At 72.3% G+C, this 111,327-nt stretch carries 108 protein-coding genes, 8 tRNA genes and 6 pseudogenes (2 of these 122 running past the window's edge); 65 read left to right on the top strand and 57 right to left on the bottom strand.

Features of this window, described 5'->3' with window-relative positions:
• A protein-coding gene (locus tag Ae150APs1_RS06295) for a sensor histidine kinase (RefSeq protein WP_010225476.1) crosses the window boundary here: on the top strand, positions 1 to 868 show its 3' portion. Its footprint begins 590 nt before the window's first position; 868 of the gene's 1,458 nt are visible here — the last part of the coding sequence; its start codon lies off the left edge, out of view; the stop codon is at positions 866 to 868.
• A 20-nt stretch (positions 869 to 888) separates the two neighbouring features.
• Positions 889 to 1,530 (top strand): response regulator transcription factor, encoded by a 642-nt coding sequence (locus tag Ae150APs1_RS06290; RefSeq protein ID WP_029239243.1) that lies wholly within the window; start codon positions 889 to 891, stop codon positions 1,528 to 1,530.
• Positions 1,531 to 1,537: 7 nt separating this feature from the next.
• Here the strand turns inward: Ae150APs1_RS06290 and Ae150APs1_RS06285 are convergent, their stop codons facing one another.
• On the bottom strand, positions 1,538 to 3,382 hold the full coding sequence (locus tag Ae150APs1_RS06285) for an NHL domain-containing thioredoxin family protein (RefSeq protein ID WP_212567166.1): 1,845 nt from the start codon (positions 3,380 to 3,382) through the stop codon (positions 1,538 to 1,540).
• A 54-nt stretch (positions 3,383 to 3,436) separates the two neighbouring features.
• Here Ae150APs1_RS06285 and Ae150APs1_RS06280 point away from each other — a divergent pair, with 54 nt between their 5' ends.
• Complete coding sequence (locus Ae150APs1_RS06280) at positions 3,437 to 4,243, top strand: DNA-formamidopyrimidine glycosylase family protein (protein ID WP_075301740.1); 807 nt, start codon at positions 3,437 to 3,439, stop codon at positions 4,241 to 4,243.
• A 37-nt stretch (positions 4,244 to 4,280) separates the two neighbouring features.
• Positions 4,281 to 4,838 (top strand): hypothetical protein, encoded by a 558-nt coding sequence (locus Ae150APs1_RS06275; RefSeq protein WP_060633697.1) that lies wholly within the window; start codon positions 4,281 to 4,283, stop codon positions 4,836 to 4,838.
• A gap of 11 nt (positions 4,839 to 4,849) precedes the next feature.
• Here the strand turns inward: Ae150APs1_RS06275 and Ae150APs1_RS06270 are convergent, their stop codons facing one another.
• Both Ae150APs1_RS06270 and pgi read right to left on the bottom strand, forming a co-directional pair.
• Complete coding sequence (locus Ae150APs1_RS06270; protein WP_075296383.1) at positions 4,850 to 5,548, bottom strand: phosphatase PAP2 family protein; 699 nt, start codon at positions 5,546 to 5,548, stop codon at positions 4,850 to 4,852.
• On the bottom strand, positions 5,545 to 7,224 hold the full coding sequence (gene pgi / locus Ae150APs1_RS06265; protein WP_212567165.1) for a glucose-6-phosphate isomerase: 1,680 nt from the start codon (positions 7,222 to 7,224) through the stop codon (positions 5,545 to 5,547). The genes Ae150APs1_RS06270 and pgi overlap by 4 nt, the downstream gene beginning before the upstream one ends.
• A 465-nt stretch (positions 7,225 to 7,689) precedes the next feature.
• Here pgi and Ae150APs1_RS06260 point away from each other — a divergent pair, with 465 nt between their 5' ends.
• From Ae150APs1_RS06260 to Ae150APs1_RS06245, 4 genes are all read left to right on the top strand, one after another.
• Entirely contained in the window at positions 7,690 to 8,145 is a 456-nt protein-coding gene (locus Ae150APs1_RS06260; protein ID WP_075296381.1) for a DoxX family membrane protein, read from the top strand.
• A 188-nt stretch (positions 8,146 to 8,333) separates the two neighbouring features.
• Positions 8,334 to 9,215: a HipA family kinase gene (locus Ae150APs1_RS06255; protein ID WP_075296379.1), complete on the top strand. Its 882-nt coding sequence runs from the start codon at positions 8,334 to 8,336 to the stop codon at positions 9,213 to 9,215.
• The gene (locus Ae150APs1_RS06250; RefSeq protein WP_075296377.1) at positions 9,212 to 9,646 is read left to right on the top strand and encodes a DUF3037 domain-containing protein; all 435 of its coding nucleotides are present in this window, start codon (positions 9,212 to 9,214) and stop codon (positions 9,644 to 9,646) included. Before Ae150APs1_RS06255 ends, Ae150APs1_RS06250 begins: the two co-directional genes overlap by 4 nt.
• 49 nt (positions 9,647 to 9,695) lie before the next feature.
• Complete coding sequence (locus Ae150APs1_RS06245; RefSeq protein ID WP_010225457.1) at positions 9,696 to 10,742, top strand: phosphotransferase family protein; 1,047 nt, start codon at positions 9,696 to 9,698, stop codon at positions 10,740 to 10,742.
• A gap of 13 nt (positions 10,743 to 10,755) precedes the next feature.
• On the opposite strand, the gene Ae150APs1_RS06240 is transcribed toward Ae150APs1_RS06245, so the two are convergent.
• The 10 genes and pseudogenes from Ae150APs1_RS06240 to Ae150APs1_RS06190 all read right to left on the bottom strand — a co-directional run bounded on the left by Ae150APs1_RS06240 (position 10,756) and on the right by Ae150APs1_RS06190 (position 20,171).
• Entirely contained in the window at positions 10,756 to 11,502 is a 747-nt protein-coding gene (locus Ae150APs1_RS06240; RefSeq protein ID WP_075296375.1) for a GntR family transcriptional regulator, read from the bottom strand.
• Positions 11,503 to 11,631: 129 nt separating this feature from the next.
• A complete protein-coding gene (locus Ae150APs1_RS06235) occupies positions 11,632 to 12,963 on the bottom strand; it encodes an NtaA/DmoA family FMN-dependent monooxygenase (protein ID WP_075296373.1) in 1,332 nt (443 codons plus the stop codon).
• A 28-nt stretch (positions 12,964 to 12,991) separates the two neighbouring features.
• The gene (locus Ae150APs1_RS06230) at positions 12,992 to 13,747 is read right to left on the bottom strand and encodes an ATP-binding cassette domain-containing protein (protein WP_075296371.1); all 756 of its coding nucleotides are present in this window, start codon (positions 13,745 to 13,747) and stop codon (positions 12,992 to 12,994) included.
• Complete coding sequence (locus Ae150APs1_RS06225; protein ID WP_139316815.1) at positions 13,744 to 14,634, bottom strand: ABC transporter ATP-binding protein; 891 nt, start codon at positions 14,632 to 14,634, stop codon at positions 13,744 to 13,746. Before Ae150APs1_RS06225 ends, Ae150APs1_RS06230 begins: the two co-directional genes overlap by 4 nt.
• On the bottom strand, positions 14,631 to 16,124 hold the full coding sequence (locus Ae150APs1_RS32630; protein ID WP_139316814.1) for an ABC transporter substrate-binding protein: 1,494 nt from the start codon (positions 16,122 to 16,124) through the stop codon (positions 14,631 to 14,633). The genes Ae150APs1_RS06225 and Ae150APs1_RS32630 overlap by 4 nt, the downstream gene beginning before the upstream one ends.
• A gap of 170 nt (positions 16,125 to 16,294) precedes the next feature.
• Positions 16,295 to 16,900 (bottom strand): annotated as a pseudogene (locus Ae150APs1_RS33355) (ABC transporter permease); the annotation flags it as partial.
• Between the two features lie 218 nt (positions 16,901 to 17,118).
• Positions 17,119 to 18,216 (bottom strand): ABC transporter permease, encoded by a 1,098-nt coding sequence (locus Ae150APs1_RS06205; RefSeq protein WP_075296367.1) that lies wholly within the window; start codon positions 18,214 to 18,216, stop codon positions 17,119 to 17,121.
• A 211-nt stretch (positions 18,217 to 18,427) separates the two neighbouring features.
• Positions 18,428 to 18,928, bottom strand: a complete 501-nt coding sequence (locus Ae150APs1_RS06200) for an NAD(P)H-dependent oxidoreductase (protein ID WP_060575510.1) — start codon at positions 18,926 to 18,928, stop codon at positions 18,428 to 18,430.
• A complete protein-coding gene (locus Ae150APs1_RS06195; RefSeq protein WP_075296365.1) occupies positions 18,925 to 19,677 on the bottom strand; it encodes a 3,4-dihydroxy-2-butanone-4-phosphate synthase in 753 nt (250 codons plus the stop codon). Before Ae150APs1_RS06195 ends, Ae150APs1_RS06200 begins: the two co-directional genes overlap by 4 nt.
• Positions 19,674 to 20,171, bottom strand: coding sequence for a flavin reductase family protein (locus tag Ae150APs1_RS06190; RefSeq protein WP_029239126.1), 498 nt, complete (start codon positions 20,169 to 20,171; stop codon positions 19,674 to 19,676). Before Ae150APs1_RS06190 ends, Ae150APs1_RS06195 begins: the two co-directional genes overlap by 4 nt.
• A 327-nt stretch (positions 20,172 to 20,498) precedes the next feature.
• Here Ae150APs1_RS06190 and Ae150APs1_RS06185 point away from each other — a divergent pair, with 327 nt between their 5' ends.
• Positions 20,499 to 20,984 carry a DUF6069 family protein gene (locus Ae150APs1_RS06185; protein WP_060575512.1) on the top strand — a complete coding sequence of 162 codons (486 nt, stop codon included), beginning with the start codon at positions 20,499 to 20,501 and terminating at the stop codon, positions 20,982 to 20,984.
• 10 nt (positions 20,985 to 20,994) lie between these two features.
• On the opposite strand, the gene Ae150APs1_RS06180 is transcribed toward Ae150APs1_RS06185, so the two are convergent.
• The gene (locus Ae150APs1_RS06180; protein ID WP_075296363.1) at positions 20,995 to 22,335 is read right to left on the bottom strand and encodes a cytochrome P450; all 1,341 of its coding nucleotides are present in this window, start codon (positions 22,333 to 22,335) and stop codon (positions 20,995 to 20,997) included.
• Positions 22,336 to 22,455: 120 nt separating this feature from the next.
• Here Ae150APs1_RS06180 and Ae150APs1_RS06175 point away from each other — a divergent pair.
• Both Ae150APs1_RS06175 and Ae150APs1_RS06170 read left to right on the top strand, forming a co-directional pair.
• A pseudogene (locus tag Ae150APs1_RS06175) lies at positions 22,456 to 23,328 on the top strand (metallophosphoesterase).
• Between the two features lie 68 nt (positions 23,329 to 23,396).
• Positions 23,397 to 24,725 (top strand): FAD-dependent oxidoreductase, encoded by a 1,329-nt coding sequence (locus Ae150APs1_RS06170; RefSeq protein ID WP_170918050.1) that lies wholly within the window; start codon positions 23,397 to 23,399, stop codon positions 24,723 to 24,725.
• A gap of 122 nt (positions 24,726 to 24,847) precedes the next feature.
• On the opposite strand, the gene Ae150APs1_RS06165 is transcribed toward Ae150APs1_RS06170, so the two are convergent.
• Positions 24,848 to 25,162: a hypothetical protein gene (locus tag Ae150APs1_RS06165; RefSeq protein ID WP_060575515.1), complete on the bottom strand. Its 315-nt coding sequence runs from the start codon at positions 25,160 to 25,162 to the stop codon at positions 24,848 to 24,850.
• Between the two features lie 93 nt (positions 25,163 to 25,255).
• On the bottom strand, positions 25,256 to 25,507 hold the full coding sequence (locus Ae150APs1_RS06160; protein WP_010231297.1) for a type B 50S ribosomal protein L31: 252 nt from the start codon (positions 25,505 to 25,507) through the stop codon (positions 25,256 to 25,258).
• 73 nt (positions 25,508 to 25,580) lie between these two features.
• Here Ae150APs1_RS06160 and Ae150APs1_RS06155 point away from each other — a divergent pair, with 73 nt between their 5' ends.
• Complete coding sequence (locus tag Ae150APs1_RS06155; RefSeq protein WP_075296361.1) at positions 25,581 to 25,988, top strand: hypothetical protein; 408 nt, start codon at positions 25,581 to 25,583, stop codon at positions 25,986 to 25,988.
• 39 nt (positions 25,989 to 26,027) lie between these two features.
• Here Ae150APs1_RS06155 and Ae150APs1_RS06150 read toward each other — a convergent pair whose 3' ends face one another.
• Entirely contained in the window at positions 26,028 to 26,480 is a 453-nt protein-coding gene (locus tag Ae150APs1_RS06150) for a pyridoxamine 5'-phosphate oxidase family protein (protein WP_075301734.1), read from the bottom strand.
• Positions 26,481 to 26,541: 61 nt separating this feature from the next.
• Here Ae150APs1_RS06150 and Ae150APs1_RS06145 point away from each other — a divergent pair.
• Positions 26,542 to 27,356: pseudogene (locus Ae150APs1_RS06145) on the top strand (SDR family oxidoreductase).
• Positions 27,357 to 27,361: 5 nt separating this feature from the next.
• Here the strand turns inward: Ae150APs1_RS06145 and Ae150APs1_RS06140 are convergent.
• From Ae150APs1_RS06140 to Ae150APs1_RS06130, 3 genes are all read right to left on the bottom strand, one after another.
• On the bottom strand, positions 27,362 to 27,781 hold the full coding sequence (locus Ae150APs1_RS06140) for an NUDIX hydrolase (RefSeq protein WP_075296360.1): 420 nt from the start codon (positions 27,779 to 27,781) through the stop codon (positions 27,362 to 27,364).
• A 71-nt stretch (positions 27,782 to 27,852) separates the two neighbouring features.
• Positions 27,853 to 27,925, bottom strand: a tRNA-Gly gene (locus Ae150APs1_RS06135).
• 104 nt (positions 27,926 to 28,029) lie between these two features.
• Complete coding sequence (locus tag Ae150APs1_RS06130; RefSeq protein ID WP_075296358.1) at positions 28,030 to 28,446, bottom strand: RidA family protein; 417 nt, start codon at positions 28,444 to 28,446, stop codon at positions 28,030 to 28,032.
• 38 nt (positions 28,447 to 28,484) lie between these two features.
• On the opposite strand from Ae150APs1_RS06130, the gene Ae150APs1_RS06125 reads away from it, so the two are divergent.
• On the top strand, positions 28,485 to 29,099 hold the full coding sequence (locus tag Ae150APs1_RS06125) for a TetR/AcrR family transcriptional regulator (RefSeq protein ID WP_075296357.1): 615 nt from the start codon (positions 28,485 to 28,487) through the stop codon (positions 29,097 to 29,099).
• 44 nt (positions 29,100 to 29,143) lie between these two features.
• Here the strand turns inward: Ae150APs1_RS06125 and Ae150APs1_RS06120 are convergent.
• From Ae150APs1_RS06120 to Ae150APs1_RS06090, 7 genes are all read right to left on the bottom strand, one after another.
• Positions 29,144 to 29,218, bottom strand: a tRNA-Val gene (locus Ae150APs1_RS06120).
• A 1-nt stretch (position 29,219) separates the two neighbouring features.
• Positions 29,220 to 29,291, bottom strand: a tRNA-Cys gene (locus tag Ae150APs1_RS06115).
• Positions 29,292 to 29,322: 31 nt separating this feature from the next.
• Positions 29,323 to 29,395, bottom strand: a tRNA-Gly gene (locus Ae150APs1_RS06110).
• 185 nt (positions 29,396 to 29,580) lie between these two features.
• Positions 29,581 to 29,655 (bottom strand) — tRNA-Val (locus tag Ae150APs1_RS06105).
• Between the two features lies 1 nt (position 29,656).
• A tRNA-Cys gene (locus Ae150APs1_RS06100) sits at positions 29,657 to 29,728 on the bottom strand.
• 50 nt (positions 29,729 to 29,778) lie between these two features.
• Positions 29,779 to 29,851 (bottom strand) — tRNA-Gly (locus tag Ae150APs1_RS06095).
• Positions 29,852 to 30,001: 150 nt separating this feature from the next.
• On the bottom strand, positions 30,002 to 30,430 hold the full coding sequence (locus Ae150APs1_RS06090) for an SsgA family sporulation/cell division regulator (RefSeq protein WP_010244145.1): 429 nt from the start codon (positions 30,428 to 30,430) through the stop codon (positions 30,002 to 30,004).
• Positions 30,431 to 30,706: 276 nt separating this feature from the next.
• Between Ae150APs1_RS06090 and Ae150APs1_RS33350 the strand changes: the two genes are divergently transcribed.
• The 5 genes from Ae150APs1_RS33350 (at position 30,707) to Ae150APs1_RS06070 (ending at position 33,032) form a co-directional block, all read left to right on the top strand.
• Complete coding sequence (locus Ae150APs1_RS33350) at positions 30,707 to 31,027, top strand: sigma factor (protein ID WP_249266234.1); 321 nt, start codon at positions 30,707 to 30,709, stop codon at positions 31,025 to 31,027.
• On the top strand, positions 31,024 to 31,395 hold the full coding sequence (locus tag Ae150APs1_RS33345; RefSeq protein ID WP_249266233.1) for a sigma factor-like helix-turn-helix DNA-binding protein: 372 nt from the start codon (positions 31,024 to 31,026) through the stop codon (positions 31,393 to 31,395). The genes Ae150APs1_RS33350 and Ae150APs1_RS33345 overlap by 4 nt, the downstream gene beginning before the upstream one ends.
• A gap of 26 nt (positions 31,396 to 31,421) precedes the next feature.
• The gene (locus tag Ae150APs1_RS06080; protein WP_075296356.1) at positions 31,422 to 32,345 is read left to right on the top strand and encodes an anti-sigma factor; all 924 of its coding nucleotides are present in this window, start codon (positions 31,422 to 31,424) and stop codon (positions 32,343 to 32,345) included.
• Between the two features lie 32 nt (positions 32,346 to 32,377).
• Complete coding sequence (locus tag Ae150APs1_RS06075; RefSeq protein WP_010241056.1) at positions 32,378 to 32,899, top strand: TIGR02611 family protein; 522 nt, start codon at positions 32,378 to 32,380, stop codon at positions 32,897 to 32,899.
• Between the two features lie 61 nt (positions 32,900 to 32,960).
• Positions 32,961 to 33,032 (top strand) — tRNA-Val (locus Ae150APs1_RS06070).
• A 565-nt stretch (positions 33,033 to 33,597) separates the two neighbouring features.
• Here the strand turns inward: Ae150APs1_RS06070 and Ae150APs1_RS06065 are convergent.
• Positions 33,598 to 34,356 (bottom strand): hypothetical protein, encoded by a 759-nt coding sequence (locus Ae150APs1_RS06065; RefSeq protein WP_075296355.1) that lies wholly within the window; start codon positions 34,354 to 34,356, stop codon positions 33,598 to 33,600.
• Positions 34,357 to 34,569: 213 nt separating this feature from the next.
• On the opposite strand from Ae150APs1_RS06065, the gene Ae150APs1_RS06060 reads away from it, so the two are divergent.
• The gene (locus tag Ae150APs1_RS06060; RefSeq protein WP_075296354.1) at positions 34,570 to 37,176 is read left to right on the top strand and encodes a hypothetical protein; all 2,607 of its coding nucleotides are present in this window, start codon (positions 34,570 to 34,572) and stop codon (positions 37,174 to 37,176) included.
• Between the two features lie 2 nt (positions 37,177 to 37,178).
• Entirely contained in the window at positions 37,179 to 38,702 is a 1,524-nt protein-coding gene (locus Ae150APs1_RS06055) for a hypothetical protein (protein ID WP_075296353.1), read from the top strand.
• Here Ae150APs1_RS06055 and Ae150APs1_RS06050 read toward each other — a convergent pair.
• A complete protein-coding gene (locus Ae150APs1_RS06050; protein WP_139316812.1) occupies positions 38,674 to 39,045 on the bottom strand; it encodes a hypothetical protein in 372 nt (123 codons plus the stop codon). The two genes, Ae150APs1_RS06055 and Ae150APs1_RS06050, sit on opposite strands and share 29 nt — an antisense overlap.
• Positions 39,046 to 39,716: 671 nt before the next feature.
• Here Ae150APs1_RS06050 and Ae150APs1_RS06045 point away from each other — a divergent pair.
• From Ae150APs1_RS06045 to Ae150APs1_RS06020, 6 genes are all read left to right on the top strand, one after another.
• Positions 39,717 to 42,899 (top strand): helicase-related protein, encoded by a 3,183-nt coding sequence (locus Ae150APs1_RS06045; protein WP_212567163.1) that lies wholly within the window; start codon positions 39,717 to 39,719, stop codon positions 42,897 to 42,899.
• Positions 42,900 to 42,931: 32 nt separating this feature from the next.
• Positions 42,932 to 43,678 carry a DUF4391 domain-containing protein gene (locus Ae150APs1_RS31900; protein WP_170918049.1) on the top strand — a complete coding sequence of 249 codons (747 nt, stop codon included), beginning with the start codon at positions 42,932 to 42,934 and terminating at the stop codon, positions 43,676 to 43,678.
• A gap of 45 nt (positions 43,679 to 43,723) precedes the next feature.
• Entirely contained in the window at positions 43,724 to 44,134 is a 411-nt protein-coding gene (locus Ae150APs1_RS32625; RefSeq protein WP_075296348.1) for a hypothetical protein, read from the top strand.
• Positions 44,040 to 44,696 carry a DNA methyltransferase gene (locus Ae150APs1_RS06030; protein WP_075296346.1) on the top strand — a complete coding sequence of 219 codons (657 nt, stop codon included), beginning with the start codon at positions 44,040 to 44,042 and terminating at the stop codon, positions 44,694 to 44,696. Before Ae150APs1_RS32625 ends, Ae150APs1_RS06030 begins: the two co-directional genes overlap by 95 nt.
• 172 nt (positions 44,697 to 44,868) lie before the next feature.
• On the top strand, positions 44,869 to 45,750 hold the full coding sequence (locus tag Ae150APs1_RS30980) for a hypothetical protein (protein WP_170918048.1): 882 nt from the start codon (positions 44,869 to 44,871) through the stop codon (positions 45,748 to 45,750).
• A gap of 7 nt (positions 45,751 to 45,757) precedes the next feature.
• Complete coding sequence (locus Ae150APs1_RS06020) at positions 45,758 to 48,652, top strand: DEAD/DEAH box helicase family protein (RefSeq protein WP_075296342.1); 2,895 nt, start codon at positions 45,758 to 45,760, stop codon at positions 48,650 to 48,652.
• A gap of 995 nt (positions 48,653 to 49,647) precedes the next feature.
• Here Ae150APs1_RS06020 and Ae150APs1_RS06015 read toward each other — a convergent pair.
• The 3 genes and pseudogenes from Ae150APs1_RS06015 to Ae150APs1_RS06005 all read right to left on the bottom strand — a co-directional run bounded on the left by Ae150APs1_RS06015 (position 49,648) and on the right by Ae150APs1_RS06005 (position 53,411).
• Entirely contained in the window at positions 49,648 to 50,727 is a 1,080-nt protein-coding gene (locus tag Ae150APs1_RS06015; protein WP_249266232.1) for a M20 family metallopeptidase, read from the bottom strand.
• A gap of 73 nt (positions 50,728 to 50,800) precedes the next feature.
• A pseudogene (locus tag Ae150APs1_RS06010) lies at positions 50,801 to 51,782 on the bottom strand (aldehyde dehydrogenase family protein).
• 57 nt (positions 51,783 to 51,839) lie between these two features.
• Positions 51,840 to 53,411: a GMC oxidoreductase gene (locus Ae150APs1_RS06005; protein ID WP_075296338.1), complete on the bottom strand. Its 1,572-nt coding sequence runs from the start codon at positions 53,409 to 53,411 to the stop codon at positions 51,840 to 51,842.
• Between the two features lie 121 nt (positions 53,412 to 53,532).
• Between Ae150APs1_RS06005 and Ae150APs1_RS06000 the strand changes: the two genes are divergently transcribed.
• Positions 53,533 to 54,003, top strand: coding sequence for a hypothetical protein (locus Ae150APs1_RS06000; RefSeq protein ID WP_010241019.1), 471 nt, complete (start codon positions 53,533 to 53,535; stop codon positions 54,001 to 54,003).
• Here Ae150APs1_RS06000 and Ae150APs1_RS05995 read toward each other — a convergent pair.
• Positions 54,000 to 54,479 (bottom strand): Lrp/AsnC family transcriptional regulator, encoded by a 480-nt coding sequence (locus tag Ae150APs1_RS05995; RefSeq protein WP_075296336.1) that lies wholly within the window; start codon positions 54,477 to 54,479, stop codon positions 54,000 to 54,002. The genes Ae150APs1_RS06000 and Ae150APs1_RS05995 overlap by 4 nt on opposite strands.
• Before the next feature lie 92 nt (positions 54,480 to 54,571).
• Between Ae150APs1_RS05995 and Ae150APs1_RS05990 the strand changes: the two genes are divergently transcribed.
• The 5 genes from Ae150APs1_RS05990 (at position 54,572) to Ae150APs1_RS05960 (ending at position 61,813) form a co-directional block, all read left to right on the top strand.
• Complete coding sequence (locus tag Ae150APs1_RS05990) at positions 54,572 to 56,146, top strand: thiamine pyrophosphate-binding protein (protein WP_075296334.1); 1,575 nt, start codon at positions 54,572 to 54,574, stop codon at positions 56,144 to 56,146.
• Positions 56,147 to 56,304: 158 nt separating this feature from the next.
• On the top strand, positions 56,305 to 56,778 hold the full coding sequence (locus tag Ae150APs1_RS05985) for an NUDIX domain-containing protein (protein ID WP_075296332.1): 474 nt from the start codon (positions 56,305 to 56,307) through the stop codon (positions 56,776 to 56,778).
• A gap of 2,397 nt (positions 56,779 to 59,175) precedes the next feature.
• The gene (locus tag Ae150APs1_RS05970) at positions 59,176 to 60,045 is read left to right on the top strand and encodes a winged helix-turn-helix domain-containing protein (RefSeq protein WP_075296328.1); all 870 of its coding nucleotides are present in this window, start codon (positions 59,176 to 59,178) and stop codon (positions 60,043 to 60,045) included.
• 53 nt (positions 60,046 to 60,098) lie between these two features.
• A complete protein-coding gene (locus Ae150APs1_RS05965; protein WP_170918046.1) occupies positions 60,099 to 60,728 on the top strand; it encodes an HAD family hydrolase in 630 nt (209 codons plus the stop codon).
• A gap of 128 nt (positions 60,729 to 60,856) precedes the next feature.
• On the top strand, positions 60,857 to 61,813 hold the full coding sequence (locus Ae150APs1_RS05960; RefSeq protein WP_075296326.1) for an alpha/beta hydrolase fold domain-containing protein: 957 nt from the start codon (positions 60,857 to 60,859) through the stop codon (positions 61,811 to 61,813).
• Between the two features lie 81 nt (positions 61,814 to 61,894).
• Here Ae150APs1_RS05960 and Ae150APs1_RS05955 read toward each other — a convergent pair whose 3' ends face one another.
• Positions 61,895 to 62,215, bottom strand: coding sequence for a hypothetical protein (locus tag Ae150APs1_RS05955; protein ID WP_075332810.1), 321 nt, complete (start codon positions 62,213 to 62,215; stop codon positions 61,895 to 61,897).
• Positions 62,216 to 62,665: 450 nt separating this feature from the next.
• Here Ae150APs1_RS05955 and Ae150APs1_RS30975 point away from each other — a divergent pair, with 450 nt between their 5' ends.
• Positions 62,666 to 63,379, top strand: coding sequence for a hypothetical protein (locus Ae150APs1_RS30975; protein WP_139316809.1), 714 nt, complete (start codon positions 62,666 to 62,668; stop codon positions 63,377 to 63,379).
• 92 nt (positions 63,380 to 63,471) lie between these two features.
• Here Ae150APs1_RS30975 and Ae150APs1_RS05950 read toward each other — a convergent pair whose 3' ends face one another.
• Positions 63,472 to 63,828 carry a hypothetical protein gene (locus tag Ae150APs1_RS05950; protein WP_075296322.1) on the bottom strand — a complete coding sequence of 119 codons (357 nt, stop codon included), beginning with the start codon at positions 63,826 to 63,828 and terminating at the stop codon, positions 63,472 to 63,474.
• 189 nt (positions 63,829 to 64,017) lie between these two features.
• On the opposite strand from Ae150APs1_RS05950, the gene Ae150APs1_RS05945 reads away from it, so the two are divergent.
• Positions 64,018 to 64,329, top strand: a complete 312-nt coding sequence (locus Ae150APs1_RS05945) for a hypothetical protein (RefSeq protein ID WP_075296320.1) — start codon at positions 64,018 to 64,020, stop codon at positions 64,327 to 64,329.
• Positions 64,330 to 64,441: 112 nt separating this feature from the next.
• Here Ae150APs1_RS05945 and Ae150APs1_RS05940 read toward each other — a convergent pair whose 3' ends face one another.
• On the bottom strand, positions 64,442 to 65,452 hold the full coding sequence (locus Ae150APs1_RS05940) for a saccharopine dehydrogenase NADP-binding domain-containing protein (RefSeq protein ID WP_075296318.1): 1,011 nt from the start codon (positions 65,450 to 65,452) through the stop codon (positions 64,442 to 64,444).
• 70 nt (positions 65,453 to 65,522) lie between these two features.
• Between Ae150APs1_RS05940 and Ae150APs1_RS05935 the strand changes: the two genes are divergently transcribed.
• Positions 65,523 to 66,491, top strand: coding sequence for a helix-turn-helix domain-containing protein (locus Ae150APs1_RS05935; RefSeq protein ID WP_075296316.1), 969 nt, complete (start codon positions 65,523 to 65,525; stop codon positions 66,489 to 66,491).
• Positions 66,492 to 66,511: 20 nt separating this feature from the next.
• Here Ae150APs1_RS05935 and Ae150APs1_RS05930 read toward each other — a convergent pair whose 3' ends face one another.
• From Ae150APs1_RS05930 to Ae150APs1_RS05920, 4 genes are all read right to left on the bottom strand, one after another.
• Positions 66,512 to 67,252 carry a TetR/AcrR family transcriptional regulator gene (locus Ae150APs1_RS05930; protein ID WP_075296314.1) on the bottom strand — a complete coding sequence of 247 codons (741 nt, stop codon included), beginning with the start codon at positions 67,250 to 67,252 and terminating at the stop codon, positions 66,512 to 66,514.
• Between the two features lie 125 nt (positions 67,253 to 67,377).
• Positions 67,378 to 67,929, bottom strand: a complete 552-nt coding sequence (locus tag Ae150APs1_RS05925; protein ID WP_249266537.1) for an SDR family oxidoreductase — start codon at positions 67,927 to 67,929, stop codon at positions 67,378 to 67,380.
• Positions 67,926 to 68,132: a hypothetical protein gene (locus Ae150APs1_RS33340; protein ID WP_249266610.1), complete on the bottom strand. Its 207-nt coding sequence runs from the start codon at positions 68,130 to 68,132 to the stop codon at positions 67,926 to 67,928. Before Ae150APs1_RS33340 ends, Ae150APs1_RS05925 begins: the two co-directional genes overlap by 4 nt.
• 76 nt (positions 68,133 to 68,208) lie before the next feature.
• Positions 68,209 to 69,150 (bottom strand): SDR family oxidoreductase, encoded by a 942-nt coding sequence (locus tag Ae150APs1_RS05920; protein WP_075296312.1) that lies wholly within the window; start codon positions 69,148 to 69,150, stop codon positions 68,209 to 68,211.
• Between the two features lie 175 nt (positions 69,151 to 69,325).
• On the opposite strand from Ae150APs1_RS05920, the gene Ae150APs1_RS05915 reads away from it, so the two are divergent.
• The 3 genes from Ae150APs1_RS05915 (at position 69,326) to Ae150APs1_RS33335 (ending at position 71,568) form a co-directional block, all read left to right on the top strand.
• The gene (locus Ae150APs1_RS05915; protein ID WP_075296310.1) at positions 69,326 to 70,207 is read left to right on the top strand and encodes a helix-turn-helix transcriptional regulator; all 882 of its coding nucleotides are present in this window, start codon (positions 69,326 to 69,328) and stop codon (positions 70,205 to 70,207) included.
• 84 nt (positions 70,208 to 70,291) lie between these two features.
• Positions 70,292 to 71,404 carry a cation:proton antiporter gene (locus Ae150APs1_RS05910; protein WP_249266231.1) on the top strand — a complete coding sequence of 371 codons (1,113 nt, stop codon included), beginning with the start codon at positions 70,292 to 70,294 and terminating at the stop codon, positions 71,402 to 71,404.
• Positions 71,401 to 71,568 carry a hypothetical protein gene (locus tag Ae150APs1_RS33335; RefSeq protein WP_249266230.1) on the top strand — a complete coding sequence of 56 codons (168 nt, stop codon included), beginning with the start codon at positions 71,401 to 71,403 and terminating at the stop codon, positions 71,566 to 71,568. Before Ae150APs1_RS05910 ends, Ae150APs1_RS33335 begins: the two co-directional genes overlap by 4 nt.
• 12 nt (positions 71,569 to 71,580) lie before the next feature.
• Here Ae150APs1_RS33335 and Ae150APs1_RS05905 read toward each other — a convergent pair whose 3' ends face one another.
• Together Ae150APs1_RS05905 and Ae150APs1_RS05900 are read right to left on the bottom strand one after the other, a co-directional pair.
• On the bottom strand, positions 71,581 to 72,012 hold the full coding sequence (locus Ae150APs1_RS05905) for a pyridoxamine 5'-phosphate oxidase family protein (protein WP_075301730.1): 432 nt from the start codon (positions 72,010 to 72,012) through the stop codon (positions 71,581 to 71,583).
• Positions 72,013 to 72,059: 47 nt separating this feature from the next.
• Positions 72,060 to 72,899, bottom strand: coding sequence for an NAD(P)H-binding protein (locus Ae150APs1_RS05900; protein WP_075296309.1), 840 nt, complete (start codon positions 72,897 to 72,899; stop codon positions 72,060 to 72,062).
• Between the two features lie 82 nt (positions 72,900 to 72,981).
• Here Ae150APs1_RS05900 and Ae150APs1_RS05895 point away from each other — a divergent pair, with 82 nt between their 5' ends.
• On the top strand, positions 72,982 to 73,923 hold the full coding sequence (locus Ae150APs1_RS05895) for an AraC family transcriptional regulator (RefSeq protein ID WP_075296307.1): 942 nt from the start codon (positions 72,982 to 72,984) through the stop codon (positions 73,921 to 73,923).
• Between the two features lie 13 nt (positions 73,924 to 73,936).
• On the opposite strand, the gene Ae150APs1_RS05890 is transcribed toward Ae150APs1_RS05895, so the two are convergent.
• On the bottom strand, positions 73,937 to 74,824 hold the full coding sequence (locus Ae150APs1_RS05890) for an alpha/beta hydrolase (protein WP_075296305.1): 888 nt from the start codon (positions 74,822 to 74,824) through the stop codon (positions 73,937 to 73,939).
• Positions 74,825 to 74,915: 91 nt separating this feature from the next.
• Between Ae150APs1_RS05890 and Ae150APs1_RS05885 the strand changes: the two genes are divergently transcribed.
• Together Ae150APs1_RS05885 and Ae150APs1_RS05880 are read left to right on the top strand one after the other, a co-directional pair.
• Complete coding sequence (locus Ae150APs1_RS05885) at positions 74,916 to 75,443, top strand: CGNR zinc finger domain-containing protein (protein ID WP_075296303.1); 528 nt, start codon at positions 74,916 to 74,918, stop codon at positions 75,441 to 75,443.
• A 141-nt stretch (positions 75,444 to 75,584) separates the two neighbouring features.
• The gene (locus Ae150APs1_RS05880) at positions 75,585 to 77,063 is read left to right on the top strand and encodes an acetylxylan esterase (protein WP_249266229.1); all 1,479 of its coding nucleotides are present in this window, start codon (positions 75,585 to 75,587) and stop codon (positions 77,061 to 77,063) included.
• Between the two features lie 9 nt (positions 77,064 to 77,072).
• On the opposite strand, the gene Ae150APs1_RS05875 is transcribed toward Ae150APs1_RS05880, so the two are convergent.
• Positions 77,073 to 78,113, bottom strand: a complete 1,041-nt coding sequence (locus tag Ae150APs1_RS05875; RefSeq protein WP_170918045.1) for a YdcF family protein — start codon at positions 78,111 to 78,113, stop codon at positions 77,073 to 77,075.
• Between the two features lie 64 nt (positions 78,114 to 78,177).
• Between Ae150APs1_RS05875 and Ae150APs1_RS05870 the strand changes: the two genes are divergently transcribed.
• Genes Ae150APs1_RS05870 through Ae150APs1_RS05855 form a run of 4 tightly spaced genes read left to right on the top strand, consistent with a single transcriptional unit; the run spans position 78,178 to position 82,242 of the window.
• Entirely contained in the window at positions 78,178 to 78,927 is a 750-nt protein-coding gene (locus Ae150APs1_RS05870; RefSeq protein WP_075296301.1) for an alpha/beta hydrolase, read from the top strand.
• A 30-nt stretch (positions 78,928 to 78,957) separates the two neighbouring features.
• Positions 78,958 to 79,401, top strand: a complete 444-nt coding sequence (locus Ae150APs1_RS05865; protein WP_010227353.1) for a helix-turn-helix transcriptional regulator — start codon at positions 78,958 to 78,960, stop codon at positions 79,399 to 79,401.
• A gap of 5 nt (positions 79,402 to 79,406) precedes the next feature.
• On the top strand, positions 79,407 to 79,820 hold the full coding sequence (locus Ae150APs1_RS05860; protein WP_010227355.1) for a VOC family protein: 414 nt from the start codon (positions 79,407 to 79,409) through the stop codon (positions 79,818 to 79,820).
• Between the two features lie 25 nt (positions 79,821 to 79,845).
• Positions 79,846 to 82,242: an excinuclease ABC subunit UvrA gene (locus Ae150APs1_RS05855; protein WP_075296299.1), complete on the top strand. Its 2,397-nt coding sequence runs from the start codon at positions 79,846 to 79,848 to the stop codon at positions 82,240 to 82,242.
• Between the two features lie 35 nt (positions 82,243 to 82,277).
• On the opposite strand, the gene Ae150APs1_RS05850 is transcribed toward Ae150APs1_RS05855, so the two are convergent.
• The 4 genes from Ae150APs1_RS05850 to Ae150APs1_RS05835 all read right to left on the bottom strand — a co-directional run bounded on the left by Ae150APs1_RS05850 (position 82,278) and on the right by Ae150APs1_RS05835 (position 85,477).
• Entirely contained in the window at positions 82,278 to 83,462 is a 1,185-nt protein-coding gene (locus tag Ae150APs1_RS05850) for a DUF418 domain-containing protein (RefSeq protein ID WP_083703232.1), read from the bottom strand.
• Positions 83,463 to 83,537: 75 nt separating this feature from the next.
• On the bottom strand, positions 83,538 to 84,509 hold the full coding sequence (locus Ae150APs1_RS05845; protein ID WP_083679954.1) for a phosphotransferase: 972 nt from the start codon (positions 84,507 to 84,509) through the stop codon (positions 83,538 to 83,540).
• Positions 84,510 to 84,606: 97 nt separating this feature from the next.
• Positions 84,607 to 84,978, bottom strand: coding sequence for a hypothetical protein (locus Ae150APs1_RS05840; protein ID WP_075296295.1), 372 nt, complete (start codon positions 84,976 to 84,978; stop codon positions 84,607 to 84,609).
• A 247-nt stretch (positions 84,979 to 85,225) separates the two neighbouring features.
• Positions 85,226 to 85,477: a hypothetical protein gene (locus Ae150APs1_RS05835; RefSeq protein ID WP_075296293.1), complete on the bottom strand. Its 252-nt coding sequence runs from the start codon at positions 85,475 to 85,477 to the stop codon at positions 85,226 to 85,228.
• A 128-nt stretch (positions 85,478 to 85,605) separates the two neighbouring features.
• On the opposite strand from Ae150APs1_RS05835, the gene Ae150APs1_RS05830 reads away from it, so the two are divergent.
• The 4 genes from Ae150APs1_RS05830 (at position 85,606) to Ae150APs1_RS05815 (ending at position 88,867) form a co-directional block, all read left to right on the top strand.
• A complete protein-coding gene (locus tag Ae150APs1_RS05830) occupies positions 85,606 to 86,256 on the top strand; it encodes a GPP34 family phosphoprotein (RefSeq protein WP_075296291.1) in 651 nt (216 codons plus the stop codon).
• Positions 86,257 to 86,449: 193 nt separating this feature from the next.
• The gene (locus tag Ae150APs1_RS05825; protein WP_083679953.1) at positions 86,450 to 87,577 is read left to right on the top strand and encodes a histidine kinase; all 1,128 of its coding nucleotides are present in this window, start codon (positions 86,450 to 86,452) and stop codon (positions 87,575 to 87,577) included.
• Entirely contained in the window at positions 87,574 to 88,221 is a 648-nt protein-coding gene (locus Ae150APs1_RS05820) for a response regulator transcription factor (protein ID WP_075296290.1), read from the top strand. Before Ae150APs1_RS05825 ends, Ae150APs1_RS05820 begins: the two co-directional genes overlap by 4 nt.
• Positions 88,222 to 88,249: 28 nt before the next feature.
• Positions 88,250 to 88,867 (top strand): dihydrofolate reductase family protein, encoded by a 618-nt coding sequence (locus Ae150APs1_RS05815; protein ID WP_075296288.1) that lies wholly within the window; start codon positions 88,250 to 88,252, stop codon positions 88,865 to 88,867.
• A gap of 113 nt (positions 88,868 to 88,980) precedes the next feature.
• On the opposite strand, the gene Ae150APs1_RS05810 is transcribed toward Ae150APs1_RS05815, so the two are convergent.
• Complete coding sequence (locus Ae150APs1_RS05810) at positions 88,981 to 89,730, bottom strand: DUF3152 domain-containing protein (protein ID WP_212567162.1); 750 nt, start codon at positions 89,728 to 89,730, stop codon at positions 88,981 to 88,983.
• Between the two features lie 125 nt (positions 89,731 to 89,855).
• Here Ae150APs1_RS05810 and Ae150APs1_RS33330 point away from each other — a divergent pair, with 125 nt between their 5' ends.
• From Ae150APs1_RS33330 to acs, 3 genes are all read left to right on the top strand, one after another.
• A complete protein-coding gene (locus Ae150APs1_RS33330) occupies positions 89,856 to 90,014 on the top strand; it encodes a hypothetical protein (RefSeq protein WP_249266228.1) in 159 nt (52 codons plus the stop codon).
• Between the two features lie 21 nt (positions 90,015 to 90,035).
• Entirely contained in the window at positions 90,036 to 90,881 is an 846-nt protein-coding gene (locus Ae150APs1_RS05805) for a DUF3500 domain-containing protein (protein WP_256385610.1), read from the top strand.
• Positions 90,882 to 91,014: 133 nt separating this feature from the next.
• Complete coding sequence (gene acs / locus Ae150APs1_RS05800; RefSeq protein WP_083679951.1) at positions 91,015 to 92,916, top strand: acetate--CoA ligase; 1,902 nt, start codon at positions 91,015 to 91,017, stop codon at positions 92,914 to 92,916.
• A 3-nt stretch (positions 92,917 to 92,919) separates the two neighbouring features.
• Here the strand turns inward: acs and Ae150APs1_RS05795 are convergent, their stop codons facing one another.
• Positions 92,920 to 93,237, bottom strand: a complete 318-nt coding sequence (locus Ae150APs1_RS05795; protein ID WP_075301719.1) for a putative quinol monooxygenase — start codon at positions 93,235 to 93,237, stop codon at positions 92,920 to 92,922.
• A gap of 89 nt (positions 93,238 to 93,326) precedes the next feature.
• Here Ae150APs1_RS05795 and Ae150APs1_RS05790 point away from each other — a divergent pair, with 89 nt between their 5' ends.
• A complete protein-coding gene (locus Ae150APs1_RS05790) occupies positions 93,327 to 94,478 on the top strand; it encodes a DUF3500 domain-containing protein (protein ID WP_075296284.1) in 1,152 nt (383 codons plus the stop codon).
• A gap of 10 nt (positions 94,479 to 94,488) precedes the next feature.
• Here the strand turns inward: Ae150APs1_RS05790 and Ae150APs1_RS05785 are convergent, their stop codons facing one another.
• A complete protein-coding gene (locus tag Ae150APs1_RS05785; protein WP_060575553.1) occupies positions 94,489 to 94,989 on the bottom strand; it encodes an Lrp/AsnC family transcriptional regulator in 501 nt (166 codons plus the stop codon).
• Between the two features lie 112 nt (positions 94,990 to 95,101).
• Here Ae150APs1_RS05785 and Ae150APs1_RS05780 point away from each other — a divergent pair, with 112 nt between their 5' ends.
• The 6 genes and pseudogenes from Ae150APs1_RS05780 (at position 95,102) to Ae150APs1_RS05755 (ending at position 102,243) form a co-directional block, all read left to right on the top strand.
• Entirely contained in the window at positions 95,102 to 96,106 is a 1,005-nt protein-coding gene (locus tag Ae150APs1_RS05780; RefSeq protein WP_075296282.1) for a LacI family DNA-binding transcriptional regulator, read from the top strand.
• On the top strand, positions 96,103 to 97,092 hold the full coding sequence (locus Ae150APs1_RS05775; protein WP_075296280.1) for a 2-hydroxyacid dehydrogenase: 990 nt from the start codon (positions 96,103 to 96,105) through the stop codon (positions 97,090 to 97,092). Before Ae150APs1_RS05780 ends, Ae150APs1_RS05775 begins: the two co-directional genes overlap by 4 nt.
• Positions 97,089 to 98,307, top strand: a pseudogene (gene manD / locus Ae150APs1_RS05770) (D-mannonate dehydratase ManD). Before Ae150APs1_RS05775 ends, manD begins: the two are co-directional and overlap by 4 nt.
• The gene (locus tag Ae150APs1_RS05765) at positions 98,304 to 99,755 is read left to right on the top strand and encodes a mannitol dehydrogenase family protein (protein ID WP_075296278.1); all 1,452 of its coding nucleotides are present in this window, start codon (positions 98,304 to 98,306) and stop codon (positions 99,753 to 99,755) included. Before manD ends, Ae150APs1_RS05765 begins: the two are co-directional and overlap by 4 nt.
• A complete protein-coding gene (locus Ae150APs1_RS05760) occupies positions 99,752 to 100,789 on the top strand; it encodes an alcohol dehydrogenase catalytic domain-containing protein (protein ID WP_075296276.1) in 1,038 nt (345 codons plus the stop codon). The genes Ae150APs1_RS05765 and Ae150APs1_RS05760 overlap by 4 nt, the downstream gene beginning before the upstream one ends.
• 71 nt (positions 100,790 to 100,860) lie before the next feature.
• Entirely contained in the window at positions 100,861 to 102,243 is a 1,383-nt protein-coding gene (locus Ae150APs1_RS05755) for an MFS transporter (protein WP_075296274.1), read from the top strand.
• A 16-nt stretch (positions 102,244 to 102,259) separates the two neighbouring features.
• Here Ae150APs1_RS05755 and Ae150APs1_RS05750 read toward each other — a convergent pair whose 3' ends face one another.
• The 3 genes from Ae150APs1_RS05750 to Ae150APs1_RS05740 form a co-directional block, all read right to left on the bottom strand.
• A complete protein-coding gene (locus Ae150APs1_RS05750; RefSeq protein ID WP_075296272.1) occupies positions 102,260 to 102,682 on the bottom strand; it encodes a VOC family protein in 423 nt (140 codons plus the stop codon).
• 53 nt (positions 102,683 to 102,735) lie between these two features.
• Positions 102,736 to 103,995, bottom strand: a complete 1,260-nt coding sequence (locus tag Ae150APs1_RS05745) for an FAD-dependent oxidoreductase (protein ID WP_075296270.1) — start codon at positions 103,993 to 103,995, stop codon at positions 102,736 to 102,738.
• Positions 103,996 to 104,129: 134 nt separating this feature from the next.
• Positions 104,130 to 104,954: an SAM-dependent methyltransferase gene (locus Ae150APs1_RS05740; protein ID WP_075296268.1), complete on the bottom strand. Its 825-nt coding sequence runs from the start codon at positions 104,952 to 104,954 to the stop codon at positions 104,130 to 104,132.
• 204 nt (positions 104,955 to 105,158) lie between these two features.
• Between Ae150APs1_RS05740 and Ae150APs1_RS34205 the strand changes: the two are divergent.
• The 4 genes and pseudogenes from Ae150APs1_RS34205 to Ae150APs1_RS05725 form a co-directional block, all read left to right on the top strand.
• Positions 105,159 to 105,601: pseudogene (locus Ae150APs1_RS34205) on the top strand (helix-turn-helix transcriptional regulator); the annotation flags it as partial.
• A gap of 117 nt (positions 105,602 to 105,718) precedes the next feature.
• Positions 105,719 to 106,111 (top strand): DUF5753 domain-containing protein, encoded by a 393-nt coding sequence (locus Ae150APs1_RS34200; RefSeq protein ID WP_283160237.1) that lies wholly within the window; start codon positions 105,719 to 105,721, stop codon positions 106,109 to 106,111.
• Positions 106,112 to 106,341: 230 nt separating this feature from the next.
• Positions 106,342 to 106,569, top strand: coding sequence for a DUF397 domain-containing protein (locus tag Ae150APs1_RS05730; protein ID WP_010231957.1), 228 nt, complete (start codon positions 106,342 to 106,344; stop codon positions 106,567 to 106,569).
• 144 nt (positions 106,570 to 106,713) lie between these two features.
• On the top strand, positions 106,714 to 107,766 hold the full coding sequence (locus Ae150APs1_RS05725) for a class I SAM-dependent methyltransferase (protein WP_075296264.1): 1,053 nt from the start codon (positions 106,714 to 106,716) through the stop codon (positions 107,764 to 107,766).
• A gap of 4 nt (positions 107,767 to 107,770) precedes the next feature.
• On the opposite strand, the gene ppk2 is transcribed toward Ae150APs1_RS05725, so the two are convergent.
• A complete protein-coding gene (ppk2, locus tag Ae150APs1_RS05720) occupies positions 107,771 to 108,715 on the bottom strand; it encodes a polyphosphate kinase 2 (RefSeq protein ID WP_050802396.1) in 945 nt (314 codons plus the stop codon).
• A gap of 126 nt (positions 108,716 to 108,841) precedes the next feature.
• Positions 108,842 to 109,750, bottom strand: coding sequence for an iron-siderophore ABC transporter substrate-binding protein (locus tag Ae150APs1_RS05715; RefSeq protein ID WP_075296262.1), 909 nt, complete (start codon positions 109,748 to 109,750; stop codon positions 108,842 to 108,844).
• 158 nt (positions 109,751 to 109,908) lie between these two features.
• On the opposite strand from Ae150APs1_RS05715, the gene Ae150APs1_RS05710 reads away from it, so the two are divergent.
• Positions 109,909 to 110,664, top strand: a complete 756-nt coding sequence (locus Ae150APs1_RS05710; RefSeq protein ID WP_075296260.1) for a phytanoyl-CoA dioxygenase family protein — start codon at positions 109,909 to 109,911, stop codon at positions 110,662 to 110,664.
• On the opposite strand, the gene Ae150APs1_RS05705 is transcribed toward Ae150APs1_RS05710, so the two are convergent.
• A protein-coding gene (locus tag Ae150APs1_RS05705; protein WP_010231968.1) for an SDR family oxidoreductase crosses the window boundary here: on the bottom strand, positions 110,642 to 111,327 show its 3' portion. It continues 76 nt past the right edge of the window; the window shows 686 of its 762 coding nt (coding positions 77-762); its start codon lies off the right edge, out of view — the gene reads right to left on this strand; its stop codon occupies positions 110,642 to 110,644. The genes Ae150APs1_RS05710 and Ae150APs1_RS05705 overlap by 23 nt on opposite strands.

Below are 111,327 nucleotides of genomic sequence, written 5' to 3'. Positions count from 1 at the left end.
CTACGTGTTCTGGCAGTGGTCGCTGCCGCGCGGGGAGGACGTCTGGACGCTGTTCGAGTCGGTCACCGGGATCCACTCGACGGCCGGCGACATCGCGCTGAACACCGGGCTCGGCGTGCTGCTGCTGGTGACCCTCCCGACGGTGGTGCGGTGGCTGACCGACGTCCGCGCGCTGCTGGCCCGGGGCCTGCTCACGAACCAGACCGCCGCTCTGCGTGCCCGGGCCCAGGCACTCGCCGCGGGGCGCCGCGCCGCCGTCGCCGCGGAGGCGCAGACGCTGCGCCGGCTGGAGCGTGACATCCACGACGGTCCGCAGCAGCGCCTGGTCCGCCTCGGGATGGACCTGGAGGCGGCCGTGCGCCGCCTCGACGACGCCCCCGAGCGCGCCCGCCCCCTGCTGCACGAGGCGCTCGAGCAGAGCCGCGAGGCGCTGTCCGAGCTGCGGGCGCTGTCCCGGGGCATCGCCCCGCCGATCCTCGCCGACCGCGGCCTCGGGCCCGCGCTGGCCGCGGCGGCAGGCCGCAGCCCCGTCCCCGTCGATCTCGACGTGGACCTCGATCCCGGCGCCCGGATGCCGGCGCTGGTCGAGAACACCGCGTACTTCGTCGTGTCGGAGGCGCTGACCAACGTGGCGAAGCACGCCGGGGCCTCGTCCGCGACGGTCGTCGTCACCGTCGACGAGACCCTGCTGCGCATCGTGGTCCGCGACGACGGCCGCGGTGGCGCCCACCTCGGCAAGGGGCACGGCCTGGCCGGGCTCGCGGACCGGCTGGAGATCGTCGAGGGCCGGCTGGACGTGCGCAGCCCCGCGGGCGGTCCGACGGTCCTCACGGCGGAGGTACCGGTCGCCGGGCTGGGGGAGGCGTGACCCAGGATAGGTCCATGACGATGCGCGTGGTCCTCGCCGAGGACTCGATGCTGCTGCGCGAGGGCCTGGTCCGGCTGCTGGAGGAGGCGGGTGCGACGGTCCTGGCAGCGGTCGGCGACGGCACCACGCTCGTCGAGGCGGTGGCCGAGCACGGGCCGGAGGTGGCGGTCGTCGACGTGCGGATGCCGCCGTCGTTCACCGACGAGGGCCTGCGCGCCGCACTGGAGATCCGCAGGCAGCACCCGGCCGTCGGGATCCTGGTGCTGTCCCAGTACGTCGAGGAGTCCTACGCGACCGACCTCCTGGAGGCGGGTGGGGGAGTCGGCTACCTGCTCAAGGACCGGGTCTCGAAGCTCGCCGACCTCGCCGACGCGCTGAGCCGGGTGGCCGCGGGCGGCACCGTCCTCGACCCGGAGGTCGTGTCCGCGCTGCTGACCAAGCGGCGCCGCCGGGACCCGCTCGAGGAGCTGTCGCCCCGCGAGCGGGAGGTGCTCGAGCTCATGGCCCAGGGCCGCACGAACACCGCGATCGGCCGGATCATGGTGATCACCCAGGGGGCCGTCGAGAAGCACATCTCGTCGATCTTCACCAAGCTCGGGCTGCCGCCGTCGTCGGACGACCACCGCCGCGTGATGGCCGTGCTCGCCTGGGTGGAGAGCTGAGCCGCGCCTACACCGAGCGCAGGTCCAGGTCGAGCACCGCAGGGCCGGTCCCGGTGACGGTGACGGGGATGCCCCAGTCCTGCTGGTAGCGGTGGCAGGCGGCGAACGTGTCGGGCCCGCCGTCGGCGGCGTCGCAGGCCGCAGCGGCGACGGCGACCTGCAGCACCCCGGACCCGACGGCCGGGTCGAGCTCCAGCTCGCGGGTCAGCCCGGTCGCGGTGCCGGCCCCCGCCCGCAGCAGCGACGGCGGGTCCGCGGCGACGGTGAGCGACGTCGGGTCGCCGAACCGGTCGTCGAGGTGCTGGCCCGCGGGCGGGGTGAACCCGATCCGCAGGGCGACGCCGGCGCCCAGCTCGGTGGGCGTGCGCCGGACGGTGTGCCGGCCGCCCTCGACCAGCGACCCGGCCGGGATCGGCAGCCGCACCAGGCGGTGCGCCGCGGACTCCACGACGACCAGCGTCTCGCCGTCCACCAGCAGGTCCGAGGGCTCGGCGAGCCCCTCGGCCAGCGTCGACACGCTGCCCGCGGCCGGGTCGAACCGGCGGACGGCGCCGTTGTAGGTGTCGGCGACGGCGACCGAGCCGTCGGGCAGCACGGCGACGCCCAGCGGGTGCTGCAGCAGCGCCTCGGCCGCAGGCCCGTCGCGGTGCCCGAACTCGAACAGGCCCTGCCCGACGGCGGTGCTCACCGCGGGCCCGGCCCCCGGGTCGACGTCCACCCGGCGCAGTGCCGAGATCTCGGAGTCGGCGACCCAGAGGGTGCCGTCCGGGCCGGTGGCGAGCCCCGACGGCTGCGCGAGGAACGCCTCGGCGAACGAGCCGTCCCGCAGGCCCTCGTTGGTCGTCCCGGCCAGCACCCGGGCCTGCCCGGACACCGGGTCGACCGTCCAGAGCTGGTGCGACCCGGCCATCGCGACGACGACGTGGCCGTCCCACGGCGCGAGGTCCCACGGTGACGACAGCTCGGCCGCGGTCCCGCCCGGGTCGACGCGCTCGCGCAGCTGCGATCCCGTCCCCGCCACGGTGGAGACGGTGCCGTCGTCGAGCGACACCCGGCGCACCGCGTGGTTCACCGTGTCCGCGACGAGCCCCGTGGACGGGTCGAGCACGAGCAGCCCCTGCGGCTCGGAGAACCGGGCGCTCCCGGCCGGGCCGTCGGTGTACCCGCGCCCGCCGTCGCCGATCCGCCTGCGCTCGGTGACGAGATCGGGTTCGAGCTCGACGAGCTGGTGGTGCGCGGTGTCGGACACCAGGAACGTGCCGCCGGGCAGCGCCGCGACCTTGCCCGGGAACCGCAGCGCGGTCTCCGGTGCGGGCGGCGGGACGTACGGCCCGTCGCCGCGGCGCAGCCGGTCGCCGTGGGTGTCGACGAGTTCCCGCACCAGGGCGGCGAGCCCCGGTCCGTGACCCTCGCCCGCCATCCGGGCGACGACCGTGCCGTCCGGGTCGATCACCGCGAGCGTCGGCCAGGCGCTGGCGGCGTAGGCGTCCCAGGTGGTCAGCTCGGGATCGTCGAGCACCGGGTGCTCCACGCCGTAGCGCTCCACCGCGGCCTCGACGGCGTCCGGGTCGGCCTCGTGCACGAACTTCGGCGAGTGCACCCCGACGATCGTCAGGACGTCGCCGAACTCCTTTTCCAGCGGCCGGAGCTCGTCGAGCGCGTGCAGGCAGTTCACGCAGCAGAACGTCCAGAAGTCGAGGACGACGATCCGGCCGCGCAGGTCGGCCAGGGTGATCTCCCGGCCGCCGGTGTTGAGCCAGCGCCGCCCGCGCAGCTCGGGGGCCCGTACCTTCATCCGCTCGGCGCCCGGGCTCGTCCCGGCCGCACCGCTCTCGCCAGCGCTCACGATCATGTGCAACGCCGGACCGGCGCGCGGGTGTTCCGTGACCGCGCGAGACTGACCGGCATGCCCGAGCTGCCCGAGGTCGAGAACGCGCGTGCGGTGCTGGCGCAGGCAACCGGCCGCACGATCACCGACGTCGACGACCGCGACGACTGGGTGTGCCGCCCGCACCGGCCCGGCGACATCGCGTCGGCGCTGAAGGGCGGGCGGTTGACCGCGGCCCACCGGATCGGCAAGACGATGTGGTGCGACACCGAGACCTCCGACGGTGACGCCGGGCCGGCGCTGGGCGTGCACCTCGGGATGGGCGGGCGGATCGTCGTCACGAACTCCGGCGGCGAGCGGATCGGCGGCGGCCCGGCGCGCCCCGACCGGCAGTCGCGCAAGCGCGAGTGGGACCGCTTCACCGTCACGTTCGACGACGGCGGGCAGTTCCGGCTGTTCGACAAGCGCCGGCTGGGCCGGGTCCGGCTCGATCCCGACCTGTCCGGTCTCGGGCCCGACGCCGAGGGGCTGCGGCCCGCGGTGTTCCGGGAGCGGCTGCTGCGCGGGAGGTCGGCGGTGAAGGCCCGGCTGCTGGACCAGTCGGTGCTCGCGGGTGTCGGGAACCTGCTGGCCGACGAGACGCTCTGGCAGGCCCGGATAGCCCCGGCGACCCCGGTGCGGGACCTGACGCGCACCGATCTCGACCGGCTGCACCGCAACCTGGACCGGGCGCTGGAGCGGGCGATCGCGAACGGCGGGGTGCACACCGGTGAGGTGATCGAGCACCGGCACCCGGGCGGGCACTGTCCCCGCTACGGGGCCGAGATGGTGCACGGGACCGTCGGCGGCCGGTCGACGTGGTGGTGCCCGCAGGAACAGGGCTGAGCCGCGGCGCCGCCCGCGGGTCGTGCACAATCGCCGGGTGCCGGACGAATCGGACACCGCCCTGCTCTACGTCGACCGTGGTCTCGTGCGCGCCGACCAGAGCCCGCCCGACCTGCAGGCCCAGCGCCGGGCGCACTCCCGGTCACGGGCCGCCCGGTGGGCGCGGCGGGCGTTCCCGGTCGTCCTGGTCCTGGTGACGATCGTCCTGCTGGTGCCGGGCACGTCCGGTCTGCTCTGGACACCGGTCCTGCTGGTGGCCGCCGGGATCGCCGTGGTGCTCCTGACGCGTGCCGCCCGGGGTGCGCACGCCGTCGCCGGCCTGCCGGTACCGATCGAGATCACCGGGAAGGTCGCGACGGCGATGCGCGCGATGCTGGCGATGAGCCGCGGGATCGCGGCGCAGCGGGCGATGCGGCGCTCCCGTCCGGCCGCCGAGGGCGCGGTGCTCCTGCGCCGCTGGTCCGCCGCGGCCGACGAGCTGCGCGCGGCCTGGCTCCGCGGGGACGTCGCGGCCTGGCACGAGCACGCCCGCACCCTGGCCGCGGCGGGGGAGCGGGCCGAGCAGGTGCGGGCCGACATCGAGGGCGGCACCTGACCCGGGCCCGCTCAGGTGACGCCGGTGGGACGGCGGCCCGCGAGCACGACGCTCAGCACCGTCACCCCGGCGAACGCCAGCCCGGCCCCCAGCGCCCATCCGGCGAGCACGTCGGAGAGCCAGTGCACGCCCAGGTAGATCCGGGTGAACCCGACCGCGCCCGCCCACAGCGCCGCGAACACGGCGAGGAGCGTGCGCACCCGCCGGGTCAGCGACGGCCACAGCACCAGCACGAGCGCCGTCCACGCGGCCGCGACCATCGTCGCGTGCCCGGACGGCAGCGACTCGTTCGCCACCGACAGCACCTGCAGCTGCTCCGGCGGCCGGGACCGGTCCAGGAACCGCTTGAGCCCAGACATCACCAGGCTCGCGACCAGCGGCACGGCGGCCAGGCAGACGCCCTCGGCGCGGCGCCCGCGCCAGAACAGGACGCCGCCGGCGACGAGCGCGACCAGCGCGCTGCCCACCGTGTTGCCGATCTCCGTCACGAGCAGCGCGAACGCCACCGGGGTGGGTTCCCGTTCGGCGGCGAGCCCGGTCGCCGTCGTCACGTCCCGCTGGAGCCCGCCGCTCACGCCGATCAGCAGCAGCGACACCGCCGTGACCAGGAGCAGGGCGGCGGCGATCCCGGTCGTGCGCGGTTCGGGCCGGTGCCCGGGCGCCCCGCCGGTCCGCCCGGCGGGGGCCCGCCCCGCCGGGCCGCTGCTCACCGTCCGCGCCAGGAGCGGTAGCGGTCGATCAGCGCGGCCGTCGAGGCGTCGAGGCCGGCCTCCTTCGCGTCCGGCGGGTCCGCCGCGTAGAGCGCCGGGCCGAACTGCTTGGCCATCACCTTGCCGAGCTCCACGCCCCACTGGTCGAACGAGTCGATCCCCCAGATCACGCCCTCGACGAACGTGACGTGCTCGTAGAACGCGATGAGCTGGCCCAGCACCGACGGCGTCAGCTTCTCGGCGAGGATCGTCGACGACGGCCGGTTGCCCGGCATCACCTTGTGCGGCACGACGTCGGCGGGGGTGCCCTCGGCGGCGATCTCCTCGGCGGACTTGCCGAACGCCAGCGCCGCGGACTGCGCGAACAGGTTCGCCATGAAGAGGTCGTGCATGTCGGCCTCCCCCTCGCCCGCGAGGTCGTGGTGCGGGCGGGCGAACCCGATGAAGTCGGCAGGCACGAGCCGGGTGCCCTGGTGCAGCAGCTGGTAGAAGGCGTGCTGGCCGTTGGTGCCCGGCTCGCCCCAGAAGATCTCCCCGGTCGTCGTCGTGACGGGGGTGCCGTCGCCGCGGACGGACTTGCCGTTCGACTCCATCGTCAGCTGCTGCAGATAGGCGGGCAGGCGGTGCAGGTACTGGGAGTAGGGCAGCACCGCGCGGGTCTCGGCGCCGAAGAAGTTCGAGTACCAGATGCCGAGCATCCCGGCGATCACCGGGAGGTTCCGCTCCAGCGGCGTCTCCCGGAAGTGGACGTCCATGGCGTGCATCCCGGCGAGGAACTCCGCGAAGTTCTCCCTGCCGATGGCGCACATCAGCGACAGCCCGATCGCCGAGTCGACCGAGTAGCGGCCGCCCACCCAGTCCCAGAAGCCGAACATGTTCTCGGTGGAGATGCCGAACTCGGCGACCTTCTCCGCATTCGTCGAGACCGCGGCGAAGTGCTTCGCGACCGCGTCGGTGGAGTCGGTGCCGAGCCCGGCGAGCAGCCACGACCGCGCGTTGCGGGCGTTCGTCAGCGTCTCCTGGGTGGTGAAGGTCTTGGAGGAGACGAGGAACAGGGTCGTCGCCGGGTCCAGGTCGGACACCGTCTCGGACAGGTCGGTGGGGTCGATGTTGGACACGAACCGGCACTCGAGGTCGCGCTGCGCGTAGTCCCGCAGGGCCTCGTAGGCCATCACCGGGCCGAGGTCCGAACCGCCGATCCCGATGTTGACGACCGTGCGGATCCGCTCGCCGGTGAAGCCGGTCCACCGCCCGGACCGGACGGCGTCGGTGAAGTCGCCCATCCGGTCGAGGACCGCGTGGACGTCGGCGACGACGTCCTGCCCGTCGACGACGAGCGACGCGTCCCGGGGCAGCCGCAGCGCGGTGTGCAGCACCGCGCGGTCCTCCGAGGTGTTGACGTGCTCACCGGTGAACATCGCCTCGGTCCGCGCGGGGAGCCCGGCCGCGCGGGCGAGCGCGGTGAGCAGGCCGATCGTGTCCCGGGTGATGCGGTGCTTCGAGTGGTCGAGGACCAGGTCGGCGCCGGCCGCCGTGAGCGCGGTGGCCCGGTCCGGGTCCTCGTCGAACAGCGCCAGCAGGTGGCGGGGCTCCACCTCCGCCGCGTGCTCGGTCAGCGCGGTCCACTCGGGGGTCGCTGTGATGTCTCTGCCGATGACGTCGTTCGTGTCGGACACCCGGCCATCATTCCGCAGCGTCAAGCCCCGGGCGCGCGGGCCGGGGCCACGGTGGACGGTCCCCGGCGTACTGCGCCGCACGGGGGTACCGCCCGTCGCGGACCGCCCATCGCTGCGAACCGTCCGTGACACCCGGTCGAGTTACCGGATAGTACTGCTGCACCCGGGTGACGGCCGCCACGATCCCTGCATGCAGCGTGTCGTCTACCTGCGCGAACGCACCACGGAAGGGACCGCTCGACCGGTCGTGCCGCCGAATCATCCGGTCACGGCGCGCTCCGGAGGTGCGACACACGGTGAGGTGTGAGCCGAGCGACTTTCGTCGCGGCATGCGGTCGATTCGTCGCGCAGAGTCGCTCAACCGGGTGGAGCAGAGCGATTCCACTCATAAGCTCTTGTACATTACGTGGTGACCGGTTCACCCGATGTGATCATGCTCGTACTGGAGGAACCGTGTAGCGCTCCCTGACCGGAACCCCGCGGGACGTCGTCCTGCTCGTCGGCCGTGTGCTGCTCGCCTACATCCTGATCATGCACGCCTGGAAGAAGATCGACGCGGGGCTCTTCGACACCGCCACGGTGTTCTCCAAGTTCGGCATCCCGCTGGCGATCGCCGCGGCGTCGTTCACGATCGTCGTCGAGATCGTGGTGTCGGTGTCGCTGCTGCTCGGCCTGCGGATGGTCGTCCCCGCCGGACTGATGATCTTCGTGATGGCGGGTGCCATCTGGTTCGTGCACGGCCAGAACGGCCTGTTCATGGAGAACAGCGGCTGGGCGCTGGTCGGCACGATCATCTGCGCGCTGGCCGCCTTCATGGTCGCCGGTGCCGGCCGGTTCAGACTGGACACGGTGCTGTCCCGCCAGGCCGAGCGCCGGATGGAGCAGACCCAGACCATCCCGCGCCAGACCATCTCGGTGTGAGACCTCCCGGCCCGTCCGTGCGCCCCCGACGCCGGACGGGCCGGTGAGCCCGGCCCCGCCCCACCTCTGCCCCGCCCGGCCCCGCAGGACCGCTCCGGCGCGATCACGGCCCGCATCCCGACGCCACGGGGTGCGGGCCGTTCGCATCTCGATCGCGGGTGCGTGTCGGCGCCGGATAGCCTCCGCGCGTGCTGTCCCGACCGGACCCGCGCGGGCAGGGCCTGCGCCACGTCACCGCGATCCGCTACGTCACCCCGCTGCGCGAGGGCGGCTCGCTGCCCGGCCTGATGGAGGCCGACGACCTGGGCAGCTACGCGGTGAAGTTCACCGGTGCGGGCCAGGGCCGGTCGGTGCTGGTGAACGAGATCGTCGCCGGTGAGCTGGCCCGGGCGCTCGGCCTGCCGGTCCCCGAGATCGTCACCGTCGACGTCGACGGCGAGCTCGGCCGCACCGAACCCGACCAGGAGGTCCAGGAGCTGCTCCGCTCCTCCGCCGGGCTGAACCTGGGGATCGACTTCCTGCCCGGGGCGCTCGACCTGGACCCGCTGGCGTTCGACGTCGGCCCGGAGTTCGCCGGGCGGGTGCTGTGGTTCGACGCGCTCGTCGGCAACGTCGACCGCTCCTGGCGCAACTCGAACATGCTGCTCTGGCACCGGCGTCCGTACCTGATCGACCACGGCGCGCCGCTCACCTTCGCGCACAGCTGGGAGTCGGCGTCGCGGTTCCCGGCGAAGCCGTTCGACGCCGGCGACCACGTCCTGCTCGGGTGCCGGCCCGACCTCGACGCCGCCGACGCCGCGCTCGCGCCGCTGGTCACCCGCGCGCTGCTGGACGACGTGCTCGCCCTCGTCCCCGGCAGGTGGCTGGACGGGGAGCCGGGCTTCGACTCGGCGGAGGCCGTCCGCGACGCCTACGTCACGGCGCTGTCCGGCCGCGTGCAGCGGCGCGCGGAGTGGCTGCCGGGGGTGCGGGAGACCGTGCGCGCCGGCCGGCCACGCCCGGTGGACCGCGAGCCGCGCCGCCCGTCGTGGCTGCGGATCGGCGGGGTGGACGGCGGTGCGGGCCGGTGAGCGACCTCGTCACCTACGAGTACGCCCTGCTGCAGGTGGTCCCGCGGGTCGAGCGCGGGGAGTCGGTCAACGCCGGGGTGCTGCTGTACTGCCGGCGGCGCGACGTCCTCGCCGTCCGGGTGCACCTGGACCGGGAGCGGCTGGCCGCGCTCGACCCGCACTGCGACGCCGACGCCGTCGCCGACGTGCTGGAGACGATCGCGGCGGTGGCCGCGGTGCCGGAGCCGCCCCGCTCGGACCGGCACGCCACCGGCGCGCTGGCCGCCCGCGGCCCGGGGGCGGGCGAGGACATCGGACGGCGGTTCCGCAGGCTGACGACGGCACGCAGCACGATCGTCCGGCCCGGCCCCGTCCACACCGGACTGACCGCGGACCCGCACGCCGAGGCGGACCGGCTGCTGGAGCGCCTCGTGCTGCCCCTCGGCGGGTGACCGGTCCGGACGCCTGGCCCGTCCGGCGACGATCATGTTGGATCGGGGGATGGCCGACACGCACGACGGAGTGGACCCGGTCGCCCTGACCCGCTGGCTCGCCGCCGAGGCCCCGCGGGTGGTGACGGGTGACGGGCCGGTGGCTGTGCAGCGGATCTCCGGCGGGCACTCCAACCTCACCTTCCGGGTGGTCGACGCCGAGGGCACGCCGTTCGCGCTGCGCCGCCCCCCGACCGGCGGGGTGCTCGCCACCGCGCACGACATGAGCCGGGAGTGGCGGTTCCTCACCGCGCTGTCCGGGACCGGCGTCCCCGTCGCGGAGCCGGTCGCGCACTGCGAGGACACCGCCGTGATCGGCGCCGGTTTCTACCTGATGAGCTGGGTGGACGGCGTCGTCCCTGGCGACCGGGCGTCCGGCGACCCGATCCCGGAGCCGGAGCGCGAGGCCTGCGGGCTGGACACCGCCGACGTCCTCGCCGCGCTGCACGCCGTCGATCCCGGCGCCGTCGGACTGGACGACCTGCGGCGGCCCGGCCGCTACCTCGAACGCCAGCTGCGGCGCTGGCACCGGCAGGCGCACTCGGGCGCCTTCACCGATCTCGCCGCGATCGACGCCGCGCACGAGCAGCTCCTCGCCCGGATGCCCGCCGACCCGGCGGAGGGGCCGCGGATCGCGCACGGCGACTACCGGCCGGGGAACCTGTCCTACCGCGACGGCCGGGTGGCGGCCGTCTTCGACTGGGAGCTCGCGACGCTCGGCGAGCCGCTGGCCGACCTCGGCTGGCTCGTCGCGTCCTGGGAGCGCCCCGGCGACACCCGGCACACGATCACGAGCGGCCCGACCGCGGCGCCGGGCTGGCCGGAACGCGACGGCATCGCCGGCCGCTACGCCGCGCGGTCCGGCCGCCCGGTGGACGACCTGCCGTACTGGGTGGCGTTCGCGTACTGGCGGTGCGCCTGCATCGGCACCGGCGTCTGGACCCGCTACGCGCAGGGGAACATGGGTGCCGGCGCGGAGTCGGGCGCGACGCTGGAACGGCGCAGGCTCGGGGTGCTCGCCGACGCCGAGGCGGCGCTGGCCGAGCTCGCGGGCTGACGGCCCGGCGGGCTCAGCCGAGGTCCGGGTCGTCGACGAAGGTCACCCGGTCCGCCCGGTAGTTGTCGAAGACGACCTGGACCGGCCGGTCGTCCTCGTCGTGGAACAGCTGCTCGCGCAGCAGCACCGGGGCACCCGGGGCGACGCCCAGCAGCCGCCCGGTACGGTCGTCGGCGCCCGCGGCGCCGATCTCGGTCTGCACCCGGCCCAGGCCCACCCCGAAGAAGTCGGCGAACACGACGTCGAGGGCGGCCGGCCCGGCGTACGACGGCGTCGTGAAGGAGCTCGGGAAGTAGGCCGTCCGGACGCCGATCACCTCGCCGTCGGCGCGGAAGATGTTCTCGTTCATCCGCAGCACCGCGTCGGGTACGCCGAGCCGGTGCCGCAGCAGCGGCGTCGAGGGCACGCCCCCCTGCTCGGCCATCTGCAGCGTCACCTCGGTGGCACCGAGTGCGGTCACGGTGTCCCGCAGCCGGACCGCGACCCCCCGCCGGACGACGACGGTGCCGCGGCGCTGCTGGCGGTCGACGAACCCCTCGTCGGCGAGCTGCTGCAGCGCGGCCCGCACCGCGGAGCGGCTCGCGTTGAGCGACTCCATCAGCTGGTCCTCGACGAGCTTGTCGTCGACGACGAGGTAGCCGCCCCGCACGGAGGCGCGCAGCATCTCCCGCACCCGGCGCGGGAACGTGTGCCGCCCGCGGGCGGTCCCGCCGGACGCGCGGGGGTGTGGGACGGTGGGGAGCCGGCCGGGACGGGACATGGGCGGGGCCTTCCTGCGAGGGATTCCTGCTGGGGTGACCGTCGCCCGGGAACCGTCCCTCCCGGGTTACCGGCCGGGAACGATGCTGTGACCCGTGCCCGGCGCCGGTGGCGGGCACGGGCCGGGGCGTCAGAACTCCTGGAGGTTCTCGGCCAGGGTGGAGTGGGCGTAGCCGTCGCGGATCGCGCCGCGCCACCGCAGCGCCGGCGCGAGCCCGTCGGTGATCTCGGCGATCTGCACCCGGGTCGGCGGGACGTACAGCAGGAACCCGTCCCCGCCCGCCTCCTGCATGATCTCGTCCATCTGCGCGGCGACCGTCTCCGGCGAGCCGACCAGCCCGAGGTCGGTGATCTGGAACGAGGTGGCGGCGAGCTCGCGCAGCGTCTTGCCCTCCTGCCCCTGGAACAGGTTGGCGATCGAGGAGCGCTCGCCGTTGCCGCGGGAGGTGTCGATGTCCTCGACGCGGGTGTCCGGGTCGATCCCGCCGAAGTCGATCCGGCCGCCCGAGGTGTAGGAGAGGTTCCACAGGTTGTACTCGACGGCGAGGTCGGAGCGGCGGGCGAGCTTCAGCTGCTCGGCCTTGGCCCGGGCCTCGGCGTCGCTCGCGGCGACGACCGGGCTGGCCAGGAACAGCAGCTTGACCTCGTCGGGACGGCGGCCGTGGACGGCCATCCGCCGGTGCAGGTCCTCCCGGTAGGCCTTGATGTCGTCGATGCTCTTGCACATCGCCATCTGGGTGTCGACGTGCTTCGCGGCGAGCTCGCGGCCGGGCGCCGATCCGCCGGCCGACGCGATCGGGGGCTGCCGCTGCGGGCCGGGGATCGTGTTGAGCGGTCCGCGGCTGGAGAACCAGCGGCCCTGGAAGTCGATCGGCTCGACCAGGGTGTGGTCGGCGTAGACGCCCTTGACCGGGTCGGCCAGGACCGCCCCGTCCTTCCAGCTGTTCTGCAGTGCCTTCACGACCTCGACCCACTCCTGCGCCATCTCGTAGCGCTGGTCGTGGTCGAAGTGCTTCTCGAACCCGAAGTTCTGGGCGACGCGGTCGGTCACCGAGGTGACGACGTTCATGCCGACCCGGCCCTCGGTGAGGTGGTCGAGCGTCGTGAACAGCCGCGCCGCGAGGTACGGGTGGTACTGGATCGTCGAGACGGTCGGGACGATGCCGAGGTGCTTCGTCCGCTGCGTCATCAGCGGGACCAGCGGCATCGGGTCGTTCTTCGGTGCCATGAACCCGCGGCGCAGCGACGGCTCGGCCGAGCCCTGGTAGGTGTCCTCGACCATCGCCGTGTCCTCGATGAGGACGTAGGTGAAGCCGGCCCGCTCCAGCGAGGCGGCGAGATCGACGTAGAGGTCCGGCTTCATCCAGTCGAGGTGGTTGCTGCCGGTCCAGGGGCCGTCGGCGGCCGGGTTCCAGGGCTGGATGCCGAAGCCGTTACCGAGGAACCATCCGAGGTGGAACATGCGAGGTGTCCTTCCGGGGGTGCGGGTGTCAGGCGTGGGCGGCCACGAGGGCCGCCGTGTGGTGGTGGACGGGGGAGGAGAGGACCGCGCCGGTGCGGCCGTGCTCGACGACGTGGCCGTGCAGCATCACCAGCAGGTCGTCGGTGGCGAAGGCGGTGGCGGGCAGGCCGTGCGAGACGAACAGGAGCCCGGCGCCGTGCTCGCGGCAGTACCGGACGATCCGGTTGAGCACCGCGCCCTGCACCGACACGTCGAGCGCGGAGACCGCCTCGTCGCAGACGAGCAGCCCGGGGCGCACGACCATGGCCCGCGCGATCGCCATCCGCTGCCGCTGACCGCCGGACAGCTCGTGCGGGTGGCGGTCGAGCATCGCCGGCGGCAGGCCCATGTCGGCGACGGCCTCCTCCGCGACGGCGTCCGCCCGGGCCCCGGAGTGCCCGCCGAGCAGCCGGGCCGGGGTGCGGAGCGCGTCGCGCACCGTGCGCCGCGGGTCGAAGGTCGACGTCGTGTCCTGGGCGACGAGCTGGATGCGTCGCCGCAGGTCGCGGCGGCCCGCCGTGGTGGACATCCAGGCGGTCTGGGTGCGGCCGTCGATCGTGATCGTCCCGCCGGACGGCCGGTCCAGGCCCGCGATCATCCGGGCGAGCGTGGACTTGCCGGACCCGGACTCGCCGACGATGCCGATCCGGTCCCCGGCGTCGACGGTCATCGACAGCGGTGCGACGGCGGTGCGGTCGCCGAACCGCCGGGTCACCCCCTCCAGGACGACCTGCGGCGCGCTCACGCGGCGATCCCGAGCTCGTCGTCGGTCATCGTCGGCAGCTCGTCGAGACCGGCCGAGGCGAGCGTCGGGATGCAGCGGAGCAGGCCCCGCGTGTACGGGTGCGTGGCGGCGCCGAGGTCGTCCGAGCGGAGCTCCTCGACCAGCACGCCGCGGTGCATCACCAGGGTCCGGTCGGTGTAGCGCCGGCACAGCCCGATGTCGTGGCTGATCATCAGGACCGACGCGCCCTGCGTCTCGCAGAGCTCGACGAGCAGCTCCACGGCCCCCCGGGCGAGCGAGGCGTCGAGCGCGCTGGTCGGCTCGTCGGCGACGAGCAGCCGGGGACGCCCGGCGAGCGCGATCGCGGTCATGACCCGTTGGCGCATCCCGCCGGAGAGCTCGTGCGGCCGGGCGGCCATGACCCGGCGGGTGTCGGTCAGCCCGACCCGGGTCAGCCACTCCCGGGCGGCGTCGGCGGCCTCGGCGCGGCCGTCCACCCCGCCCGCGCCGCGCAGCACGGCGACGAGCTGGCTCCCGACCGTCCACAACGGGTCGAGGGAGGTCATGGCGTCCTGGAAGACCATCGACATCCCCGGGGTGCGCTGCGGCAGCCGGGTCAGCTCGCGGCGCAGCGGGACGCCGGCGAACTCCATCCGCCGCGCCTCGACGGTCGCGACCCGCTGGTCGATGAACCCGGCGACCGCGAGCCCCAGGGTCGACTTGCCCGACCCCGACTCGCCGACCAGCGCGATCCGCTCACCGGGGCGCACCGTGAGGTCCACCCCGCGCACCGCGTGCGACGTGCCGTACCGCACGTCGAGTCCCTCGACCGCCAGCACCGGGTCCGCGGGCACGGGACCCGCCGGTGCCGCCGGTGCCGCCTGCGCGGTGTCCATCTGCGCGGTCATGAGCCCTCCAGGGGCAGCTGCGAGTAGCCGATGGTGTTGTCGGTGCGGAACACGTAGCCGCCGACGTCGCCGCGGAAGGCGTTGAGCGGCTGGACGTAGGCCATCCAGATGGTCGGGACGTCGCTCTGGATCCGGCGCTGCGCGGCGTTCCAGGAGCGCCCCGCCGTGACCGAGAGCGGGTCGCCGGCCGCGTTGCCCGCGGCCAGCGCCGTGTCGAACCGGGAGTCCTCCCAGTCCGGCCAGTTGATCGGCGAGTCGGCGGTGTAGAACAGCGCCAGCTCGTAGGGCGGGGACTGGACGACGGCGTAGTCGCGGCCCATCGACGCCTGGAAGGTCTTGGCGGCGAGCCCCTCGTTGAACGCGGCCGACGGGACCGGCTCGATGGTGATCGCGAACCCGGCGTCGCGGGCCGCGGTCTGGATCTGGACCGCCGCCTCCTGCAGGTCCGGGACACTGGCGTTGACGGTCAGGGTGAAGGCGACCGGCTCGGTGTGGCCGGCCTCGGCGAGGATTCGGCGCGCCTCGGTCGGGTCGTAGCGGAACGGCACGAGGCCGTCGCCGTCGTAGCCGGGTGCGCCGGGGGACAGCATCCCGGCCAGTTGTTCCGCGCGTCCCTTGTAGACGTCGGAGACGATCTGCTCGTAGGGCACCGCGCGGGCCAGCGCCCGGCGGACCGCGACGTCGTCGAAGGGGGCCATGGTCGTGGTCAGCGGCATGTAGACCATCGCGTTGGTGGGGGCGCTGAACACCTGCGCCCCGGTCTCCGCGATCCCGACCTGGTCCGCGGGCCGCAGCTGCGCCGCGACGTGCGTGTCGCCCTGGGCGAGCAGGTTCGCCCGGATCCCGGCGTCGGCGACGACCCGCTGGATGATCCGCCGCACCGGCGGTGCGCCGCCGGCGTAGTCCTCGTTGCGGACGTAGGTCGTCTGCTGGCCGGGGGTGAAGCTCTCCAGGCCGTAGGCGCCGTAGCCCCAGTTCCCGTTGCTCGCCGACCACTCCACCGCGTACGGGTCGTCGGGCGTGACGTGCGCCTTCAGGACCGTCGTGTCGTAGATCGCCGCGGTCGTGTTGGACAGCAGCGACAGCAGGGTGAACCCGTAGCCCGGCTCGTCGACGGTGAAGGACACCGTCATCGGGCCGAGCACCCGGATCTGGCGTTCCGGGTCGACGATCACCGGCGCGTTCACGAACGGGACGATCGAGGTGGCGGTGGCGAACTTGCGCTCGTAGGACCAGCGGACGTCCTCGGCGGTGACCGGGTTCCCGGCGGTGGAACGGGCGTCCGGGTCCAGGTGGAAGGTGTAGGTGAGCCGGTCCGGGCTGACCTCGTAGCGCTCGGCGAGCAGCGGCTCGAAGCGGTAGAGGTCCTGGTGCCGGGCCTGCCCGCCGCTGCCGTCGACGTAGGGGTTGCGCAGCAGCGTGGCGTTGGTGTTGGCGAGGTACTCGGCGCTCTCGTAGCCGGTGCCGTTGGAGTCCTGGGCGAAGGACATGAGCCTGCGCCCCCGTCACGATGACGACGGTGTCCCGCTCCGCCTCCACCGCGCCGGCACCGCAGCCGGTGACCAGCACGGCGAGCGCGGCGACGAGACCGGCCAGCGGCGCGCGGCGGCCGGCGCTCACCGGGCCCCCCGGCGAACAGCGCGCGGGCGGCACCGGCGGCCGAGGCCACCGCGAGACCCAGCGCCAGTGCGGGGAACAGCGCCCCCCACCAGCGGCCGACGGCGGCATCGGTCGCCCCGAGCGCCAGCATCGAGCCCCACTCCGGGATCGGCGGCACGATGCCGACCCCGAGGAAGCCGAGCCCGGCGCAGAAGATGACGGCGATCCCGAAGATCGCCGAGGTGTTCTCCAGCGCCGCGTGCGAGGCGTTCGGCAGGACGTGCCGGACGATCAGGGCGGGCTCGCTCTCCCCGGACATCCGGGCGGCGTCGACGTAGCCCTCCGACCGGACCCGGAGGACCTCGACCCGGACGAGCCGGGCCTGCACCGGCAGGAGCAGCAGCGCCAGCGCCAGGACCATGACGAGCGGCTCGCGGCCGAAGAACGACAGCAGCACGAGACCACCGATCACGGTGGGCACGGCCTGGACGAGGTCGATGCCCCGGGCGGTGGCACGGGCGGCGATCCCGGCCGGGCCGCGACGGGCCTCGTTCATGCCGGTGACCAGGCCGACGACGAGCGCGGCGAGAGTGCTGAGCACCGTCACCGACAGCGCGATCAGCACGTCGAGCCGGGTGGCGGTGAGGACGCGGGAGAACACGTCCATCCCGTTGGTGTCGGTGCCGAACCAGTGCGCCGACGACGGCGGCGACGACGGCGTCGCGACCACGCTCTGGGGGTCCCACGGCGCCAGCAGCGGACCGACGACGGCGAGCACCAGCAGCAGCGCGAAGGGGAGCGCGAGGAGCGGGCGGGCGAGCCGGGGCCGGGCCGCGGGGCGTGGCCCCGTGACCTCCCCCGGGGTGAGGACGGCGGCAGTCATGTTCACTCCCCGGTGACCGCGCCGGGACGTCGCCGGACGTCCAGGGTCATGGTCACGAGATCGACGACGAGGTAGATCACCAGGCAGGACGCCGCGGTGACCACGAGGAACGAGCGGAGCGCGACCACGTCGGCGGTGGTGACGGCGTCGACGGCGTACTGACCGAGCCCGCCGAGCGCGAACATCGACTCGAGCACCACCGCGCCACCCATGAGGTAGCCGAACAGCATCCCGATCGTCGCCACCATCGCCGGCGCGGCGCGGCGGTAGACCGAGAGCACCACGACGCGGCGGGGTGCGCCGGTCGCGATCCGGAAGCGGGTCGCGGGTGCGTCGATCGCCTCGTCGAGACCGACCAGCAGCATCTTGATCAGGATCGCCGAGTGGGCGGCGATCATGACCAGCACCGGGAGCAGGAGGTGCCCGGCGAGCGAGGCGAACGCCTCCCCGTTGCCGGTGAGCAGGGCCTCGAGCAGGGTGAACCCGGTGACGGTGTCCGGTGCGGGCACCATCGGCGACGTCCGTCCCGACGGGGCGGGCGCCCAGCTCAGTGCCGCGTAGAACACGAAGACCGCGGCGATGGCCAGCACGAACTCGGGGATCGCACCCGCGGAGCGGGCATAGCCGACGACGACCCGGGAGAACCAGGACCCGCGGCGGGTGACCGCGAACCACGACACCACCAGGGTGGCGACGGTCGAGCCGACCAGGCCCAGGAGTGCCAGCTCGAGGGTGGCGGGGAGCCGGGTCGCGAGCTCACCGGCGACGTCGCGGCCGGTCGCCAGCGAGGTGCCGAGATCGAGGGAGACGAGATCGCCCAGGAAGCGGCCGAGCCGCTCCCACCAGGGCCCGTCCAGCCCGAGGTCGGCCCGGGCCGCCGCGTAGTCCTCGGCGGAGAGCCGGCCGCCGGTGAGCGCGACGACGGGGTCGCCGGGGATCAGGGAGACCAGGAAGAACGCGACGACGGCGAACACGAGCACGTGGACCGGCAGCATCGCCGTCCTGGTGACCCACCAGCGGTGCCGGTCGAACCACCGGCCCGTTCCGGGGGACGTGTCGGGGACCGGCGCCACGGCCTGGTCGGTGTCCGGGAACCGCACGGTGACCTCCTCTGAAGTCGGATCGGGGGTCGGGCGGCACCCCGGTGTGCCCGTCCGGTCCGCCCGGGAGCCCGGGCGGGGGAGTGCTGGGGAGAAGCCTCGACGGCGGGTGTTGCGTCCGGTGTCCGTCACCGTCACGGTCGATTTGCGCGACCGGTGCCGGGACGGTCGTCGCAGGTCAGCGCCGTCGGGGCGGGGAAATACGCGGGTGTCAGGCCCGCACGCCGGTCAGCGCACCGACGACGGGGGCCCACCGCTCGACGTAGCCGGCCAGGGCCGCCCCGCCGGTGGGGTCGTCGTCGAGCAGGTAGAGGCCCGGCACGGCGCACGTGCCGCCCAGCTCCGTCAGCACCGGCCGCAGCAGCAGGTCCGGTGCCATCGCGTGCGCCGGCCCGGCACCGAGCATGAGCGGGACGGCCACCACGCCCTCGAGCCCGGTCCCGCCCGCGAACTGGTCGAGGAACAGCTTCAGCAGCCCGGTGTAGGTGGCCTTGAAGGTGGGGCTCGCCATCACGACGAGATCCGACCCGCGGACGGTGTCGACGGCCGCGGTGACCGCCGGGTCGCCCCAGCCCAGCAGCCCGGGGCCGAGCTCCGCGAGCTCGACGACGTGGTCGGGCTCCCGCCCGGTGAGCGAGCGGGCCAGCAGCTCGCCGGCCGCCCGGGTGCGGGAGCCGGGCTTCGGGTTGCCGACGACGACGGTGACGGTCACAGGTGCTCCAGGTGCCGGGCGGTGGGGTGGGTGGTCGCGAGCGGTGCCGCGGGGTGGCGCCGGGTGCGGGCGAGCACGCCGGCGGGGTCGCGCAGGTCGGCGGGATCGCGCGGGTCGGCGGGGTCGCGCGGGTCGGCGGGATCCCGTGTGAGGTGGGTGAGCACCTCGGCGGGATCGGCGACGACCAGGCCGTACCGGTGCGCGATCCGCACCGCCGTCGCCGGGTCGGCCAGCCCGGTGCCCGCGCCGACCAGGCCGGCGGCCAGCGCGACCGCGGGGAGCCCGGCCGCGCGGCACAGCGCCACCGCGGCCTCGTCGGCCCCGGCGCCACCGGGCCCGCCGCCCTCCGCGACGCGGACCGGGAGCAGGTGCCCCGGCCGGCGCAGGTCGTCGGGCCGGGAGGCCGGATCGGCCAGCACGCGGGCAGTGAGCGCGCGGTCGACGGCGCTGATGCCGGTGCCGACCCCCTCGGCGTCGACCGAGACGGTGACGGCGCCGCAGCGGGTGCCCGGATCGGCCCGCAGGGCGGGCAACCGCAGCTCGTCGGCGCGGCCGGGTTCCATCGGGACCCGCAGCAGCCCGGAGGTGTGCCGGATCAGCCACGCGGTCCAGGCGGTCCCGGCGAGCGCGGCGGGGAGCACGGCGTCGCACGGCCGGTCGCCGTGCCGCGGGGCGAGCACGACCGGCCGCCCCGCCCGGAACGCCGCGACGGCCGCGGCGACGGACCCGGCCGGTGCCGCCGGGATCACGCGGCGTCCTCGACCAGCCGGTGGAACCGGCTGGCCTGGAACACGATGGGGGCGACGCCGTCGTGGGTCTGGAGCGCCTCGACGCGCAGCAGCGCGAGGACGTGGTCACCGGCGTCGACGACGTCGTGCAGCGAGCAGTCCAGCCAGGCCGCGGCCCCGGTGAGCAGGACCGCCCCCTCCGGTGTCGCGTGGTGGACGAGCCCGGCGAACCGGCCCGCCGCGGGCCCGGCGAGCTGCCGGCAGGCCGACGCCTGGTCGGCCCCCAGCACCGAGACCCCGAGCCGGTCGCGGTCGGCGAGCAGCGGCCAGGTCGTCGACGACCGTTGCACGCAGATCGAGACCAGTGGCGGGTCCATCGAGACGGAGACGAAGGAGCTCGCGGCGATGCCGACGGGGACGCCGTCGCGCAGCGCGCACAGCGCCGTCACACCGCTCGGGAACGCCCCGTAGGCACGCCGCAGGTCGGCGGTCTCCCGGATGTCGGGCACGATCATGGTGGCCTCCTCGAATGTGCCGATGGAGGACACCGAACCGGGGCGCGGTTGCCGATCCGTTACGCCGGACGATCCGCCGATTTGCGCGACCGGGGACGGTGGGGCCCGGGGCCGTGACCTGCCCGGACCGGGCACGCCGGCGGGAAAACGCCCGGCACGCGACGGCGACGGTTCCCGGCCGCGGGCCCGCGGCGTAACCTCGCCGGCACGCCGGGTGATCACCGTGGAGCGCGGGCGGCCGGCGTGCGTCACACTGTCGACGCCGGCGACACAGCCGACACAGTCGCCCACCGCACGATCACGCGCACGAGACCCGGGAGACCGACGATGTCCGAGGCCGACGACCGGACCCGTGAGATGAGCCGCTCCACCCGGCGGGCCCCGCACGGGCCGGCGGTGCAGGGGAGCCGGCTGTGGGCCGGCGGCGTCGCGACCGCGGTGATCGCCGCGCTGATCGCGGTCGTCGGGTTCCTGATCGTGCGGGTGCTGCTGCAGATCCCCTACCTGGCGCCGATCGAGACGGACGCCGTGGGCGGCTGGGACGGCGCCGTGCAGCTCGCGATCGTCGCGGCGCTGGCCGCGCTGGCAGCCACCGGGCTGGCCCAGATCCTGCTCATGGCCGTGCCCAGCCCGATGGCGTACTTCGGGTGGATCGCGGGCCTGCTCACCGCCGTCGCGACGGTCTACCCGCTGGCGCTGTCGACCGAGCCGCTGACCGTCCGGATCGCGACCGCGGCGATCCACCTGGTGATCGGCATGGCGATCATCAGCCTGGTGACCACGACGGTCACCAGCGCCTCCACCCGCGCCTGAGGCGCCCCGGTCAGGTCCCGACCGGGCCCCGGGCGTCGCCGAGGCGGACCGGCAGGCTCCGGTAGCCGCGCAGCACGCGGGTGCCCCGCAGCTCGGCGGGACCGGCGGAGCGCAGGTCCGGGTAGCGGTCGAACAGCGCCCGCAGCCCGACCTCGCCCTCCATCTTCGCCAGCGCCGCACCGAGGCAGTAGTGGATGCCCTGGCTGAACGCGACGTGCTTGTCGGCGCCGGCGCGGCCGACGTCGAAGCGGTCCGGCTCCGGGAACACCTCCGGGTCCCGGTTGGCGCCGCCGAGGTGGGTGAGCACCAGCGCGCCCCGGCGGACCGGGAACCCGCACACCTCGGTGTCGCGCGCGGCGACCCGCCCGGTGCGCTGCACGGGGGAGTCCAGCCGCAGGATCTCGTCGACGGCGTTCGGCCACAGCGACGGGTCCGCGGCCAGGCGCTCCCGCTGGTCCGGGTGCGCGAGCAGCAGCTTGGTGCCGTTGCCGATGAGGTTGACCGTCGTCTCGAACCCGGCGGCGAGCAGCAGCAGGGCGAGTGAGAGCAGCTCGTCGGAGGTGAGGCGGCCCTCCTCGGAGTCGTAGGCGTGCACGAGGGAGGACAGGATGCTGTCGTTCGGGTGCGCGCGCAGGTGGTCGAAGTGCCCGGACATCCAGTCCGCGAGCGCGTCGATGTCCTTCTCCGACCGGCGGAACATGGCGTAGCTCAGGCCCATGTCCAGCGAGTACGCGCCGCCCTCGCCCCACTGGAGGAACTGCTCGCGCATCTCGACCGGTGCGCCGAGCATCTCGGCGATCACCGTCGCCGGGAGCAGCGAGGCGTACTCGGCGATCACGTCGGCCCGCCGGTCGGCACCGGTACGGGCCTCCATCTCGTCGAGCAGGTCGGCCGCCACCTCCTCGGTGCGGGTGCGCAGCCGGGCGATCGCCTTGGCGCTGAACGACCGCGTGACGAGCTTGCGGATCCGGTTGTGGTCGGGCGGGTCGATCGACAGCAGCGACGGCGGCTCGGCCGGCCCGAGCGGCCACGTCCCGCCCGCGCTCATCAGGGCCTTGAGCAGGCCGGGGGCGTTCTCCGGCATCCGCATCCCGACGCAGAAGTCGGGGCTGCGCAGCACCGCCGTGGTGATCTCGTGGTCGACGGTGGTCCAGCTCAGCGCCGAGCGCACCATCCGGCCCTGCGCGCGGATCTCCTCGTAGGCCGGGTACGGGTCCCGCACCGCGTCCGGGTGGACGATCATCCGTGCGCCGAGGTCACCCTTGTCGGACTGCCGGGTCACCTCGCGCCGCACGGCCCCGTGCCGCATCACCCATCGGATCCAGCGTCGCGCACCGCGCGATCCCGCCATGTCGACCTCCCGCGTCGTCAGCTTGTCCGCGAACCTACTCCCGGTAACCTACTCCCGGTAACCACCTTTCGGGCATCCCTGCCGCCCCCCGTCCCCCGGGCGGCGGGTAGTACTGGAGGCATGTCCGCTCCCGACGGCCCGCGCCTGCTCGCGGTCAGTGACCTGCACGTGCGTCACGCGGAGAACCGGGAGATCGCCGAGGCGATCACCCCCGGCCATCCCGGGGACTGGCTGATCGTCGCCGGCGACGTGGACGAGCGGATCGAGAGCGTCGCCGGGACGCTGGAGATGCTCCGCGCCCGGTTCGGCACCGTGCTGTGGGTCCCGGGCAACCACGAGCTGTGGACCCGCGGGAAGAACGCCGACGCCGACGACGGCGAGCAGCTCGCCGGCGTCGCGCGCTACGACGAGCTCGTCCGCCGCTGCTGGGGGATCGGCGTGCTCACCCCGGAGGACGAGTACCCGGTGTGGGACGGGCCGGACGGACCGGCCGTCGTCGCGCCGCTGTTCGTGCCCTACGACTACTCGTTCCTGCCGCCGGGGACCGCGTCGTCCGACGAGGGGCTGGCCGCCGCACGCGCGGCCGGGGTGGTCTGCACCGACGAGTAACTGATGCACCCCGATCCGCACCCGAGCCGGCAGGCCTGGAGCGCGGACCGGGTGGCGACGACGGCGGCCCGTCTCGACGCGCTCGACCCCGGGCTGCCGACGGTGCTGGTCAACCACTGGCCGCTGGTGCGCGAGCCCTGCGACGTACTCTGGTACCCGGAGTTCGCGCTGTGGTGCGGTACGACGGCGACCGCGGACTGGCACCGCCGCTACCGCGCGCGGGCGGTCGTGCACGGCCACCTGCACATCCCGCGGACCGTCGTGGTCGACGACGTCCCGTTCGTCGAGGTCTCGCTGGGCTACCCGCGCGAGTGGCGCCGGCACTCCGAGCGCGTCGGCAGCCACTTCCCGGACCTGCTGCCGCGCACGGTGTTACCCATGTAACAGTAAGGTAAGGCTTACCTTGCTATACCCTCGCTATACCCTCGGGGGTCGTCGACCCGAGGAGAACGATGACTGCGCTGCGCGTGGCGGTGGTGGGTTCCGGACCGGCCGGGATCTACGCCGCCGACACCCTGCTGAAGTCCGACGCCGACGTCGCCGTCGACCTGTTCGAGAAGCTCCCCGCGCCGTTCGGCCTGGTGCGCTACGGCGTCGCGCCCGACCACCCGCGGATCAAGCAGATCGTGAACGCGCTGCACCGGGTGCTCGACAACCCGGCCGTGCGGCTGTTCGGCAACGTCCACTACGGCACCGACGTCACCCTCGCCGACCTGCGCGAGCACTACGACGGCGTGATCGTCGCGACCGGCTGCGAGCGGGACCGCGACCTGGAGATCCCGGGGATCGAGCTGCCGGGCAGCCACGGTGCCGCCGAGTTCGTGCAGTGGTACGACGGCCACCCCGACGTCGGTCGCGAGTGGACGCTCGACTCGTCGTCGGTCGCCGTGATCGGGGCGGGCAACGTCGCGCTCGACGTCGCGCGGGTGCTCGCGAAGTCCGCCGAGGACATGCTGAGCACGGAGGTCCCCGACTCGGTGCACGCCGGCCTGGCCGTCAACCCGGCCACCGACGTGCACGTGTTCGCCCGGCGCGGGCTCGCCCAGGCGAAGTTCAGCCCGATGGAGCTGCGGGAGCTCGACCACGTGCCCGGCCTCGAGGTGATCGTCGACCCCGAGGACGTCGAGTTCGACGACGGCTCGATGGAGCAGATCCGCGCCACCAAGCACGTCCAGATGGTCGTCAAGATCATGCAGGACTGGGCGCTGCGCGACCACCGCGGCGATCCGCGCCGCATCCACCTGCACTTCTTCGCGAAGCCGGACCACGTGCTGGGCACCGACCGGGTCGAGGGCCTGCGGGTCGAGCGCACCGAGTACACCGGCGACGGCAGCGTCCGCGGGACCGGCGTCTTCACCGAGTACCCGGTCGGCGCCGTCTACCGGGCCGTCGGCTACACCGGGTCCGAGCTCGCCGAGCTGCCGTTCGACGCGGCCCGCGGCGTGATCCCGCACGAGGCGGGCCGGGTGTCCGGCGTGCCGGGTGTCTACACCGTCGGCTGGATCAAGCGCGGTCCGGTCGGCCTGATCGGGCACACGAAGGGCTGCGCGCTCGAGACCGTCGGCAGCCTGCTCGCCGACGCCCCCGGCCTCCCGAAGGCGCCGCAGCGCGACCCGGAGGCCGTGCCCGCCCTGCTGGACGGCCGCGGCGTCCCCTTCACGACGTGGGACGGCTGGCTCGCCCTGGACAAGCACGAGCGCGGCCTCGGCGAGGAGCGCGGGCGCGAGCGGATGAAGGTCATCCCGCGCGAGGACATGGTGGGGATCAGCCGGGCCGGCTGAGTCCCCGTACGGCCACCCGACGAGGCCGGGACCACCCGGCTGCGCCGGTCGCCGGGGTGGGCGGTCGCGGATCCCCGCGGCCGCCCACCCGATCGGCCCGGTGCCGCCCGGCAGCCGCGCGTTCAGTCCGCCGGTCCGCCGCCCCCGTCCGCGGGCCCGGGCAGCCGACGGGGCTCCCGCGCCCGCACCGGCTCGCGCCGCCCGTGCCCGGGCCGCGGCACGAACAGCCACCACAGGATCCAGACGCCGGGGCCGCTCGTCAGCAGGATCGCCGTGGCCAGCCAGCCGTCCCGCCAGAAGACGCCGGCGACGATCCACCCGGCGATCCACACGGCCATCGCCACGAGCCGGATCCGGATCCGCCGGCCGTGCTCGACCGCGAGCGGCTCGCGCAGGTCGGTGACGACCTGCACCGGCTCGCGGCGGCGTCGGCGCACGCGGCCGACGCTACGCCGACCTCTCCGTCGCGGCCCGGTTCCCCGCCGTGGTCCGGATCCCCGCTGCGACCCGGTTCAGCGCCGCGGTCCGGCTCAGCGCCGCCGGCCGCCGAAGCGGCGGTGGAACTTCTCGACCTGCCCCGCCGAGTCCAGGACCCGGGCGTTGCCCGTCCAGAACGGGTGCGACGCCGCGGTCATGTCGACCTTGACCAGCGGATAGGTCTTCCCGTCCGACCACTCGACCGTCTCCCGCGAGGTCTCGGTGGACCGGGTCAGGAACTGGTCGCCGGTGGACATGTCCCGGTAGACGACCGGGCCGTAGTCGGGGTGGATACCTGGTTTCACGGATTCCTCCTGCGCGTTCGACTGCTACCGTGATCCTAAACGACAACGGTTCCGATTTGCAGGAAGGTGCGACATGGACGGGTTCACGGCGGTCCGGTGCGCGGCCTGCGCACAGATGCCCAGCGGTTTCGACGAGGACGCGCACGGCACCGTCGCCGCGCTGCCCGGGGTCGACGAGGTGCTGGTCGAGGGACTGCGCGCGGTCGTGCAGGACAGCGCGCACGGCATGCTCGTGACGTCGGGCTGCCGGTTCGGCCCTGGCGTCTGCGCGGGGCGTCGCCCTGGGATGATGGTGCTGGTCCAGGCCTGCGACGCCGGTCGCCGTCACCCGGAGTCGCCGGTCGTGGCGGTCGGCCCGGTACGCAGCACCGACGACGTGCGGGCGGTGACCCGCTGGCTCCAGGACGGCGGGGCACCGGACCCGCAGGCGCTGCCCGCCCGGCTGCGCTGCGCGATCGCACCGGAGGCGGCGCGCGGCTAGCTAGTGCTTGCGGACCGTCTCCTCGACGCCGCCGGCCCGCTAGATCGTGATGTCGAGGTGCCCGCCGGTCCGCTGGACGCACGACCCGCCCTCGATCCGGGCGACCGGGAAGAAACCGAACTCCCGGCCGCGGACGTCCAGCCCGACCCGCTCGAACAGCATCTGCGCGTACCGCTCGTGCAACGCCGGGTCCTGCACGTCGTCGGCGCGGCCCCACAGCTTCGCGTCGCCCTCGGTGACCTGGGTGTCGACGGTGGCGGTGTGCAGGGTGAACCGGGGGTCGCGCTGCAGGTCGTCGAACTTGCGGGTGCCGGGCATGCCGCCGAGCCAGAGCTCACCCTCGAACAACCGCGGCTCCAGCGGGGAGATCCGCGGGAAGCCGTCGGCGCGGAGCGTGCCGAGCAGGCAGAGGTCGTCGGTGGCGTCGTGGCGGCGCCGGAACACCTCGGAGACCACCGGGGCCGCTGCCGCGAACTCCGTCCAGGACGTCATGGCGGAACGGTAGGGCAGGAACCCGTTCGCGTCCCGCCGGAACCTGCGCGAGGGTCGCGGCATGACCTCGCTGCGACGGGACCCGATGCCCCTGCGCGGGCGGACCGCGCTCGTCACCGGTGGTGGGCGGCGGGGCGGGATCGGCCACGCGACGGCGTGCCGGCTCGCCTCGTACGGGGCGAGCGTCGTCGTCCACCACTTCGCCCCGCACGACGCGACCCAGGACTGGGGTGCCGACGACGTCGAGGCCGCCGTCGACGACGTCCGCGGGCATCTCGTGGCCGAGGGCGCGGTCGTCGCCGGCCTGCACGCCGACCTGGCGGACCCGGCCGAGCCGCAGCGGGTCGTGCAGGCGGCCCGGCGGATCGTCGGCCCGCTGGACCTGCTCGTCGCGAACCAGGCGCTGTCCGGGTCGGACGGCCCGCTGGGGGACCTGGCCGACGAGCTCGACCGGCACTGGGCGGTCGACGCCCGCGCCTCGATCCTGCTGGCCCAGGCGTGGGCGAACGCGCACGACGACGCCCGGCCCGGCGGCGCGATCGTGCTGCTCACCTCCGGCCAGGAACGCGGCCCGATGCCCGGCGAGGTCGCCTACGCGGCCGCGAAGGCCGCCGTCGCCGGGATCACGCCGACCAGCTCGCCGACCGCCGGATCCGGGTCAACACGGTGAACCCCGGCCCGGTGGACACCGGCTACCTGGGTGCGGAGGCGTTCCGGGCGATGGCGGAGATGTTCCCGTTCGGCCGGTTCGGCGAGCCCGACGACCCGGCCCGGCTGATCGCCTGGCTGTGCACCGATGAGGCGTACTGGATCACCGGGCAGGTGATCGACTCCGAGGGCGGGTTCGCCCGGCACCGCCACGGATGGCGCCCCTGACGCGGCTACACCAGGTCGTGCCCGTCGTGCGCGCGCGACGCCGGCGGCCCCGCCGCCAGCGCGTCCGCCACCCGGGCGGCGAACACCGGCGGCATCCGGCGCGCGGCCTCGCCGGGGGAGATCCACTCGACGGCGCTGGTCTCGGCCCGCGGCCCGGGCGGCCCGGCGACGGGGGAGCAGCGGTAGGCGAGGACGACGACGTCCCGCAGCACGTTCTTGTAGACGCCGGTGAGGCGCTCGCCCCGGACGTCGAGCCCGGTCTCCTCCCGGATCTCGCGCACCACGCCGTCCTCGAACCGCTCGCCGGCCTCCAGGATCCCGCCGGGCGGCTCCCAGCGGCCGTCGTCGCGGCGGCGGGCGGCGAGCACGAGGCCGTCGGGGGAGACGACCACACCGACGACCGCCACCGAGTGGATGCGTTGCACGGCCCCATCATGCGAGAGAGCCCCGGCCTGGTCGGGCCGGGGCTCCGGGTGATCGCTCTCGGTGCTCGCGGAGCGGACGACGGGACTCGAACCCGCGACCCTCACCTTGGCAAGGCGATGCGCTACCAGCTGCGCTACGTCCGCAGTCGCACCGTCTCCGGTGCGTGCGGGGCGACGCTATCGCACGCCGCGACGGGCTCCGGCGGCAGGGCGGACGGTGATCGTCACGGCCGGGCCGGCCGGGCGGCTCAGCCGTCGACGACCGCGGTGGCCTCGATCTCGATCAGCAGGTCGGGCTCGGCCAGTGCGGCGACGCCGATCCCGGTGAGCGGCGGGCCGCTCAGCGTCTCCAGCCCCAGTCGCCTCGCGGCCCGCTCGGCACCCTCGACGAAAGCGCCCATCTTCTCCGGTGTCCAGTCGACCAGGTAGACGGTGTACTTCGCGACCTCGTCGAAGGTCGCCCCGGCCTCCGCCAGTGCGGCCGCGATGTTGACGTAGCACTGCTCGGTCTGGGCGGCGAGGTCTCCCTCGCCGATCCGGGTGCCCGCGGCGTCCCGCGCGACCTGCCCGGCGACGAAGACCAGGCGGGAACCGGTCGCGATCGACACCTGCTGGTAGATCGGCACGGCGGGGAGAGCGGACGGGCTCTTCAGGGTGATGGTCACCGTCGAACAATAACACTGCAATGTTATAGAATTCGAGCGTGGCGAGGACGAAGGATCCGGCGGTCCGCACGGCCCTGATCGAGCGCGCGGCACACATGCTGCGTGCCCGCGAGCCGATCACCACCCGGTCGCTGGTCACGGGCGCCGGGGTCTCGACGATGGCCGTCTACACGCACTTCGGCGGGATGGACGGACTGTGGCGGGCGCTGCGGCAGGAGGGCTTCGTCCGGCTCGGTGCGACGTTCGGCCGGCTGCGGACCACCGACGACTCGGTGCACGACCTGGCGGCACTGGTCGCGGCCTACGCGGACAACGCGCTCGAACACCCCGATCTGTACCGGGTGATGTTCGACGACAGCGTCGAGCTGGAGGACCTGCGTGCGGCCGACGCGACCCTGGAGTACCTCGTCCAGGCCGCCCTCCGGGCGCGGACGGCCGGACGGGTCCGCGCCGACGTCGTCCCGCTGGATCTCGCGACCCGGAGCCGGGCCGTGGGCCACGGGATCGTCTCGCTGGTCGCGAACGGGCCACTGCCACCCGCTGCGCTGGACCACGTCCCGCCGATGCTCGCGGGCGTCGTCGCGGAGGCCGGTGACGACCCGGAGCGCGCGCGCCGGTCGGTCGACTCCGCGTGGGCCGGACGGGGGCGCTGAACGACGGAATCCCCGGGCCGATGACGGCCCGGGGATTCCGGTGATGGTGCGCGATACTGGGATTGAACCAGTGACCCCTACCGTGTCAAGGTAGTGCTCTCCCGCTGAGCTAATCGCGCGAGGCGGCGGCGGGAATCGAACCCGCGTACAGGGCTTTGCAGGCCCTTGCCTAAGCCACTCGGCCACGCCGCCGGACACCCGGCCCGTGTACGAGACCCGGCTGAGCGGACGACGGGACTCGAACCCGCGACCCTCACCTTGGCAAGGTGATGCGCTACCAGCTGCGCTACGTCCGCATTCGCACCGTTCCCGTGGCGTTTCCGCTCGTTCCCGGTGCGTTGGGAGAACAGTAGCGCACGGTCCGTGGCGGTCCACGAGGGGGGTGGGGTAGCGGAGCGCCCTCGTCGCAGGGGTGCCGCGGGGCGCCGCCGGGGCCGGGAACGACAAAACCCCCGGGCCGGCGGCCCGGGGATTCCGGTGATGGTGCGCGATACTGGGATTGAACCAGTGACCCCTACCGTGTCAAGGTAGTGCTCTCCCGCTGAGCTAATCGCGCGAGGCGGAGGCGGGAATCGAACCCGCGTACAGGGCTTTGCAGGCCCTTGCCTAAGCCACTCGGCCACTCCGCCAGAGTCTGGCTGACTCTGCAGGAAGGTCCCGGCTCAGGGCCGATCCTCCGAGCGGACGACGGGACTCGAACCCGCGACCCTCACCTTGGCAAGGTGATGCGCTACCAGCTGCGCTACGTCCGCATGAGCACCGTTCTCGGGGCCTCGGCCCGTCCTCGGTGCGATGAGAGAACACTAGCACCCGCCCCGGAGGGGAGTCGTCCACCCCCCTCGCCACCACCGGATGTCCTCTCACGTGCGGAGATCGACTCCGCCCGGTGGTGGTGCGTCGGGTCAGTCCCGGGCGGTCGTGTCGAGCAGGTCCGCGAGCGCGGCATCGAAGTCGAGCCAGGAGTACTCCGACGCGGCGGGGACGGCGTCGTAGGTCGCCTGCAGGAACTCCGACAGGGTCTGCGCCGACGTGGTGAACAGCGCGTGGCCCGACGGGGAGGTCAGTTCGAGCTCGATCCGCGACGGGTCGTCGCTCATGGGCTGCACCCGGACGTCGCCGGTGCCGGCCGAGTCGACCAGGCCGTCGGCGAGCAGGTCGCGGGCGAAGACCCAGTCGACGGTGGAGTCGTGGCCGGTCCGGAACGAGGCCTGGACGGCGTAGGGGTCGCGGCTCGAGTAGGACAGTTCGACCTTCACGGGCACGACAGGCGCGTCCGGAGCGATGAGCTCGAACATGGCCGTCGCCCGGATCGTCTTGGACTCGTCGCGCATCGGTCATCCTCTTTCTGGGGGCGTTGCGTGGGGCGTCAGTCGGAAGAACGAGCAAGCGGCCCTCGGGGTGACGGGTCCGATGCGCATCAACGTGGATCACCACGGGATGACGCCCGATCGAGTCACACGGGTGTAACTCCGCGCTGCGGTGATGCGGCTGAACGGGCGCGCCGCCGTCCTTGCGTGTGAGGTGGGCGACGGGACACGACTACTCTCGCCGGGGTCCGAACCGATCGGGCCAGGACATCGAACACTTCAACTGTGAGGACATCGCTGGTGGCAGGCATCGCCGATCCACCGGACCGTCCGGAGCGCGGGCGGCCCGGTGAGGGTGTCGCACGCCGCGAACCTCCTCGCCGGGACGGCGCCGAGGACCTGCGGCTCGTGCAACGGATCGTGTCCGGAGACTCCACCGCCCTGGGTGAGTTGTACGACCGGTTCGGGCGGCAGGCGTACTCGCTCGCGCGACGGATCTGTGCCGACGAGGGGCTCGCCGAGGACGTCGTCCAGGAGGTGTTCCTGGCGTTCTGGCGGGACCCCTCGCGGTTCGACCCGGAGCGCGGCCGGTTCGGTACCTGGCTGCTGACGCTCGTGTGACGCTCGTGCACCACAAGTCGGTGGACGCCGTCCGGCGCGAGAGCGCCATCCGGCGCCGCACCGTGCCGGCGAGCGAGGACGGCGCGGAGTGGAACGCCCCGCCCGGCCCGGGCGCCGACGAGGACGCGATCGGATCGGTCGTGGCCGGCCAGGTGCGGGACGCGCTGGGACGGCTGCCCGCCGAACAGCGGCGTGTGCTCGCGCTCGCCTACTACGGCGGCTACACGCAGCGCGAGGTCGCCGCGATGACAGGGGTGCCGCTGGGCACCGTGAAGTCCCGGATGTTCACCGGGGTCGCGAGACTCCGGAACCTGCTGGGCCCCGTGATCGGGGACTCCGGCGCCGAGTGGCCCGGGGGTGTGACGTGAACGGGAACGAGAGGAGGCCCTGCCCGATGAGTGAACAGACGGTCGGCTGGGCGCTGCACGCTCTCGAGCCCGACGAGGAGCTCGAGGTGATCGAGCACCTGGCCGGATGCGCGGAGTGCCGGCGGGTCGCCGCCGATGTGGCGGGTGTCACGACGGGTCTCGCCACCGCGCTCCCGCAGTACGAGCCCCCGCGCGGCCTCCGTGACGCGATCATGGAGGAGGCACGACGCACCCCCCAGGCGGGGCGCGGCCACGGTGAGCGTGTGGTGCCGGGGGACCGGATCGGCAGCGGGCCTGCCGGACCCGAGTACGTCGTGCCGTCCCGCGGGCGCCGACCGGCACCCGCACCCGTGCCGCCGAGGCAGTCGCCGTCGTCGCGCCCGGAGCCGGCGCGTGGGGGAGCGGAGCGTCCCGCGGCCGGCCCCGGCCGCCGTCGCGCGCGTCGTGGACCGTCCGGTCGTACGGGACGGGCGCTGCTCGCCACCGCCGCGATCGTGGCCGTCCTCGTCGGGGGCGGGGTGCTCGCCGGACAGATCCAGGCGCTGCGTTCCGAGCGGGACGCGAGCATCGCGCAGGCCCAGCAGATGGAGGACGTCCTCGGGGCGCTCGCCCGGCCGGGCACGACGCACGCGTTCCTCGCGTCCCCGACCGACCCGTCCGCGGCGCCGATGGCCGCGGTGATCGTGCAGGACGGCAGGCCCGAGGTCATGCCGATGGCACTGGCGCCGAACCAGGTCGACGACCAGACCTACGTCCTCTGGGGTCTGAACGGTGACGCGAACCCGCAGGCCGTCGGAACGTTCGACGTCCGTACGGGAATCAACAGCCCGATGTCAGTAGCATCGCCCGGGAGCGGGACGTACGAGCAGTACGCGGTCTCGCTCGAGCGCGGGCGGGTCGCTCCGCCCGCGCCGTCGGCAGTAGTCGCGGCTGGGCGGGTGGAGACCTGAGTACGACGGAGCAGAACGACACCGGGACGACGGTGACGGGGCAGCGACCCCGCCGCCGTCGCTACACCGGGCTCCGGACGTGGTTCCGGAAGACCAAGGTCCGCTACCGGATCTTCCGGGCCGGTGTGGCACGGAACCCGGTCCTGGACATGACCTACCGGATCACGGCGGGCGTGCTCGGCACGGCGATCGTCGTGATCGGGATCATCGCGCTCCCGGCCCCCGGGCCGGGCTGGGCGATCATCTTCCTCGGGCTGGGGGTGCTGGCCGCCGAGTTCCACTGGGCCAAGCGGCTGCTGCACTGGGTCCGGGTCCGGTACGACGCCTGGGTGGCCTGGATGGGCCGCCAGACCCGGGTGGTCCAGGTACTGGTGATGACGGCGATCCTGGGCGTCGTCGCACTGTGCGCCTGGGCGGTGGGGGTCTTCGAGACCGTCGGCGGGTGGGTCGGGATCGAGTGGGCCTGGCTGAAGTCCCCGCTCATGCCGCTGCTCCAGCCGCCGCCCCCGCCGGTCGAGATCCCGGGGTCGACGATGGTCACGCCGTCGCAGTGATCGGGGTCGACCCCCGTGAACGGCGGTGGGACGGGCTGTGTAGAGTACGTACTACCGCTGAGGGCGATTAGCTCAGGGGGAGAGCGCTTCGTTCACACCGAAGAGGTCACTGGTTCGATCCCAGTATCGCCCACAGTCAAAACCCCTGGTCACAGGCTCGGAAGTCCGAGAGTGACCAGGGGTTTCGTCGTCTCCGAGGTTGTCCCGGAGCATTCCCGGAGCGTCGACTCACTTCGAAGCAACGGATGCTCCACCGTCTTCTGGATCCTACTCGTCGTCGAGGGCCTGGACGAAGCGTTCGCTGTTGTCGGTCCGCCGCGTGTAGAGGTCGAGCGTCAGAGCCGAACCGCAACACCCGGCGCACCGCGGAACCCGTCCCGCCCGCGTCGGTCTGCTCCAGGAACTACGCCGCTGTGCGAGCAGCGGGCGCTGCCCCGAGCCGCAGGGGCAATCCCGCTACAGCAGGGCGTCGACCGTGACGGGGACGGCGTTGGTCGCCCCGGCGACCGGCGCATCGATCTTGTACTGCGAACGGCCCGTCGTTCGGGTCTTCCCGGGCCGGGGAACGATATGCAGAAGGCCCCCTCCCGTGGTGGCATGGGCGCGACCAGACGATCTTGCGAACGAGGGCGTTCGCAGACGTCGGGGGCGCCGGGAGCGCAGCGCCGAGGCGCTCCGTGACGTGAAGACCGGCTGGGTCAGTACTCGGCGGTGACGTCCCGTGCGCCGCCGCTCGGTATGAGCGACAAGAGGTCGAAGTCGGCGATGTCCCTGTACGGGACCAGCTCGCGGCCGGCACCGAAGCTGCGGGGCATCTGCAGCTTGATGTTGCGCCCGGGCTTGCGCTTGCGCGAGAACCGGTGCCGGAGCTCTCGTTCGGCCTGAGTGATGTCGACGTGGCGGGCCTCGACGACCTGCAGCACGTGGCAGTCGGGGTTCCCGAGGTGCTGCCGCACCCGAGCGTCCGTGCCGTGACCGAGCTTCACCCAGTTCTGCCAGGCGACGAGGTAGAGACGCTGGGGAGCGTCGGCACGTGACTCCCACGAGCGCGAGGTCGGGTCCGTGCGCAGGGAGCCCAGGACCTGCTTCTTCCAGGGGGCGAGATAGGCGGCACGCTCCTGCCCCCGGAGCGCGCGCTCACGTGCATTGCGAGGGCGCTGTGCCGTGGGAAGTGCCTCGGCGAATCGGCGAAGGGCATCGACGTGCGCTGACACGGTCTCGGCAGTCTGGGGTCCACGGTAGGTCCGTGGACGGACGTACTCCCCGATGACGCGGTCGTCGACGACTTCCAGCGCCTCCGCCACCGCCACGATGTTGTCCAGGAGTCGACGGAACACTCCCTCCCTGTCCTCCAACTCTTCTCCGGACGTGTCGAGAACGTCGCCGACGGCGGCGGCGAGCGAGCGCAGCACCAGATCGTTGAGGAAGGAGAAGACGTCGGCGTCGACGGTCTCCACGCGCCGACTCCGCGTCCGGTCCACTGCGATAGTCATGCCGCTCCCAGGTCATCCGATCCCTCCCACCATTCGCGTGAACCGCTTAGGCCGTTACGGAGGCGGCGCGGAGGCCGTTCGGCCTACTCAATCCTGCTGAAGACCCGTGGGAACCGGTAATCGCGGCGGCCGGCCGGCGATGGGACAGGTGACAGTTCCGGCCGAGGGGAGCAGGGAATGGGCGGGTTGCAGTCCGGGGGCGGCACCAGCGCGGTCGCCGCGTCGGCTCACGCGGGATGTGAGCGGTTCCGGCTCACCGACCCGTTCATCACCAGCAGGACCAGGCGAGCGACGGCGACCTTCCTCGGTTTCCCGGACGACTCCGCCGGCATTCCCGAGGCCCGCTGGATGCGCGCGATGACCTTCGAGTCCTTGGTCCACGGCGAGCGCTTCGTCTCGGAGCTCCTGACTCGTACGGTCGGACGGCTCGGGCTGCCGCGACCGGAGTCCGTCCGGCGCCGAGACTGCGGCGGGAAGGTCGGTAGCACCGCCGCGCAGCTGGTCTCCGCACACGAGGCGGCGATCTCCGGTCAGGCGACGATGCTGACCCGGCTCGCGGTGCCGTACGTCCACCTGGAGCACCGCGCCGACGCCAGCGCGGTCCAACCGGACTTCGCGATCGTCTGCCCGCGGGTGGACGGCGGGTCCTGGCTGATCATGGGCGACGCGAAGGACTACGAGCGGATCCGCTCCCGCATCGACGACAAGCGGATGCTGAAGGGCTTCCTACAGGTCGCGCTGGGAGCCGAGTCCGCGGAAGCGTGGTCGAAGCTCCCCGCGGGCATGTCCGTGCACCGCTTCGGCGCACTGGCCGTCCCGCGCAACGCCTTCTTGCAACCGGAGCCGGTCGTCGAGCTCCTCGACGACCACCGCGGCGAGGTTCGGGCGCGCGCCGAGGAGCGGCTGGCGATGAGGGCCAAGCTCGGCGACGACCGCCCGACCGACGACGAGCTGACGGACTTCGTCGCCCACCAGACCGCGGCGTTCGACCCGCGCAGCTGCGTCACCTGCAGCCTCTTCACCTACTGCCGTGCAGAGCTTCGCGCCCGCCCCGGGCCGGAGGCGCTGCTCACCGAGATCGGCGTCGAGCGGCACCTGCACGCTGCCGTCCAGGCCGGCGCCGCGCCGAAGAGCGTCACCGACCAGGTGGACGCCACCCTCAGTGGCCTTCCCGTCTGGTCCGACCGACGGCGGACGGACCCGGCAGGGGAGCCGGGAACGATCGACGTCGTCGTCGTGAAGTCGGACTCGGCCGCGCTGGGTGTGCACGGTGTGGCCGTGCGGTCCCACCCGGGGACCTGGGTTCGGCAGACCTTCATCGACCCGCAGTCGCCGCTGACCCGACGAGCCGTGATGCGCCTGATCGGCGAGGCGATCCGCGGGCACTCCGGACGGCTGCCCGTCCAGCTCGCCGTCCCGGACCGTCCGACCGCCGATCTGCTGGCGACCGCTGCGGACTCTCTCGCCGGCGTCGAGCTGAGCAGGTTGCGGTGGGAACGTGACCTGGAGCAGGGCCGCCCCGCACTCACTTTCGACGGTGCCGAGGCCACTATCCCCGAACCGCTGCACCCGGACGAACGCCTTGCCGTCAGCTTCCTGCTCGAGGAGGACCGCGCTCGTGCGATGAGCTTGCGGAAGCCGATCCTCGACCTCCGCTCGATCCTGGCCGCCCACGTGACGGCCGGGGGACCGGCGATGGACTCCGGCCGCCTCGACTACCTGGTCACCTGGGCCGAGGCCACCGAGCCGCTCGACCACCGCGCGGTGTCCGACGCCATCACCGCGCAGGAGCAGACTCCGGGCGCCCGCCTGTCCAACGTGGTCTCGGACGCGCTCCACGGTGCCCGCCGCGAACGCGCCGACGAGTCCTACGAGGAGTTCGTCACCGAAGCACTCGACTATCGGATGTCGGTCGTCGAGCGGGCGATCGCGGTGCTCTCGGGAGTGCCGTCGTCGCGGCTCCGCGAGGTGCACCGCGCGCTCGAGGCGGACGCCCAGGAGGTGTGGGGGCGTCGGCTCGCGCTTCAGGCGTCGGATCTGGTCCGCTTCTCCCGGACCTACACGAGCTGGCGCAACGCCCAGGTCGAGATGCTCGACGACGATCGCACCTGCGCGGTCCAGCTCGCCTGCCTCGGTGACTACGGGGTTGCGCACGACCGCGCCGCAGACGCCGGTGTGCGCGAGCTGGCCCTCGCGACCGTCACCGCCGTCGAGCCGCTCCGGCTCCGTGTCCGGTCGCGTCGACTCAAGGCGGGCACGCGCGTCGTCGCGCTGCACGTCAACGGTGAGGCCATGATCGAGCGGGCGTCGACCACGTTGAAGATCCAGAGCGGGTCCTTCAAGTTCGGGCAGATGACGATCGGCGATCTCGTCGAGACGACGGGCGACGCGCTGGACTGGCAGCCCAAAGTGTGCCCTCCGTTCGCTGTCGGCGACGAGATCGTCCTGGCGGATGCCGCCTGGTTCGGCAAGCCGTTCAAGAACGGTGTCGACCTCGCGGTAGCCCGGCCGAGCCAGGACAACCAGGCCGCACCGAAGGCGGACTGCGGGCCGGACACATACGCAGCAGACAAGGGCAAGCACCTCTGGTGCTGCCGCCCCCACGCCGTCGCCGAGGCCGAGTGGTCGGACACGCTCGCGGTGCGTCGGGCGCGCGGTGAGCTCAACCCGGACGCCTGGCCACCGCTCGTCGACGAGGAGCGGTTCGACGTCGGCGGTGACGCCGCCGCCGAGCCGCCCGCCTCCGTCGCCCCCGCCGCCCTCACGATCGACGACCTGGACTGACAATGACCATCAGCTTCACGCCCGCGGCCGCCCACCTGACCGACGCCACCCACCACGGAGACGCCGCACGAGGCAACGTCGCAGCCTCCGACCGGGCCATCGCCGCCCTGCAGCAGGTGCTGGCGGGCCAGGCCGACCACGACAAGATCCTCCTCCGGGCCGCTGCGGGCGCCGGCAAGTCCGTCGCCCTCGTGCGGATGGTGGCGACCGCGCTGGAGCACCCGAAATGCCACCGGGTCGCGGTCACGGCGTTCGCGAACAAACAGGTCTTCCCGCTCGCGGGTTCGCTCGGAACCGAGCTCGGGGCCGCGATGGTATGCCTGTTCGTGAGCAAGGACTGGCTCGACGACATCCCCGACCACGTCCTCTCCGCGGTCACCGTCGCGACCGGCCTGAACGACATCCCGGACACCGCGCGCGTCGTGCTCGGGACGTCGCACAAGCTCGGCGCGATGTACTACCGGACGCGGTGGTCGCAGCTCGGATCCGCCGCCAACGGCGAGCGCCCCTTCGACGTCCTGTTCGTCGACGAGGCGTGGCAACTCCCGCTGCACCGCTACGCGACGGTAGAGAAGCTGGCACCGCTGTCGGTGGGTGTCGGGGACGTGGGGCAGCTGCCGCCCATCGACCCGTCGGAGAACCCGTGGCGCGGCGACCCCGGCTACAACCCCTACCGCGCCTGGCCGACGGCGTTCGAGTCCCTGGACGGCACCGTCACGATCGACCTCCCCGCAGTCTGGCGCCCGACCGCCGCCCAACTCCCGCTCTGGCGAGCCTTCTACAGCGACTGGGACCGTCTCGACTGCGTCGCCGGCCCGGGCGACCGCCGCATCGACCTGCCGCCCCTCGACGGCGCGGTCCGGACGGTCTGGGAGGCCGTCGCCACCGGCGCCCCGACCCTGCTGGAGATCGACGGTCTGCCGGACGCCGAGGCCCCCGACATCGACCAGCCACTTCTCGACGAGCTGGAGCGCCTGCTGGAGCCGCTGCTCGCGGGCGGTTTCTCCGCGATCTCAGCCCGCCACGACGGCGCCTGGCAGCCCGCGGGGGAGAAGGTCATCGACTCGGCGGATCCCGGCGAAGACCCACTGGTCGTCATCCTCGCCACCCGCAACCAGGCCGTCGACGACGCCGCGGAGATGGTCGAGCGCCTCACCACCCGCCTCGACCTTCCGGAGGGTGTCCTCCGCGCCTCCACCGTGGACTCCTGGCAGGGCCAGACCAACGCGATCACGATCGCCATCCACCCCCTCTCGGGCGCCGACAAGCTCGACGACTTCAACTCCGCCTTCGGCCGCCTTGCCGTCACCTGCACCCGAGCCACCCACGGCCTCCTGATGCTCGCCCGCAACGGCCTGAACCAGCTCCTGGACGATGCCGCCGCTCAGCCGGGCACGCCCCTGGGGGAGCCGGGCACCCGCTCGCTCCCGAGGCAGACCCACCAACGAATCCTGAACACCTTCAACCGGGCCAACCTGCGGCTCGTTTTACGAGGCATCATCTGGGGCGGGGGCGTGCTTCTTTGACCATTTCGGAGGAGTTCCACCAGGGCCGCTCCAGGCCGATGTCATCGAAAGTCGTCGCATCTGACGCTGCGGGCCCAAAATCGCCATTTGTGGCTCGCTTCTCATACTGCTTCGCGCTGATTCCGAGTAGATGTGCGTACACATCCCACGGAAGGTGTCGCTCGACCGGGATGATGGTGAGGTCAGGGGAAGGCGGTCTGTATGGCGAATCGATCCCGATCTCCGGCAGTCTGTGCCAGATATCCGGCAAGAGATTGCCGGGAGCGAGCTCCTTGCGGTTGAAGCCGTGTGTGAATGCCCTCAGGGTCCGTAGCTCGTCCAGCGAAGTGCGCACCGTGATCACCGCCAGATCCTCGGTCCACATCTGTTCCCACACCCAGGGGTGACCGCCGACGTCCGTGTGCCAGGACCACGGGTCAGCGAGTGTTAGGTACTTAATGCGGTACACAGCCCACAGCGCCTCCCACTCTGCCTCGGGCGCTCGTTACGCCCATCGGTGCTCAGCCTTTTCGAAAGATGTTGCGAACGAGACCCAGGTTCCTCGGTCAGCGGACGGTGCGAACCGGAAGAACTTGCGGAGATCCTCGATGATTTCTGCACTCGATAGCTCGAATCGTGAGGCGATGGCGTCCAGTCGTCCAGCGATGTCGATCGGCTGCCAGCCGGAGCTCGCTATCTGTCGCGCTGCTGACAGCGTCGTTGCATGATGAAGTTCTATAGGGTTCGTCTCGTCCACAAGAATCCTGCCAGCTTCGGCTCGAAATATGAGTAGTTACCAAAACGCTGTGGCGCTGGGAGCGATGGGCTCGCGCTATGTAATCTTGCATGGCTATGGATCGGAGCGGGGGCGAACGTGACGATGGGCATGCAAAGTCGTCTCGCTGCCCGCGCGGCGAAGCATCGAGGCCCCGTGAGCAAGCCCCAGCGCCCACTCACACATGCACCTGATCGAGCGACGTCGGTCAGCGTCCTGTGTTGTCGGTCGAGTAGATTCGGCCTTGGGGGTGACCGATCGTGAGCGTGCAGCGGCGGGGTGGTAGCGGTGGAGCCGCTGCGGAGACGGGCGCGATCGTCGACACCGTGCGACGTCACCTCACCGCGGCAACGGGGATGGCAGCGCTGAGCGAGTCGTTCTCGCTGTATGTCTACGACGCTTTGGAGGGGGAGCTGGCCGACGTCGACCTCCGACTCCTTCTCTGGGGGCGTTCGCTCGAGCAGTACCCGCTGAACGGCCTCGACCAGGAGCATCTCCTGCGAGCTCGGCTGGACCAGCATCGGGTCGCCAAGGACTTCGCACGCTGGGCGGCCGACCGCCTCGACGTCCGAACCCTGCGGAAGCGGGTCCGGACGTCGTGGCTGACGGTGGATGGGACGTTTCCCTACGCGGTCAAGGACGCCGGCCTGGACGCCGAGGGCCTCGGGGTCGCTCCGTCCCCGGATCTCTTGTTCCCCAGCGAGATCAGCGACGTCGCCGAGGTGAAGCGCATCCTTGCGGACTTCGACAAGGTGTGGCACAGCTCGGCGGACAGTAACGATTCTCGAGATGCCTTCCTCTCCAAGGTCGACCAGCTCCACCGTGATAACGACCCCGAGTCTGTCTACCTCCGTATCTTGATCGCGTTGTTCGAGGACTTCGTCGGTGAAGCGGGTGACGAGACGGAGAAGCGGGGCAAGACCGGCTTCTTCGACACCGAGGTGTGGCGGAAGCTATACAAGTTCCAGCGCGACGGCGTTCTCGGCGCGATCGAGAAGCTCGAGCAGCACAACGGCTGCATTCTCGCCGACAGCGTCGGCCTCGGGAAGACGTTCGAGGGCCTCGCGGTGATCAAGTACTACGAGCTGCGCAACGACCGCGTCCTCGTATTGGCCCCGAAGCGACTGCGGGAGAACTGGACGCTCTACCGCGCCAACGACTCCCGGAACCCGCTGCTGGCGGACCGGTTCGGTTTCGACGTTCTCAACCACACCGACCTGAGCCGCTCGGAGGGGCGCTCGGCGGACATCGACCTGGCACACGTGAACTGGGGCAACTACGACCTCGTGGTGATCGACGAGTCCCACAACTTCCGGAACAACCCGCAGGTGAAGGGGCACGTCACCCGCTACCAGCGCCTGATGGACCAGGTCTTCCGCGCCGGGGTGAAGACGAAGGTGCTCATGCTGAGCGCGACCCCTGTGAACACGCGGCTCGCCGATCTGAAGAACCAGGTGCTGTTCGCCACCGAGGGCGCCGACGATGCGTTGGCGGGTAGCGGGATCCGGTCGGTCGAGCAAGCGCTGAGCCAGGCGCAGGGCCGCTTCAACGCCTGGCAGAAGAGCAACGACGTCGCGCGGTCGGCACGGTCCCTGGTCGACGTCCTGGGCATGGACTACATCCGGCTGCTGGACCTGGTGACGATCGCGCGCTCCCGCAAGCACATCGAAAAGTACTACGGCACCGCGGACGTCGGACGGTTCCCCGAACGTCGCCCACCGGAGAACCTCGCCCCGGACATCGACTCCGCCGGCCTGCTGATGCGCCCGGAGCAGCTCAACGACGCGCTGCTGGGACTGAATCTGTCGGCGTATCGCCCGACATCGTACGTCCTGCCGAGCAAGGCGAAACAGTATGCGGAGCTCTACGACCAGCGGCTGAGCACCGGTGGGGCTCGAGTGTTCCGGCAGGCGGACCGCGACAACAACATCGTCCACCTCGTTCGCATCGGATTGCTCAAGCGGCTGGAGTCATCCGTCGCCTCATTGACCCTCACCGTGCGGAAGATCCACGGCACCGTCGAGCGGACCATCGACCGCATCGAGAAGTACGAGGCCAGAGGCGAGCCGGGTCAGTCCATCGAGAGCGTCACCGACGTCGAGGACCTGGACAGCGAGGAGCTCGACGACCTCATCGGCAACAAGACCAAGGTGTTCCTGGCCGACGTCGATCGCGTGGCCTGGCTGCAGGAGCTTCGGGAGGACCAGAACCGGCTGTCCACCATCCTGGATGAGATCGCGACGGTCGACCCGGCGCGTGACGGGAAGCTGGCCGCCCTCCGGGAGCGTCTGAGGCAGAAGGCAGCCGGCGACAATCCCAAAGTCCTCGTCTTCACCGCCTTCGCCGACACCGCTCGCTACCTCTACGACCATGTCGCGCAATGGGCGCGCGGCGAGCTCGGCCTGTACGTCGCGCTGATCACCGGCACTGGCAATAAGAGCACCCTGGACGGCGTGCGTCAGGACATGCACAGCCTGCTGACCGCCTTCTCGCCCCGTTCGAAGGGTGGAGACCCAGCGGCGAAGCAGATCGACATCGTCATCGCCACCGACACCATCTCGGAGGGCCAGAACCTGCAGGACTGCGACACCGTCGTCAACTACGACATCCACTGGAACCCGGTGCGCATCGTGCAGCGCTTCGGCCGTGTCGACCGGCTCGGCTCAACCAACCGCGCGGTCCAGCTGGTGAACTTCTGGCCGCCCATCGACCTGGACTCCTACATCAACCTGGAGAAGCGTGTTTCCAGCCGCATGACCCTGCTCGACGTGTCGGCCACTGGCGAGGAGAACGTCCTCGACTCAGCCGCGATGAATGACCTCGACTACCGGCGGAAGCAGCTCCATCAGATGCAGGAGGCTGCGCCGACGATGGAGGACCTCGCCGACGGGCTGAGCATCACCGACCTCACCCTCGGCGACTTCCGGATGGACGCCGCCTCCCGACCACGTCAGCAGCGTGAGACTCTGGCCGAGTGGCCGCTGGCGCTGTTCGGCGTCACACGGTTCGACGAGTCCCTCGCCTCGGAGGGCCTCGCACCGGGCGCGGTCTTCCTCCTCCGGGTGCGCGACGGCGCCATCCCCCTCCCCGAGTCCTACCCGCTGGCCCCTCATCTCCTCGCCTACGTGCGAGACGACGGCGAGCTCGCCCGCCCCATCGAGGAGCCCAAGCTCCCCCTGGACGTCCTGCGGCACCACTGTCTGGATCGCACCGAGCCGGACTCGGAGGCGCTAGCGGACTTCCACCGCGCCACCCGGCACGGAGCTCGGATGACCCACTACCGCGGGCTTCTCGACGCGGCGGTCCGTGCGGCCTCCGGGCAGGTACAGGAATCCGCGGTCGCGTCCCTCTTCTCCGCGGGGCCCTCGACGCTCGGCGCCGAGAGCGGTGCGGCCGGGCTGGACGCGGTGGATGTGGTGGCCTGGGTGGCGGTGGTGCCGTGAGCCGGCCCGCGGACGAGCAAGACTACGTTCCCGTGGACGTCGCAGACCTGCTGAGGCTGCCCCCGCGGGCGCGGTTCTCCGAGCGCCTGTCGAAGAAGGTCCTCCGCGAGCAGATTGGTGGAGGCGGGGGGACGAGCGAGGCCCGACTCCTCGACAAGGCGGTCGCCTCGGCACGTGTCGTGGGTGTCCTCCGCCCGGAGACGATCCAGGTTCCCGCTCATCGCCAGGCCGATCGGGAGGTCACCGACATCGCCGTGCTCCATGTCGAGCCCACGCGAGGGACGACGGCGGGGGAGCGGCGGCGTCTGGTCAAGCTGGTCCAGCGGGCCATGCCACGGCCCGTGGTCCTGTTACTCGACGGTCCCGGGCAGCCGGCCCAGCTCTCTCTGGCGCTGACCCACATCAACCGGACCGACCCGGAGCGGCAGACCTCCGTCATCGACGCCGACATCACGGTGCCCGTCGACGATCTCCATCCGGACGGCCTCTCGCTGGCCCGCTGCGACCACACGGATCTGTGGGCGCTCTACGGCGATCTGGTGCGGCTGGCAGCGAGTGGCGGTCGCCCGGCCGGCGTCAGGCTGAGTGCGGAGGAGGCGGTCGAACTCCACCATCGCCTCCGGGCGCAGGAGACCGAGCTCGATGCCCTGGTACTCGATGCTCGACGAGCACCGGCTCAGCGCGACCGCATCGCCTTGAACACCAAGGCGAAGGCCCTACGAAACAGTGTGACTACGCTACGTGACAGGCTCTACAGTTCGGACTCGATCGAGCACTGACCGGCGTCGGGTGAGACGCCGGCGCAAGACATTGGGGGACCACACATGACGGCGGAGAGCAACTCGTTCGAGCCGATCAGCGACGAGCGCGACCACCGCGGCCCCGGCGAGGTGCAGGGCAACATCGACACCCTCGCCGAGCTCTTCCCGGACGCTGTGATCGACGGCGAGATCGACCTTGGCGTGCTCGCCGACCTGATCGGACAGAAGACCGAGCGACCCGGCACCGAGGGCTTTGGTCTGCGCTGGCCCGGCATGCACGAGGCCCGCCGCCTGTCCGCCCAGCCCGCCACTCAGACCCTGCTCCCGCGCCCGGACGAGTCCGTCGATTGGGAGAACACAAAGAACATCCTCATCGAGGGTGACAACCTCGAAGTCCTCCGACTTCTGCGCCGCGGCTACACGGGCGTGGTCGACGTCATCTACATCGCCCCCCCCTTACAACACCGGCAATGACTTTGTCTACGACGACACCTTCACCGCCACTCGGGCCGAGACAGAGACCGCGGCTGGCCTGCGAGACGAGGAGGGCGCTCTCGAACAGGGCGCTGCCTCCAACCTCGCGGCTGATCGGCGTGCAGGCGCATCTCTGCATTCGAAGTGGCTGTCGATGATGTATCCACGCCTCCTTCTTGCAAATCACATGCTAAAGGAGACTGGCATCATCATCATTGCGATTGACGACGGTGAGCAATCTCGATTGAAGCTCCTCTTAGATAGGGTCTTCGGGGCCGAGAACTTCATTTCTAACGTGGTTTGGCAAAGTGGACGTAAGAATGATTCTCGCTACATATCAAACGGCGCCGAGTGCATGCTTGTTTACGCTAAGAATGAGGGTCAGCTGGCTGCTCTCGACACTAAGTGGCGAGAGGAGAAGAAGGGGATTGGCGACGCCCTCCGCGCCGCTGAGAAATTATGGACTGCATCCTATGGGGAAGTGGATGCTAGTGCCAAATGGAAGACCTGGCTGAAGACAAGAAAGGCCTCTGGTGAAATAACAGACTCCGTTGTGAAATAACAGACTCCGTTGCAAGATATGATCAGCTGCATCCCCAGTCAGGCCGTCCGATCAGCACCTACCGTGACATCACCTGGCCTGGAAGTGGGGCCCGCTCTATACGGTTCTTCATCCAAGGTCCGGGGAACCTGTCAAGACGCCCTCAACCGGGTGGCGCTTCCAGGAGCCTGAGATGCAGAGGCGTATTGAGGCGGGAGAAATCTGGTTCGGCGTCGATGAGTCGATAATCCCTCGAGGTGTAGCCTATCTCGACGAGATGGATGATCAGGTCGCAGTTTCCGTCTTCGAGCAGGATCGCAAGGCGGCGACTACCGACATGCGACGGATGTTCCAAGAAATCCCTTTCGAGAATCCAAAAGACCGGAGGGTGTTGGCAAGGTGGATTGGACTGGTCTCGTCCGGAAATCGCGATGCCCTGATTCTTGACTTCTTTGCGGGATCCGGAAGCTCAGGCCATGCTGTAATGGATTTAAACGCCGGCGACGGAGGCAATCGTCGATATATCCTAGTGCAACTTGATGAGCCAGTTGACAAGGAGGCTTACTCCACAATCGCGGACATCACCCGTGAGCGCCTCCGCCGCGCTGGCGCACAGATCGCTGTGCAGCGGACCCTCGACGCGCAGGACATCGACACCGGCTTCCGTTCTTACCGACTGGCTGAGAGCAACGTGAAGCCCTGGGACGGAACGGCACAGCTCGATCTCCCCAGCGCCGTGGACAACCTCGCTGAGGGCCGCTCTACCGACGATCTGCTCGTCGAGATGATGCTCCGGCTCGGGATCGACCTGGTCACGCCCGTCGAGACCCGCGAGGTCGCAGGCTCGAAGCTCTACAGCCTCGCCGGCACCCTCTACGCCTACTTCGGCGTCGAGATCGACTCCACGCGCGCCGATGAGGTGGCGCGGGCCATCGTGGCGTGGCGGGACGAGGATCCGGTCGACTCGGACGTCACGGTCGTGGTGCGGGATACCGGGTTCCAGGACTCGGGAGCCAAGCTGAACTTGGCGGCGGCCCTGCGACAGGCCGGCGTCACGACCCTGCGCAGCATCTGAGGCGGGCGTGAAGTTCACCTTCGAGGCGAACCTCGACTACCAGCAGGCCGCGATCGCCGCGGTCACGGACCTCTTCCGCGGACAGGACTCGCTCACCGGCCAGTTCACCGTCCAGGCCCGCAAGGCAGCCTCTAACCAGGAGGCGCTTGGCTTCGCGGAGGCCGCCGTGAGCTCGGAGACCGAGGGCGTCGGCAACCGGCTGAGGCTGAGTCGTGAGCTCCTGCTGAAGAACCTGCACGACGTACAGGACCGCTCCGGAATCACACACGCGGACGACCTGACGACGATGAACTTCAGCGTCGAGATGGAGACCGGTACCGGGAAGACCTATGTTTACCTGCGCACCATCCACGAGCTGCACAAGCAGTACGGCTTCACCAAGTTCATCGCCGTGGTGCCCTCGGTCGCGATCAGCGAAGGCGTCGCGATGTCGATCAGTCTGCTCCGCGAGCACTTCGAGTCTCTCTACGGCGGCCAGCGCATCTCGTTCTTCCGCCTCGACGGCGGCAACCTCTCCCGGGTGCGCTCCTTCGCCACGTCGTCGGGCATCGAGCTGATGATCACCACCGCCGCCGCCGTCAACAAGGCGACGAACAGAGTGCACCAGCAGGTCGAGGACCTGGGCTTCGAGGTCCCGATGGACCTCATCCGGGCCACGCGCCCCGTCGTCATCGTCGACGAACCCCAGAGCGTCTACGGAGACGACGGCAACCTTGCCCGGAAGAAGAAGGGCGCCGGCCGCGTCGCCATCGAGGGCGACCCCAAGGCGGACACCAGCAGCGAGGGCAAGAAGTCGCTGGCAAAGGGCATGGCGGCGACCGCTGTGCTGCGCTACTCCGCTACACACCCCAAGTTCGACAAGGCCAATCTCGTCTACCGTCTCGACGCCATCGCGGCCTACGAGCAGCAGCTCGTCAAGCAGATCGAGGTCGACTCGCTGGTCACGGAGGCCAGCGGGGCAGAGCCATACGTGCGCCTTCTCGAGGTGAAGCGTCGCGGCCCAGTGCTCAAGGCGCGCCTCGAGTTGGACGTCGAGACCGGCAACCAGATCAAGCGCAAGGCCGCCGACGTCGCGCTGAACGCCAACCTAGAGGACATCACCGGCCGCGCCCGCTACCGACACCTGACACTCGACTCGATCAGCGCCGCCGACGGCACCGTCCGCTTCGGCGACCTCATCGAGCTGAAGGAGGGCGAGGCCGTCGGCGCGGAGATCAGCGTCGAGGAACGCGCCCGCCAGATGATCGCCCAGACCATCCGGCAGCACCTCCGCAAGGAGCAGGAGTTCGCGCTGGCGGGCAAGGCGATCAAGGTGCTGAGCCTGCTGTTCGTGGACTCGGTGGCGAAGTACCGCGAGTACGACGAGAACGGCGAGGCGCAGCCCGGCGAGTACGCGCGGATGTTCGAGGAGGAGTACGCGAGGATCGCGGGGCTCCCCGAGTTCCGCAGCCTGTTCGGTCCGGACCCCGCAGACGTCGTCGCTGCTGGCGCGCACCAGGGCTACTTCTCCATCGACCGCACGAAGAAGGGTGTCGAGCGGCTGGTCGACACCTCCGAGACCAACGACAAGGGTCGCCAGCAGGCCGGGCTCGCCTACCACCAGATCATGAAGGACAAGGTCGGACTCACCACCCCGGGAACGCGCATCCGGTTCGTCTTCACCCACTCCGCGCTCCAGGAGGGCTGGGACAACCCGAACGTCTTCCAGATCTGCGTCCTGCGCACCATGGGCACCGAGCGCTGGCGTCGGCAGAGCCTCGGCCGTGGCCTGCGCATCTGTGTCGACGGCGAGGGCGACCGTGTGCCCGGCTTCGACGTGAACCGGCTGACGGTCGTCGCGAACGAGTCGTACGAGGAGTTCGCCGAACAGCTCCAGCGCGAGCTCGCCGAGGACCTCGGCATGGAGTTCGGCACCATCACCATCGATGGCTTCGCCCGCCTCACCTACCGGCCGTCCGAGGACGCGCCGCCGGTGGCTATCGGCGACGAGTCCGCCCGTGCCCTCTTCAACGCCCTGACCAAGGAGGGCTACGTCAAGCCGACGAAGAAGGGCGTAGCGAAGGTCGAGGACAGTCTGAGACAGGCGGTGAAGGAGAATCTCGCTGCGGTGGAGTCCTTGATCGCCACCGTCCTAGATTCCGCGATAGCCCGGGACATCGCCCTGGATCTCATCAAGCGAATCGCCAGGCCCATCGACATCAAGGATGCCCGCCAACACATCCGCGTCGAAGTCGTACAGGAACGCCTGAATAGCCCCGAGTTCCACGCGCTGTGGGAGCGCCTCCGGCACCGTACGGAGTTTCGCGTCGACATCGACGAGGCCCGGCTTCGTCAGGAGATCATCACCGAACTCCGTGGCATGGCCCCGGTTCCCGAGCGGCGCGGTACGTGGGACACCACCGTCGTCGAGCAGATCGACCAGAGCGGGCTGCGCAGCAGCGCGGTGCGCAGCGAGCGAGTCGACGTCACCTACGCGGACAGCGAGGACCTGCCCGACATCCTGTCCGTCCTCGCCGACCGCACACAGCTCACTCGTCGGACCCTTGCCGAGGCACTGACGGAGTCCCAGACGCTGGGGGAGTTCCGAAAGAACCCGCAGGTCTACATCGACCAGGCGACCAAAGCACTACTGGCCGCGACCGAGCGGCTTCTGCTGAATGGGCTCAAGTACGAGCTCGTGGACGAGGGGCGCCCCGAGGACGCTCGTCGATACCCCGCATCGATCTTCGAGAGCGCCGACCTGGGCGGGTACGCGGGCCGCGGCGGCAACATCGTGTCCGACGCCGACGGCGAACCCATCTCGTTCGCCTCCAAATCGTTGTACGAATATCTGGTCGTGGCATGCGCTACGCATTTACGGGGTATTCCTATGTGCGTCGCTAGGTGTGGATCTTGTCGATAATTGCCCGTGCTTCCGTCCGTTAGCGAAGGAAGTCACCGACGAGTATCTCAAAGAAGCACTCGAGAAGAAGCTTACCGCGCTTAGCGAGGGTACTTGATTGTAACTCCCGTGATCGTTCGGGCAAGGCCGGGCGACGATGGACCTGAGCTCGAATTGTGCCCGCCGGTCGGCTTTATTAATCCCACAGAATCATCGGCAGTCGGTGTGGTATGTCGAGTGTCGAAGGGTCGTACCTGCGCGTGGCGCCACAGCTTGAATCGGGAACCGACAGATGGCTACTGTCCATCTCCCTCTTGTCGATCTTGGTTCAGGTGGCTAGGCGTTGAGAGCTCGGGATCGCTTGGGGTGCTGCCGGGGTCCTGGGGTGGCCTGACGGTCGGGCTTTCGATCTCTGTCTGCGACCGCGTTTCGAGCAATTGCCGACTCCGACGTTTCCGCGCAATCCTCGGTACTTGTAGCGGGTTGAAATCGCTCAACGGGAGAATGTGCTCCGAGTAGGCCACTACCCGGCGAAACGACGGTTCGATGCTGTTTTCCGAAACTTCACACGCTAGCCGCGCGACACCGAGTCCGACGCAACACTTGTGGGAGCGGCACGGTCCGGAACGATAGGCTGAGCCACATCAGAGGTCCGCGCGCGCAGCGAAGCGGACGTGCCGTGCGGTGCTGCCACCAGGTAGTCCAGGCGTCGGAGGCTGCCAGCCTTCGAACGTTGTCGACGAACGCACGACGCGGTACCGATCCGGGACCGTGAAAGAGCTCGTCGCTCTCCGGGCACGGAGCGTCGAGAGTCGGTGCGACGTGTGCAGAGAGGCCGGTCACAGGCTCGTAGAGCGGGGAGTGAACAGGGGTTTCGCCGTTCTCGGGGATGATGCTGGTCGAACTGCTGACAATCGCTGTTCCTCCAGTAACAGATCGCTCAGAGCAGCGGCGTTGTCGATCACCGACCGGACCACCGATGGGGCGGGTCCCGCGCGCACCGGTTCCACCGGCCGTCATGCCCCAGGCCTCCCGGCGGCCAGGTCGGCGGCGGTCCAGGCCATCGCGATCGCGCCGTCGAGGACCGCACGGTCGGCCGCCGGGCTGATGGCTGCCGCGGTGAACTCGGGCTGATGGTTCACCGCGGGGGCGCAGTCCAGCCCGAGCATCGGGTGGATCGTCGGGACGACGTGCGAGACGTTGCCCATGTCGGTGGCCGCCCCCACGACGCCTCCCACGGGCAGCTCCGGGAACGTGCGGCCGAGCGCTTCGGCGTTGGCCCGGTAGCGGGCCAGCAGCCCGGGGTCGGGGCGCAGGTCAGCGTAGTCGGGGCAGGCCGGGCCGAGTTCGAGATCGCAGCCGGTGGCCAGGGCGCCGGCTTCGAAGCAGCGTTGCACCCGCCGGGTCAGCGGTCCCAGCTCGTCGACGGTCCCGGTCCGGACGATCCACCGGCCGCGGCCGAGGTCGGGGATCACGTTGGCGGCGTTCCCGGCCTCGGTGACCACGCCCTGGATCCGGTCGGTGCCGGTGGTCTGCTGGCGGAGCAGCCCGATCGCGACCTGGGCGACGGTCATCGCGTCCGCGGCGTTGATCCCGCGCTCCGGATAGGCACCCGCGTGCGCGGGGACGCCCCGGTAGGTCACGTCGAACACGGAGACCGCCGAGCCGGGCATCGCCGCCATCTCGACGGCTGCGGGGTGCACCATCATGGCGGCGTCGAGGCCGTCGAAGGCCCCGCGCTCCAGCATCAGCGCCTTGCCGCCGCCGCCCTCCTCGGCGAGTGTGCCGAGAACGGTCACCGTCAGCCCGAGGTCGTCGGCGACCCGCGCCAGCCCGAGCCCTGCGCCGACGGCCGCGGCGGCGATGACGTTGTGCCCGCAGGCGTGCCCGATGCCGGGCAGCGCGTCGTACTCCGCGCAGATCCCGACGTGCACCGGGCCCGTCCCGATCGTCGCGCGCACTGCGGTCGGCAGGCCGTGGCACCCGTGCTCGACGGCGAAGCCTGCCCCGGCCAGCGCTTCGGCCACCCACGTGCTGGCGCGGATCTCGGAGAACGCCAGTTCGGGGTGCGCGTGGATCCGGTGTGACAGCGCCACCAGGTCGGTGCCGGCCGCCCGGATCCGCCCCTCGACGTCGCGCCGCAGCCGGTCGGGGCGGTCGGCGGCGCGCTCACGGCGCGGCCACGTGCACCGTCGCCGGGCGGGTCGCGGCGTCGAAGGCGGCGTGGGATCCGGTCGCGCCCATCCCGCTGTCCCCGGACGGCTCGTAGACCCGGCCCGGTCCGCCGCCCTGCCACTGGTTCACCCAGGTCACCGCGGCCGGCACGGACACCGCCGACGCGATGTGGGCGGGATCCGAGGTGTAGACGGTGCACGCCAGGCCGAACGGCGAGTCGCCGGCCCGTGCGATGCCCTCCTCCCAGGAGTCGACGATCCGGACCGGCGCGACCGGCCCGAACGTCTCCTCAGTCATGACGAGCATCGACTCGTCGACGCCGGTGAGCACCGTGGCGGGGTAGAAGCTGCCCGGCCCGGGCGGGACGGCCCCGCCGACGAGCACCGTCGCCCCGCGGTCGACGGCGTCGGTGACGTGACGGTGCACGATCTCCCGCTGACGCCGGTCGACGAGCGGGCCGAGCACCGTCTTCTCGTCGCGGCCGTCGCCGGTGGTGTAGCCGGCCGCGGCCTCGCAGAGTGCGGTCACGAACGCCGTCGCGACGTCGCGGTGCACGTAAATGCGTTCCATCGACGTGCAGATCTGTCCGGTGTTGACGAACGCCCCGAACGCGACGGCCTGCGCGGTCGCGACCGGGTCGACGCCGGCGTCGACGATCACCGGGTCCTTGCCGCCGAGCTCCAGCACGGACCGGTGCAGGCTGTGCCCGGAGCTCGCGCCGACGGCGCGCCCGGCCGCGACCGAGCCGGTGAACCGGACCAGTCCGACCCCCGGGTGCCCGGCGAGCGGGCCGCCCGCGCGGACGTCGCCGTGCACCAGGCCGAGCACGCCGTCGGGCAGGTCGAGCAGCTCGACCAGGCGTGCTGGACAGGGGGGAGCGCTCGGACGGCTTGAGGACGACCGTGTTGCCCGCCGCCAGCAGCGGTCCGATCGCGATCAGCACGTTGAGCACCGGGAAGTTCCACGGCGTGATCACCGCGGCGACGCCCAGCGGGTGGCGCAGGACGCGGGTGGAGCTCGTGGACGGGGGCGGTCACGAGCGGCCGAGCCGGTCGGCCATCAGCTCGCCGGCCATGATCGCGGCGAGGTTCGTGTTCGCCCGCGGGACGGACGGGAAGATCGAGGCGTCGACGACGTGCAGCCCGTCGACGCCGAGCACCCGGCAGCCCGGGTCGACGACGGTGTCCCCGCTCGCCGGGTCGCCCATCCGGCAGGTGCTGGTGGCGTGCTGGGCGTCGGCGGCCGTGGCCAGGAGGTGGTCGTCGAGCTGCGCGTCGTCGTCCAGGATCGAGAGCAGCCGGCCGTTCACCCGGTCGACCGGTCCGTCCGAGATGGCGGCGACGTCGTCGCCGCGGGCCATCGTGACCAGTGCGCGCAACCCGGAGCGCAACCGGGAGAGGTCGCGCTCGTCGGAGAGCATCGCCTCCCGGACCTCGGGATGGGCGGTGGGGTCCGCCGAGGTCAGGGTGACCGAGCCGCGGGAGTGGGCCTGGTTGACCCAGACCCCGAAACCGCCCGCACCGAACCGCACGTCGGCGCTCTCCATCGACAGGACGTTCTGGTTGAGCGACACGAACATCATGTCCAGCGGCAGCGCGTCCGGCGCGTCGCTCGTGTAGCGCACGCAGACGTTGGTGTGCCGGTCGTCGGCGGTGCGGATCGCCGAGGCCTCGTTCAGCGGGATGGCGACCCCGACCATCGGGTGGTCCTGTAGTCCGGCGCCGACCGGGAGGTCGGCGACGACGTCGATCCCGAGTCCGCGTAGCGCACCGGCCGGGCCGACGCCGGAGCGCATCAGCACCGCGGGGGAGTGCACCGCGCCGGCGCTCAGTACGACGAGATCCGCCCGCTCCTCGACGGGGACGCCGTCGGCGAGGTACCGGACACCCCGCGCGCGGCCGTTCTCGATCAGCACGCGGTCGACGAGGGCGTCGCCGCGGCCGGTGAGGGCACCGGACCCGCGCACCGGCTCCAGGTAGCCGTCGTTGACGGTGACGCGGCGACCGTGCCGGGAGTTGATCGGGTAGGGCGAGACACCGCTCGCGCCCGGCGCGTTGACGTCCTCGGCCGGGGAGTGGCCCGCCGCCAGCGCGGCCGCGTGCAGCGCGGTGTCGACCGACCCCCAGTCCGCGCGGGCCATCCGGTGGATCGGGGTCGGCCCACCGAGGCCGTGGTACGGCTCGTCGCCGAACTGCTCGTCGTCCTCGGACCGGGCGAAGTAGGGCAGCACGTCGTCCGGGGACCAGCCGGTGCACCCCTGCCGGACCCAATCCGTGAAGTCCTCCATCGGCGGCCGGATGGCGATCTGCCCGTTGATCGAGGAGCTGCCGCCGGTGCCGCGGCCCCGCCAGTAGAGAGCGGGCTCCTGCTTGTCGGTCCGGGTCGCCAGCAGGCCCGGCCACACCAGCGGCGCGCTCGCCGCCGGGTCGATCAGTGCGCGCACCGGGTTCGGGGAGCGCCAGACCTCCGCCATCTCCGCCGAGCGGAAGTCGGGGCCGGCCTCGAGGAGCAGGACGCGTCGTCCCTGCTCGGAGAGGCGGCTCGCGAGGACGGCGCCGGACGAACCGGCCCCCACCACGATGACGTCCCAGCCGTTCCTGGTCACGGACGAACCTCCGCCGGACGGGGCAGCATCCCGGACGGGGCCGCCGATGGCCGGTACTATCAGCGTTTCCTGAACTCTCAGTCAATAGCGAAAATTCAGAGCTGATCGAAATGAGGTCGGTATGGTCGCCTCGGGCACCCGTTCGGCGGACGCGGAGGTCCTGATCGACGACTTCGCGTCGGTCCTCGGTCGGACCATGGGCTGGCCGCCGATGGCCGGACGCACGGCCGGGGTGCTGATGCTCGCCGAGGGGGCGATGACCGCCCAGCAGCTCCAGGCCGACGTCGGTGCCAGCGCGGGGTCGATGTCGGAGATCACCCGCCTGCTGATCACCAACGGCGTCGTGCAGCGGGTGAAGGCGCCGGGTGCGCGGCACTTCGTCTACGAGTGGCGTGCGGACGCCTGGGTCGGCTGCCTGGAACACCAGCTCCGGCAGACCCGGGACCTGCGCGACCTCGCCCACCGGACCGAGGCGAACGGGGCCGCGCTGCCGGACACGCAACGCCGCAGGCTGCGCGACATGGCCGGGTACTACGACTTCATGGTCGCCCGCCTGACGGCGTTGCTCGAGGAGTACCGGGCCGGTCTCTAGCGGTCGGCGATCCCGGACAGCGTCGGCGCCGTCCGCAGCGGGACCACCTCCACCATCGAGATCACCGTGCTGGAGCGCACGACCCCGGTGCAGCCGAGCAGCCTGCCGGTGATCCGGTGCAGGTCGGCGTTGTCCGCGGCGACGACGCGGACGTGCAGGTCGCCGTCCCCGGTGATCGCGTGCATCTCGCACACCTCGGGCACCGCGGCGATCTCGGCGATCGTCGCGGCGGCGTCCCCCTGGCTGATCGCCAGCGTCAGGAACGCGAGCACCGGGAGCCCGGCGTGCGCGGGCCGGACGCGCACGCTCGGCGGGGCGAGGGCACCGTCGGCCTCGAGCCTGCGCAGCCGTGCGTGGACCGTGTTGCGGGCCAGGCCCAGGCGCTCGGCGAGGGCCACGACGGTCGCGCCGGGGTCGTCGTCGAGCGCCAGGAGGATCCGGGCGTCGGTCCCGTCCAGAGGGCGCACGATGACCATCTCCTGTTCATGCCTCGCCGTAGGATGACGCATCCTGCGCAATCGATCGGTCGAGTATTGCGCAGATCGATGCATCGTCGTCAGCTGGGGTCATGCAGACCGTGACCGTTGCGCAGTACCTCGCCCGCCGGCTGGGCGAGCTGGGTGTCGAGCACCTGTTCGGTGTCCCCGGCGACTTCAGCCTCACCCTGCTCGATCACATGCTCGCCGAGGGACGCCAGGAGTGGGTCGGGTCCCCGAACGAGCTGGGCGCGGGATACGCCGCGGACGGCTACGCCCGTACCCGGGGCATGGCCGCGATGGTCACGACGTTCGGTGTCGGCGAGCTCAGCGCGATCGACGCGGTCGCGGGCGCCTACGCCGAGAACGTGCCGCTGGTCCAGATCACCGGCGCTCCGCCCACGACGTCCGCCGCCGCGGGACGGCTGCTGCACCACACGCTCGGCGACGGCGACTTCGGCCGTTTCGCCCGCGCCTACGCCGAGGTCACCGCCGCCGGTGCCGTCCTGACCGCCCGGGACGCCGCGGCGCGGATCGACGACGTCCTGGCCACCGCGGTCCGCGAGCTGCGTCCGGTCTACCTGGCCGTGCCGGTCGACGTCGCCACTGCACTGGTTCCCGCACCGGTGGGCCCGCTCCCGATCACCGCGGCGGACGAGCACGCGGTCGGCCGGTTCCGGTCCGCCGCCGCCGACCTGCTCGGCGGGGCCCGCAGCGCCGTCCTGGTGGCCGGCCACCTCGTGGAACGCTCCGGCGCCGTCGACCGGTTCGCCCGGCTGGTCGACGCGGCCGCCTCCCCGGTCGTCACCCTGGTCTCCGCCCGTGGCGCCGTCGACCCCGGCTCGCCGCACTTCGCGGGGGTCTACTGCGGAACGATCGGTGCCAAGCGGGCGATCCTCGCCGTCGACACCGCGGACGTCGTGATCGAGGCCGGGACGCTGATGGCCGACGCCGTGACCGGGATGTTCTCGCACCGCGACGATCCCGCCCACACCATCCACCTGGGACTGCACAGTGCGACGGTGGCCGGGTCGCGGATCGACGGCGTGCCGTTCGCGACCGCGCTGGACGTGCTGACCGAACTGGTCGACGGCGCTGCGCTGCGCCGCGACCTGCCCGACACCGCTCCGGACGGGCCCGAGGCCGGTCCGGAGCTCGACCAGGCGACGCTGTGGGCGAACCTGGAGAGCTGGTTCCCGCACGGGCACCGGCTGGTCACCGACATCGGCACCACGTTCTGGGGCGCGGCCGGGATCACGCTGCCGGCAGGCACCGACGTCGTCGCGCAGCCGGTGTGGTCGTCGATCGGCTACGCGCTGCCCGCCGCCCAGATGACGGTGCAGGAGCTCAGCACGCTCGCGCGGCTGCCGCAGCCGCCGGTCGTGATCGTCGTCGACAACTCCGGCTACACGATCGAACGCGCCCTGCAGAGCCCGTCGGCGGTCTACAACGACGTCGCCCCGTGGGACTGGTGTGCGCTCGCCCGTGCGTTCGCGCCCGGTGTGCCGATGGTGACGGCCGAGCCGGCGACGCCCGGCGAGCTGGACGAGGCCCTGGCCGCGGTGTCCTGTGCACCGGACAGCCTGGCCGTGCTGCACGTGCGGACCGACCCGCTCGACCTGCCCGCCGGACTGCGCGGTCTCGCCGACAACTACCACGGGCGCTGAGACGCCGAGGAGGGTCGGCGCAGCGCCCCCCCGGCGCGCGGTCATGCACCTGCGCTGCGTCCCCGGCGGGCTGGTGCGAGAGCACCTCATGCACTCGTTCGAGGAGGTCCGGGAGTGAGCCGGCCTCGTGCGAGGTGACCGTGCGCCATGCTCGCCCGATGGGCCGTATCGACTACTTCCAGGACCCTGACGCCCCGCAGGCGAACAGCGTCGTCCCGTCCACGACCGCCGCTGTGCGGGACGATCGTGGGCACCTGCTCATGATCCACAAGGTCGACAACGACAAGTGGGCTCTTCCGGGCGGCGGCATGGATCTGGGGGAGTCGATCTCCGAGGCCGCCGTCCGCGAGGTTGCCGAGGAGACCGGCTTGACCGTCGAGATCACCGGGCTCGTCGGCATCTACACCGACCCTCGCCACGTCATGGCCTACGACGACGGGGAGGTCCGCCAGGAGTTCTCCGTGTGCTTCCACGCCCGGCCCACCGGCGGCACGCTGCGCGAGGACGGCACCGAGACGAAGGCGGCGAAGTGGGTCGATCCTGCCGACATCGCCGACCTGACCATCCACCCGTCCATGCGCCGGCGGATCGACGACGCCCTACGGGGCGGCCCCGCGCCTCGGATCAGCTGAGCCGCGCTCGTTCGAGTCGCCGCGTGGTCCGGTCGATCGCGGCCTCGATCGAGGCTCGCGCCGCCGTCATCGCGCGGGCGACCACGGATTTTGACGGGTAGTTCTCCAAGACTTCGTCAAGCTCTTTGGAGCACATGGTCAGCGTTACGAGAGGCGATGCTCGATTGTTCGGCTTACGGAGTAGTTGTCTGCAGGGGCCGACGTAACACATGGCCGTGGCCTTGCGATCGTCTGATCGTGATCACACCTGGGGCCGACGTTGGCCGGTAGACGAATCGGCGGGGCGGGCGGCGGAAGCGACAAGGGGAACGCGGGCGGGGGACTGGTCATCGCGATCGCCATCGCCGTCGCAGTTGGTGCTGGTGGTGCAGCAGGGGGAAGCGCGCTGTCCTCTGGTGGCGCATCATCGTCAAACTCGGGGACGCGGAGCGGTTCGCAGTCAGCCTCACGGAACATCGACAGTGTGCAGGCCCGGTTGACCGGCGCCGGATTCCGCGTTTCTGGTCGGATCACTGATGACGCCTCTGATTGTGCTGCTCACTCCTACGGTCAGGTACGCGAATTCTTTCGGACGCATCCGTGCTCGTCCTTGCGGCGAGCGCAGTTCGAGATACGAGATCGCAACGGTGACATTGCGCTCCTTCCGATCGCCTGGGTCGAGATGCCCACCCAGGCTGGCGCCCGTCAGCTCAAGACGCTCATGGACACCGGTGGGACTGGCAACGCGACAGAGCTGTCCCGTGAACGTGGCCGCTATCGGACTGTCCGCTACACCGGGGGTGTATACGCTTCCCGGCGCGACGGGACCACCGTAGTGAACGCCCAGGCCCAACCCGTCGTCCGCGGATCGGCGGGCCTGACGCTGACCAGCGTCGTCACCGCCGCAGTGGAGTAGCGGGGCGAGAGCGGCGGCACAGACCTCGGTAGGTGCCACCCAGCCAGGCCAGTGAAGCCCAACGACGACAGCTATCGACCAACGAGGCCAGCCGCATGGCGCGCCTTCGGGGAGAGCGGCCAACTGCGTGACAACTGCCATTTGCAGCGGCAGCGCCTGACCGGAATCCACGGATGAGCCATCCTGATGCGATGATAGCTCTAAGGTGAGCCCAGCTTATTGACTCAAGCTGGAGGCCAGTTTTCCGGGTCAAGAATCGCCGATCAACTATCCCCTGTTTGCGGCTTTGCAGAGTTCTGGAGCTGAGACTCATGTGCGGCGACTGAAGCGTGCGGACCAAGTGGCCAGTCGGGATGACGGCCGGACTGTTTCTAGTTTCCGATGGTGTTCGGCGCAGCCTGGACAAGGGGGGGCCGGGTCGCGAGCCGAGCGACGCGGCTACCACTTCGGTCCCGCAAGCGGCGCGGTACCGACCAGTTCCTGCTGTCAAACCGTGCTCGAATTCAATCGAAGTGATGGCATGGGTCCGACCGTCGTTGACGCAAGTCAGGTCCAGCAGCGCAGGCCGTGCGGTGTTCCACGATGGGCTCATGTCGTCCTCAGCTCGCACAGTGGGCACACGAACATCCCATTGTCGACGGTTAGTGTCTTCACGCGCAGCTTCGGAGGGCACGAGACGGGCTTGTAGGGCCACCTTCGGTCGAGCGGGACCGCACGAGGGCGATCCAGCGACTGGCCGGCATGCGTCAGGTGGGTCGTCGTGCTCCATCGCGGTGGAGCGATGTCGCCACGACGGCCCGCAATATTTGTCGACCCGGTATCGGGTACGTCCGGTCGCAGATCACTTCCGGAAGTAGAAGGCACAAGTATCCCCGGTTTGGAATTGTTTCCTCGAACGGGTCAGATCTGAAAAGTAGGACGACAGCTACGTTCGACGGTCGACCCGGTCAATTTTTGGCCTCTAGTCTTCTATGCGTCGGCTAGAGCGCGCCTTGGTTGCCCTTGTCGTGTCTGTGCCGGAGCCAAGTGGGCGAGTTCGAGTCCCGTCGCCGTGAATTCGAGAGTTGGTTTCGTGCGTCCGTCAGGTGCGTCAACCGAGTGCAGGGTGACCTTCGGGGCGATCAATCGAACTCGCGTGTCCTCCGGGAAGCCGTCCCCCGGGTCCGAGGTCAGGGTCACCGTGATTTCCTCGCCCTTCGGTGCCCGCTGGTCTGTCCGGACTGTGAGCTTCGCAAAGAGCGAAACCATGAACTGGGGTGTCCCGTCAGGCTCGGTTTCCGGTACCTCTGTTCTGTCGCCGTCCCGACGTGTCTTTGGCGCGGGCGGTTCCACGACCGTCAGCTTGTAGTCGTCGAGCACCACCGGGAGATTCTTCATCGCTGCCCTGTTCTTCCTGACCAGCTTGGCTAGTCATCTTAAGGTGGTCGGTCTGGCTAGCCATGTCAAGTCTGCTCGAGCAATCTGACTGGCTGGGCTAGTCAGCCACTCGATACGGTGGAGGCATGGCTGCAGCCGCCGACTTCCTCGCGCACCTGGACCCGGACGATCCGCGCACTCCATCGCAGCAGATCGCCAACCAAATTCGCGCCGCGATCAAGCTCGGCAAGCTCACGGCTGGGCAGAAGTTGCCCTCGCAGCCCGATCTGGCAGAGCGCTACGGAGTCGCTCGTGAGACGGTCAAGGCCGCCTTGCGGCCGTTGTACGCCGAGCGTCTGCTCATCAGCCGCCAGGGCAGCGGGGTGTTCGTGCGTGCCCAGACCGAGCTGCCGGTCGGGTTGCGCCCACACATCGAGGCCGCGTTCGAGCGGCCGCACGTCCGTATCGACTTCGCCGGGTTCTCTGGCGAGACACTTGCAGGCACGCTGTCCGAGGTTCTGGACAAGGTCCGGGCCGGGCGGTTCACGCCGGAGTCCATCGCGATCCGGATCATGCTGTCTGATGCTGGCGTTCCGCTTGCGTTGCCATGTCGGGCGGACACCGCCGTCGATGACCCCGCCGTGCGCAAGCGCGCTGACCGGATCACTCGTCGAGCTGTGGAGAGCATCAGCGATGGCGTCCAGGAACTTGCCGACCTCGGGTTGGTCCAGACCGCGTCCGCGGAGGTTCGCGCGCACAGCGCATCACCGTTGTTCAAGCTCTACCTGATCAACGACGAAGAAGCGTTCTTCGGCTTCTACCCCGTACTCGAGCACACCGTCACTATCGACAAGAACCCGGTGCCGATCTTCGATCCGATGGGCAAAGACACTACCTTGTTCCACTTCTCCACCGGTGACGGTGCCGAGACCAGCAACGGGCCTCAGTACGTTGCCCAGGCTCGCACCTGGTTCGACTCCGTGTGGCACTCGATCACTCGCGAGTACCTTCAGTGACCCTCACCGCCGGGACCGCGGAACAGCTCGCCGACCTGCTCCGCGGCGCTCGCGTGCTCCTGCTCGACTTCGACGGACCCGTCGCCCACCTGTTCGCCGGCCGCCCGGCCCCCGACGTCGCCGCAGACATACGTCGGTTCGCTACCCATCACGACATCGACCTCTCCGGTACCCGCACCGACGATCCGCTCATGCTGCTGCGCGCCGCCTACCGCCACTCCGCCGAAGCCGGACGTGACGTCGAGGCACACGTCATCGATCACGAAGCGCGGGCCGCCACCGGCGCCGCGCCCACCCCGGGGGCGCACGACCTCATTCGCGTCGCATCGGCCACCAGGCCCGTGCTGATCGTCAGCAACAACTCCGAGCGAGCCATCCGGATCCATCTCGCCCGCCACGGCCTCACCGAGCATGTCGCGCACATCATCGGGCGCCCGTTCGGACACCCGGAGCAGATGAAACCCGACCCGTACCTGCTCCGGGCCGCACTCGACGTCACTCGGACCGGTGGGTCCGAGTCCGTGTTCGTCGGAGACTCCATCACCGACGTCATCGCCGGAACCGCTGCCGGCGTGCCCTGCATCGGCTACGCCACGCATCCTCAACGCGGCGACGGACTGGCCGACGCCGACGCAGTGGTCGTCGTGGACGACATGCGCACTCTGTCCCGGGTCATCGACTGAACCCGCTGGTCTCTGCACCGCGATCCACTCGGCACGGCCTGCCGCACGCGGTCCGCAGGCACCCGCTGCCGCGACCTCGCTAGCGTCGGTCGGACGCTGATCAGGTCAGGCGAAGCAGAGGGGTGCGTATGCGATTCGCGCTGGACGGTCTGTCGGTCGAGTTGCCTGTGACACTGATCGAGGAGTCGCGTGCCTTCTACAGCGAGCGGCCGTCCGGCAGAGGGCCAGGCTTGGCGGAGCAGCTGCACCACGTCCGGGCGGGGAGGCCGTCCCCGGTGCCCGTCGATCCACCGCCGGTCGACGAGCTCGTCGAGGTGGAGGGAACGTGCGTCGGGGTGAGGATCTTCTCGCCCGTCTCGGGCGAGTCCCGCGGCGTCTACCTGGACATCCACGGGGGCGGCTTCTACATGGGCTCCGCCGCCCACGACGATCCTCGCAACCGTCGACTCGCCGACACGCTGGATCTGACCGTCGTCAGCGTCGAGTACAGGCTGGCCCCGGAGCACCCGTGGCCCGCCGCTCCCGACGACTGCACGACCGCCGCACTCTGGCTCCTGGACGAAGCACCAGGTCGCTTCGGTACATCTCGCCTGGCGATCGGCGGGAGCTCCGCGGGGGCGCCGCTGGCTCTGGCGACCCTTCTACGGCTCCGGGACCGAGGGGTCGTCGACGGATTCGCCGGGGCCGCTCTCCAGTTCGGTACCTACGACATGAGCGCGCAGACACCTGCCGGGCGCCTGATCGCCGACGAGTACTTCATCGAGGCGTACGCCGGCCACGTGCCCGACAGGACCGTCCCGGACATCTCGCCGATCTTCGGTGATCTCCGGGGGCTTCCGCCTACCCTGCTGGTCGTCGGCGGTGCGGACGTCCTGCTGGAAGACAACATCGCAATGGCCGGTCGGCTCTCTGCGGCCGGCAACGACGTCGATCTTCGCATCTATCCGGAGTCGCCTCACGGCTTCACAGGGCACCCCACGAGCGTTGCGCGACTCGCGATCGACGAGAGGAACGCCTGGCTGAGCGACCGGTTCTCCCGAACCTGGTCGGAATCGGAGTGGACGGCCGCCATCCCGAGAGAGTGAGGGCAGTGGAGTAGCCCTGGCCCGTGGGCTGCGTCAGGGCGGGCAGATGGTTCCCGCGCCGTTCGTCCAGGCCCGCACGGTTCACTCAGGACTCTTGTCCCAGGGGACGACCATGTTCGACAACTCGAGGTTCACGGCGCCCATTCGTGTCCGGTAGGCAATGACCCCCAGACAGATCGAGGCTGCGAAGACTGGGAAGAACAAGACCCACCACACGTTGATGAGGATGCACGCCACGACGAAGCCGACCCCGATGATCGAAGCCGCCCGCTGGTTCGCCGCTGACTCGCCCTCCTTGCGTGCGCGCTCCACCTCGAGCACGTAGTCGGCCTCCGCGCGCTGCTGCGGTGTCATCATCGCCCGACGCTGTACCTCGGCGCGACGATGCAGCTCGTTCGCCACACGTAGTTCCTCGGCTGCACGCCTGCTCACGGTGGGCTCCGTTCACTGTGGGGATGTCGTACCGGTGATCGTGCTGCAGACCGGCGCCGTTAGCCGTCGCCGTCCGGCTTTGCAGGATGAAGCACCTGACCAGATCAGTTGCGAGGCAGAACGACTCGATCAGCCTCCGGGGCGCTAGCGATAGTTGGCGGGACGCAGGTGGGACGCGAGTGGGATTTACCCCGCAAGGCCCCTCCCGTGGTGGTCCGTCATCGACGACAGCCCTGCGTCGCAGGAGAGACGAGATGCTGTCCGTTCACCGGTGTGAGGCACCGGGATACGCCTGTCCTGGCTGATGTGTCACGGCGTAATGGTTCTGGCCCCCTGTAAGGCCCGGTTTGCCCACATTGTGCTGGGCGCTATCGGAAGAGTTGATGACCGGCGCCGTCGATGGCGTGCAATGATGTGGTCGTGACTACTGTGTGGGGTCCTGTTCTCCTACAGCTTGCGCATTCTTATGAGGACAGGAACCTCGACGACATCGATGCGGCAGGTGTCGAGCTCTACTGGGACATCGTCTTCGCGGCTGCGCACAAGCATTCCACGCCTTCGTTTCATGAGCGCGGCGATGAGATTCTCGAAGATAGGACTCAGTGCTTGGATGCGACTCTTGCGGCTGGATGGCATGCGGGCGAGGAAATTGGGTCACCACAGACCGTGTACACGTCGAGTCAGACGCTATCGCCCGTGCGGGTGACGAATGCTCGAGGGATCGGCGATTCCGGAAAGCCGGACGGCGTATTGTGGACTTCTTCGCGACTTCCTGACGGTGCCAGTGCATGGGAACAGAGCGAACTCAGCGAGTTTCCCGAGCTGCGGAGAAACTATGCGCTATTCGCCTTCGATCTTGCGTCCGATGAAGAAGTATTCCAGATAAGCTCTGTGAGAGACTTCGAGCGACTCGTCGTCGAGTATCCGCGAGTCATCGAGCCTGGCCGAGTGGGTGTCGACTGGGGAGGACTGTCCGGTCGGTATGTTGCCGTCAATCTGACCTCGGCAGGTCTGGCAAGAGTGCAGAATTTCAGAATCGTCACCGACCGCGGTGTCGCGGAATTATCGGATTGGGATGCGGAATGCACGGCATGGTTGCGTTTGCTCAAGTATTGCGGCTTGGTGGCTCTCTAGGGTGAACCGGGGAGTTGGCACCTTGCATGGCGATGAAGTCGGCGGAGAGTGCTTTCGATCTACGCCGGAGACGGTGGTCGGCTGGTCTCGACTCATTGCTGACTGTTCCGCGACGGATGGAGATTCGCCACCTTCTGCTCGAGCTGGTCTTCGAGCTCGTCGATCGTCACGGACGGGGAAGCCGCCAGCGCGTCGCGAAGGCGCTCCGCGGACCAGCCGACCCGCCTGGCCGCGCGGAGAAAGTGAAGGTCGGACATGGCGACCGTGTATCGCTCGGAGGCGATGACTCGCAGCCACTCGTCAAGGACGTCGTCCGGAGGCGGAGGAGATGTGCTCCGCTCGACCAGCAACAGCATCATCGTCAGATCGTTCGTCGCTCGGTCGGCCACCTCCGGACGTCCGATGGCGGTTGCCCAGCCTGCCAGCAGTGGACTGCCGTCCTCGGTCATCGGTCACTCCTCGTGGACGCCGGTGGAGAGCTGAAGGATCCGGTCTGCACGTGCGCAACGACGCGGGCATGAGCCCGACAGAGTGTGAGGGAGTCGGGCTTCCTACGAGTGACTTCTCGCCGATCGTCACTTCTGTCGATCCGGCCCGCCGGCGACTAACGATCGCCCGGTTGCGCCGGATGGACGTGCATGACTACTCCGAACTCCCCGCAGCCGAACCCCTACGAGCTGGCCCAGTGGCAGCAGTACCAGGCCTGGCAGCAGCACCAGGCCGCCGCGCGTTCCGAGTCCGCCCGCAAGCTCGCCGGCTGGGCCATCGCCTGCGGCGGGCTCGGCTTGCTGGTGTTCGGCATCGTCCTCGGCCCGATCGCTTTCGCGCTCGGTCTCACCGCATACAACCAGCTCCTGCCGGGGCAGCGCGGCAAGAACGACGCGGTCGGGGCAATGGTCCTCGGCGTGATCGACATCTTCGCGTTCTTCGTGATCATGGCGATGCTCTGATCAGTGGGGCGACAGGCACACTCCTGCTGTCCCGTCGGCGGACAGGTCCACCACTGAGCAGCGGTGAGCAGCGGTCACCCCGCAGCGCGCTGCGGCGGGGGATCGTTCGTCGTCAGGGGGCGTCGATCGTCAGCCACTCCGCGCTCAGGGAGCCGAGGAAGTCCTGCGCGTCGAATGCCTTGCCGGGCGCCAGGACACCCCGCTCCTGCGTCCGGCCGTCCAGAAGTCGCACGACCGCCTCGACGACGAGCGGCGCGGTGACCGCGTAGATGTCCCGGCCGGTCGCCGCGATGCGGCGCTCCTCCCTGCCGCGCCGGACGACGACGTCGACCACGAACACCTGCGCCGAGCGCCCGTGATCGTCGACGGCCTGCGGCGCCGAGGTCGCCGGATCACGGACGTCCCCGAGGGCGACCGAGGCCAGGTAGTTCTCGATCCGGGTCGCGGGCAGGTGGCGTGCCATCGTGACGATCTCGCTGAACGGCACACCGACCACGGTCTGCGTCCCGAGCGGGGCCGGGAACGCCCATTCCCGTTCGGTGGCCGGAGCGGGTGCGGGGACCAGCTGCCCGCCGTCGACGACGAGCCGTGTGGCCGTGTTGCGCTCGCCGGTGATCCGCGTGCCCCTCGTCGGCCACCACCGGTCGAGGCCGATGCCGACGGTCACCGCGTCGATCGTGTCCCATCCCGTCGTCGCGGCCGTGGCGAGCAGGTCGGCCAGCCCGCCGTAGAAGGACATCGCCGGCACCACCGCCACGTCCGGCGCGGCACCGGGAGCTCCGTACGCGTCGTACAGGCCCTGCACCGCAGCCTGCTCGGCCGCGACGTCCAGATAGTGCGCTCCCGCTTGAACGGCGGCGTCCGCCAGCGGGCGGGCCGTGTCGAGGAACGGGCCGGCGACGTTCACGACCGCCGAGACCCCTCGTACTGCGGCGTCCAGCGCGGCCGGATCGTCGACCGACGCCGGCCGTACCTCCGACCCCGGGACCTGCGCCCCGAGGTCGTCCAGGGCCGTCGTGCTCCGTCCGGACAGGACGGGCACCAGGCCGCGCCGCACCAGTTCCGCGACCACGAACCGTCCCGTGTGGCCGTACGCCCCGTAGACCAGAACTCTGCTCTCCATGCGTCCACCTCACCAGCGCCGAGGGGTTCGTTCGAGTGTCTGATCCGACGACGTACGTACACTTTCGGACATGCACACCCTGGGGCTCGCCCTCCACCAGGACTCGATGCTCTACGAGACGGCGATCGCGTCGGAGGTCTTCGGGGTCGACAGGTCCGAGCTGTCGGCGACGGGTGAGTGGTACGACGTCGTCGTCTGCACCCCGAACGGGGTCGCCCCCGGCTGGTTCCCCGGTGCCGAGGTCCAGGACTTCGCAGCGCTGAGCCGGGTCGACACCGTCCTCGTCCCGTCGACGTCCGTTCTCGACCGCGAGCCGGCCGCGGAGCTCCTCTCCGCCCTCCGGGCCGCGTACGAACGGGGCGCGCGGATCGCCGCCCTGTGCACCGGCTCGTTCGTGCTCGCGGCGGCCGGTCTGCTCGACGGCCGCCCGGCGACCACGCACTGGATGCACGCCGCCGAGCTCGCGGACCGTCATCCTCGTGTCGACGTGCGGGCGAACGTCCTCTACGTCGACGACGGGCAGGTCCTCACGTCGGCGGGCAAGACCGCGGCACTCGACCTCTGCCTGCACCTCGTCCACCTCGACCACGGCACTGCCGCGGCGAATGGGCTGGCGCGCACGCTCGTCGTCCCGTCGCACCGCCCCGGCGGCCAGCAGCAGTTCATCGTCGCGCCGGCCGATCCCGTCGTGACCGACGAGCTCGCTGCGGCGCTGGACTGGGCGCGCACCCGTCTCGACCAGCCGATCACGGTGCAGGGGCTTGCCGATCGGGCCCGGCTCAGCAGCCGGCAGCTCGCCCGGCGGATGCTGGCCGAGCTCGGTGTCGCCCCGCTGACCTGGCTCCACGACCAGCGGATCCGCCGTGCGCAGGACCTCCTCGAACGTACCGGCGCCTCCGTGGAGGAGATCGCCACACGCTGCGGCATGGGCACCGCGGCGACGCTCCGGCGGCGGTTCCGGCACTTCCTCGGCGTCAGCCCGACGGCCTACCGGGCCGCCTTCCGGAGCTCCCACGAGCTCTGCCCGAGCCCCGGCTGAGGCCGACGGCGCCTGCGGGCTCAGGGCGTGGACGACGTCCCTGGTCGGTGGGCCGGGCCGGGGAGGCGTGCGATGTCGGCCAGCCACTTCTTGAGCAGCACCGTCTCGGGGGCGGCGAGGACCGTGTTGTCGTCCGGCAGCGCGAGAAGGGTCGCCGCCGCCCGGGCGAGGTGGGGCTTCTCCGCCGGATGGTGGGCGGGCCGGCTGCCGCCGGTGACGGCCGCGATGGTGGCCTCGCGCATGTCGGCCGACAGCCCCGGGTCGGGACGGGCGGTGATGATCTGTTGCAGGGTGACGCCGATGTTGGCCGCGAGGATGTGGGCCGCGGCCCGGTCCGGCTCGACGGCGAGACGGCCGCGGGCGGCCGCCTCCCGCGTCAGACCCAGGAGGATCGTGGTGGGCCGTTCCTGTGCCGCGGGTCGCCTGCCCGGCGTGACCTGGCCGTACATCAGGGCGTAGAAGCCGGGGTTGGCGATGCCGAACGCGACGTGGGCGTCCCAGCCGTCGCGGATGTCCTGGATCGGGTCGCCGCTGGACTCGTGCTCCTGCTTGGCGGACAGGTACTGCTCGAACCCGTGCTCGACGACGGCGTCGAGCAGCCCCTCCTTGCTCCCGAAGAAGTGGTAGAGCGTGGGCAGTCGGACACCGGCGGCGTCACAGATCGCACGCAACGGGACGGTCTCGCCCGGGGACGCCGCGATCAGGTCGGCAGCGGCGCGCAGCAGCCGGTTCCTGGTCCCGCCGGGGGGTTCGTCTCCCACGGCTCCACCTTAGGTCGACCGGGTCGGGTCACTGCCGCGGCGTCGTGGCCGGGTGCGTGCCCCGGTGTGGTTCGCACACGCGCCCGGCCACGACGCTCAGCACCGGCGACGGCGCCGCGACCCGCTCAGCGGGTGGTGTAGCCGCCGTTGGCGAAGATCGTCTGGCCGGTGATCCACCAGCCCTCGGTCGCCAGGAACCGCACGATGGGCGCGATGTCCTCGATCCGGGTGAGCTGGTTGCCCATGGCCATCGACCGGTGGAACTCGACCCGCTCCGGGGTCTCCTGCGGGTAGAAGAACGGAGTGTCCATCGGGCCCGGGGCCACGCTGTTGACCGAGATCCCGCGCTCGGCGAACTCCTTGGCCGCGGCACGCGTGAAGTGCTCGACCGGGGACTTGCCACCGGCGTAGGTGGAGTAGCCGTCGGTGAACGCCGCCAGCAGCGCGGTCACGATGGTGACGATCTTGCCGTTGTCGGCGAGATTGCGGCCGGCTTCCTTGATGAAGAAGTAGGCCGCCTTCGAGTTGATGTCGAACATCGAATCGTACTCGTCCTCGGTGGTCTCCACGATCGGCTTGCGGAGCACCTTGCCCACGGTGTTGACCGCGACGTCGATCGGTCCGAGCGATCCGGTCGCATCGGCGAAGAGCCGCTCGACGTTCGCCGGGACGGTCAGGTCCCGGACAGCAGGACCCCCTGGCTCCCGGCGGCCTCGACGGCCTTCAGCGTGTCCTCCGCCTCGGGACGGGACGACTCCGAGTTGTAGTGGATCGCCACGTTCGCCCCGGCCTCGGCGGCCTGCCGGCTGACCAGGCCACCGAGGTTCTTGCCGCCCGCGGCGACGAGCACGTTCTTGCCCTGCAGCGTGTGAGTGGCCATGTCTCCTCCTATATCGACTGACCACTCCTGTGTATCAGAGATACAGAGCGGATGTCGAGTCGATCCAGGACGCCCGTCAGGCCGCGGTGAGGCTCACGCCCGTCAGCTCCTGCGACAGGTCCCAGATCCGCGCCGCGTCCTCCTCGCTGCGCAGCGGCCGGTACAGGTCCTGCTCCCCGGGGCCGCCGCCGAGGTGCCCGAGCCCCGTCGGCCCGTAGAGCCGCCCGCCCTGCGCGTCCGCGGACGTCGCGGCCAGCAGCGCGGGCAGCTGCGCCGTCGCGACCGTCCCGAGCAGGACCCCCCACCGCGACAGCGCCCGGATCACGTGCACCTGCGGGGTGTCCCGGGCGCGCCCGACCTCGGGCCGGGTGGAGAGCAGGCTCGTCGGCACGACCCCGGGGTGGGACAGGTTGCTGGTGATGCCCCAGCCACCCGTGCGGCTGCGCCGGTCGAGTTCGAGCCCGAACAGCCCGAGGGCGACCTTCGAGTGGCCGTAGGCGCGGGAGCCGTCGTAGGAGCGCTCCCAGTTCGGGTCGTCCCAGTGGATCGCGCCCCGGGCGGCCGCGATGCTGACCTGCGAGGTCACCCTGGCCCGTCCGGCGCGGAGCAGCGGCATCAGGTGCCCGACGAGTGCGACGTGACCGAGGTGGTTCGTGCCGAGCTGCAGCTCGAAGCCGTCGGCCGTCGTCTGCCGGTCCGGCGGGGTCATGACGCCGGCGTTGTTCACCAGCAGGTGGATCGGCCGGTCCTCGCCGCGCAGGGTCTCGCCGAGCGCGGCCACGGACGCCAGCGAGGACAGGTCCAGCTCGCGCAGCGACACGTCGGCGCCGGGGTGCCGCCGGCGGACGGCGCTGACCGCGGCCTCGCCCTTGCGCGGGTTGCGGACGGGCATGACCACCTCGGCCCCGGCGGCGGCGAGCCGGGTGGCGATGCCGAGGCCGACCCCGTCGCTCGCGCCGGTGACGACGGCGCGCCGCCCGCGGAGGTCGGGGACGGTGATGTCGGGCGTGCGCGGCATGGCGTGTCTCCTCGGGGTTCCGGGCGGTACCCGTCCAGGCTCACGCGCCGGCGGGTCCGTATCCACGGCCCACCGATCCGTGGCTGCGGCCGTAGCGGGGGATCGACGATCCGTGGTCCGGCCGGCCGCCGCGCGGTAGGAACGGGGTCGTGATCGAGGGGGAGGGTGGTGGGCCGTGATCGACCGGACCGGGCTGGCGGAGTTCCTCCGGCGACGACGGGGTGCGCTGCAGCCCGAGGACGTCGGGCTCCCGCGCGGACGGCGCCGCCGGACCGCCGGGCTGCGGCGCGAGGAGGTCGCCGCCCTCTGTCACATGTCGGCCGACTACTACGCGCGCCTCGAACGGGAACGCGGGCCCCAGCCGTCGGAGCAGATGCTGGCGTCGATCGCGCAGGGCCTGCACCTGTCCCTCGACGAGCGCGACCACCTGTTCCGGCTCGCCGGGCACCACCCGCCGCTGCGCGGGGCGGCGAGCGAGCACATCGGGCCCGGCCTGCAGCGCATCCTCGACCGCCTCGCCGACACCCCCGCCGAGATCGTCACCGAGCTGGGGGAGACGCTGCGGCAGAGTCCCCTCGGCGTCGCCCTGACCGGCGACACGACCGGCTTCACCGGCCCGGCGCGCAGCCGCGGCTACCGCTGGTTCACCGACCCGGACAGCCGCCGCCTGTACGCGCCGGAGGAGCACGCGTTCCTCTCCCGGATGTACGCCTCCGGCCTGCGGGGGCTCGTCACCCTGCGCGGGCCCGGGTCGCGGGCCGCCTACCTCGCCGACCTCCTTCTCGGGCAGAGCGAGGAGTTCGCGGCCCTGTGGGACGAGCACGAGATCGGCATCCGCCCGCGCGACACCAAGACGCTGGTCCACCCCGAGCTCGGCGTGCTGGAGCTGAACTGTCAGACGCTCGTCGACCCGGAGCAGTCGCACATGCTGTTCGTCTACACCGCGGTGCCGGGCAGCGAGAGCCACGAGAAGCTCCAGCTGCTGTCCGTCATCGGGGCGCAGCCGCTCGGCCCGGCCGCACCCGGACACCCCGGCGACGGTCTCCCGGTGACGTAACGGGCGGCGGGCGGAGAGCCGAGTCCGAGCGCGTCGGCCCCGTCACCCGACGGACTCGACACGGGGCCCGGGGCTGGGGGACCGATGCTCGCGCTCGTCGTGATCATGCTGATTCTGCTCGGCTGGGCCCTGGTCGCGGGCCGTCTCGCGCGGTTCAGCGTCACGATGCCGCTGGCGATGCTGGTGGCCGGAGTCCTGCTCACCGCGGGATCCGACCCGGTGTTCGTCTTCGACCTCGAGTACGAGTCGGCCGAGCACGTCGTCGAGGTCGTCCTCGCGATCCTGCTGTTCACCGACGCGACCGAGGTGCCGGGCGGCGTCCTGGGGCGGGAGCCGCGGCTGACCCTGCGGCTCCTGCTGGTCGCCCTCCCGCTGTCGCTCCTGCTGGCCTGGGGCGGCGGCGTCCTCCTGCTCGGGGGTGCGGGCATCTGGATGGCGGCCGTCCTCGCGACGATCGTCATGCCCGTCGACCTCGCGCCCGCGGTCGCGTTCGTCCGGGACCGGCGGGTGCCGGAACGGCTGCGGGAGCTCGTCAACGTCGAGAGCGGGCTCAACGACGGCATCGTCGCGCCCGTCTTCCTCCTCGCGCTCGCCGCGGCGACCGCGGCCGGTGCGGAGTCCATCGAGGAGGCCGCGATCGACGCCGTCCCCGCGCTGGGCATCGCGAACCTGGTCGGTGCCGTCGTCGGTGTCGCCGCCGCGCGGGTGCTGCGCCGGTCGCTCGTGGCGGGGTGGAGCCAGCCGTCGGCGCTGCGCATCGGGGTGCTCGCCCTGCCCCTGCTCGCCTACGGGGGCGCGGTCGTCGCCGGGGGCAACGGGTTCGTCGCCGCGTTCGTCGCCGGCGTGTTCTTCGAGCCGGTGGCGCGCCGGCTCCCGGCGGGCACCCTGCACCTCGCCGAGGACGTCGGGCACCTGCTGTCGCTCGCGCTGTGGTTCGTGTTCGGCGCGATCGTCAACCAGACCCTCGCCGCCGGGTCGGTGACCTGGCAGATCGTGCTCTACGCGGTGCTCGCGCTGACCGTCGCCCGGGTGCTGCCGGTGGCGGTCGCGCTGATCGGGACGGACCTCTCCGCGCGCGACCGCCTCGTCGTCGGGTGGGTGGGTCCGCGGGGGATCGCGACGCTGGTGTTCGGGATGCTCGCGTTCATCGACCTGCCCCGCCGCAGGAGGACCTCGCGCTCACCGTCGCCGTCGTGACCGTGGTGGCCAGCATCGTCGTCCACGGCCTGTCGTCGGGGCTGGTGTCCCGGTCCTACCCGGCGACGACGGCCGGCGACCCCGGGCCGTCCCCCGGTGGTGAGCCGGCGGGGGACGGCCCGGGACGGGTGGGCCGGACCGCCCGCCGGTGGCGGCGCAGGTGACCCGGCCCGGGCTCAGAAGGCGAGGCGGCGCACCGACTCCGGGCGGCGGACGACGCGCAGGAGCCCGTCCTGGGCGAGGATCGCCGCGAGATCGGCGGCCCGGACCGGGTCGTCGAGGTCCCAGTAGCGCGCGGCGAGGCGGGCCGCCAGGTCGTGCGCCCCGTCGGTCTCGACCGTCGCCCGGCCGCTGACCGACACCCAGCGCTCGCGCTCCTCCACCGGAGCGGCGACGACGAGTGCGGCACGCGGATCGCGACGCAGGCGGCGCACCTTCAGCGCGTCCGGCTCGGTGAAGAGCTGGACCGCGCCGTCCGCGGTGGCCTCGAACCAGACCGGCCGGGCCTGCGGCGGCTGCGGACCCTCGGCGAGGGTCAGGAAGCCGTGCAGCGGGCGCCCGAGGAACTCGATGTCCTCGGCGGTCAGGGTGCTGGTGGCGGTGCTCATGGTGGTCCTCTCCGTGGTCCTGTCCCGGGGGTCGGTGTGCGCTGCGGTCACCGGTCCCACGCCCCGGCGGCCGCGGCCCGGACGACGTAGTCCTCGAAGGCGCGGGGCTCGCGGCCGAGCACGGTGGCGACGCCGTCGTCGGTCCCGGCGATCTCCCCGCGCGCCATGAGGACGAACATCTCGGCGACGTGGTGGGCGTCGTCCGGGCCGACACCCCGCCCGACCAGCTCCGCGGTGTACGCGGCGGGGGAGACCTGCTCGTAGGTGAGGGACCGCCCGGTCGCCCGGGAGATCAGCTCGACGGCCTCGGGGAAGGTCACCGGACGCGGCCCGGTGAGCTCGTAGGTCCGCCCGGCGTGCCGGCCGGGCCCGGTCAGCACGGCCGCCGCGACGTCGGCGACGTCCTCCAGATCGACGAACGCCTCCGGGACCTCTCCGGCCGGCAGCGACAGCCCGCCGGCGACGAGCGGCGCGTGGAAGAGGTCCTCGTCGAAGTTCTGGGCGAAGTTCGGCGGCCGCAGCATGGTCCACTCCAGCGCCGAGCCGCGCACGGCGTCCTCGGCCGAGCGCATGTCCCGCCCGAACGACGAGTCGCCCCAGGTGTCGGCGCCGTGCCCGGAGAGCAGGACCAGGCGTCGCACGCCGGCCGCAGTGGCCCGGGCGACGAACTCGTGGACCGGGCCGGGCACCGTCGGCGGGACGACGTAGGCGGTGGTGACGCCGTCCAGCGCCCGGTCCCAGCCGGCCGGGTCGGACCAGTCGAACGGGGTCGCGCCGGACCGGGACGCGGCGCGCACCGGGACCCCGCGCAGCCGCAGGCGGGCGGCGACCCGCCGGCCGGTCTTGCCGGTGGCGCCGAGGACGAGGGTGGTGTCGGTGGTGCTCATGACGACGATTCAACGGCTGATTGCCGGACGAATCCATGGGTGAGGAGCCGGATCGCCTGTGTGTTCGTCTAACCTCGGAGACGTGGATGCCTTCGCTGACCTCTTCCGCGGGGTGCGGGCCCAGGGCTCGCTCTTCGGCAGCACGACCCTGACCGCGCCGTGGTCGTTGCGGTTCGTCGACGGCGCCCCGCTCACGCTGTGCACCGTGCTCGAGGGCGGGGGATGGCTCCTCCCGGACGGGCACCCGCCCGAGCACCTCGCCGCCGGCGACACGGTGATCCTCCGGGGGCCCGGCCTGTTCTCCTTCGTCGACGTGATCGGGACGGCTGCCGAGCCGATCGAGTGCGGTGAGGACTGCGCGACCCCCGAGCAGGGCGGGACGCTGCACCGGCTCGGGTGGCACGACCGCGGCGAGGGCGACGGCGACGGTGCCACCACGCTGGTCGTCGGCGCCTACCCGGTGGGCGGTGAGATCGGCAGGCGGCTGCTGGCCGCGGTGCCCGACGTCCTGGGCATCGAGCCGGACGGGACGGCCGACGCCGTGCGGGACCTGCTGGCCGCGGAGGTCGCCGTCGACGCGCCGGGGCAGCAGGTCGTCCTCGACCGGCTGCTCGACTGGATGCTCGTCTGCTCGCTGCGCGAGTGGTTCGACCGGCCCGGCGGCGCGCCGCCCGCCTGGTACGCGGCGCACCGCGATCCCGTCGTCGGCCACGCCCTGCGGCTGCTGCACGCCGAGCCGGCCGCCCCGTGGACGGTCGCGTCGCTCGCCGACCGGGTGGCCGTCTCGCGGGCGACGCTGGCGAAGCGGTTCGCCGACCTCGTCGGGGAGCCGCCGCTGACCTACCTGACCCGGTGGCGCATGACCCTGGCGGCGGACCTGCTTTCCGGGCGCGAGACGACCACGATCGCCGAGGTCGCCCGCGAGGTCGGCTACTCCGACGCCTTCGGGTTCAGCGCGGCGTTCAAGCGCGTCCGCGGTGTCACGCCGAGCGCGTTCCGCCTGGCCGGGGCCGCGGCCACCTGACGGGCGACGCCGGTCAGGTCCGGGCGGGCTCACGGGCGGACACCCGTGCGAGGAAGTCCTGCACGAGCTCCAGCACGGTCTGCGGGTGGCTCTCGATCAGGAAGTGGCCGTCGCCGGGAACGAGGTGGATCTCGGCGCCGGGGAGGTCCCGGGCGAACGCCCGCGCCCCGTCCGGGCCGAAGATCTCGTCGTTCTCCCCCCACACCGCCAGCAGCGGGACCTGGGACTCGCGGAACCAGGCGTGCAGCTCCGGGTAGAGCGGCGGGTTCGTCGCGTAGTCGCGGAACAGACTCAGCTGGGCCGCCGCCGAGCCGGGCCGGGCCATCGACGCGGCGTCGACCGTCCAGCAGTCCGGGTCGACGAGCTCGGGCCGGTCCACGCCGTGCAGGTACTGCCACCGGATCGCCGGCTCGTCCAGCGCGGCGCGCACCGCCGGTTCGGTGCCGGGACCGGGCGCGTCGGCGTAGGCCCACACCGGCGCCCAGAAGCCGGGGACGAAGCCGTCGTCGTAGGCGTTGCCGTTCTGGCTGATCACGGCGGTGACCGCCGCCGGCCGCCGCAGCGCGAGGCGCCAGGCGATCGGGGCGCCGTAGTCCTGCACGACGACCGTGAACCGCTCCACGCCCAGCTCGTCGAGCAGCGCCTCCGTCACGTCGGTGAGCGCGTCGAAGGTGTAGTCGAACGAGCCGGCGTCGGGGGCGTCGGAGTGGCCGAACCCGATGTGGTCGGGCGCGATCACGCGGTAGCGCTCGCCGAGCGCCGGGATCAGCGCGCGGTACATCCGGGAGCTGGTCGGGAAGCCGTGCAGCAGCAGGACCACGGGCGCGTCGTCCGGTCCGGACTGCCGGACGAACACCCGGTGACCGGCCACGTCGAGACGGCGGTGCAGCACCTCGGCCATGTCTAACCTCCGAAATGAGTTTTGATGGTTAGATAGGAGCATGGGTCGTCAGCCGGGGTCAAGCGGCCGGACCGGGAGCTACGCTCGCGGCATGGCCGATCCACGTCCGCTGACGGGGGAGCCGTTGCCGCTGGACCTGCTCAACACCCGGTGGGTCGAGCACGGCGAGGAACGGGACCTGCTGTCGGACCCCGGCGGCGTGGCCGCCTGGCTCGCCGGGCACGGGTTCGGCACCCCCGACGGCGAGCGGGCCGGTGCGGCGCTCCGGAGCGCGCGGAGCGTCATGACCGGCCTCCTCGACGACCCGGTGGCCCACGCGGCCGCGTTCGACGATCTCCTCGCCCACGGCCGGCTGCGCCGGGGGTACGGCCCGGACGGCGCCGTCACCCGGCCCGAGGTCGACGACGCCGACCTGCTGCCGGCCTGGACCGCGGCCGAAGCCCTGCTGCGGCTGCTGGAGACCCGCCCGGACCGGATCCGGCGCTGCGCCCACGACGACTGCGTCCTGCACTTCCTCGACACCACCCGCAGCGGCACGCGGCGCTGGTGCTCGATGACGTCGTGCGGCAACCGGACCAAGGCGAACCGCCACTACGCGCGGAGCCGCGGCGCCACGTGAGGCGGTCGGGGGAATCGGTGACCGTCGGCAGTCTCACACGGGTTGTTGTCACCCATCTGATGTGCGACAACGTCATCCGTTCGATGGCGTTATCACTGTTCGAGCTTGCGGAGGGTCGGGGGCTCGGTACGGTCCCGCCACATGCGCACCTCACGTCACTCCCGTCGCCGCCTGCCTGCCATCGGCACAGGCGCGGGCGCCGTGCTCGTCGCCCTGGCGGTCGTCGCTGCCGGTGACGTGGCGGTGCCGAACACACAGTCCCCGGCCCACCGCGCGGTCGCCGCGGCCCAGGAGGAGCCACCGGGGGGCGGTGACTCCGACGACGGGGGCGGGTCCGGTACCTCCTCCTCGCAGGACGACAGCTCGGACGGCTCGGACGGCTCGGGCGGCTCCGGCGACTCAGGCGGCTCGGGCGACTCAGGCAGCTCGGGCGACTCCGGCGACTCGGGTGGCTCGGGCGGCTCCGACCGGCCCGGCCTCCCCGGCCTCTCCGATCTCACCGGAGGGACGATCTCGATCGACGGGACCGACTACCCGAACCCGCTGCAGCTGAGGAACGGTGGCCCGGTCTCCAGTGCGGCGATCTGGGAGAACACCCGCCGCGAGGAGCTGCTGGCCGACTTCCGCGAGAACGTCTACGGCCAGAGCCTGCCGATGCCGACCGAGCAGACCTTCGACGTCACCCCGACCGATGTCGGCGACGTGACGCGCAAGATCGTCAAGATCGACATCACCGGGCCGGAGGGGACGGGCAGCTTCGACCTGAAGCTCTTCATCCCCAAGGGCGAGAGCAAGCCGCGCGGGACCTTCCTGATGATCGACCACCGCGGCTCGGTGAGCGACGACCCGACCCAGTCGTCGGACTACGCGCCGGTCTCGAAGATCACGAAGGCCGGCTACGCCTTCGCCCAGATCGACGCCGAGCAGATCGCTCCCGACGACAGCGACAGCTACCGCAGCAAGATGATCAACCTGTTCCACGACTCCGGGCAGGACCTCCCCGACGACGCCGGTCGCGCCATCAGTGCCTGGGCGTGGGGCGCCAGCCGGGCCATGGACTACCTCGAGACCGACCCCGACATCGACGCCACGAAGGTCGCGGTGATCGGCCACTCGCGGGGTGGCAAGGCGTCGCTGTGGGCCGGGGCGCAGGACACGCGCTTCGCCGCCGCCATCACGAACAACTCCGGGTCCACCGGGGCCAAGCCGGCCCGGCGCGGCGACGGAGGCGTCGGCGGCGAGACCGTGGCGCGGGTGAACGAGTCGTTCCCGCACTGGTTCCCGCAGACGTACAAGAAGTTCAACGACGACGTCGACGCGCTGCCCGTCGACCAGCACCAGTTGCTGGCCCTGGTCGCTCCGCGACGGGTGGTCGTCGGGAGCGCGGCGGACGACTCGAACGCCGATCCCGAGGGCGAGTTCCTGTCGTACGTCTCGGCGTCGAAGGTCTACGAGCTGTACGGGCTGGGCGACACCGGCCTGCCGTCCCCGGACTGGAAGCCGGCCACCGACACCGCGTTCCGCGGTCCGGCGATGAGCTACCACCTCCGTTCCGGCGGGCACGGCCTGCAGGGCGAGGACTGGGACATGTACCTCGACGGGAACCTGTTCGCCCGGTGACCGACGCGGTCAGCCCGACGCCACCGCCAGCAGCGCGAGCGGCGCGGGCACCGCGATCAGGACGAGGAGCACGGCGTTGACGACCCGGTGCTCCCGCAGGATCGCGACGAACTCGCGCAGCACCGCGCTCGGCCAGTAGTACCCCGCCGTCGGTGCGCCGGCCGCCTGGGCGTCGACGCCCAGGCGGCGGGCCAGGACGGCGGCCAGGAACACGTGGTAGTCGCTGGTCACGATCAGGCCGGGGCCGGCCGGGTCCGGGTCGCCGCGCACCAGCTCGTCGCTGAGCCGGAGGTTCTGCTCGGTGGTGCGTGACGCGGTCTCGGCACGCAGCAGCGCGGGGTCCGCGCCGTGGTCGACCGCCCACCGGCGCATCGCCTCGCCCTCCGCGAGCCGCTCGTCGTCGCCCTTCCCACCGGACAGGACCAGCATCCGTGCGCCGCGACGGTCGAGCTCGGTCATCCCGGCCCGGATGCGGTCGGCCAGCAGCGGCGGCACCGCACTGCCGTGCAGGCCGGAACCGAGCACGACCACCCAGTCCGCCGGACGGTCCCGCACCAGCCACCGGTACAGCCGCGCGTAGCCGAGGAACGCGACGAACTGGAAGGCGAGGAAGTACGCGGCCAGCGCGCACAGGATCCACAGCGCCCGCAGCCAGACCGGCCCGGTGAGCATCACCGGTACCGCGACCGCCAGCAGCACGACGATCAGCAGCCCGGCGAGCAGCGACAGCGAGTTCCCGAGGCTCACCCGTTCCCGGCGCAGCATGACCGCCCCGTTGAGGATCAGGAACACGGCGAACACGAGGGCGAGCAGCGGGGACGTGACGGTGAGCAGCACGATCGTGCCGAGGACCGGGTTGCTGCCGGCGAACCCCAGCGTCGCGACGGCGTTGCCGAGCAGCACCGCCGCAGCGAGGAGCCAGTAGGCGTTGCTCAGCCGCCGGGGCTCGCGGCGCACCCGCCGCACGACGAACGTGCAGACGACGGCCGTGACGACGAGGGGGACGACCAGCACGGCCACGGAGATCAACAGGTTCGTACCACCGGACACCGGGCCATCCTGCCCAGCGACGGTGCCACCCGATCGAGACCGTCCGGGATGCCAGGATCGGGGCATGCCCCTGAACGTCCACCACTCCGGCGACCCGGACGGCCCGCCCGTCCTCGCGATCCACGGCGTCACCGGTCACGGCCTGCGGTTCCGCCCGCTGTCCGGCGCGATGCCGGACCTGCGCTGGACCGCCGTCGACGTCCGCGGCCACGGACGTTCCCCGTGGACGCCGCCGTGGAACCTGGAGCGGCACGTCGCCGACGCGCTGCAGGTGCTCGACGACGAGAGGACCGGCCGGGCCGTCGTCGTGGGTCACTCGTTCGGCGGCGCGATCGCGACGCACCTGGCGCGGACGGCGCCGGAGCGGGTGAGCCGGCTGGTGCTCCTCGACCCGGCGATCGGGCTGGACCCGGAGCTCATGCTCGCCAACGCCGAGGAGTTCCGCGCCGACGCCTCGTGGGCGACGCCCGACGAGGCCCGCGCGGCCCGGACCGAGACCTGGCCCGGGGTGCCCGCCGAGCGCGTCGACGCCGAGATCGAGGCCCATCTCGAACAGCGCGACGGCGCCTGGCGCTGGCGCTACTCGCGGGCGTCGGTCATCGCGGCGTGGGCGGAGATGGCGCGCCCCGCCGTCGTCCCGCCGGCCGGTCTGCCCACACTGGTCGTGCCGGCGACCGGCGCCGACTTCGTCTCCGACGCCTGCCGGGCCGAGCTCGGCGACGACCTCACGGTCGCCCCGATGGACACCGGGCACATGGTCTACCTGGAACGACCCGCCGAGGTGGTGGAGCTGCTGCGCGGTTTCCTCGGCTGAGGCGTGCCGGGGCTGTGGCAGGATCGGCGCATGGCCTGCCCGGACGACCAGCGCCTGCGTGACCTCGCCCGGCTGCGCCGCGTCCGGGACCGGATGGACCGCGAGTACGCCCGCCCGCTCGACGTCGAGGCGCTCGCGCGGGGCGAGCACATGTCGGCCGGGCACCTGTCCCGGGAGTTCCGCCGGGCCTACGGCGAGTCGCCCTACAGCTACCTGATGACCCGCCGCATCGAGCGGGCGATGGCGTTGCTGCGCCGCGGCGACCTGTCGGTCACGGAGGTCTGCTTCGCGGTCGGCTGCTCGTCGCTCGGCACGTTCAGCACCCGGTTCACCGAGCTCGTCGGCATGCCGCCGAGCGTGTTCCGCCGCGAGGCCGCCCGCGGGACCGAAGGCATCCCGGCGTGCGTCGCGAAGCAGGTCTCCAGACCGGTCAGGAATCGAGAAGCCCCGGAGCGCTCGCCCTCCCTAGCGTGACGTGCATGGACATCAGCATTCACTCCAGCTTCCTCCCGCACACCGACGCCGAGGCGTCGCTGGCCTTCTACCGCGACGCCCTCGGATTCGAGGTCCGGCTCGACGTCGGCTACGCCGACATGCGCTGGATCACCGTCGGCCCGCCCGACCAGCCCGCCGTGTCGATCGTCCTCGCCCCGCCCGCCGTCGACCCGGGCGTCACCGACGAGGAGCGCAGGGTCGTCACCGAGATGATGGCCAAGGGCACCTACTCGGCGATCCTGCTCGCCAGTAACGACCTCGAGGCCGCGTTCGACAAGGTCCAGGCGAGCGGGGCCGAGGTCGTCCAGGAGCCGATCGACCAGCCGTACGGGGTACGTGACTGCGCCTTCCGCGATCCCGCGGGCAACATGGTCCGCATCCAGCAGCGTCCGGCCTGACCGGCCGCAGGGGGGAACACACACGATGACCACGCAGCACGCCGCATACAGCCACGACCTCATCCGCGTGCACGGGGCTCGGGAGAACAACCTGCGCGACGTCAGCGTCGAGCTGCCGAAGCGCCGGTTGACCGTGTTCACCGGCGTGTCCGGCTCCGGCAAGAGCTCGCTGGTGTTCGCGACGATCGCGGCCGAGTCCCAGCGGATGATCAACGAGACCTACAGCACCTTCGTGCAGGGCTTCATGCCCACGCTGGCCCGGCCCGACGTCGACCTGCTCGACGGTCTCACGACGGCGATCATCGTCGACCAGGAGCGGATGGGCGGCGACGTCCGCTCCACCGTCGGCACCGCGACCGACGTCGGCGCCCTGCTGCGGATCCTGTTCTCCCGGCTCGGCGAGCCGCACGTCGGGTCGGCGAAGGTGTTCTCCTTCAACGTCGCGACGATCAGCGGGTCCGGCGCGGTCACCGTCGAGAAGGGCGGCAGGCAGATCAAGGAGCGCCGCGACTGCGAGATCGTCGGCGGTGCGTGCCCGCGCTGCGAGGGGAAGGGTACCTCGTCGGACTACGACCTCACCGCCCTGTTCGACGCCGGCAAGTCGATCAGCGAGGGCGCGCTGACGATCCCGAACTACTCGGTCGACGGCTGGTACGGGCGGATCTTCTCCAACTCCGGGTTCTTCCCGGGCGACAAGCCGATCAGCTCCTTCACGAAGCCGCAGATGGACGCGCTGCTCTACAAGGAGCCGACCCGGATCAAGGTCGACGGCGTCAACGTCACCTTCGAGGGCCTGATCCCGCGGATCGAGAAGTCGTTCCTGTCCAAGGACCGCGAGGCGATGCAGCCGCACATCCGCGCGTTCGTGGACCGGGCGATCGTGTTCCGGACGTGCCCCGAGTGCGACGGCACCCGGCTGTCCGAGCTCGCCCGGTCGTCGCGCATCGACGGCGTCAACATCGCCGACGCCTGTGCGATGCAGATCGACGACCTGGCGGAGTGGGTCCGTGGCCTGGAGGCACGTGCCGCGGACGACGCGGAGCGCGGCTCGGCGCTGCGCGGGGTGGCGCCGCTGCTCACCTCGCTGCGGGAGACGCTCGACTCGTTCGTCGAGATCGGCCTCGGCTACCTCAGCCTGGACCGGCCCGCGGGGTCGCTGTCCGGTGGCGAGGCGCAGCGCACCAAGATGATCCGGCACCTCGGGTCGTCGCTCACCGACGTCACCTACGTCTTCGACGAGCCCACCATCGGGCTGCACCCGCACGACATCGCGCGCATGAACGACCTGCTGCTGCGCCTGCGGGACAAGGGGAACACCGTGCTCGTCGTCGAGCACAAGCCGGAGACGATCGTGATCGCCGACCACGTCGTCGACCTCGGGCCGCGCGCCGGGTCCGACGGCGGCCAGGTCGTCTTCGAGGGCACCGTCGACGAGCTGCGGGCCGGCGGCACGCTCACCGGCCGGCACTTCGACGACCGCGCGTCGCTCAAGGAGTCCCTGCGCACCCCGACCGGTGTGCTCGAGGTGCGCGGCGCGGACAGTCACAACCTGCGCGCCGTCGACGTCGACATCCCGCTCGGGGTGCTGACCGTCGTCACCGGGGTCGCGGGATCCGGCAAGAGCTCGCTGATCCACGGTTCGGTGGCCGGGCGGGACGGCGTCGTCGTGGTCGACCAGGGCGCGATCAAGGGCTCGCGGCGCAGCAACCCGGCCACCTACACCTGCCTGCTGGAGCCGATCCGCAAGGCGTTCGCCAAGGCCAACGGGGTCAAGCCGGCGCTGTTCAGCGCGAACTCCGAGGGCGCCTGCCCGAACTGCAACGGCGCCGGGGTGATCTACACCGACCTGGCGATGATGGCCGGCGTCGCCACCACCTGCGAGGTCTGCGAGGGCAGGCGGTTCGACTCCTCGGTGCTCGAGTACACCTTCGGCGGCCGCGACATCAGCCAGGTGCTCGCGATGTCGGTGGCCGAGGCGGAGAAGTTCTTCGGCGCGGGGGAGGCCCGGACCCCGGCCGCGCACAAGATCCTCGACCGGCTCGCCGACGTCGGGCTGGGCTACCTCAAGCTCGGCCAGCCGCTGACCACGCTGTCCGGCGGGGAGCGGCAGCGACTGAAGCTGGCCGTGAACATGGGGGAGTCCGGCGGCGTCTACGTCCTCGACGAGCCGACCACCGGCCTGCACCTCGCCGACGTCGAGCAGCTGCTCGCGCTGCTCGACCGGCTCGTCGACGCCGGCAAGTCGGTGATCGTCATCGAGCACCACCAGGCGGTCATGGCGCACGCGGACCGAATCATCGACCTCGGCCCGGGGGCCGGGTACGACGGTGGCCGGGTGGTCTTCGAGGGCACCCCGGCCGAGCTCGTCGCCGACCGCTCGACACTGACCGGGCAGCACCTCGCGGAGTACGTCGGGGCATGACGGCGGGCGGGCCGGTGCTCCCGGCCCGCCCGGCCTCACCGGCCGGCGGCGACCTCGCCGCGGCGGGGAGCGCGGTAGGTCAGGCTGCGCAGCCACCCGTCCAGCGGTCCCGGACGTCCGGCCCGCTCCAGCAGGCACGCGAGCACCAGCCCGGTCAGCCACACCCCGACGGCGACGGCCGCGCCGCCCGCACTGCTCACCGCGGCCCCGAGGCCGAGCACGGCCGGCGCGAGCAGGGCGAACAGCATCGCCTCCTGCAGCACGTAGAACGTCAGCGACCGCTTGCCCAGCGCGGCCAGCGCCCAGGTCACGATGCCCTGCCGGTCCTGCAGCGCGTGCCCGGCCAGCCCGAACGCGGCCGTGTAGGCGAGCCCGCCGACGACACCCGTGAGCACGTGGAGGGTGACGGCGACACCGCCGGCGACGGGACCGGGCTGCCACACACCGGCGCCGATCAGCGCCCCCGGGACTCCCCCGAGCACGGAGACGGCGACTCCGGCGACCACGGCGCGACGCAGCTGCGGGCGGTACTCACCGGCCCGTTCCAGCAGCCGTCGCCGGCCCGCCCACATCCCGGCGAGGACGCCGACGAGCATCGGCCAGCCGACCAGCTGCAGGAGCGGGAACGCCGGGTAGCCCACGAACCGCACGGCGACACCGGCGAGGTAGCCGCCGTCGTCGGCGGGCGGGACGAACCCGGTGGATCCCGTCCCCCACACCACCCCGATCCAGAGGACGGGCATCAGCACGAGGTAGACCGCGCCGACCACGACGAGCGTCCGGCCGAGCGCCCGGTCGGACCGGAAGAGCAGCCCGCCGACCAGGAGCGTCGCGACGCCGTAGAAACCGAGCACGTCCGCACCGCCCAGGACGCTCGCGTGCAGCAGCCCGAACAGCAGCAGGTACCAGCCGCGGCGGCGCAGGACGCGGCGTGCCCCGGCGTCGGTGGATCCGCGGGCGAGCTGCCGGGCGACGATCGTCGCCAGGCCGTAGCCGAACAGCGCCCCGAACATCGGGTAGGAACGGTTGTCGACGAGGAGCAGCATGACGGCGTCGACGACGTGGTCGAGGCCCGTCTCGCCGAGCGGGCGGCTGACGAACCCCGGCGCGCCGCCGACCAGGAGCGGCGGCACGTGCGCGAGTGCGATCAGCAGCAGCATCGAGCCGCGCGCGAGGTCCGGTGCGAGGCTGCGGGGCGGGGCGGTCACGGGTCCGGTCACGGTCCGATTCAGACACGGCGGACGGACGGACCGCAGCGGACTTTCGTCGCGCAGGGGACGAACCTTGGTCGGGGTTCAGCCGCCCATCTCCGCCACCGTCTGCAGCAGGCCCTCCCATGCGGTGCGGCTGTCGGCGTCGTCGCGGTGCGCGGAGCGGAACCAGCGCAGGAACTCGCCGAGATCGGCCAGCAGCCAGCGCACCCGGTACAGCTCGAGCGCGTGCGGGTCCGGCTCGACGCCCGTGATCGCGGTGTAGGCCGAGAGGTCACCCGCGACGACGGCGAGGTCCCGCTCCGGGACGCCCAGCCCGACGGTGTCCCAGTCGATCAGCAGGAACCCGTCGTCGCTCCCCAGCAGGTTCCCGGGGTGCGGTTCACCGTGGGTGACGACGGCGGTCCGCCCGGCGAGGTCCAGCCGGTGGGCGAGCGCGTCGGCATCCGCGAGGTACTCGCGGATCGCACCCGCGTGCGTGACGACGGCCTGCCGGGCGGGCTCGGAGTACGGGCCGCCGGTCCAGGAGACCTCCTGCCCGGCCAGCGCGGCGTCGATCACCGCTCGGTCCGGGACGTCCGGGGTGTGCACCGGGGTGCCCGCCGGCGGCGCGGCCGCGTGCAGCCGGGCCAGCAGGGTGAGGACCTCGTCCCGCGCGGCGGGGGAGAGCTCGGTGTGGAAGTCGTGGCTGCTCGCGTCGACGTGGGCGAACACCGTCAGCGCCCACCGGCCGTCGAGGTCGACGACGAGCTCCTTGTCCGGTGCGGGCTCCGCGGCGACGACGAACCCCAGGCCGTCCGCGCGCAGGGCGGCCGCCGTCTGCAGGGCCGCCCGGTACCCGTCGAGCGCGGCCGTCGCGGTGGCGCCGCACTGCGGCTTGTCGGTCAGGTCGGAGAGCTTGACGAACCAGCGCCGCCCGTCGGTGCCGGTCGCAGCCCAGTGGTAGTCGCCGAAACCGACCGCGCGGTAGTGCAGCTCACGGACGTCGATGCCGTGCCACGAGGACAGCGCGGAACGGACGTCGGCGTCGTCGAAGCCGGCCGGTCGGTACTCCATGCGGGAAATATCCCGCGCCGCGGCGTCGCGGTCGACCCGGAAAGCGCAACGGGGCCCGGGACGCGATGCGTCCCGGGCCCCGCCGGAGAACCGGGTATCAGCCGACCGAGTCGCCCGAGCCGGACTGCTGGGCGCAGTTGTCCGACTGGTCGGTGACCGAGTCGCCGCTCTTCGCCTCGCCCGAGCCGAGGATGCCGAGCGCGCCGGTGAGGCCGTTGGCGGCGCCGAGGTCTTCGACCGGGACCTGCACGCCGAGCGCGTTGACCGGCACGTTGTTGTTGCACGCCTGGATCGGCACGTCGACGTTGTTGCCGTTGGCGACGCCGCCGAGCAGGCCGTCGGCGCTCTTGTCGATGCCGCTGCCGCCGGAGTCGCCCTCGCCGCCGTCCTCGTCGGCGAAGGCGAGCGGGCTGAGCGCGAGCAGCGATGCGGCCGACGCGGCCACGACCATTCCAGCCTTCTTCAGCACAGTCAGTCTCCTGTCGAGTCGCGGGCCTGTCGTGTGACCTGCCCGGGCGTGCCGGTGCTGCGAACGAGGGGGAGCCCGCACCGGCTGATGAAGACCGTATTGCCGCGAAAACTGCGCTGTCGAATTCGGGAATGCCATCGTGTGACGACATCACCGAGAGTTTTCGTTATTGCTCCGATGAGGTGGAGACGAAAGATGACGAATTGCACGTACCGCCATGCGGACGGCCGCCGGCCGTGCCCCGGGGTCAGTGCCGCAGCGCGTCCCGGATCTCCCTGAGGATCTCCGTCTGCTCGCGGACGGCTCCGATGAGGACGGTGATCTGGTCGTCGCCGTGCCGCATCTCCTGGTACAGCGCGCTGACGGCGTACGCGGTCGCGGCGGTGTGCCCGTCGGTGGTCTCGGCGTAGTCCTTGGCCCGGTCCGCGGACTCCAGCAGCTCCAGGGCGTGCTCGATGACGTGCTGGCCGCTCTCGCGGTGGCTCTGTGGTTCGGGCATGTCCGAATGCTACCCATTCGGGTGATCTGTCGATCGCGACTTCCGTCGCACGGCCCGCGACCTTCGCCGGGTGCGCGCGTGCCGTCCGGGGGAGCAGGGTCGAAGCCGTACGGGGACGAGGGGGACCGATGGACGGGCGTGACACGACGATGCCGGAGCGGCTGGCACTGGTGCTGCTGGCGCCGGGCACGGGCCGGTTCGTCGTCGACCACCAGCGGACCGAGCGCGCGCTCGCCGGTGCGGTGCTGCTCGATCTCGCCGCGCGGGGACGGCTGGAGACCGACGGCTACCGGAACCCGCGGGTCCGGCTGGTCGACGGGCCGGGGGCGGACGTGGTGGCCGAGCGGGCCACGCGGTTGCCCGCCGGCTGGTTCCGGGCGCGTCGCGGCGTGACCCGGCTGGTCCCCGGGCTGCGGACGGCGGTGCTGGACGCGCTCGTCCGGGGCGGGCACGTCGACCGGGAGCCCGGCGGGTTCCTGCGGTTCGCGCGCTGGTGGCCGGACCCGGCACTGCGCGAGACGCTCCTGGCGGGGGTGGCCGCGGCGCTGCGCGATGGCGTCGCGGTCGATCCGCGGGTCGCCGGGCTGGTCTCGCTGCTGCACGCGACGCGGGCCGAGCACCGGGTGCTCGACGGGCGCCGCCGCGAGCTGCGCGACCGCGCCCGGGTCGTCGCCGACGGCGACTGGGCGGGCCCGGCGGTCGCCGCGGCGGTCCGGGAGGTGCAGGCCGCGGCCGCTGCGGCGGCCGCCGTCACCGTGGCCGCGGCGAGCGGCTCGTGACCGCGCGGCAGGGCCACCGGTGGGGGGACGGCGTGGGTCCGTGGGGGATGCCCACGCCCGGGGCGGGAACGGGGAGATCCTGACCGCTCCCATCGGCCCGGCGGGTGGGCACGGCGTCCACGAGGGACGCCGTGCCCGCCCGATCCGGGGGAATCGTCCTGGACTCGCGGCCCCCGCCGCCTATGGTCGACGCGTGATCCGCCCCGCCGTGATGTCCGCGATCCTGATGGTCGCGGTCGCGGCGGCCGGGCTGACGACCGGCGGGGCCCTCCGGGTGGACGGTGCCGGCCGGATCGCGCTGATGGTGCTCGGTCTCGCCGCGATCGCGTGCATGCCGCTGCGCTACCGGTACCCGTGGATCTTCGCGCTCGGCTCGCTCGTGGTCGGCAACATCGCCCCGCTCGCGACCTACCTGCCGCTGGTCGGGGTGTTCGTCATCGCGACCCGCCGCCGCACCAGCGAGACCGTCCTGGTGCTCCTGCTGTCGGTCGTCGCGGCGACGATCAACATCTACCACGGCATCCCCGACCTGCAGACGATGCTGGTCCTGCTCGGCGGGGCCATGGGTTTCCTGGCGACGTCGGCCGTCGCCGGGCTGCTCACCGGGATCCGGCGGGCGATGGTGGACGACCAGCGGGACCGGCTCGCCCGCGCCGAGATCGACCGGGCCGTGCGCGACGAGCAGGCCCGGACCGCCGAGCGCCGCCGGATCGCCGGCGAGATGCACGACCGGCTCGGGCACCGGCTGTCCCTGCTGTCGGTGCACGCCGGGGCGCTGGCGCTGCGCGACGACCTCTCCGCCGAGACCGTCCGCGAGAGCGCGCAGGTGCTGCGGGACACCACGCACCGGGCGATGGAGGACCTCCGGACGATCGTCCAGGTGCTGCACGAGCCGGTGGACCCGGAACGCCCGGACGACACCGAGGACCTCGCCGCCGTCGAACACCTGGTGGGCGAGGCGCGCGCCGCCGGTGCGGACGTGTCGGTGCGGTCGACCGCGCTGCTCATGATGTCGCCGCCGGGGCGCCCGCTCGCCGGCGTCGCGTACCGGGTGGTGCGGGAGGGCCTGACGAACGCGGCCCGGCACGCGCCGGGCGCTGCGGTCGAGGTCGTCCTCACCGGGCGGCCCGGGCGGGACCTCACCGTCACCGTCACCTCGGGGTGCACCGGGGACCGGCCCGCCCCGGAGGGCGCCGGCACCGGCCTGGTCGGTCTGCGCGAGCGCGTGGAGACGCTGACCGGCGGGACCCTCGCCCACGGCCCGCTGCCGGACGGCTACCGGTTGCGCGCCACGCTGCCCTGGACGAAGGAGATCGCGTGACCGACATCGAGATCCGGGTGCTGCTGGTCGACGACGACCCGCTGGTCCGGGCCGGGCTCAAGGTGATGCTCGACGGGCACACCATCGCCGCCGCCGGGGAGGGCCCGGAGCGGCGGATCCGGATCGTCGGCGACGCGGGGGACGGCGACGAGGTCCCGGACGCGGTCCGTGCCGGCCGCCCGCACGTCGTCCTGATGGACCTGCGGATGCGGCGGGTGAACGGGGTGAGCGCCACCCAGCTGCTGACCGCCGAACCCGACCCGCCGACCGTCGTCGTGCTGACGACCTTCGACGCCGACGAGCACGTCGTGCGCGCGCTGCGTGCGGGCGCGAGCGGGTTCCTGCTCAAGGACGCCGACGCGGTGCTGTCCCCGGCGATCACCCGGCGGCTCATCGGGATCGTCGCGGGCGGCGCAGGCCCCGTCGACCGCCGCCGCGGCGCCCGCACCCGGCTGGACCGGCTCGCCGAGCGGGAGCGCGACGTCGCCGAGGCCGTGGCCCGCGGCGGCTCCAACGCCGACATCGCCGAGGAGCTCCACATGTCGGTGTCGACGGTGAAGTCGTACGTGTCGAAGCTGCTGCGCGAGCTCGGCCTGGACAACCGGGTGCAGATCGCGCTGCTGGTCCGCGACGCCACCGATTAGTTCCCGGCGGCCCCCCGGTCGGACCGGCATGAAGCTCACAGCGACGATGTTCGTGTCGGTCGACGGCGTCTACCAGGGGCCCGGCGCCCCCGAGGAGGACCGCTCCGGCGGGTTCGGCCGCGGTGGCTGGGTCGTCCCGCACTTCGACGAGCCGACCGGCCTGTTCATGGACGAGGTGTTCCGCCGCGCGGACGCGTTCCTCGGCGGGCGGCACACCTACGAGATCTTCGCCGCGTCCTGGGGTGCGATGGCCGACCCCGGCGACGACGTCGTCGCGGTCGGGTTCGCCACCCTGCCCAAGTACGTCGCGTCGACCACGCTCACCGATCCGGGGTGGGCGGGGACGACCGTGCTGTCGGGCGACGTCGTCGCGGCCGTGCGCGGGCTGAAGGAGAAGCCGGGCCGGGAGCTGCAGGTGCACGGCAGCGGCGAGCTGGTCCGGTGGCTGCTGGCGAACGACCTGCTCGACGAGCTGAACCTGCTCGTCTTCCCGGTGGTCGTCGGCGCCGGGCGGCGGCTGTTCCCGGAGACCGGACCCGACACCGCGCTGGAGCTCACCGGGTCGCGGGCCACCCCCACCGGCGTCTCCATCGCGACCTACCGGGTCGCCGGGCGGCCGGAGTACGGAGTGATCGAGGTCGGGTGAGGGGTCAGCCGGTCGGGGACCGCGACGCCTGGCTCGGAGGCCGAGCTCGTCGGGCGCCACGGCGGCTACCGGCGTGTGCAAGCAGTGCGCCCGAGGACGGCCGCCCGACCTGCTCAGCGGGGCCAGGAGTGCGGACGGCAGCCGTCCAGGCCGAGCGTCTGCTGCTGCATCACCGGGGCCGGCTCCCCGGGGCCGGGGCAGGTCACGTGGTGGTGGCCGAGCCAGTGCCCGACCTCGTGGTTGACCAGGTACTGCCGGTAGGCGGTGAGGTCGCGGGCGTACTCCGGGGTGCCGGTGACCCAGCGCTCCAGGTTCACGACGACGCGGTCGCCGTTGCGGCAGGACAGCCGGCCGACGGTGTCGAGCGGCAGGCAGAGCCGGTCGGCGAGAGCCGGGGTGGCCAGCACGATCCGCAGCGGGGCCGCGCCGTCGGTGCGGGCGAACCCGACGGATCCGTCGCCGCCCCAGGACCGGCGGTCGTTCAGCACGCCGGTGACGAACGCGGCGAACGCCGCACCGTCGACGTCCACGCCGCGCTCGATCTCGATCCGCACCGGCACCGTGCGGGCGCGGCCGGACGGCCCCGCCGCCGTACCGGGGACGACGTCGGTCGCACCGGATGCGGAGGCCGGGACGGTCCGCCCACGCACCCCAGCCCTCCGGTCGGCCTCCGCCGTCGCGGACCCGGCCCGGGGGCCCGGCGCCGTGGTGGGCGGGGCGGGAGGGGCCGCGGACGCCTCCCCGGCGGGCGGGCCGCCCGCCGGTGCCGGGCCGGTGGCCGGTGCCGGCGGCGCACCGCAGGCGGCCAGCACGAGGACCGCGAGCACGGCGACCACGGGGCCTGCCGGGAAGGAGTGCGGCACAGGCGACAGCCTGGCAGAAACAGGCCCACGGGAACGACCCGTGGCCGGAGGGGCGTCCGGTCCGACCAGCGACGCCGTCGTCCGGGAGGGGTGATCATGGGGCGTCCGGACTAGTCTCGCCCGATGTGACGACGGCGACCGGGCACACGACCGAGACCGCGACGGCGATGGCCGAGGCCGCCGCGGCGTGGCTGGACACCCTCGACGGCGAGCACCGCGCGACCGGGACCGGCCACGGCCCCGGCACGGGCGACGACGACGCCGAGCGCCGCCGCTGGTTCTAAACCCCGACCGACCACGGCGGCCTGACCCTGCACGAGCAGTCCCCGGTCCAGCAGCAGCGCGCGATGCGGCTCGTCGCGTCCGGCCTGTCCGAGGCCGGGTTCGCGACCGTCGCCGCCGTCATGGGCCTGGAGAACGTGCTCGACCGGGCGCAGGGCTGGCCGGCGCGCCCGTACCGCGAGCGCTTCCGCGACCCGGGGCTCTACCATCTGCGGGTCTTCGGCGACCCGGCGGGCGGGACGTGGGGCTGGCGGTTCGGCGGGCACCACGTGTCGCTGAACAACCTCGTCGTCGACGGCCGGGTGGCCGCGACGACGCCGTGCTTCCTCGGCGCGAACCCGGCCACCACACCGCTGCTCGGCGGGGGCGTGCACCGCCCGCTCGGACCGACCGAGGACCTGGCGCGCGACATCGTGCGCGGGCTCCCGCCCGAGCTGCTCGACGCCGCGGTGCTCGCCGAGGCGGCACCGCCCGACCTGGTCACCGCGAACCGGGCGACGGCCGCGCCGGGGGACCGGCCGCTGCCGGGCACGGCGATCCGCCGGGAGTCCCCGCCCGGGCCCGCCGATCCGGTCGCCGGCACCGAGGAGGTCGCGCTCGCCGCGACCCCGCGCGGGGTCCCGGCGAGCGCGCTGGACGACCGCGGCCGTGACTTGCTGCGACGGCTGCTCTCGGCCTACCTCGACCGGGCACCGGCCGGGACCAGCCCGGTACAGCGCTACGACGACGCGGCACTCGACGAGGTGCACCTGGCCTGGGCCGGCTCGACCGACCCCGGCGAGCCGCACTACTACCGGCTGCAGGGACCGCGGCTGCTGCTGGAGTGGGACAACACGCAGGACGGCGCCGACCACGCCCACTCGGTGTAGCGGGACCCCGAGTCCGACCTGGGGCTCGACGTCCTCGGCGAGCACCTGGCGTTCGCCCACCGCTGACCCCGCTCACCCGGCCGGTGACGGCATTCACCTGTGCCGCACCGGGTGCGCCGGGGAGGATCGGGGCGTGACCATCGCTCCGCCGCCCGGGTTCGCCGCGCACGCCAACGTCTCCGCTGAGGCCTACGCCGAGGCCGAGGCCGACCCCGAGGCGTTCTGGGCCGCGCAGGCCCGGCGCCTCGAGTGGGACCGCGCACCCGAGCAGGGGTACGACGGCAGCCGGTGGCCCGAGGTCACCTGGTTCGCCGACGGCACCCTGAACGTCGCCCGCAACTGCGTCGACCGGCCCGTCGAGGCCGGGAACGGTGCCACCGTCGCGCTGCACTGGGAGGGCGAGCCGGGGGACCGGCGCACCGTCACCTACGCCGACCTGCAGCGTGAGGTGTCCCGCTGCGCGCACGCGCTCACCGAGCTCGGCGTGGGGCGCGGCGACGTCGTCGTCTACCTGCCGGTGCTCGTCGAGACGGTCGTCGTGATGCTCGCCTGCGCCCGGATCGGTGCGGTCCACTCGCTGGTCTTCGGCGGGTTCTCCGCCGCCGCGCTCCGGTTCCGGCTCACCGACGGCGCCGCGAAGCTGCTGGTCACCACGGACGGGCAGTACCGGCGGGGGAAGGCGGTACCGGTCAAGGCGAACGCCGACGAGGCCGCGGACGGGGTCACGTCGCTGGAGCACGTCCTCGTCGTCCGCCGGACCGGGTCGGACGTCGGCTGGACCGAGGGCCGCGACGTCTGGTGGCACGACGTCGTCGACCGCCAGCCGGAGTCGCACGCGGCCGAGGCGTTCGGCGCGGAGAGCCCGCTGATGCTCGTCTACACCTCGGGGACCACCGGGAAGCCCAAGGGACTGCTGCACACCATGGGCGGCTACCTCACCCAGACGTCGTGGACGTCGTGGGCGTGCTTCGACCACAAGCCCGACGACGTGTACTGGTGCACCGCGGACCTGGCCTGGGTCACCGCCCACACCTACGAGGTCTACGGGCCGCTCTCCAACGGCGTGACCCAGGTGATCTACGAGGGCACCCCGGACACCCCGGAGCCGGGCCGGCACTTCGAGATCATCGAGCGGTACGGCGTCACCGTCTACTACACCGCGCCGACCCTGGTGCGGACGTACATGAAGTGGGGCGAGGAGGTCCCGGCGCGGCACGACCTGTCGTCGCTGCGGCTGCTCGGCAGCGTCGGCGAGGCGATCAACCCGGAGGCCTGGCGCTGGTTCCACCGGGTCGTCGGTGGCGGCCGCTGCCCGATCGTCGACACCTGGTGGCAGTCCGAGACCGGCGCCGCGATCTGTGCGCCGCTGCCCGGCGTCACCCCGCTGAAGCCCGGCTCCGCGACACACCCGCTGCCCGGGCTGTCGGTGCGGGTCGTCGACCAGCGGGGACGGACCTGCGATGCCGGCGAGGGCGGGCTGCTCGTGATCGACCGGCCGTGGCCGTCGATGGCGCGCACGGTGTGGGGCGACCCGGAGCGGTTCCGCTCGTCGTACTTCGCGGACTTCGCCGAGCAGGGCTGGTACAAGGCCGGCGACGGTGCCGTCGTCGACGACGAGGGCTACGTGACCCTGCAGGGCCGGATCGACGACGTCATGAACGTCTCCGGGCACCGGCTCGGCTCGATCGAGCTGGAGTCGGCGCTGGTCTCGCACCCGCGGGTGGCGGAGGCCGGCGTCGTCGGCGCGCCGGACCCGACGACCGGGCAGGCCGTCGTCGCGTTCGTGACGGTGACCGACGGGCCGTCCGACGGGCTCGCCGACGAGCTGCGCGCGCACGTGGCCGCCGAGCTGGGGCCGGTCGCCCGGCCGCGGGAGGTCGTGCTGGTCGGCGAGCTGCCGAAGACCCGCTCGGGGAAGATCATGCGCAGGCTGCTGCTGGACGTGACGGCCGGGAACGAGCCGGGGGACACGACGTCCCTGGTGGACCCGGCCGCCTTCGCGGAGCTGGCGGCCGGGTACCGGGTCAGGAGCTGACGTTCAGGCGATCCGCTTCAGCTTCTGGATCACCAGCTCGCCGTCGAGCAGGTCGCCCATGACGTTCTGGAAGTGCACGAGGTGCGGGGTCTGCAGGTGCGCCCCGAGCTTCTCCTCGGACTCCCAGTTCTCGTAGAAGAAGAACACCGCAGGGTCGTCCACGCCCTGGTAGAGGTCGTAGTTGACGTAGCCGTCCTCCTTCGTGGTCGGCTCGATCAGCTTCTCCAGCTCGGCGCGCAGGTCCGCCTCCCTGCCCGGCTTCGCCCGCATGCGGGCGATGACGGTGAGCAGGTCGCGGTCGTCGTCGGTGGGGGTGGGCATCGTCGCCTCCGTCTCGATCTCCTCGTGCACGACCACTATGGCCGAACCCGACGGGTGGGGCCCGCCCGGAATGGCTACCGTCGGTGCGTATGAGCGACGCGGCGAACACGCGGGAGACGGCCGGCGCCATGGCGGAGGCGGCCCGCGAGTGGCTGGACACCCTCGACCCCGGTCAGCGGGAGGCGGCCGTCGGGCACGCCCCGGCGGGCGACGGCGACACCGACGCCGAGCGGCGCCGCTGGTTCTACACCCCGACCGACCACGGCGGCCTGACCTTCCACGAGCAGCTGCCACCGCAGCAGCGGGCGGCGATGAAGCTCGTCGGGACCGGGCTGTCGCGCGCCGCCTACGTCACCGTCGCGACCGTGATGGGGCTGGAGAACGTCCTCGACCACACCGAGGGCTTCGTGACCCTGTTCGACCGCACCCGGGGCCGGGACCCGCAGATGTACTACCTGCGCGTCTTCGGCGAGCCCGGCGCGGAGGGGACCTGGGCCTGGCGGTTCGGCGGGCACCACGTCTCGGTCAACATGCTGGTGGTCGACGGCGAGGTCGTCGCCTCCACGCCGTGTTTCCTCGGTGCCGACCCGGCGACCTCCGAGCTGCTGGGGGAGGCGACCCTGCGCCCGCTCGGCCGGGTCGAGGACCTGGCCCGCGACCTCGTCCGGTCGCTGCCCGGCGAGCTGCGTGACCGCGCGGTGCTGCTGGACAAGGCGCCGCCGGACCTGGTCGCGGCGAACCGCACCGACCCGCAGGACGGCGACGACTGGATCCCGCTCGCCGGCATCTGGCGGGACCGGTTCGCGAACGACGCCGAGCAGGGCAGGCTCGAGGCGATGAGCGAGACCATCGAGGAGCGCGCGGCCTTCACCGGCGACGACGTCGCGGCCGTGCGGCTGGGGCGCACCCCGAAGGGTGTCCCGGCGTCCGACCTGGACGGCGGGCAGCGCGAGCAGCTGCGCGCCCTGCTCGCCACCTACCTGCGCAGGGTCCCCGACGCGCTCTCGCCGATCGCCCGCTACGACGACGACGCCGCCCTCGACCGCGTCCACGTCGCCTGGGCGGGGTCGCTGGCCGACGGCGCCCCGAACTACTACCGGCTGCAGGGTCCGCGGCTGCTGGTCGAGTGGGACAACACCCAGCGCGACGCCAACCACGCCCACTCGGTGTGGCGGGACCCGTCGGCCGACTTCGGGCTCGACGTGCTCGGCGCCCACCGGGCGGCCCGCCACCTGTCCTGAGCCGCCTGGCTCAGGACCGGTACGCCGGTGCCCGGACCGGCCCCTCCCGGTGCCGGTCCTCCAGCAGCGGCCGCCAGCGCGGCGCGACCAGCGTGGACAGCACGACGACGCTGGTCGAGCGCGCCACCAGCGGTGACCGGCCCAGCGCGAGCAGGGTCGCCTGCAGGTCCTCGTGCGACGACGCCGCCAGCCGGCACAGCACGTCCGACGACCCGGTCGTCGCGTACGCCTCGGTGACGGCGGGCAGCTCCGCCAGCGCGGCGGCGACGTCGCCCAGCTCGCCCTGGGCGATCTCCAGCGTCACGAACGCCTGCACCCCGTACCCGGCCGCGGGGAGGTCGACGTCGGGCCCGTAACCGGTGATCACGCCCGCCTGCTCCATACGGTCCAGGCGGGCCTGCACGGTGCCGCGGGCGACCGTGAGGGTGCGGGAGAGCTCCAGCACCCCGGCCCGCGGCCGTTCCTGCAGCGCGGCGAGCAGGTCGACGTCGAGGGCGTCCAGCGTGAGCACGGGCGGAGTCTAGGCACCCGGTCCCGGCAAACCCGTGGCAAGCGTTGACAAGGTTGCGCAACACGCTGCACGCTCCTCGGGTCCCACCGGCGGGACACCGAGGAGGAGAGCAGTGGCGCCCACCCTGACCGACGTCGCCCGCACCGCGGGCGTCGCCCTGTCGACCGCGTCGCGGGCGTTCTCCGACCCGGACCGGCTCGGCGCGGCGACCCGCCGGCGGATCCTCGCCGCGGCCCAGGAGCTGGGCTACGCACCGCGCCCGGTGGAGCCGGCCCCGGCGGCGCGCGGCACCGCGACCGTCGCTGCGGTCGTCCCGGACATCGCCAACCCGGTCTTCTCCCGCTTCGTCAAGGCCGCCCAGGCCCAGGGGCGCCAGACCCGGACGACCGTCGTCGTCGCCGACACCGACTACGACCCCGACCGCGAGCGCGAGGCGATCACCGGCCTGTGCGCGCGGGTCGACGGGATCGTCGTCCACTCCTCCCGCCTCGACGGCGCCGAGGTGCTCGACCTCTGCGGGTCGACGCCGTCGGTGCTGGTCAACCGCGAGGTCGCCGGCGGGGACTGCGTCATCGCCGACTCCACCCAGGGACTGCGGGAGACCGTCGACCACCTCGACGCGCTCGGCCACCGCCGGATCGCCTACGTCCAGGGCCGCTCGGACTCCTGGTCCAACCAGCACCGGGTCGGCCTGCTCCGCGCACTCGCCGCCGAGTACGGCCTGGAGCTGCACCTGCTCGGCTGGCACACCGAGACCGTCGACGGCGGCACCGCCGCCGCGGCCCGCGTGCTCGCCACCGGCGCGACCGCCGCGATGACCCACAACGACCTCGTCGCGCTCGGCCTGCTCGCCGGTGCCCGCACCCTCGGTGTCCGGGTGCCCGACGACCTGTCCGTCGTCGGCAGCGACGACATCCCCTTCGCGGCGCTGTCGGCCCCCGGGCTGTCCAGCATCGCCACCCCGATGGACCGCGCCGGGACGCTCGCCTGCGAGGTACTCGGCCGCGCGGCGGCCGAGCGCACCGCGCCGCGCGTGGTCCGCCTGCCCACCCACCTCGTCGTCCGCGGCACCACCGGTCCCGCGCGCGCCGAGCGCACCCTGGAGGTCACCTCGTGAAGATCGTCGTCGCGGACCAGAACCTGGTCGGGCTGCGGGACGAGCTGGAGGCCGCGCTGCCCACCGGCAGCGAGGTCGTCTGGTCGCCGACCCGCGACGTCGCCGACGTCGCCGCACTGGTGCCGGGCGCGGAGGTGCTGATCTCCGGCCGGTGCTCGAAGGAGGTCGCGACGGCCGGCCCGCAGCTGCGTCTGGTGCACGCCGCGGGCGCGGGCACCGACGGCATCGACGTCGACGCGCTCCCCGCGGGCTGCACGGTCGCGAACACCTTCCACCACGAGGACTCGATCGCCGAGTACGTCGTCGCGTCGGCGATCGCGCTGCGCCGCGGTTTCCTCGCCCAGGACACCGCGCTGCGCGCCGGGCACTGGCCCACCCCCGCCTACGACGAGGCGGCCCCCTGGATGCGCTCGCTGGCCGGCGCGACGATCGGGTTCGTCGGCTTCGGCCACATCGGCGCCCGGTCCTGGGACCGGCTGCGGGTGTTCGGCGCCCGCGGGGTCGCGGTGAGCCGGCGCGGCGCGATCGACGCGGGGGAGACCGGCCTGGACTGGGCGGGCCCGACCGCCGACCGGCTGGGCGACCTGCTCGCGGTGTCCGACGTCGTCGTCGTGAGCGCCCCGCTGACGCCGGAGACCGAGGGCATGATCGGTGCGGCCGAGCTGGCGTCCATGAAGGACTCCGCGGTGCTGGTCAACGTCGGCCGTGGCCCGCTGGTGGCGGAACGGCCGCTCTACGAGGCGCTGCGCGACGGCGTGATCGGCGGTGCCGCGATCGACGTCTGGTACGGCTACCCGGAGCCCGGGTCGGCGCACGCGGAGCCGTCGTCGCTGCCGTTCCGCGAGCTGGGGAACGTCCTCATGACCCCGCACTCGTCGGGACTGACCCACCAGACCTTCGCCGGGCGCGCCGACGACATCGGCGCGAACGTGCACCGCCTCGCCGCGGGCGAGGCGATCCGTAACGTCGTGGCGGTCGCGCCGTGACCGCCGACCGCATCGTCGCGGCGGAGGTGCTGATCACCTCGCCGGGCCGCAACCACGTCACCCTCAAGATCACCACCCGGGACGGCCTGGTCGGCTGGGGCGACGCGACGCTGAACGGCCGGGAGCTCGCCGTCGCCGCCTACCTGCGGGAACACCTGTGCCCGCAGCTGCTCGGCCGCGACCCGTCCCGTATCGAGGACACCTGGCAGTACCTGTACCGGGGCGCCTACTGGCGGCGCGGGCCGGTCACCATGACCGCGGTCGGCGCCGTCGACCTGGCGCTGTGGGACGTCAAGGGCAAGGCCGCCGGCCTGCCCGTCTACCAGCTGCTCGGGGGCGCCGTCCGGGACCGGGTGCGGGCCTACACCCACGCCACCGGCTGGGAGGTCGCACAGCTGTGCGACGCCGTCGACGCCGTCGTCGAGCGCGGGTTCACCGCCGTCCGGGTGCAGACCGGCGTGCCCGGCCTGGACACCGTCTACGGCGTCAGGCGCGGGCCCGGCTACGAGCCGGCCGGGCGCGGCACCGTCCCCGCGGAGGAGGTCTGGGACACCGCCGCCTACCTGCGCCACGTGCCCGACGCGCTGGCCGCGGTCCGCGCGCACACCGGACCGGAGCCCGCGCTGCTGCACGACGCCCACCACCGCCTCACCCCGATCGAGGCCGCCCGGCTCGGGAAGGCTCTCGAACCGGTCGACCTGTTCTGGCTCGAGGACGTCACCCCGGCCGAGAACCAGGACGTGCTGCGCCGGGTCCGCGCCCACACCACGACGCCGCTGGCGATCGGCGAGGTCTTCTCCACGCTCTGGGAGTTCCAGCAGCTGATCACCGAGCAGCTGATCGACCACGCCCGGGCCGCCGTCACCCACTCCGGCGGGATCAGCGCGCTGCGCAGGCTGGCCGCGCTCGCCGACGTCTGGCAGGTGAAGGTGAGCCCGCACGGCCCGTCGGACGTCTCGCCGATCGCGATGGCCGCGTCCGCGCACGTCGCGCTGGCGACGCCGAACCACGGGATCCAGGAGTACATGGGCTACCCGGAGCAGGTGCACGAGGTGTTCCGGCACGCCTGGACCTGCGACGACGGGCACCTGCACCCCGGCGACGCCCCCCGGGCTCGGGGTCGACGTCGACGAGGCGCTCGCCGCCCGCTTCCCCTACGAACCCGCCCTGCTGCCGGTCGCGCGCCGCCGCGACGGCTCGATGACGGACTGGTGACCGCCGTGCTCCCGACCGAGACCCCGGCCCCGGACGGCACCGGGATCGTCCACCTGGGACTGAGCAACTTCCACCGCGCGCACCAGGCCGTGCACACCGCCGCCGCGCTCGCCGGCGGTGGTCCGTGGGGGATCCTCGGCGTCGCGCCCCGGTCGGCCGGGATCGCGGACGCGATGGCCGCGCAGGAGGACCGCTACGCCGTCGTCGAGATCTCCCCGGAGGGCGAGCGGGTGGTGGTGCCCGCCGTGCACACCGGCACCGCCGTCGCGGTCCGCGAGCCGGAGCGGGTGCTCGGCGCGCTGGCCGCGGAGTCCACCCGGATCGTCTCGCTCACCGTCACCGAGCAGGGCTACACGATCGACCCGCGCACCGGCGGGCTCGACCTCGACCACCCCGGTGTCCGTGCCGACCTGGCCGGGTCGGCGACGACCGCGGTCGGCCTGGTGGCCCGTGGTCTGCTCCGGCGGGCCCGCGGCCACGGCGCCCCGGTCAGCGTGCTCAGCTGCGATAACCTGCTCGGCAACGGTGACGTCACCGCACGGCTGGTGCGGGAGTTCGCCGCGGCGCTGCCGCCCGGCGATGCCGCGGCGCTCGGGTCCTACCTGGACACCGTGACGTTCCCGAACTCCATGGTGGACCGGATCGTCCCCGCCACCACCGACGCGACCCGGGCCGCGGCCGCACGGCTGCTCGGGACCGCCGACGCCGTCCCGGTCCCGTCCGAGCCGTTCAGCATGTGGGCGCTGGAGGACCGGTTCGCCGCGGGCCGTCCCGCCTGGGACCGGGCCGGGGCGGGGGTGCCCGGTGCCGTGTTCACCGACGACGTCGCGGGCTACGAGCTGCTCAAGCTGCGGCTGCTCAACGGCACCCACTCGCTGATCGCCTACCTGGGGGCGCTGGCGGGGGAGGACCTGATCGCCCGCTCGGTCGCCCGGCCGGCCGTCCGGGGCGCCGCCGAGCGGGTGCTGCACGACGACCACCTGCCGACCGTCGCCGTCCCGGCGGGCGTCGACGCCGACGCGTACGCCGCCCGGCTGTTCACCCGCTGGTCGAACACCGCGCTCGGGCACCGCACCCGCCAGGTCGGCTCGGACGGGTCGCTCAAGCTCGCGCAGCGGATCCCCGGTCCGGCCGCCCGGCACCTCGCGGACGGGCGGATGCCGCACCACCTCGCGCTCACCGTCGCCGCGTGGCTCGCCTGCGTCGCCCCGCCGCCCGGGTCCGATCCCGGGCCGCACGCCGCCGCGATGGCCGAGCCGGCCCGCGATCGGCTCGCCGCGACGGCAGGGGGGCCCGCACCGGCGCACGTCCGGGCGGGACTGGAGCTGCTCGGCGGCGAGCTGCCGGACGCGTTCGCCGCCCGGGTCACCGAGCTGTTCGAGGTGCTGGTCCGGCACGGCGTCGACGACGCCGTGGCCGAGGCTGCCGGGACCAGGAGCGCCGCATGACCGCCACCACGATCCTCGGCCGCACCCGCGCCGCCGTCCTGCACGGGGCGCTGGACCTGCGGGTGGAGGAGGTGCCGGTGGCCGCGCCCGGGCCCGGCGAGGTGCTCGTCGCCGTCGAGGCGGTCGGCGTCTGCGGCTCCGACGTGCACTACTTCACCGACGGTCGCAACGGCCGCAACGTGCTCCGTGCGCCGATGGTGCTCGGTCACGAGGCGGCCGGGACGGTCGCCTCCGTCGGCGACGAGGTGCACGGCGTCGAGGCCGGGACCCGGGTCGCCGTCGAACCGGCGGTCGGCTGCGGGACCTGCCCGACCTGCCGGTCCGGGGCCTACCACCTGTGCCCGTCCGGCACCTGCCTCGGCTCGCCACCCACCCACGGCGCCATGTCCGGCTACCGCGCGGTGCCCGCACGCGCGGTGCACCCGCTCCCGGACACGCTCGGCACCGAGCTCGCCGCCCTGGTGGAGCCGCTGGCGGTCGCGGTGCACGCGGTGCGCCGGGCCGGGGTGGTGACCGGGCATCGTGTGCTGGTCACCGGCGCCGGACCGATCGGCGTGCTGGTGGCACAGGCCGCGCGGGCCGCCGGGGCCGAGCAGGTCGTCGTCACCGACGTGCACGACGCCCGGCTCGACCGGGCCGCCGCGCTCGGCGCGACGGGCACCGTGAACACCGCCCGCGACGAGCTCCCGGCCGCCGCGTTCGACCGGCTGCTGGAGTGCTCGGCCGTCCCGGCGGCGCTCTGGCAGGGCATGCACGCGCTCGGCCCGGCCGGGCGGGCGACCGTCGTCGGGCAGGCCCCGCCGTCGGCCGACGGGCTGCCGCTGGCGCTGATGCAGCGCTGGGAGATCGACCTGAACGCCTCGTTCCGGTCCGCGCACGCGTTCGCGCCCGCCATCGGGCTCGCCGCGTCCGGGCGGGTGGACCTGGCCGGTGTGCTGACCGGCCGGTTCGCCCTCGACGAGGCTCCCGACGCCCTCCGGGCACCGGGAGCCGACCCGCGTCACCTCAAGGTCGTTGTGCGCCCGGGCGACTGAGCCCGGCCGCGGCCGACCCCGACCGCCCGAGAACCCGCCCCGGCCACGGGGCCCGATCCATCCGAGGACGTATGGACACCAGCGGAAGCACCACGAATCCGTCCATAGTAGATCCCGACCGGCCCGCCGACCCGCGGGCCACCCGCAAGGCGGCCTGGGCCGGTCTGGTCGGGACGACGCTCGAGCAGTACGACTTCGTCATCTACGGCACCGCGTCCGCGCTGGTGTTCTCGACGCTGTTCTTCCCGAACGTCTCACCGGCCGTCGGCATCCTGGCCAGCTTCTCCGCCTACGCCGTCGGGTTCCTCGCGCGGCCGCTGGGCGGGCTGTTCTTCTCCCGCTACGGCGACCGGCTCGGACGCAAGTGGGTGCTGGTCGCGACGTTGCTGCTGATGGGCGGGTCCACGATGCTCATCGGCCTGCTGCCGACCTACGGGACGATCGGGATCCTCGCGCCCGCACTCCTGGTGCTCTGCCGGTTCTTCCAGGGGTTCGGCGCCGGGGCCGAGCAGGCCGGGGCGGCGACGCTGCTCACCGAGACCGTCGGGCGCGGCCGGCGCGGGCGCTACGCCTCGCTCGTGATGGTCGGCGCGGCGCTGGGCACCGCGCTCGGTGCGGTCGTCTGGATCGCGGTGCAGCAGCTGCCCGAGGAGGCCCTCATGGCCTGGGGCTGGCGCCTGGTGTTCCTGTCCAGCCTGATCGTCACCGCGGTCGCGATGCTGATCCGGCGCAAGCTCGACGAGAGCCCCGTCTTCGCCGAGCTCAAGGAGTCGCACGTCGCGCCGCGCAAGCCCGCCGCCGAGGTCTTCCGGCACGGCAGGCGCCCGATGCTGCTCGCCCTGTTCATGAACATCGGGACCAGCGAGCAGTCCTACACCTTCCAGGTCTTCATCGCCTCGTACCTGGTGACGGCGGTCGGCGTCGACTCCGAGTTCGTGCCGCCGGTGCTGCTGATCGGCGCGATCTGCGGCGGGATCGCGGCCTTCGGGTTCGGGGCGCTCTCCGACCGGATCGGCCGCAAGCCGGTCTACTCGTTCATCATGCTGGCGATCGTCCTGCTGCCCGCACCGGCGTTCGTCGCGATGAACACGGGCAACCCGGTCGCGATCACCGTGACGCTGGTCGTCGGGTTCGTCCTCGCCGTCAACGGCGCGGTCGGGGTGCAGATGAGCTACTTCCCGGAGCTGTTCGGCAACCGCTACCGCTACGCCGGCGTGACGCTGGGCCGCGAGTTCTCCGCCGCGCTGGGCGGCGGTGTCGCCCCGCTGATCTGCGCCGCGCTGCTGTCGGCGTTCTGGGGGTCGTGGATCCCGGTCGCGATCTACATGTCCGGGATGGCGCTGATCAGCCTCGTCGCCGCCCGGATGGCGCCGGAGACCCTCGACCGGGACCTCACGGTGCCCGAGGACGCCGGGGCCCAGGTGGAGTACCGCGGCGGCGCACAGAGCGGGTGACCGCCGCGACCCTCTGTCACGACGTTCCCGGGGCGGGGGCGCGTGGGTCGGGGCCGAGGAGGTCCCAGCGGTTGCCTGCGACGTCGCGGAACACGGCGACGCGGCCGTACGGCTCGGTCCGCGGCTCGGACAGGAAGTCGACCCCGGCGCCGCGCAGGCGCTCGTAGGAGGCGTCGAAGTCCTCCACCCTGAGGAAGAACCCGACGCGACCGGCGTGCTGGTCGCCGACCGCGGCGGTCTGCTCCGCACCGTCGGCACGAGCGAGCAGGATCCCGGTCTCGGCCCCCGGCGGCCGGACGACGACCCACCGCTTGGGCCGGCCGTCACCGGTCCGGGCCGGTGAGTCCTCGGCGAGCTCGAACCCCAGCGCGCGGGTGAAGAACTCGATCGCCTCGTCGTAGTCGTCGACGATGATCGCGGTCAGCTGCAGGAACGCCATGACGCCATCATCGGGCCGGACGGTGGTGCTGCCCGCGTCGACGTGGCCGTCGCTCAGCCGGTCGACGCGGGGGTGCGGCGCGCGAAGTCCGGTGCCCGCTGGGGCCGGAACCCGACCCCGACCAGGTATGCGGGGACGATCTGCAGCGCGGGCACCCGGCGCATCAGCCGGATCAGCGGGGCCGGTGGGCCGTCGAGCTCACCGGCCAGCGCCGGACCCGCGATGTTCGCGTGCATGATCCGCTGGAGGCCCCGGACCAGCATCGTCGGGATCCGGCGCCGGTTCCGGACGCGGGCGAGATCGTCGGCGGTGACCGTGCCCCGCTGCAGCGGCGCGGCGAGCAGCGCGGCGGTGGCGACGGCGTCCTGGATCGCCAGGTTGATCCCCACTCCGCCGATCGGCGACATCGCGTGGGCGGCGTCGCCGATGCAGAGCAGGCCGTCGACGTGCCAGCGGCGCAGCCGGTTCAGGTGCACGTCGAGGTGCTTCACGTCGTCCATCGACTCCAGCGCCTCGACGCGGTCGGCGAACTCGGGGATCAGCTCCGCCACGTCCGCGCGGAACGCCTCGACCCCGCGCGCCCGCAGCCGAGCGTCGACGCCCTTGGGGGCGAGGTAGCCGATCTGGAAGTAGCCCTCGCGGGGGATGACGACCGCGAACCGGCCGTTCCCGATCTTCGGCACGAGGGTGGCCTCGGTCTCGCGGGCGTGCCGCGGCAGCCGGAACCACCAGGTGTCGAACGGGACGTCGAACTCGGTGACCGGGAGGCCGGACCCGTCACGCAGCACCGAGTGCCTGCCGTCGCAGGCGACGGTGAGGTCGGCGCGGATCTCGCCGTCGGTGTGCTCGTGCTCGCCGGTCGTCGTCCGGTACCGCACGCCCACGACCCGGCCGTTCTCACGGATCATCGAGGTCGCGCGGGTGTCCATCCGCAGGTGGAAGCCGGGTTCGCTCCGGGCCGCGTCGGCGAGGAGGTCGAGCAGGTCCCACTGCGGGACGAGCGCGACGTAGGGGTGCCGCACGCCGACCTTCGTCAGCAGGTCGAAGTTGCCGACCCGCTGCACACCACCGTGCTCGTCGGGCAGTGCCACCTCGGTGACCCGGCTCTGCGGCAGCGCAGCGAACCGCTCGGCGAGCCCGAGGTCGTCGAGCAGGTCGAGGGTCGTCGGGTGCACGGTGTCGCCGCGGAAGTCCCGCAGGAAGTCGCCGTGCTTCTCCAGGACGGTCACGTCGACGCCGGCGCGGGCGAGCAGGAGCCCGAGCATCATTCCCGCGGGGCCGCCACCGACCACGCAGCAGGTCGTCCGCTCCATCGCGATCACCTCATTTCAACTGTTGTTGAATTAAGGTGAGTATGCGCCCGCGAAGGGTCGCCGCGCAATCGCGGGACGCGGAACCGCCGGCCCGTCGTGCAGGACGGGCCGGTGGTGGGCTCGGGTGCCGGGTGCTACCGCTTGATGCCGATGCCGCCGACGATGCACCGCTGGACCGGGTCCTCCGTCTTGAGCTGCGGACCGTCCGGCCACCAGCGGAAGCAGGGCACGACGCCCGGGTCGACCATGTCGAGCCCCGGGAACAGGGCCTGGATCTCGGACAGCGTCCGGAACCGGCCGCTGCCCATCGGGCTGTGGACGAAGACCTGCTCCATCCGGTGGGCCAGCTCGCTGTCCCCGTCCTCCGGGTCGAAGAAGTGCGCGATCGCGACGACCGAGCCGGGCGCCAGCCGCTCGACGAACTTGGCCATGACCGCCTGCGGCTCGTCGGCGTCGTCGAAGTGGTGGATGGTCCCGATGTGGAACAGGGCCACCGGCTGGTCGAGGTCGAGGAAACCCTGCACCGCGGGGTCGGTGAGGACCGCCTCGGGGTCGCGGATGTCGGCGGGGGAGAACCGGGTGAGCTCGTTGTCCTCCAGCAGTGCGCGGCCGTGCGCGATCACCGTCGGGTCGTTGTCGACGTAGACGATGCGGGCCTCGGGCTGCAGCCGCTGCACGACCTGGTGGGTGTTCTCCGCGGTCGGCAGTCCGGAGCCGCAGTCCAGGTACTGGGTGATCGAGGTCTGGGTGGAGATGAAGCGTGCCGCGCGGATCAGGAACGCCCGGTTGTCGACGGCGAGCTGGTTGACCTCCGGCGCGATCTTCCGGACGCGCTCGATGGTGTCCCGGTCGACCTCGTAGTTGTCCTTGCCACCGAGCGCGTAGTCGTAGACGCGGGCGATGCTGGCCTTCGTCGTGTCGATGTACGCAGGTGCGCGCCCGTCGGTCGGCTGGGCCATCAGCGGGTGTCCTCACAGCAGTCGTCGGTGGTCCGGCGGCCTCGGTCACCGGTGGCGTTCACCGTAGCGGACCCCCCCTGGCGGCGACGCAGGGTGATCGTCGAGTGACGTCCACGTGATCGGCGCCGCTGACGATTCGCAGAATCATTGTGTACGCTTAATCACCCGATCGGCCCGCTGCGCCTCCTGGGGCGGTGGCCGTCGGTGAGCGACGTCAGCGTCCGAGCAGTGCCGATCGACCCGCAGGAGTCCTTCCGGTGGTCCCGAGTCCGAACAGCCCCGCGCCCCCCCGGTGCCGACCGCGGCCCGACCGCGCGGCGGATCGTGCTCGGCTCCCACCTGCGCCGGTTGCGCGAGCGTGCGGGGATCCGGCGGGCCGACGCGGCGTACGCGATCCGGGGTTCGGACTCGAAGATGAGCAGGCTCGAGTCCGGCAAGGTCGGGTTCAAGGAGCGCGACGTCGCCGACCTGCTGACGATGTACGGCGTCGGCGAGGGCCCGGAGCGCGAGCAGGTGCTCGCGATGACCGGGGAGAGCAACGAGAGCGGCTGGTGGGCCCGCTACAACGACGTCGTGCCGGGCTGGTTCGAGGACTTCGTCGGCCTGGAGGCCTCGGCCTCCCGTATCTCCAGCTACGAGCTGCTGTTCGTGCCCGGGCTGCTGCAGACCGAGGGCTACGCCCGTGCCGTCGTCAGCGGGGGGGGGGGCGCACCGACCTGCCCAGTTCCGAGCGGGCCGGCGTCGAGAAGCGTCTCGAGGTCCGGATGCGACGGCAGCGGGTACTGCACCGCAAGGACGCCCCGACCTTCTGGGTCGTCCTCGACGAGGCGGTGCTGCACCGCCCGGTGGGCGGCCACGCCGTGCGGCGGGGACAGCTCGAGCACCTGCTGGAGCTCGCCGCACTGCCGAACGTGATCATCCAGCTGCTCCCGTGGGACCTGTCGGGCTACGGCGCCGAGCACGCCTTCTCGATGCTCCGTTTCGCCGAGGCCGAGTTGCCCGACCTGGTCTACCTGGAGGAGATGACCGGGGCGTCGTACCTGGACAAGCGGGCGGACGTCGAGCGCTACGGCCGGGCCATGGACCGCCTCACCGTCGACGCCCTGTCGCCGGAGCAGACCAAGCAGGCGCTGTCCAAGGTGCTCGCCGAGGCCTGAGCGGTCCGAGGGCTCCTCGCGGCGGGCGGATTCCCGCGACGAGCGGTTCCGGTCTGTCGGATTCGTCCCGCAATGGGTCCACATGGGCCTCGCGGGGACCGCCCGGGGACAGCCGGGCGCGGTTGATCGACCGCCGGGCGCCGTCGAACGGTTTTGCGCGATGGGCCCCCTGCGCCGCTGCTACCTTCATCGCAACGGAACATGCACGTGCAGATGAGGTGAGCGTTCGCATGGATCAGATGCATCCGACCAGCCCCGCGTCGATCGACGCGCTGGCCTGGCGCAAGAGCGTCCGCAGCGGTTACCAGGGCAACTGCGTGGAGCTCGCCGTCGCAGGCACCGGTGTGGCGGTCCGCAACTCCCGCGACCCGCACGGCACCGTCCTGGGCTTCTCCGCCGCCGGGATGGCGGGGTTCCTCGCCTCGATCAAGAGCGGCGAGCTCGACGACCTCGCCTGACGGCGGGTTCCCATGATCCTCCCCGGGCGGCCGTCCCGACCACGGCCGCCCGCGGTGAGTCCGGCCCGGCGGTGGAGCGCGACACCGGCCACATCGGACGCGTCGACGGGCACCGGTGATGCCGGTCCGGGGTAGTAAGTAACGGTGAGCCGTTCCGATCAGGCACCGGCGCCCTCCTACCGGGGAGCGAGTGCCCACTACCTGTCGCCGTCCCGCCGTGACCCGGTCAAGATCCTCTCCGAGGAGCCCGTCACCCGCCGGGTGATCGCCGCGGCACTGGCCGCCGTCGGAGCCGGCCCCGGCGACCCGGTCCGCGTGCTCGACGTCGGTTCCGGCACCGCGGACGGATGGTCGCTCCTGACCCGCGCGGCTCCGGACGCCCCGCCCCTGGTCACCGAGGACCGGCTGCACTACGTCGGGCTGGACGTCGATCCCGAGATGGTGGAGACGGCCCGCGCGGCGGTCACCGCGCCGTCCGCGTCGTTCGTACTGGGGGACGTGCGGGACGCGATCCCGGCCGGGGCGTTCGACCTGTACCTGTCCTGCGGTGTCCCCTACTCGCACCTGACCCGTGCCGAGCTCGTCGCGGCCCTCGGCTCCGTGCTCACCGCGGTCGCGGCACGCGGCAGGCGGGCCGCCGTCGTCGTCGACGTGCTCGGGCGGTACTCCGTCGAGTGGCAGCCCCGGTGGGACGCCGAGCGCTGGGACTACGCGATGAGCTTCTTCGCCGGCGGCGGCGGGACGATCTCCGAGCCGATGACGTTCTACGGCCGCCCGCAGCTCGACGCCTGTGTGGACGAGGCGGCGGACGGCAGCGGCGTCCGGGTCGTGTCACGGACCGCCGTCGACCGCTCGGTGCTGGTCGGCAGGCACACCGCCACCGGGACCTTCCATCCGGAGGTGCCGCGGTTCCGGACCCTGGTGAACGACCTCGTCCGCGATCCGGGCCGGGTGCGCCCGGACGACCTGCGCTTCGTGCCCGCCCGGTCGGGCGCCCCGGCCGACGTGCTGGCCTGGCTGGACCGGTTCGCCGCCCGCTGGAACGCGGCGCTCGACCCCTTCGCCGGTGCCGCCGGGATCGGCGACGCGGAGGGCGCCCGGCTCGCGCACACGCTGCTGGGGCTGGAGCGGGAGGCGGGGCCGGGGCTGGGCGTCGGCCACTCGCTCACGATGACGCTGGTGGCCGAACCGGCCTAGAGGATCACGCCGGCGGTCCGGCCCGGCCCGTCCGCCCGGTGTCGGTCAGCGGCGGGAACCGGCTCGGCTGCTCGCCGTGCTCGAACATCTCCGCCGCCGGGCCGACGATCAACGGGTCCGGCGGCGCGGCCACCCCGGCGTCCTTGCCCGGGTAGTCGAACAGGCCCAGGACGTGGCGCATCGCCTCCAGCCGGGCACGCTTCTTGTCGTTGCTCTTGATCACCGTCCAGGGGGCGTCCTTGGTGTCGGTGTAGAAGAACATCGCCTCCTTGGCCTCGGTGTAGGCCTCCCACTTGTCCAGCGACGCCAGGTCCATGGGGGAGAGCTTCCACTGCCGGACGGGGTCGACCTGGCGGATCAGGAAGCGGGTGCGCTGCTCCTCGCGCGACACCGAGAACCACAGCTTGACCAGGTGGATCCCGGAACGCACCAGCATCCGCTCCAGCTCCGGGGTCGCCCGCAGGAACTCCATGTAGGACCGGGCGTCGGTGAAGCCCATGACCCGCTCGACGCCCGCGCGGTTGTACCAGGAGCGGTCGAACAGCACGATCTCGCCGGCCGCGGGCAGGTGTGCGACGTAGCGCTGGAAGTACCACTGCCCGGCTTCGCGCTCGGTCGGCTTCTCGAGGGCGACGACGCGGGCACCCCGCGGGTTCAGGTGCTCGGTGAACCGCTTGATCGTCCCGCCCTTGCCGGCGGCGTCGCGCCCCTCGAACAGGACGACGACCCGGCTGCCGGTGTCCTTCACCCAGTTCTGCAGCTTCAGCAGCTCGATCTGCAGCAGCCGCTTCTGGCGCTCGTAGTCGGCGCGGGTGAGCCGGTCGTCGTAGGGGTAGCCCTGCCGCCAGGTGTCGACCGGCCTCCCCTCCGGCCCGACGAGCGTCGGGTCGTCGTCGTCCGAGTCGTCGACCCGGAAGCGGTCCCGGTCGACCGCGGCGGGGTGCGGCAGCTCGGTGCCGGGGCTGTCGGGACGGGGGTCGGGGGTCTCCTCCACGAGGTGCCACGCTGCGCGGTGCGGGTGTCCGCCCGGCGACCGCCCGGTGACATCCGAATGATCACCGGGCAGCGGGACGGGTCAGCCGCCGAGGACCCGGTCGATGTCGTCGAGCACCCGCTGCCCGCCGAGCGGACCGACGCCGGTGATCCAGAACGACTGGTCCACCGTGTGCAGCCGCGGGAACGCGCTGTCCCGGACGGCCGTGACCGCGGGCGGGACCGCGTCCGGCGACGACGGGTCGGCCGCCGTCAGGAAGACCTCGTCGGCGCGCGCCTCCTGGACGAGCTCGGGGGAGAGGTCCACCGAGATCGAGTCCTCCCAGTCGCGCGGCGGGAGGGTGAAGCCGGCGCACTCGAGCGTGCTGCCCGCGAACGAGGTGGGGCCGTACAGGGTGAGCAGGCCGTCCCGCGGCCGGATCAGCTGGGCGGTCCGGCCCTGCGTGCCGTGCGTGCCGGCGACCTCCGCGCACCGGGTCGCGTAGTCCTCCAGGAGCTGCTCGGTCTGCTCCTCCCGGCCGAGCGCGCGCCCGGCGAAGCGGACGTTGTCCTGCCACGGGTCCGCCTGCGACGCGAGGAACGCAGTGGGGGCGATCGCCGAGAGCTGGTCGTACAGGTCGGCGTGCCGGGACTCGGTGCCGAGGACGAGATCGGGCTGCAGCGCCGCGATCCGCTCCAGGTCGGGTGCGGCGACGGTCCCGACCACCGTGATCCCCCGGGCCGGTTCGCCCAGGTAGGCCGGGACGCCCGTGGCCTCGGACAGCACCGCGGCACCGGCCGGGACCGCGCCGAGCGCGACGGCGGTGTCGAGCAGTACCGGTTCGAGGACGACGATCCGCTGCGGGTCGGCGGGGATGGCCGTCTCCCCCCGGGCGTGCGCGACGGTCCGTCCGGCGTCGCCGGTGGCGGCGCCGTCCGATCCCGCGCAGGCGGTGACGAGCAGGCAGAGCAGGGCGGCCAGCGCCGGCAGCGCGGCCCGGGGAGCGGGCACGGTCGATCTCCTTCGGGGACCGTCGAGGGCCGGTCCGGCGGTTCGGGGCCGCCGGAGGCCCGGGGTGAGGTGAGCCTAGCCTCGGTCATGCGGCGGAGTGTCCCGTCGTGACCGAAATCGTTCGCCGGGATCGCCGCGACCGTCCACGATGTCCGGCGATGACCTTCGAGGACGACGGCTACGTCCACCTGCCGGGCGCGTTCCCCCGGGAGCTCGCGGCCCGCTGCCGCGCGCTGCTGGCTGACGAGCTGCGGCCGCGGGGCACCGACCTCGACGAGCCCGCGACCTGGACCGCGCCCGTCGTCCGGGTCGAGTCGATGTCCGCGCCCGAGTTCACCGCGTCGGCAGGCACCCCGACCCTGCGTGCCGCCTGTGACGTGCTGGTCGGCGCCGGGCGCTGGCGGCCCCGCCTCGGGATGGGCACCTTCCCGATCCGGTTCCCGCACGCCGGGGACCCGGGCGACGACGGCTGGCACGTCGAGGCGTCGTTCGCCGGGCCGGACGGCGGTCCGCGGCTGTCGGTCCGGTCCCGTGGCCGGGCGTTGCTGATGCTGTTCCTCTACTCCGACGTCGGCCCTGACGATGCGCCGACCCTCCTGCGCGCCGGGTCGCACCTCGACGTCGTCCCGCTGCTCGCGCCGTACGGCGACGACGGCGCCGGCTGGGCGGAGCTGTGCGCCGCCGCCGTCCCGGCCTCCGCACACCGTCCCGAGGTCGCCGCGACCGGCCGGGCCGGCGACGTCTACCTCGTGCACCCGTTCGTCGTGCACCGGGCGCAGCGCCCGGGACCGGGGATGCGCGGGCCGCGGATCATCGCGCAGCCGCCGCTGGAGCCGGCGACCGAGTCCGCGTTCGACCTCGACGACGGCCGGGCGCCGGTGGAGCGGGCCGTCAGAGCTGCACTCCGCGGGTGAGGGCACCGTCGACGACCAGGTTCGTCCCGCTGATCCGGCTCGCCAGCGGGCTGACCAGGGAGACGACCGCGTAGGCGGTCTCCTCCGGCGTCCCCATCCGGCCGGTCGGGTTCAGCCCCATCGCGTGCGCGAAGAGGTCGGGGTTGCCCTGCTCGACGTTCTGCCACACCCCGCCCGGGAAGTAGACGTTGCCGGGGGAGACGGCGTTCGCGCGGATCCCCGTCGCGGCGAGGTCGAACGCGAGCCCGGACACGTAGTGCACGAGCGCCGCCTTCATGACGCCGTACGAGCCGTCCGCGAAGTCGACCTCGCGGCCCGACACCGACGACACCGCGGTGATCGACGCGGCGTCACTGCGCTGCAGGTGCGGCAGCGCGGCCTCGACCAGGCGGACGGTGTGCAGCAGGTCCACCTCGAAGCTCGACCGCCAGTTCTCCTCGCCCGGCCCGATGGCCAGCGCGCTGACGTTCGCGACGACGGCGTCGAGCGCACCGAACCGCTCGGCGCTCGCGGCCACCCAGCCCGCCAGCGCGTCCCCGTCGGCGACGTCGACGGCCGTCCCGGCCACGTCCGCGCCCCCGGCCCGCAGCTCGTCCTCCGCGACCCGCACGCCGTCGGCGTCGCGGGCGCAGAACGCGACCCGGGCCCCCTCGGCCGCGAGCA

It is taken from the genome of Pseudonocardia sp. Ae150A_Ps1 (assembly GCF_001932315.1).
GTDB lineage: Bacteria > Actinomycetota > Actinomycetes > Mycobacteriales > Pseudonocardiaceae > Pseudonocardia.
The sequence above is the reverse complement of the archived record's forward strand: the minus strand, read 5'-3'. Positions and strand labels throughout refer to the sequence as shown.

Bases quoted from the DNA above. Each gene is read 5' to 3' on its own strand.
- Ae150APs1_RS05985 (WP_075296332.1), top strand. From the start codon at position 56,305: ATGGGCCGTATCGACTACTTCCAGGACCCTGACGCCCCGCAGGCGAAC.
- Ae150APs1_RS05710 (WP_075296260.1), top strand. From the start codon at position 109,909: ATGACCTTCGAGGACGACGGCTACGTCCACCTGCCGGGCGCGTTCCCC.
- Ae150APs1_RS05960 (WP_075296326.1), top strand. From the start codon at position 60,857: ATGCGATTCGCGCTGGACGGTCTGTCGGTCGAGTTGCCTGTGACACTG.
- Ae150APs1_RS34200 (WP_283160237.1), top strand. From the start codon at position 105,719: ATGCGACGGCAGCGGGTACTGCACCGCAAGGACGCCCCGACCTTCTGG.
- Ae150APs1_RS06155 (WP_075296361.1), top strand. From the start codon at position 25,581: ATGGACGGGTTCACGGCGGTCCGGTGCGCGGCCTGCGCACAGATGCCC.
- Ae150APs1_RS05880 (WP_249266229.1), top strand. From the start codon at position 75,585: ATGCGCACCTCACGTCACTCCCGTCGCCGCCTGCCTGCCATCGGCACA.
- Ae150APs1_RS05900 (WP_075296309.1), bottom strand. From the start codon at position 72,899: ATGAGCACCACCGACACCACCCTCGTCCTCGGCGCCACCGGCAAGACC.
- Ae150APs1_RS06235 (WP_075296373.1), bottom strand. From the start codon at position 12,963: ATGTTCCACCTCGGATGGTTCCTCGGTAACGGCTTCGGCATCCAGCCC.
- Ae150APs1_RS05740 (WP_075296268.1), bottom strand. From the start codon at position 104,954: ATGGCCCAGCCGACCGACGGGCGCGCACCTGCGTACATCGACACGACG.
- Ae150APs1_RS06280 (WP_075301740.1), top strand. From the start codon at position 3,437: ATGCCCGAGCTGCCCGAGGTCGAGAACGCGCGTGCGGTGCTGGCGCAG.
- Ae150APs1_RS32625 (WP_075296348.1), top strand. From the start codon at position 43,724: ATGACGGCGGAGAGCAACTCGTTCGAGCCGATCAGCGACGAGCGCGAC.
- Ae150APs1_RS05885 (WP_075296303.1), top strand. From the start codon at position 74,916: ATGGCCGATCCACGTCCGCTGACGGGGGAGCCGTTGCCGCTGGACCTG.
- Ae150APs1_RS05760 (WP_075296276.1), top strand. From the start codon at position 99,752: ATGACCGCCACCACGATCCTCGGCCGCACCCGCGCCGCCGTCCTGCAC.
- Ae150APs1_RS30980 (WP_170918048.1), top strand. From the start codon at position 44,869: ATGCAGAGGCGTATTGAGGCGGGAGAAATCTGGTTCGGCGTCGATGAG.
- Ae150APs1_RS06090 (WP_010244145.1), bottom strand. From the start codon at position 30,430: ATGCGCGACGAGTCCAAGACGATCCGGGCGACGGCCATGTTCGAGCTC.
- Ae150APs1_RS05950 (WP_075296322.1), bottom strand. From the start codon at position 63,828: ATGACCGAGGACGGCAGTCCACTGCTGGCAGGCTGGGCAACCGCCATC.
- Ae150APs1_RS32630 (WP_139316814.1), bottom strand. From the start codon at position 16,124: ATGTCCTTCGCCCAGGACTCCAACGGCACCGGCTACGAGAGCGCCGAG.
- Ae150APs1_RS05860 (WP_010227355.1), top strand. From the start codon at position 79,407: ATGGACATCAGCATTCACTCCAGCTTCCTCCCGCACACCGACGCCGAG.
- Ae150APs1_RS06000 (WP_010241019.1), top strand. From the start codon at position 53,533: ATGGTCGCCTCGGGCACCCGTTCGGCGGACGCGGAGGTCCTGATCGAC.
- Ae150APs1_RS06190 (WP_029239126.1), bottom strand. From the start codon at position 20,171: ATGATCGTGCCCGACATCCGGGAGACCGCCGACCTGCGGCGTGCCTAC.
- Ae150APs1_RS06185 (WP_060575512.1), top strand. From the start codon at position 20,499: ATGTCCGAGGCCGACGACCGGACCCGTGAGATGAGCCGCTCCACCCGG.
- Ae150APs1_RS05905 (WP_075301730.1), bottom strand. From the start codon at position 72,012: ATGAGCACCGCCACCAGCACCCTGACCGCCGAGGACATCGAGTTCCTC.
- Ae150APs1_RS05830 (WP_075296291.1), top strand. From the start codon at position 85,606: ATGGACGGGCGTGACACGACGATGCCGGAGCGGCTGGCACTGGTGCTG.
- Ae150APs1_RS06055 (WP_075296353.1), top strand. From the start codon at position 37,179: ATGACCATCAGCTTCACGCCCGCGGCCGCCCACCTGACCGACGCCACC.
- Ae150APs1_RS06245 (WP_010225457.1), top strand. From the start codon at position 9,696: ATGGCCGACACGCACGACGGAGTGGACCCGGTCGCCCTGACCCGCTGG.
- Ae150APs1_RS05745 (WP_075296270.1), bottom strand. From the start codon at position 103,995: ATGGAGCGGACGACCTGCTGCGTGGTCGGTGGCGGCCCCGCGGGAATG.
- Ae150APs1_RS06150 (WP_075301734.1), bottom strand. From the start codon at position 26,480: ATGACGTCCTGGACGGAGTTCGCGGCAGCGGCCCCGGTGGTCTCCGAG.
- Ae150APs1_RS05890 (WP_075296305.1), bottom strand. From the start codon at position 74,824: ATGGCCGAGGTGCTGCACCGCCGTCTCGACGTGGCCGGTCACCGGGTG.
- Ae150APs1_RS06080 (WP_075296356.1), top strand. From the start codon at position 31,422: ATGAGTGAACAGACGGTCGGCTGGGCGCTGCACGCTCTCGAGCCCGAC.
- Ae150APs1_RS33340 (WP_249266610.1), bottom strand. From the start codon at position 68,132: ATGGCCACTCACACGCTGCAGGGCAAGAACGTGCTCGTCGCCGCGGGC.
- Ae150APs1_RS06285 (WP_212567166.1), bottom strand. From the start codon at position 3,382: ATGATCGTGAGCGCTGGCGAGAGCGGTGCGGCCGGGACGAGCCCGGGC.
- Ae150APs1_RS05870 (WP_075296301.1), top strand. From the start codon at position 78,178: ATGCCCCTGAACGTCCACCACTCCGGCGACCCGGACGGCCCGCCCGTC.
- Ae150APs1_RS06225 (WP_139316815.1), bottom strand. From the start codon at position 14,634: ATGACCGCGCAGATGGACACCGCGCAGGCGGCACCGGCGGCACCGGCG.
- Ae150APs1_RS06170 (WP_170918050.1), top strand. From the start codon at position 23,397: ATGACTGCGCTGCGCGTGGCGGTGGTGGGTTCCGGACCGGCCGGGATC.
- Ae150APs1_RS05855 (WP_075296299.1), top strand. From the start codon at position 79,846: ATGACCACGCAGCACGCCGCATACAGCCACGACCTCATCCGCGTGCAC.
- Ae150APs1_RS05935 (WP_075296316.1), top strand. From the start codon at position 65,523: ATGCACACCCTGGGGCTCGCCCTCCACCAGGACTCGATGCTCTACGAG.
- Ae150APs1_RS05940 (WP_075296318.1), bottom strand. From the start codon at position 65,452: ATGGAGAGCAGAGTTCTGGTCTACGGGGCGTACGGCCACACGGGACGG.
- Ae150APs1_RS05790 (WP_075296284.1), top strand. From the start codon at position 93,327: ATGAGCGACGCGGCGAACACGCGGGAGACGGCCGGCGCCATGGCGGAG.
- Ae150APs1_RS05750 (WP_075296272.1), bottom strand. From the start codon at position 102,682: ATGGCGTTCCTGCAGCTGACCGCGATCATCGTCGACGACTACGACGAG.
- Ae150APs1_RS05795 (WP_075301719.1), bottom strand. From the start codon at position 93,237: ATGCCCACCCCCACCGACGACGACCGCGACCTGCTCACCGTCATCGCC.
- Ae150APs1_RS05995 (WP_075296336.1), bottom strand. From the start codon at position 54,479: ATGGTCATCGTGCGCCCTCTGGACGGGACCGACGCCCGGATCCTCCTG.
- Ae150APs1_RS05845 (WP_083679954.1), bottom strand. From the start codon at position 84,509: ATGGAGTACCGACCGGCCGGCTTCGACGACGCCGACGTCCGTTCCGCG.
- Ae150APs1_RS06290 (WP_029239243.1), top strand. From the start codon at position 889: ATGCGCGTGGTCCTCGCCGAGGACTCGATGCTGCTGCGCGAGGGCCTG.
- Ae150APs1_RS05945 (WP_075296320.1), top strand. From the start codon at position 64,018: ATGACTACTCCGAACTCCCCGCAGCCGAACCCCTACGAGCTGGCCCAG.
- Ae150APs1_RS06180 (WP_075296363.1), bottom strand. From the start codon at position 22,335: ATGGCGGGATCGCGCGGTGCGCGACGCTGGATCCGATGGGTGATGCGG.
- Ae150APs1_RS05990 (WP_075296334.1), top strand. From the start codon at position 54,572: ATGCAGACCGTGACCGTTGCGCAGTACCTCGCCCGCCGGCTGGGCGAG.
- Ae150APs1_RS05730 (WP_010231957.1), top strand. From the start codon at position 106,342: ATGGATCAGATGCATCCGACCAGCCCCGCGTCGATCGACGCGCTGGCC.
- Ae150APs1_RS06060 (WP_075296354.1), top strand. From the start codon at position 34,570: ATGGGCGGGTTGCAGTCCGGGGGCGGCACCAGCGCGGTCGCCGCGTCG.
- Ae150APs1_RS05970 (WP_075296328.1), top strand. From the start codon at position 59,176: ATGGCTGCAGCCGCCGACTTCCTCGCGCACCTGGACCCGGACGATCCG.
- Ae150APs1_RS06240 (WP_075296375.1), bottom strand. From the start codon at position 11,502: ATGTCCCGTCCCGGCCGGCTCCCCACCGTCCCACACCCCCGCGCGTCC.
- Ae150APs1_RS05865 (WP_010227353.1), top strand. From the start codon at position 78,958: ATGGCCTGCCCGGACGACCAGCGCCTGCGTGACCTCGCCCGGCTGCGC.
- Ae150APs1_RS05920 (WP_075296312.1), bottom strand. From the start codon at position 69,150: ATGCCGCGCACGCCCGACATCACCGTCCCCGACCTCCGCGGGCGGCGC.
- Ae150APs1_RS05835 (WP_075296293.1), bottom strand. From the start codon at position 85,477: ATGCCCGAACCACAGAGCCACCGCGAGAGCGGCCAGCACGTCATCGAG.
- Ae150APs1_RS05910 (WP_249266231.1), top strand. From the start codon at position 70,292: ATGCTCGCGCTCGTCGTGATCATGCTGATTCTGCTCGGCTGGGCCCTG.
- Ae150APs1_RS05815 (WP_075296288.1), top strand. From the start codon at position 88,250: ATGAAGCTCACAGCGACGATGTTCGTGTCGGTCGACGGCGTCTACCAG.
- Ae150APs1_RS05755 (WP_075296274.1), top strand. From the start codon at position 100,861: ATGGACACCAGCGGAAGCACCACGAATCCGTCCATAGTAGATCCCGAC.